The organism is Microbacterium sp. IEGM 1404 (genome assembly GCF_030056775.1).
Classification (GTDB): Bacteria; Actinomycetota; Actinomycetes; order Actinomycetales; family Microbacteriaceae; genus Microbacterium.
This window is the reverse complement of record NZ_JASHKP010000004.1, coordinates 45,732-160,044: the sequence shown is the minus strand read 5'-3', so window position 1 is coordinate 160,044 and position 114,313 is coordinate 45,732. Positions and strand designations below refer to the sequence as shown.

The following is a 114,313-nucleotide window of genomic DNA, read 5'->3' as shown; positions in this document are numbered from 1 at the left end:
CGTAGACCATCGCGATCGCGGCGAGGAACAGGATCGACGACACCAGCGACACGACGATGTAGACGACGCCGGTGCGGATGCGCGACTCGGTGCTCCCGAGCGTGATCAGCACGTACGACGCGACGAGCAGGATCTCGAAGCCGACGTAGAGGTTGAACAGGTCGCCGGCGATGAAGGCGTTGAAGATGCCCGCGCCCAGGATCAGGTACGCCGGGTAGAAGATCGAGACGGGGGTGTCCTCGTCGTTGTCGGCGGCCCCCTGGCCGATCGAGAAGAGCAGGACCGCCAGCAGCACGATCGCCGTGACCACCACGAGCAGCGCCGCGAGCACGTCGACGTACAGGACGATGCCGAGCGGGATCTGCCACCCGGCGATGGCCACCGCGATCGGGCCGTTCGTGTCGACGGCGACCAGCAGGATCGCGCCGAGGACGAGCACGGTCGCGAGAGAGAGGACCGACACGACGATCTGGGTCTTCTTGCGCCGCCCGAAGACGAGGTTGATCGCGGCACCGATGAGGGGGATGCCGACGAGCAGGGGGACCAGGGCGCTCACGGGCGATCACCGTCTTCCGGGTCGCGGGTGTCGTCGTCGGAGGGGGCAGAGCCCTCCGGGCGGCGCGTGTCGCCCTGCGGCCGGTCGCGGCCCACCGCCACACGGTCCACCGGGGCGTCGTCGATCAGCTGCGAGAGGTCGCCCTGGTGCAGCACCCGGATCGGCGAGACCGCGTCGCCGACGAAGTCGGTGGTGACGTCCTCGTCGTCCGAGCGGGACTCCTCGTCCATGGCATCCTCGGGCTCGGATGCCGTCCGCGCGCGGATCGCGATGTCCTCGGCGTCGTCGACGACCGTGTCGGCCTGACCCAGCTGCCAGGAACGGTAGATCAGAGCCAGGAGGAACGCCGAGATGCCGAAGGTGATGACGATCGCCGTGAGCGCGAGGGCCTGCGGGAGCGCGTCGGACATGTCGGCGGAATCCGTGGTGCCGCCGTCGTAGAAGGGCGCGATCTTGGGCTGGCCCATGACGATCAGCAGCAGGAGGTTCGCGGCGTTGCCCAGCAGCAGGAAGCCGATGAGCACGCGCGTGAGGCTGCGCTCGAGCATCGCGTACACACCGCACGCGAAGAGCACCGCCATGACGACGATCAGGACGAACGAGACGCTCACGGCACCGTCACCGCCTCGGTGTCGGCGGCGTCCTTGGACTGCCGGTCGACCTCGGCGCCGAGGCTGCGGAGCACGTCGAGCACGAGACCGATGACGACGAGGTAGACGCCGATGTCGAAGATCGTGCTGGTGACGAACTCCCAGTGCCCGATGAGGGGCAGCTCGCCCTCGAACGTGAAGCTCTGCAGCGGCGCGAAGCCGAAGAACAGCGGCACGATCGCGCACAGGACCGCCAGGGCCATACCGGCTCCGAGCAGGCGTCCGGCGTCGGTGGGAGCTGCGGCGCCGAGCTCCCAGCGGCCGCCGGCGATGTAGCGCATCACGAGACCCATGCCCGCGACGAGCCCGCCGGCGAAGCCGCCGCCGGGGAGGTTGTGACCGGCGAAGAGCAGATAGATCGAGATGAGCATGATTGCGTGGAAGAGCACGCGGATGATGATCTCCATCAGGATGGAGCGGTTCTCGGGCTGCACCTTCGCGCCCGACACCAGCCAGGCGCGGGGGGCGTCGGTTTCGCCCGCGCGCTGCGCCCGGACGCCGCTGTCGGTCTCGACCAACGGCCGGCGGCGCCCGAGGCCCACTCGGCTGCGCGCGGTGCCCGAGCGTCGGCGCGAGAGGTTGTCGCTGCGATCGGTGATGAAGACGAGGGATGCCACGCCCGTGGCCGCGAGGATGAGCACCGACAGCTCGCCCATCGTGTCCCAGCCGCGCAGGTCGACCAGCGCGACGTTGACGACGTTGCGCCCGTGGCCGATCTCGTACGCCAGCGCGGGCCATTCGAGGGAGATCGGGGCGTCCTGCCGCGCGCCGGTGGCGACGACGGCGACGAGCGCCATCGTGAGCCCGACGCCGACGCCGAGCGCCGCACGGGCGAGGGGCGCGACCGAGGCGTTGTGCTCCCCCATCCGGGCGGGCAGGCGCCGCAGGACCAGCGCGAACACCACGAGGGTGATGGTCTCGATCAGCACCTGCGTGAGGGCGAGGTCGGGGGCGCCGCTCGTGGCGAAGAGCACCACCATGCCGAGACCGGTGACCGACACCAACGCGACACCCGTGAACCGCTTCGGGGCGCGGACCGCGAGGATCCCGGCCGCGATCATGACGGGCGCGGCCAGGAGCTGCGCCGGCGACTGCCATGCGTCGAGCTGTGCGCGCCACTCGTCGGATGCCAGGAGCGCGGTGCCCTCGGCCACGACGAGCACGACGAAGATCGTGCCGACGTAGAACGGCAGCGATCCGCGCTGGAATCGCGCGGTCGTCCACTCGGACGAGCGGTCGATGCCGCGCAGGGCCAGGTTGTAGACGTCGTTCGCGGTGAAGGGCAGCAGTCGCTTGCGCTTGTGCAGCTGGGTGCGGCGGACGAGCCAGAAGATGCCCGCGCCGAGGGCGAGGGTGCCGAGCGAGACGAACAGCGCGGGCTCGAGACCATGCCAGAGAGCGAGGTGGTAGACGTGATCGGGCGCGGGGACGCCGGGCGTCGCCTCGGGCACGGTGTCGGCGTAGGGCGCGAGCCACCCGTCGACCAGCGGGGCGAGGAAGCCGAGCGCGAGCGACGTCGTCGCCAGCAGCACGGGCGAGGCGAGGAACCCGATCGGCGGGTCGGGCCATTCGGTGCGCTCGACCGCGCGCTTGGTCCAGAACGCCCCCCACAGGAACCGGATGCCGTACGCCGCCGTCAGCGCGGAGCCGGCGACGACGCCCACGAGTGCGACGATCCCCCAGCCGGCACCTTCCGTCGCTTCGTGCAGGAGTGCCGTCAGCGCGGTCTCCTTCGCGACGAAGCCGAGCGTCGGGATGACGCCCGCCATCGAGGCGATCGAGAGGAAGGCCGCGGTGGCCATGACGGGCGCCTGGCGCCCGAGACCGGAGAGCTCCCCGATGTCACGGGTGGAGAGCTGACGGTCGATGACGCCGACGATGAGGAAGAGGCACGACTTGAACAGCGCGTGACTGAGCAGCAGAGCGACACCGGCGAGCGCGGCATCCCGGGTTCCGTACCCGAGCATGATCGTCAGGAAGCCGAGCTGGCTCACCGTGCCGAAGGCCAGGATGCGCTTGAGGTCGCGTTCGCGCAGCGCTTGGAAACCGCCGAGCAGCATCGTGAAGACACCGAGCGCGATGAGCGTCGGACGCCAGAGCGGGGTGTCGGCGAACCCGGGCGCCAGGCGCGCGATCAAGTAGATGCCCGCCTTCACCATCGCGGCGGCGTGCAGGTAGGCGCTGACGGGCGTCGGCGCCGCCATGGCGCCGGGCAGCCAGAAGTGGAACGGGAAGATCGCGGATTTGCTGAGGGCGCCGACGAGCAGGAGGAGCACCGCGACGTCGACGACCGGGCCGACCGGGGGTGCGGCGAGGATCGTCGACAGGCTCGTCGTGCCGGACTGCACGACGATGAGGACGACGCCGATCAGCATCACGAGGCCGCCGAGCGTGGTGACCAGGAGTGCCTGGAGGGCCGCACGGCGGCTCGCGGCACGGCCGTGGTAATAGCCGATGAGCAGGTACGACAGCACGCTCGTGATCTCCCACAGCATGATCAGCACGACGATGTCGTCGGTGAGCACGAGTCCGTACATCGCCCCCGCGAAGGCGAGCAGCACCGCGGAGAACTGACCCACGCCCTGCGTCTTGCCGCGGAAGTACCAGCGGCAGTAGAGCATGACGAGCGCGCCGACCCCGGTGACCACGAGGGTCAGGAGCCAGCCCAGCACGTCCATCCGCATCGAGAGCGAGACGCCGAGACCGGGGATCCAGTCGTATTCCTCGAAGGGAATGCCGCCGGACAGCACGGTGGGTGCCAGCACAATCGCGTGAGCGAAGGCCAGGGCCGGGAGGACCGCCGCGACGTAGAAGGCGCGGGCGCCGATTCGCGCGACCAGGAAAGGCAGCAGGATCGGGACGAGGGCGAAGGCGCCGAGGAATGCCAGCACGGGAAGGCCTCCTCGGGGTCGACGGGCGGATGCCCGGGCTCTCGGGGTGTCGGATCTATTCTACCCGGAGCATTCGTCGTCCCGCGCGGCGGACCTCACGTGCTACGGGGCGGGGCCGTCGTCGTCCCCGCGCGGAACGCGCAGGTGAGGTCGAGACCCGCGGGCGTCGCGTCCTCGAGCATCGCCGCCACGGCCTCGCCCGCCGCGCGCCCTTTCGCCGTGGCCGGCTGCACGAGGGTCGTCAGGATATGGGGCGCGAGCCCGTCGACGACGATGCCGTCGAAGCCCGTCACGCTCACGTCGTGCGGCACCTGGAGTCCCGCCTCCTCGGCGGCACGGACGACACCGGCCGCCAACAGGTCGCTCTGCGCGATCACGGCGGTGGGTCGGCGCGCGGGGTCGGCGAAGATCGTGCGGCCGGCGATGGCGCCCTCATCGATCGAACTGGTGGCCGCGGCGAGCGCGGGGGCGTCGGGGAACACCTGGCGCGCACCGGCCAGGCGATCGGCGGTCACGTCGACCCGCGCTTCCGCGTCGTCGGGGATCCAGCCGCGGCGCCGGTCGATGTCGATCGGCAGGGTGACGATGACGACGTCGGTGTGTCCGAGGTCGGCGAGATGCTGCGCGGCCTGGCGCTGGGCTTCGGCGTTGTCCAGCAGGACGCGCGGGATCCCTTCGCCCGCATCCCCCTCGATGACGACGACCGGGATGCCGCGGGCCCGGACGATCTCGAGCGAATCGCGCATGCGAGGGCTGCAGCCGATCAGCACGGCGGCGTCGATCGGCGCGGTGTGCAGCGACGGTTCGCTGACCGTCTGGCCGTCGTCGCGCAGGAGGAGCAGGGCCGCGCCGAGCCGCGAGACGCCGTCGGCGAGACCGTCCATCATGTGCGTCGTCACGGGATCGAGGAACGCGGTGCCGAGGTGCTGATCGAAGACCACCCCGACGATGCCCGAACGCCCGCGGCGGAGCGACGCGGCTCGGGGGTCGGGACCGGTGTAACCGAGCTTCTCCGCGGCGGCGATCACGCGCGCCCGGGTCGCCTCGGACGTCGGCGTCTTCCCGCTGAAGACGACGGATGCCGTCGAGGCGGAGACGCCCGCCTCTCGGGCGACGTCGCTGATGGTCGCGCGGCGCGTGCTCACCGCCCGATCGTACCCCGCGTGGAATCGATCCCTCGAATCGATTCGATACCGACCGCGATCCTGGCTACTGTTGCCGCATGGACTCCACGCTCACCCGTTCGCGCCTCGTGCGCTGGTACATCGCCATCTGCGCGATCTTCCTGGCGAGCGGACTGAGCATCTCGACCTGGGCCTCGCGCGTGCCGGCCATCCGCGAGGCTCTCGGCATCGAGAACTCCGGCGTCGGCCTGCTGCTGCTGGGGATGGGCGTGGCATCCATCATCGGACTCACCGTCGCGCCCGCGATCATGGCGCGGGTCGGAGCCCGACGGGGCATGCTCATCGCGCTGCTCCTCGTCGCGGTGGGCGTCGTCATCATCGGGTTCGGGTCCGACACCCTGCAACTGTTCGGCGTCGCCCTCGTCGGCCTCGCCCTGTTCGGCTTCGGCAACGGCTCGGTCGACGTGATGATGAACGTGGAGGGCGCGGCGCTCGAGAAGGCCACCGGGCGCACCGTCATGCCGCTCCTCCATGCGTTCTTCAGCTTCGGCACCGTCATCGGTGCGGGCATCGGGTTCCTGGCCGTCCGCGGCGGCATCCCGGTGGTCGCGCACTGCGTGGCGATGGGCATCGTCATCGCGGTGGTCGCCTTCGCCGCGATCGCGAACGTCCCGTCTCGCGAGATCGCGATGGACGCGCCCTCCGCGGAGGAGCGCGCGCACTGGCGGGAACGCCTCGCCGCCTCGCTGTCGGCGTGGCGCGAGCCCCGCACCTACACGCTCGGCGTGATCATGCTCGGCATGGCGTTCGCCGAGGGCAGCGCGAACGACTGGCTGCCGTCCGCCGTCGTCTTCGGACACGGCGCTCCCGAGGAGGCCGGTCCCGCGGTGCTGGCGGTCTTCTCGATCGCGATGACCGCGGGGCGCCTGCTCGGCGGCCCGGTCGTCGACCGGTTCGGACGCGTCTGGGTGCTGCGGATCCTCGCCGTCACCGCCGCCGCCGGCCTACTGCTGTTCATCGTCGCGCCGTTCGGACCGCTCGTGTACATCGGTGCCGCGCTCTGGGGCCTTGGGGCCTCGCTCGGGTTCCCGATCGGCATGTCCGCCGCCGCCGACGACCCGGCCAAGGCCGCCTCGCGCGTCGCCGCGGCCGCCACCATCGGCTACGTCGCGTTCCTCTGCGGTCCGCCGATCCTCGGCTGGATCGGCGACCACATCGGGCTGCTCAACACGCTCTTCATCGTCGTCGGCCTGATCGTGGCATCCGGACTCTTCTCCGGGGCGGCCAAGCCCCTCGTCGTCACCGAACCCGAGGCCGAGAAGGCCGCCCGCCGCGATTAGGCTCGTCGGGTGCGTCTCGTCATCGCCCGTTGCTCGGTCGACTACACCGGTCGACTCAATGCCCACCTCCCCCTCGCCACGCGCCTGCTCGTGCACAAGGGCGATGGGTCGCTGCTCGTGCACTCCGACGGCGGGTCGTACAAGCCGCTGAACTGGATGAGCCCGCCCTGCACCCTCACGGTGGAAGCACCCGAGGAAGAGGCGGCGAGCGTCGGGGTCACCGAGCAGTGGCGCGTCACGCACAAGAAGACCGGCGATGCGCTCGTGGTGAAGATCTACGAGGTGCTGCACGACACGTCGCACGACCTCGGCATCGACCCGGGCCTCATCAAGGACGGCGTCGAGGCCGACCTCCAGCGTCTGCTCGCCGAGCAGGTCTCGGTCGTCGGCGAGGGCCTCACGCTCGTGCGGCGCGAGTATCCGACGGCGATCGGTCCCGTGGACCTGCTGCTGCGCGACGACAACGGCGGGTCCGTGGCGATCGAGGTCAAGCGCCGCGGCGACATCGACGGCGTCGAGCAGCTGACCCGCTACCTCGACCTGCTCAACCGCGACCCGCTGCTCGCCCCGGTGAGCGGCGTGTTCGCCGCGCAGGAGATCAAGCCGCAAGCCCGCGTGCTCGCCACCGACCGCGGCATCCGGTGCCTGACCCTCGACTACGACGAGATGAAGGGCATCGAGTCGGGGGCTCCGCGGTTGTTCTGAGGCGCGCGCTCGCGTCGCTCTCACGCCGACGCGCCGGTAGCGTGGAGCCCATGCCCGTGCGCTCCCCCTGGTCGTGCGTCCTCTGGGACGTCGACGGAACCCTCGTCGACGCGTCCGAGGGGATCCTCCGCCGCCTCACCATCACCCTCGAGCACTTCGGGCGCAGGCCTCCGGTCCGCGGCGAGCTGTCGCACTGGATCGGTCCGCCGATGTTCGAGTCGTTCCAGGCCAACGTCGGAATGACCCCCGACGAGGCGACCGATGCCGTCACCTTCTACCGCACCCTGAACAAGAGCGAGGGCTACACCGGGAGCGCGCAGCTCTACCCCGGCGTCGCCGACATCGTGCACGATCTCCACGCGGCCGGCATCCCCCAGTCGACCGCCAGCTCGAAGCCCGAGGTGCAGGTCGTGGCGCTCATGGACCACTTCGGCCTCGCCCCCGACCTCGAAGCCATGGTGGGCGCGAGCCCCGACGAGCGGACGCTCAGCGCGAAGTCCGACATCGTGCGCGAGGCACTGCGGCGCCTCGAGGTGCGCGGGTACGACACCTCCCGCCCCGTGCTGATCGGCGATCGGCATCACGACGTCGAAGGCGGGGCGGATGCCGGTGTGCCGGTGATCTTCGTCCGGTGGGGCTTCAGCTGGCCGCACGAGGCCGACGGTGCGCAGGCGGCCGTCGACACCGCCGACGAACTGCGCGCGCTCCTGCTCGTGCCGGACGACGACCTCGCCGCTTCCGACGGTGTCTGACATCCCCTGGGCGCTGCCCGTGGCGATCGCCCTGCTCGCGGCGCTGCTCGTCGCGGGCGTGGTCGTGATCGTGGTGCGCGCCCGGCGGAGGTCGCCGCGTGCGGCCGCGGCAGCGGTGGACGCGCGATCGGCCGCGGAGGCGGCGCTCCTGCGCCTCGACGACGCGGCCACCGAACTCGACGCGGCCTTCGAAGCGGCCGACGCCCTCGGCGATGACGGGCCGACCGACCTGCGCCGCTCGCGGGCCGCGGTGCTGCGCGGACGCGATCGGGGGTTCACCGAAGTGGCGGCGCTCGCGGTGTCCTCCCGGCTCCCGGCCCAGCGCCGCGCCGACGGGCTGCGTCTGCGCGACGACCTGGAACGGCGGGTCGCCGCGGCCGGCGACACCCGCGACCGCCTGACCGCGTGGACTCGCGCGCACGGCAGCGTCACCGAGCGCGTCGCCGCGGCCCGCGCCCGTCGCGCGGAGATCGCCCGCACGTCGGGAGATCCCGCACGGCTCGTCGCCGAGTCCCGCGCGCGGTTCGACGACACCGAGTGGGCGGATGCCGACCGCGCCGACCAAGAGGCACGGGCGGCGCTCGCGCGCGCGGACACGGCGCTGGATGCCGCGGATGCCGCGATCGACGATCCGGAAGCCGCCGACGCACGGGTGCTCGAGGCGTCCCTCGAGCTCCGCCGGGCCGCGCGGCTGCTGCGAGCGGTCGAGGATGCCCACCGTGCCGTGCTGCAGGCGTCCGAGAACGCCGAGGCCGAGGTCTCCGCCGCCCGGTCCGAGATCGTCGCCGCCCTCGAGCTCGCCGGCGCCCGTCCCATCGGTGTCGCCCCCGACGCCACCGATCGCCTGCACGCCGCGGAGGAGGAACTGCACGCGGCGGCCGCGGGACTCCCGCTCCGCCCGCGCGCGGCGATCGAGACGGTGGCGCGTGCGCGCGAAGTCCGCGACGACGCGATCGGCGATGCCCTGACCGCACGTCGACGTCTCGAGGCGACGCGTGCGGCACTGCCGGGCACGCTCGCGTGCGCCCGGGCCGCCGTCGCCGCGGCCGAGGCCTTCGCCGACGCGCCTCCGATCGAGGAGCGGCTGCGCCTCGACGCCGCCCGGCGCGAGCTGGCCGCCGCCCGTGCGGCGCACGAGGCGGTTCAGGCGCTCTCCTCCGCCCGGGCGGCCTGGCGCGCGGTCGACGGCCGCTGACGGCCTGTCGCCCGATATCGTGGGCGGCATGGGGGAGCCTGTCACCGTCCATCGCCTCACCGCCACCGTCCGTCGCGTTCCGGTCACGGCGGCGCTGGCGCTGGTCCTGCTCATCGCGGGTGCGGCATCCGCGGCTCTGTGGACACCGTTCGCGGCGTCGTCCCTGCATGAGACGGTGGCCTACGGGCTCCCGGCGCTCGAAGCCGGCCGCTGGTGGACTCCGGTCACGGGCACGTTCTTCCTCTCGGTGCCGTGGCTGTACGCACCGGTGATCGTCGGGCTCATCGGGATGGGGTTCCTGGAGTTCCGCCGCGGGTCGCGTGTCGCCGCGTTCTACTTCGTCGGCGGACAGCTCGGTGCCGTCCTCGGTGCGTCGCTGGTGCTGTGGCTCGCGGCGCTGCTCCCCTGGCCGTGGGCGCAGGAGCAGGCCGGGGCGCTCGACGTCGGTCCCTCTCCTGGGATTGTCGCGTGTCTGGCGGCAGCCGTGACGCTCTTCCCGTCGCCGTGGCGCCTGCGCGCATGGACGGTGCTGATCGCCGTCCTCTCGGTGACGTTCCTGTACTGGGGGTCGCTGAACGACCTCGAGCACCTCATCGCCGTGGGTCTCGTGCTGGTCATCGACCGGTCTCTGCGGCCGCAGCGGGTCTCGGTCCGCGAGCAGCGTCTCATCGCGTTCGTCGTGGTGTGCGGCCTCGGCGCGATCGACATCCTCACGTACCTCAGTCCGACCACGGGCCCGTTCGGCGATTCCGCCCCCGTGTCGGGGTCGTGGGTCGATGTGGCCGTGAACACCGTGGTGGTGCTCCTCGTCGCGAACGGCATCCGGAGGGGGCGCCGGTGGGCGTGGGTCCTGCTGGTGCTGTACGGCATCCTGAACGCCGTCCTCCTTGCACTGGTCGCGCTGATCGTCGTCGCGATCGGTACGGGCATCATCCAGCAGACGGTGGATTTCGACCTCACCGTGACCCTGGCCTCCTCGGCCACCTGGACCATCGCCCTGGTGTACCTCATCCTCGTGCGTGCCGCGTTCCGCGCGCGGCCGAAGGCGACCCTCGGCGACGCGCCGGCTCCGTCGCTCGACGACGTGAAGGCCGAGCTGCGCGCCACGGGCGGCGGCACCCTGTCGTGGATGACGACGTGGGACGGCATGGCCTACGCCCGATTCGGACGCGGGATCGTCGCCTTCCAGCGCCGGTCGGGGGTCGCCCTCGTGCTCGGCGATCCGCTCGGCCCGGAGGAGACGCGCGCGGCGACCGTCCGCGCGTTCGTCGAGCGCGCCGAGAACGCGGGTCTGGCGCCGTGCTTCTTCAGCGCCGGAGAGGCCACCCGGGCCGCCGTCCCCGACGGATGGCGGAGCATCGTCGTCGCCGACGACACCATCGTCGACCTGCCGGGCCTGAAGTTCACGGGCAAGGCGTGGGGAGCGGTGCGGACGTCGTTGAATCGCGCCGAACGCGAGGGCATGACGTTCCGCCTGTCACGTCTGGCCGATGAGACATGGGGTGTGCGGCAGCAGCTGCGGGCCATCTCCGAGAGCTGGGTCGGCGACAAGGGGCTGCCGGAGATGGGATTCACTCTCGGCACGCTCCACGAGGCCGCCGATCCGGAGGTTCGCGTCGCGCTGGCGGTCTCACCGGCGGGCGACGTCGACGGCTTCCTGTCGTGGCTGCCCGTCTACGGTGAGGGGCGGGTGCGCGGGTGGACGCTCGATCTGATGCGCCGCCGCGACGGCGGCTTCGGCCCGGTGATGGAGTACCTGATCGGATCGTCCGCCCAGCAGTTCTCGGCCGAGGGCGCGGAGGTGCTGTCGCTGTCGGGAGCGCCCCTCGCGCACGAATATCCCCCGGATGCCGGAGCGATCGCCGACCTGCAGGAGCGCATGGCCACGATGCTCGAGCCCGTCTACGGCTTCGCCTCGCTGCACCGGTTCAAGCAGAAGTTCCATCCCCGGTACGAGACGATGCATCTGCTCTACCGGGACGAGGCCGACCTCACCCGCATCGGTGCCGCCCTCACCCGCGCCTTCCTGCCGCACGCCACGCTGCGGCAGTTCGCGGCCGCGGGCGTCGACCTGGTGCGGACCGAGCGGTAGCCCCCGGATCAGAGGGGGCGGATGTTCTCCGCCTGCAGACCCTTCGGGCCCTGCGCGACGTCGAACTCGACGCGCTGGTTCTCCTCGAGCGAGCGGTATCCGCCCGACTGGATGGCGCTGTAGTGGGCGAAGACGTCCTGGCCGCCCTCATCGGGCGCGATGAAGCCGAAGCCCTTCTCCGAGTTGAACCACTTGACCGTGCCCTGCGTGCTCATCGACGTGCCGTTTCCCACTCCTGCCGGCGCCGAGCGCGCCGATCTGTGCCCACGGTAACGGCACGGACCGGGCGGGCGCATCGACCCGTGACACAAACGTTGCACGACGTCATGGCGGCGATCGCCCCGTAAGCCCATACGACGCCCGGGCTGAGCAGAAGCTCGAAGCCCGGGCGTCGACGGATCCCCCCGGATATGTCACGCGAGGCGTGACGGCGATAACTGTACCGCCGCGCAAGCCCTTCGCGCGACACGAAAGCTGGGAATTCTTCACGTATGACGATGATCTGTGATAGCCGGGCGTCATAGAATCCGCGTGTGGACGAGCGGCGCCAGCCTTCCGCCCTCGTCGACGAGGCGTACGCCGCCCTCGGCGAGGCGATCGTCGACGGGCGCCTGCGGCCCGGCGACCGGCTCCGCGACGTCGAACTCGCCGCCCACATGGGCATCTCCCGGACCCCGGTGCGGGAGGCGTTGCAGCGACTCGCGGCGATCCGTCTGGTCGAGATCGCGCCCCATCGGTTCACGCGCGTGACGTCGCCGAGCGACAAGGAGATCGCGGACATGCAGGACTACGCGGTCCACATGATCGCGATGACCATGCACCTCGCCCTCCCCCGCTGCTCGGACGACGAGATCGCGGAGGGCGCCCGCCTGCTCGGCGGTCTCATGGATGCCGCCCGCGCCGACTCCTCCCCCGCGTACGTCGACGCGGGATACGCGTTCCTCGCCCACTTCACCCGCGCCTCACAGAACATCGTGCTGATGGAGACGTTGAAGCAGACCGCCTTCCTCCTGCGGCGGAACCTGCGCGGCTGGATGTGCGCGCACGTGGAGGGATGCGAAGAACTCTTCCTCCGACTCGCCGACCGGATCAGGGAGCGCGACACGGCACAGGCGGCGCACCTGTGGCTGCGGCTGCACGGCCTCTATTGAGCCCGCGGCGGCGAGCGCAAGGCATCCGTTCATCCGGGGCACGCCCGCTACCGTGACGTCATGACCCGCATCGAGCTCCGCGCCCTCCGTGACGACGACCGGGATGCCGCCTACGCGGCGGTGCGCGCGAGCGCGTCGACGTGGCCGCGCGGACAGGTCGACGATCGCGCGGCGTTCGACGCGTGGGTGGATGCCGACCGGGTCACGGCCCGCGCGATCGTGGACGGCGACGAGGTGGTGGGGCTCGCCGCCACGCTCGACGTCGACGGGGACCGCGAGGCCCTGCTCGCGGTGTCACCCGACACGTCGCGGGAGTCGGCGACGGAGGCGCTGCGGCTCCTCACGCGCGCCGAGCCGGAGCGCCCGCTGTACGCGTGCGTCGCGGCCGACGACGACCCCTCTCACGACACGCTCGCCCGGTTGGGCTTCGTGGAGCACGGGCGCGACGGCGCCGACATCGTCTACGTGCTGCCGCCGACGCTGGAGTGATCGGCCGGGCTCAGCGCCGCGCGAGGACGGCGACGACCGGGCGGTGATCGCTCCCGGCGTCGTCGAAGTCGGTACGCACTTCGAAGCCGCGCACGGCCCATGCCGATCCGACGAGCACGTGGTCGATCGGGGCGGCGAGCGCCGCCGGCAGCGACGTGGGCCAGGTGCCCCGGGCCGCTGCGCCCGCCTGCTGGGCGGCATCCTGGCAGTCGCCGACCACTCCACCGTCGCGTCCGAGACCCGATAGGTGGTCGAGCGTCGAGTTGAGGTCGCCGGCGAGGATCACATCGGGCCCGGTGCACTGTGCGGCGACCCAGTCGATGCCGGTCGACCACTCGTCGACGATGAGCGGCAGCGGGGGAAGCGGGTGCGCGGCGATGATCGTGGGTCCGGTGCCGTCGACCGGTCGCCAGACCCCGCTCGGCGCGCCGGGGGTCGAGCCGGCCTCGGTGTCGAGGACGTACGGGCCCAGCGAGTCCGCGACCAGGAGCGACGTCGGAACCGGGCGATCGCCCGGAGCCGCCTGTACGGTCGCGGCGGTCATCTCGATACCGTCGCGACGCAGGATGCCGACGACCTCGGCCGCCGCGTCCGCGTCGGTCTCGGGCAGGCTGACGACGTCCGCCCCGCTCTCCCGGACGAGCCTCGCGATGGCCTCCGGGGGCGCGCCGCCGCCGTAGGTGTTCCATACCGCGACGGTGAGGTCGCCCTCGCCCGTGGACCCGCCGACACCGCGGGCGAGGAGGACTGCACCGTTGCCGACCGCGGCCGCGCCGAGGGCGATGGCGAGCCCGAGGGCGACGGCGGCCCGCCGGCGGACGAGCGCGACGATCCCCGCCACGACGGCGAGCAGCCCGAGTCCGAGAGCGAGAGGCGCCCGGAACGAGATGGCGAGCGCGACGAACTGCCACCGCTGCGCCCCGATCACCTGCGGCCAGACGGCCAGCACCGCGAAGACCACGCCGATCGCGAGCGTCACGAGGAGGGGAAGTCGGCGGCGCGCAGCGGTCGGCATCCCCACAGTGAAGCGGACCTCGGTGAATGTTCGCCGAACCGGCCCTCCGCATACCCTAGGGGGGTATGGTATCCAGCATGAACGGGTACGACGGCCACAAGGACGACCTGCAGAAACGGCTGCGCCGCGTCGAGGGGCAGGTGCGCGGCATCGCGCGGATGGTCGACGAAGACAAATACTGCATCGACATCCTCACGCAGGTGTCCGCCGCGACGAAGGCGCTCGAGACCGTCGCGCTGTCGCTCCTGTCGGATCACCTCAGCCACTGCGTCGCCGAGGCCAGCGCGGAGGGCGGCCAGGTCGCCGCCGAGAAGATCCGCGAAGCCAACGACGCCATCGCCCGGCTCGTCCGGTCCTGATCACCGAGGAGAACACCATGAACGAACGCATCGATCTCGGTCTCCGCGAGGCGGCGGCATCCACTCCTCTTCCCGAGGGCGCGGTCATCCAGGAGATCGGCGTGACCGGGATGACGTGCGCGCACTGCGTCCGGAGCGTCACCGAGGAGATCTCCGAGATCGCGGGGGTGCAGGGCGTGTCCGTCGACCTGCGCGTCGGCGACGTCTCGCGCGTCACGATCGCCAGCGACACCCCGCTCGACGCCGCCCTCGTGCGCGACGCCGTCGAGGAGGCCGGTTACGCCCTGGCGGCCGACCCGTCATGAGCACCACCGACGTCGAGCTCGACATCACCGGGATGACGTGCGCCTCGTGCGCCACCCGGATCGAGCGCAAGCTGAACAAGCTGCCCGGCGTCGAGGCATCCGTCAACTACGCCACCGAGAAGGCGCGCGTGCGCGGCGACGACCTCGACCCGGCGGACCTCATCGCGGTCGTCGAGGCTGCGGGCTACGCGGCCGCGGTGCCCGCGCCGCCCGTCCCGGAGGAGGTCGCGACCGATCCCGAGACCGACGCCCTCCGCCGCCGGCTGCTCATCAGCCTCGCACTGGCCGTGCCGGTCGCGGTGCTGTCCATGATCCCGGCGCTGCAGTTCTCGAACTGGCAGTGGCTCGCGCTCACCCTGACCGCCCCGGTCGCGGTGTGGGGCGCGTGGCCGTTCCACCGCGCGGCGGCGGTCAACGCCCGCCATGGCGCCGTCACCATGGACACGCTCATCAGCCTCGGCGTCATCGCCTCCTTCGGCTGGTCGCTCTACGCCCTGTTCTTCGGCGGCGCGGGCATGCCCGGGATGACGATGAGCTTCACCCTCTTCGGCGCGCCCACCGCCGCCGCGCACGAGATCTACCTCGAGGTCGCCGCCCTCGTGACGGTGTTCCTCCTCGCCGGCCGCTACGCCGAAGCACGGGCGCGCACGGCCTCGGCGAGCGCGCTGAAGGCCCTGCTGAACCTCGGCGCGACCTCCGCCACCAAGCTCGAGGACGGCCGCGAGCGCACCGTCCCGGTCGCGAGCCTCGTCGTCGGCGACGTCGTCGTGGTGCGTCCGGGCGAGAAGATCCCGTCTGACGGTCTCGTCATCGACGGAACCTCGGCCGTGGATGCCGGCATGCTCACCGGCGAATCCGTGCCGGTCGAGGTGGCCCCCGGTGCCCGCGTCGTCGGGGCCACGATCAACGTCGGTGGACGTCTGGTCGTCGAGATCACGCGCGTGGGCGCCGACACCGAGCTCGCCCGCATGGGACGCCTGGTCGAGGAGGCCCAGACCGGCAAGGCCGAGGTGCAGCGGCTCGCCGACCGAGTCTCGGCGGTCTTCGTGCCGGTCGTCATCCTTCTCGCGATCGCGGCGTTCGCCGGCTGGCTCGGCGCGGGCGCCCCGCTCGAACTCGCGTTCACCGCCGCCGTGGCGACGCTCATCATCGCCTGCCCGTGCGCCCTGGGCCTCGCGACGCCCACCGCGCTGCTGGTCGGCACCGGGCGCGGGTCGCAGCTCGGCATCCTGATCCGCGGTCCGCAGGTGCTCGAGCAGACGCGCCGCGTCGACACGATCGTGCTCGACAAGACGGGCACCGTCACCACCGGCCGCATGGCCGTGACCGACGTGCTGCCCGCCGAGGGCGTGGACCGCGCCGAGCTGCTCGCGGCCGCCGCAGCCGTCGAGGGCGGATCCGAGCACCCCGTCGGTCGCGCGATCGCCGCGGCCGCGGGCACGGCGGCACCCGTCGAGTCGTTCGCCGCGCACGCGGGGTACGGCGTCCAGGGTGTCTTGGACGGTTCCGCCGTGGTCGCCGGGCGGCTGTCGTGGCTGCGCGATCAGTGGGCGGTCGACGTAGACGCGTCCTCGCTCGACGCACTGGCCGAGCGGGCCACGATCGTCGCCGTCGCGCGCGACGGGCGGTACCTCGGCGCGATCGCCGTCGCCGACACGATCAAGCCGACGAGCGCCGAGGCGATCGCGCGGTTCCGCCGCCTGGGACTCCGGCCGGTGCTGCTCACCGGAGACAACGCTGCGACCGCCGCCCGCGTGGGCGCCGAGGTCGTGATCGACGACGTCCGCGCCGAGGTGACACCGGCCGAGAAGCTCGACGTCGTCCGCGCGCTGCAGGCCGAGGGCCGGGTCGTGGCGATGGTGGGAGACGGTGTCAACGACGCCGCGGCCCTCACCGCCGCCGACCTCGGCATCGCGATGGGCGGAGGGACGGATGCCGCGATCGCGGCGAGCGACGTCACGGTGGTGTCCGGCGATCTGCTCGTCGTCGCCGACGCCGTCCGCCTCGCACGCCGCACGCTCGGCACCATCAAGGGCAACCTGTTCTGGGCCTTCGCCTACAACCTCGCCGCGATCCCGGTGGCGATGGCGGGACTGCTGAACCCGGTGGTCGCGGCCGCGGCGATGGCGCTGTCGTCCGTGTTCGTCGTGACCAACAGCCTGCGGCTGCGGGGGTTCCGCGCCGAGCCGACGGCGGCGCACTGAGGTCGCGTCATTCCGTCGGCCTGCGGACGGGGTCGCCGATCAGTTCGAGCGCCGTGACGACGAGGTCCCAGAACTTCGCGTGGTCCAGCTGCATGGCAGCGTGCGTGTGGCTCTGCGAGTCACGGGGGTGACGGAAGTCGACGACGGTCATGCCTCGTGTCAGCGTCCCGGTGAGCTCGACCTCGATGGGGACCGGAACGGTCTGGACGACGGATGGATCGATGACTCGTGCGACGGCCACGGGGTCGTGGACGGGAGGGGCGGCGAAGCCCTGCGTGTGGGCGTACGTCGTTGTGAAGAAGTGCAGGAGTTCGGTGACGAAGGCCGCCGGGCGGGTGCCTACGGCGGCGATGCGGTCGATCACGTCATCGGTGGCCAATGCCTGGTGGGTGACGTCGAGACCGCACATCGTCACCTGCCAGGGCGCATCGAACACGATGTGCGCGGCTTCGGGGTCGACCACGATGTTGAACTCGCTCTTCGGCCCCCAGTTGCCTTCGCTGTGTCCGCCGCCCATGAGCACGACCTCGTGGACACGGTCGATGATGCGTGGTTCCAGACGCGCGGCCAGGGCGATGTTGGTGAGCGCGCCGGTCGGGACGAGAGTGATCGTGTCGGCGGGATGTGTCATGACCAGTTCGATGATGAGGTTCACCGCATGCTGGTCTTCCACTCTCATCGTGGGATCGGGCAGCGTCGGCCCGTCCATCCCGGTGTCGCCGTGCAGGACGTCGGCGATCTCGAGCTCGCGGACGAGAGGGCGAGGGGAACCGGCCGCGAATCGGACGCCCGTGATGCCGGCGACCTCGGCGACGGCCAGCGCGTTGCGGGTGACCTTCTCGAGCGTCTGGTTGCCCGCCACGGTCGTGACCGCGAGCAGCTCGATGTCGGGGTGTCCGTGAGCGAGCAGTAGAGCGATGGCGTCGTCGTGGCCGGGGTCGCAGTCGAGGATGATCTTTCTCGCCATGTGAGGCTCTTTCTTCCTAGGTCGCCGGCGCCGAGATGGAGACCACGACGTCCACCGGTCACGCCACCCGCAGGTCGGCCTCGATGTCGCGGGCCGCGGCGAGCAGCGCGGGGATCAGCCGGTCGGCGACCTCGGCCTCGGGGTAACGGCCGCTCGACATCGACAGGTTGATGGCCGCGACCACCGCGCCGTCCCGGCCGTGGACGGGAGCCGCGAGCGACTGCAGCCCCGGTTCGAGCTCGCCGTCGACGCGGGCCCAGCCCTGCGCGCGCACCCGCTCGAGTTCCTGCCGCACGGCGGCGGGGTCGGTCAGCGTCCGGGGGGTCCGGGGCGCCAGGGGCTCGGCATCCAGGATTCGATCTCGTTCGTCGGCGGATGCCGCGGCCAACAGGACGCGACCCATGCTCGTGATCGCGGCCGGGAACCGCGTGCCGACGGTGATGCCCACCGACATGATCCGGCGCACGGGTACGCGCGCGACGTAGACGATCTCGGCGCCGTCCAGCACCGCAGCCGACGCGCTCTCGCCGACCGCGCGCGACAGCGCCTCGAGGTGCGGCTGCGCGACCTCGGGGAGCGACAGGGCCGAGAGGTAGCTGTAGCCCAGCTCCAGCACGCGCGGCGTGAGGGCGAACGAGCGCCCGTCGTTGCGCACGTAACCGAGGCTCTGCAGCGTGCGGAGGAAGCGGCCCGCGGCGGCGCGCGTCACGCCCGCTCGACGCGCGACCTCGCTCAGCGTCAGCTCGGGGTTGTCGGCGTCGAACGCGCGGATGACCGCGAGCCCGCGCACGAAGGCCTGCACGACCTCCCCGGGGCCGTCGCTGTCGTCCTCAGGCGCGGGGGCGAAAGGTTCGGCGTCGGTCACCGGCTCACCCTATCGATCCGTCGGTGAGCGACCTCACCGCTCCAGCACGACGGCGAGGCCCTGGCCCACGCCGATGCAGATCGCGACGACCGCGACTCCCGAGCCGCGGCGCGCGAGCTCGTGCGCCGCGCGGCCGATGATGCGGCCGCCGGACGCGCCGAGCGGGTGCCCGATTGCGAGTGCACCGCCGTGGACGTTGAGCTTCTCGGGGTCGAGGTCGGGCCACCCGGCCAGGCACGCGAGCGACTGCGACGCGAAGGCTTCGTTGAGCTCGACGAAGTCGACGTCGGCCCACGTCTTCCCGGCGCGCGCGAGCGCCTTGTTCGCGGCCTCGATCGGGGCGATCGGGAACACGTCGGGGTCGACACCGTGGGCCGCGCGACCCGCGATACGCGCCAGCGGCTCGGCATCCAGGGCCCCCTCGCCGCCGATGAGCACGGCGGAGGCTCCGTCGTTGATCGGCGACGAGTTGCCGGCCGTGACGCTCCCCTGCCCGTCGGCGGCGAACAGCGCCTTCAGCCCCGCGAGCTTCTCGACGGAGGTGTCGTCGCGGATGCCCTCGTCGCGGGTGAGCGCGACGCCGGGCACGGCCGCGATCTCGCCGTCGAAGACGCCCGCGGCCCACGCGGATGCCGCACGCTGGTGCGACCGCACGGCGAAGGCATCCTGCACCTCGCGCGTGATGCCCCACTCGCGCGCGATCTTCTCGGCGGATTCGCCGTTCGAGATCGTCCAGTTCTTCGGCAGGGCGGGGTTGGTCATGCGCCACCCGATCGCGGTGTTCCACATGGTCGCGTTGCCGACCGCCGGGAACGGCTTCGCGGCCTTCTCCACGACGTACGGCGCACGGCTCATCGACTCGACGCCGCCAGCCAGCACGATGTCGGCGTCGCCGGACTCGATCGCGCGCGACCCCTGGATCACGGCCTCGAGCGAGGACGCGCAGAGCCGGTTCACGGTGGCGCCCGTGACCGACGTCGGGAAGCCGGCGAGCAGCGCGCCGAAACGGGCGACGTTGCGGTTGTCCTCCCCGGCCTGGTTGGCATCCCCGAAGACGACGTCGTCGATGCGGGCGGGGTCCAGCCCGGTGCGCTCGACCGCCGCCTTCATCACCAGCGCGGCCAGATCGTCGGGGCGAACGGATGCCAGGGCTCCCCCGGCGCGACCGAAGGGCGTGCGGACGGCGTCGTAGACGTAGCTGGCGGTCATGTCAGGCTCCTTGCTCGATCAGCGTGAGACCGAGCAGTTCCTCGATCTCGGCGTGCGTGTTGTCGCCGAACAGTTCCCGCACGCGGAAGCCGTCGGGGGTGACGTCGAAGACGCCGTGGTCGGTGTAGACGCGGGAGACGCAGCCGACGCCGGTGAGCGGGTAGGTGCACGCCTCCACCAGCTTGGGGGCGCCCTGCTTGGTGAGCAGGTCGGTCATGACGTAGACGTCCTTCGCGCCGATCGCGAGGTCCATCGCCCCGCCGACGGCCGGAATCGCCCCGGGCTCGCCGGTCGACCAGTTCGCCAGATCACCGGATGCCGAGACCTGGAACGCCCCCAGCACGCACACGTCGAGGTGCCCGCCGCGCATCATGGCGAAGGAGTCGGCGTGGTGGAAGTACGCGGCTCCGGCGAGCGCCGTGACCGGCTGCTTTCCGGCGTTGATGAGGTCGGGATCGACCGATCCCTCGACCGGCGCGGGGCCCATGCCCAACATTCCGTTCTCGGTATGCAGCACGATCTCGAGCCCCTCGGGCAGGTAGTCCGCCACGAGCGTCGGGGCTCCGATGCCGAGATTCACCACGGCTCCCTCGGGGATGTCGGATGCCACGCGCGCGGCGAGCGCGGTGCGGGAGACGCGGGTGGTCATGAGTCCGCTCCGTTCCGGGCGAGCGGGCGCCCCTCGATGTCGACGCCGCCGACGAAGACGCCGTCCTGCAGCCACCGGCGCTCACCCACGGCCACGACCCGGTCGACGTACAGCCCGGGCGTGACGACGGCCTCGGGGTCGAGGTCGCCGAGCGGCACGATCTCGTCGACCTGCACCACGGTGGTTCTCGCCGCGGCGGCCATGATCGGCCCGAAGTTGCGCGCGGTCTCGCGGTAGACGAGATTGCCCCACCGGTCGGCGCGGTACGCGCTGACGAGCGCGACGTCGGCGTGGATCGGGTACTCGAGGACGTAGTCGCGGTCATCGATGCGCCGCGTCTCCTTGCCCTCGGCGAGCTGGGTGCCGAACCCGGTCGGCGTGAAGAAGCCGCCGATTCCGGCGCCGGCCGCGCGGATCCGCTCGGCGAGGTTCCCCTGCGGCACGAGTTCGAGCTCGATCCTGCCGTCGCGGTACAGGCCGTCGAAGACCCACGAGTCGCTCTGCCGCGGGAAGGAGCAGATCATCTTGCGCACCTGGCCGGCCGCGAGCAGCGCCGCGAGTCCGGTGTCGCCGTTGCCGGCGTTGTTGTTGACGACGGTGAGGTCGCGGGCGCCGTGCGCGATGAGCGCGTCGATGAGTTCGACGGGCTGTCCGGCACGGCCGAATCCGCCGATCATCACGGTCGAGCCGTCGGCGATGCCCGCCACGGCCGCCGCGACGTCGGGAACGGTCTTGTCGATCATGGTTCCCCTGTTCGTTCAGCGAACGCCTGTTCGTTTAGCGAGCATATCGCGGATGCCGAAAGCGCACCAGAGGCACCCGAGTCGGGTTTGACGCGCGATCGTCGTCCATTCGGATGACTTTCTTCCCGCTCTCCACACGGCCGTGCGTCGGATTCGCGGCCGAACCCCGCGATATTCCGCGGGACTCGACTCGGCGGGGGTGAGAAGGCCGCGGAGAGGCGGGCGAGAGCCGGGGTTACCGTCGCACGCAGGGACATCCGCTCACGCGTCGACGGTCTCGATGCAGGCGGCATCCGCTCGGGTCGGATACCGAGGCGGGCGGGGGCTGTATTGGGGGCAGCCCCCGCCCCTCCCTCTTCCCGCCGTGATCACCTCACCGCGCCGGCGGCGGCGAAGCGGGATGAGATTCATCCGTTCGGATGAGCCGCCAGCACGGAACGCACCCGGACGCCCCACAGCGCAAGTTGGGTGCGGTCGGCGGCGCCGGTCTTCCGCATCGAGGACTGCACATGGCTCCGGACGGTGTTGATCGACACGACGAGTTCCGCCGCGAGCTGTTCGTTCGAGGTGATCCCGTCGCTGAGGAGGCTGACGACCCGCGCCTCCGACGGGCTGAGGGATGCCGCCTTGGCCCGATCCTGGTCGGTGATGCGGCGCCGGGCGATGTCGGTGAGGACCGAGCGCGTCACGCGCGACGACATCAGCGCCTCACCTCGGTGCGCGGCGCGGATGGCATCGACGAGCTGCGAGCTGTCGTGGGTCTTGAGCAGGTACCCCGACGCCCCACTGCTCAGAGCGCTCATCACCAGATGGTCCTCGCCGTGGCTGGTCAGCGCGATGACGCGGGTGCTGCCCCCCGACTCCTCGACGACCGTGCGCGTGGCATCGATGCCGTTCATCTCGGGCATCTCCAGGTCCATCAGCACGACGTCCGCGTGCTCGGCGAGCGCACCTTTCACGGCGTCACGACCGGTGGCTGCCTCACCCACGACGATGATCCCGTCCGCGTTCTCCAGTCGGAGTCGCACGCCGCGACGGAACGGACGGTTGTCGTCGGCAATGAGCACCCTGATCGATGCGCTTTCCGTCACGTCATGCCTCCATCGTCCGGGGAAGCGGAATCTCCACCTCCACGCGCCAGCCCCCCGTGCCGTCGGCCCCCGCCGCGAGCGTCCCGTCGACGAGAGTGAGCTTCTGGCGCAGGTTATCCAACCCCCAGCCCAGCCCGAGACCACGTTCGTCCGTCCGCGGCCGGCGCGGAGGACCGTTCTGCACGACCGCGACGAGACGGTCCGGCCGGATCCGCACCTGGATGCCGATCGGCGCACCGGCCGCGTGCTTGGCGGCGTTCGACAGAGCCTCCTGGATGGCGCGGTAGGCGGTCGTCGACACCACCGCCGGCAGGATCTCCGGGTCGCCTTCGATCTCGGCCGAGACCTCCTTGCCGCGCTCTCGCCAGAACTCCACGAGCCCCTCGATGTGGCGCAGATCGGGTGTGGGTGTGTGCGCCGTCGCCTCGACGGCACGCAGATCCCCGAGCGCACCGTAGAGGCTCGCCGCGGCATAGCGGCCCTCCGCGCGGACTTCGTCGATGAGTTGCAGCGCCTGCTGCGGATGCGCGGGCGCCAGGTCGGCCGAGGCGTCGCAGAGCGACACCAGCCCGGCGAGGTGCTGACCGGCGACGTCGTGGAGTTCCTGGGCGATGCGTCCCCGCTCCGCCGCCCTCGACGCCTCGATCGCCTCCGCTTGCTGCAGTTGGATGTCCGCGGCCCGTCGACGCTCGCACTCGGCCCGCCGCTCGAGCACGGCGTAAAGAGCGCCGAGCGCCACCCCGGCGAAGGACAGGGATGCCAACGACACCCCCTCCGTGAGCAGGAACGCGGCGACCGCCTCCGGGGGCGCCCCCACGCTCGCCGCCCACCCGCCGAGCGCCACGGCGGACACGGCGACGGTTCCGGCCGCCCACGTCGCCGCGACGGGGATCCGACGCGCGCTGCCCAGCGCTGCCATCGAGATCGCGACGACCAACTGCATCGGTGTCGCCCAGGTGGGCACACCGAGCGCGACCGCCACCACGAGATAACACGCCACCGCGCCCAGCATCCCGAGCTCGGGTCGCGTCCCCGATCGGGACACGCACACCGCTTGCGCGAGGCAGATGAACGCCGTCAACGCGATGACCGCCTGGGGCGGCAGAGTGTGGTCCCACTGGCCCGTGCCACTGAAGATCGCGAGCACGGGATCGCTGCAGACCTGCACCACCGTCGCCACGAAGACGACAGCGACAAAGACCGGGGACCGCAGCGTCCGCGCCACGGCGCTGATCGGAGGCGTGACGACCGCCTCGGGGGCGGTCTCGTCGAGCAGCGTCCCGGGCTCCGACAGACGGGTCGTCATGAGGGGTCCGGTCGAGCCGCGATGAGGGTGAGGTGAAGCCGGTACGTCATAGGCGGCATTCTCCCGGCCCCCGGGTGAGTCCGCGCCGGGGCGAGCCGCGAAGGCGCGGATCCGCGGAGCCCCGTGCTTCCCGGACCGCCGAGGGCACCGGTGTTGCACCGGAGCATAGGTGGTACACTCCCCCATGCCCACAACCCGCACGCGTACGCAGGTGACGCATACGCCCGAGATCGAAGAGGCGTTGCGCATCGCCCGTCGGCGTTGGCCCGGCGAGAGTCCGTCCGTGCTGCTGACGCACCTGGTTTTGGAAGGCGCGCGGACCATCGAGGCGCTGGAGCCGACGCTGACGGCGAGTCGGCGCAGACACCTCGACGCGCTGATCGCAGACTTCGCGGGCCTCTACCCCGAGGGCTATCTCGATGACCTTCGCACGGAGTGGCCCGAATGATCGTGCTGGATGCCGGCGTGATCATCGCCCTCCTCTCGCCCGGCGACGTCCACCACGAAAACGCGAAGAACTTCTTCGCCGTGGAACGCGGGCCGTTCTCGATGCACGCGCTCACGGCCGCCGAGACCCTCGTCGGCGCAGCGAAGCGTGGCCAGGACGCCGCGTTGTGGTCGCACCTGCAGAACCTCGGAGTCCAGGTGACGACGATCGGCCCCACCGAGCCCCTCCTTCTGGCGCGCCTGCGGGCGGAACACGGACTCAAGATGCCGGACACCTGCGTCCTGGCCACCGCGACACACATCGGCGCGCCCCTGGCGACGTTGGACGACCGCCTGGGCGGGGTCGCCGCCACACTCGGTCTGCGGCATCCTCTGCCCGACGCACCCTGACCCTCGCCAGCCCTCCCGCTCCCACAGACAACGAAGAAGGCCCCGGATGAATCCGGGGCCTTCTTCGTTCTGTGCGCGAGGGGGGACTTGAACCCCCACGCCCTTGCGGGCACTGGCACCTGAAGCCAGCGCGTCTACCTATTCCGCCACTCGCGCGAGTCGCTGCGTCCACGGATGCCGCAGACTCAACTTCCCGAGAATATCACGGCCACGGACCCCCGATGAAACGTGTCCGGGACCGGCATCCATGACCTGTCCAGGCGTGCTGACTACGATGTGGCTACTGGTCTGCCTGCCTGAAGGAGTCTCGTGGGGCTACTCGACAGTTTCGAGAAGGGTCTCGAACGCGCCGTCAACGGTGCGTTCGCGAAGACCTTCCGCAGTGGCATCCAGCCCGTGGAGATCGCCTCCGCGCTGCGGAGCGAGCTCGACAAGAACGCCGTCGTCGTGAGCCGTGAGCGCATCCTCGCGCCGAACGCCTTCACGGTGCGCCTGTCGCCCGCGGACGACGAGAAGATGAGCGCCCTCGGCTCGACCCTCGTGACCGAACTCGACACCCTCGTCAAGCAGCACGCCCGCACGCAGGGGTATTCGTTCGCCGGACCGGTGACGATCTCGATCGAGCGCGACACGTCACTGTCGACCGGCACGCTTCGGGTGGATTCGCGCACGAGCGAGGGTCAGGTGTCGTGGCGCGGAGTCGTCGACATCAACGGCACCCGCCACCCGCTCGTGAAGGCCCGCACGGTCATCGGCCGCGGCAGCGACGCCGACATCACGATCCCCGACGCCGGCACGAGCCGCAAGCACGTCGAGATCCTGTGGGACGGCGAGCGCGCGATGGTCCGCGACCTCGGCTCGACCAATGGAACGACCCTCAACGGTCGGAAGGTCTCCGAGGCCGCGCTTCCGCCGGACTCGACCATCTCGATCGGCCGCACCGCTATCGTCTTCCGTGTGGTCGCGCAGGCACAGACCGCACGGCGAGCGGCGCCGTCCGATGCGACGCAGCTCTTCGACGTCCGGGACCGGGGGCCCCTGTCATGAGTCCACTGACTCTTCTTCTTCTGCAGGGCGGCTTCCTCGTGCTGCTCTGGTTCTTCGTGTTCGGCGTCGTCTATTCGCTGCGGGCCGATCTGTTCGGCGTGAAGGTCCGGAAGCTCCCCGAGCCCTCGGCATCCGCCCCGGCGCCCGCTGCACCCGCCCCCACGTCGTCGCCGAACGCCGAGACGACGCAGGTGAAGCGTCCCGCCGCACCGGTGCCCGCCCCCGCCGGCGGCCTCGCGACGACCGCGTCCGTCTCGCGCATCGTCATCACGAGCGGCCCCAAGGCCGGGCTCGAACTCCCCCTCGGAACCGAGCCCCTCACCATCGGCCGCTCGAGCGAGTCGGGCCTGGTCATCCGCGACGACTACACCTCCAGCCACCACGCACGACTCGTGCTGTGGGGCGACCAGTGGATGCTGCAGGACCTCGACTCCACGAACGGGACCACGCATGACGGGGTACGGGTGGCATCCCCGGTCCAGGTGAAGGTGGGCGCTCCGATCAAGGTCGGCGCGACGACCTTCGAGTTGCGGAAGTAACCCGCCTCCATGGTCTTCCAGGGCTCGAGCGCGGCCATCTCCCACACGGGCAAGGTGCGCTCCAACAATCAGGACTCCGGCTACGCCGGGTCCAACCTCTTCGTGGTCGCCGACGGCATGGGCGGTCACGCCGGAGGTGATGTCGCCTCGAGCCTGGCGATCGCGGCACTGACCGAGCTGGACCAGCCGTTCCCCAGCACGACCGCGGCCGAGCACGCCCTCCGCGACGCCCTCGCCGACACCGCGACGACCCTCATCGACACGGTTGCGCGTCGCCCGGAGCTGGCCGGCATGGGCACGACCGTCAGCGCGGTCATCATGGTCGACGACTACGCCGTCATCGGCCACATCGGCGACTCGCGCGTCTACCTGTACCGCGACGACACGCTCACCCAGATCACCACGGACCACACCTTCGTGCAGCGCCTCGTCGATTCGGGTCGCATCACCCCCGAAGAGGCGCGGTATCACCCGCGCCGGTCGGTGCTCATGCGCGTGCTCGGCGACATGGATCCCGACCCCGAGGTCGACACGTTCATCATGCCGACGCAGGACGGCGACCGCTGGCTCCTCTGCTCCGACGGTCTCTCCGGCGTCGTCGACGACGCGCACACGACCAAGGCGCTCGCGCTCGGGATGCCGCCCGCCCGCACCGCGGACGCACTGCTGAAGCAGGCGCTCGACGGCGGCGCCCCCGACAACGTCACCGTCGTCATCGTCGATGTGGGCGGTCAGCACCCCGTGTTCATCGGGACGCCCACGATCGTCGGCTCGGCCTCGAACCCCAGCGGCGTCATGGTCCCGCCCGTGCGGCCCGCGCGGTCGACGTGGCTGCACTCGGCGCGCCAGGCGGCGAACGAACCGACGCACTTCGAGCCCGCGGCCGAGTTCCTGGAAGAACTCATCGAGGAGGATCGTCGCCGCGCCCGTCGCCGGCGCCTGGGCTGGCTCGCCGCCCTCATCCTCGTGCTCGCCGGGATCGGTGCGGGCCTGTTCGCCGGCTACCAGTGGACGCAGACGCGCTACTACGTCGGCGCCGACGACAACTCGGTCGTGATCTACCGCGGCATCCAGCAGTCCATCGGGCCGCTGTCGCTGTCCACCGTCTACGAGGACACGAACATCGTGCTCGCCGACCTGTCCGAGTTCGATCGGCAGACGGTGGAGGCGACCATCTCGGCGCGCTCCCTCTCGGACGCCGAGCTCATCGTGGATCGTCTGCGTCCGGAACCGGAGGCCACGGGATGACCGACCAGAAGCTGACGCGATCGCCAGAGGTGTCCACCGACACCGCCGTCATGCGCGCGCTGAAGAAGATCCGGACGCCCGCCAAGCAGCGCAACCGCGAGCTCGGCCTGTTGCTGTTCGCGATCGCCGTGTACGGCTCGGCGATCGTACTGGTGCAGCTCGGGGTGAACGGCGCGATCGAGTCGGGCTACCTGATGCTCGCCGGCATCCCCGCCCTGCTCGCGCTCGTCCTCCACGTCGTGCTGCGCCTGCGCGCCCGGGACGCCGACCCGTTCGTGCTCCCCATCGCGACCGTCCTCACGGGCCTCGGGATCGCGATGATCTACCGGATCGACCTCGCGGTCGGTCTGAAGGGGTGGGATGCCACGGCCATCCGCCAGATCGCCTGGGCGGCGATCGCGCTGGTCGCGGCCCTGCTCGTGGTCGTCTTCGTGCGCAACTACCGCGTCCTGTTCCGGTACACGTACCTCTCGGGCCTCATCGGCATCCTGCTGCTCCTGCTCCCCTTCGTCCCGGGCCTGGGCACCGAGCAGAACGCGGACGTGTGGGTCTCGCTGGGGTTCGTGTCCTTCCAGCCGGGCGAGCTCGCGAAGATCGCGTTGGCGATCTTCTTCGCCGGCTACCTCGTCCGCACCCGCGAGAGCCTCACCTCCACGGGGACGCGCTTCCTGTTCATGACGTGGCCGCGCGCCCGCGAGCTGGGTCCGCTGCTGATCATCTGGCTCGTCTCGCTCGGCATCATCGTGCTCCAGCGCGACCTCGGCACGGGCCTGCTGATCTTCGGGATGTTCGTCGCGATGCTCTACGTCGCCACCGGCAAGACCAGCTGGGTCCTGATCGGTGTCGTCCTGGCCGCGACCGGGGCGTTCCTGGCATCCCGCGTCCTGCCGTATGTCAACGGCCGCTTCACGAACTGGCTCGATGCCTTCAACCCCGAGGTCATCGATGCCGACGGCGGCAGCTACCAGCTGACCCAGGGCATCTTCGGCCTCGCCCACGGCGGTCTGTTCGGCACCGGACTCGGTCAGGGCCGCCCGTACATCACGCCGCTGTCGCAGAGCGACTACATCGTGCCGAGCCTCGGCGAAGAGCTGGGTCTCGTCGGCCTGTTCGCGATCCTCGCGCTCTACATGGTCTTCGCCAGCCGCGGCATCCGGGTCGGTCTCGCCGGACAGGACGACTTCGGGAAGCTCCTCGCCACGGGCTTCTCGTTCACGATCGCGCTGCAGGTGTTCATCATGGTCGGCGGTGTGACCCGGGTCATCCCGCTCACCGGCCTCACGACGCCATTCCTCGCGGCGGGTGGTTCGTCCCTCGTCGCGAACTGGATCATCGTCGCGTTCCTCCTCCGCATCTCGGATGCCGTCCGCAGCCGTCCCCGGGTGGTGATCGGCTGATGAGCACCGTCCCGTCCGTCCGCACCCGCACCCTGGAGGAGGCACCGTGACCAAAGAACTCCGACGCCTCAGCATCGTCATGCTGGCGATGTTCCTCGCGCTGTTCGTGTCGACCAGCGTCATCCAGGTCGGCCAGGCGGCCAACCTCGCGAACACCGCCGGCAACCGGCGTGCGCTGTACGACTCCTACGAGATCCAGCGCGGCTCGATCATCGTCAGCGGAACGGCGATCGCCTCGTCCGTCCCCTCCGAGGACGTCTACAGCTGGCAACGTCAGTACGTGGATGCCGACATGTGGGCGCCCGTCACCGGCTACATGAACCCCGTCCTCGACGCGCGGACCCGGATCGAGTCCGCCGAGAACGCCGTGCTCAGCGGTTCCGACGAGAACGACTTCTTCAGCCGGATCGAACGCACCGTGACGGGCGAGGTGCAGCGCGGATCCAACGTCGAACTCTCCCTGGATGCCGACGTCCAGCGCGCCGCCTGGGACGCCCTCGGCGACCAGCAGGGCGCCGTCGTCGCGATCGAGCCGTCCACGGGCCGGATCCTGGCCATGGTGTCCAAGCCGAGTTACGACACCAACCTGCTCGCCGTGCACGATGCGGACGCGGTGAACGCCGCGTACGACCAGCTCACCGCCGATCCGTCGAAGCCGCTCGACAATCGGGCGATCGAGGGCGACCTCAACCCACCCGGCTCGACCTTCAAGCTCGTCGTGGCCTCGGCGGCGCTCGCATCCGGCCGCTACACCCCCGACTCGACGTTCCCGAACGTCTCCTCGTACACGCTGCCCCAGTCCTCGAGCGTCGTGAGCAACGCCGGTGGCGGAGCGTGCGGCGACGGCGACACGGTCACGATCGCGACGGCTCTGCGCCTGAGCTGCAACATCCCGATGGCGGAGCTCGCCGTCGAGCTCGGCGACGACGCGATCCGCGCCGAGGCCGAGAAGTACGGCTTCAACTCCTCGTTCGCGATGGTCCCGGACTCGACCTTCGCCTCCACGCCCTCGACCTACCCCTCGAACCTCGACGCGCCCCAGACGGCGCTCAGCGGCTTCGGCCAGGGGCAGGTGCGCGCCACTCCGCTGCAGATGGCGATGGTGTCGGCCGGCATCGCGAACGACGGCGTCGTCATGAACCCGCGCATGATCGACCGCGTGATCCGAACGGACCTTTCGAGCACCGAGGGCTCGAGCAGCGAGTACGGCCGCGCGCTGGACTCCAACCTCGCGGCCCAGATGGTCACGATGATGAAGGCGAACGTCCAGGACGGCGCGGCGTCGAATGCAAGAATAGACGGGGTCGAGGTGGCGGGTAAGACCGGCACCGCAGAGAACGACACTCGTCCCTACACTCTCTGGTTCACCGGATTCGCCCCGGCGGACGACCCGAAGGTCGCTGTCGCTGTCGTGGTGGAGAACGGCGGGGGCCAGGGTCAGAGCGGGAGCGGCAACGAGATCGCCGCCCCGATAGCGAAGAAGGTCATGGAGGCGGTGCTGGGCAAATGAGACCGACGCAAGGAGTGACCTTCGGAGGACGCTACGAGCTGGATTCGCGGATCGCGATCGGCGGGATGGGCGAGGTCTGGGAAGCGACGGACCACGTCATCGGACGTACCGTCGCGATCAAGATCCTCAAAGACGAGTACATGGGCGACCCCGGCTTCCTCGAGCGCTTCCGCGCCGAGGCGCGCCACGCCGCACTCGTCAACCACGAGGGCATCGCGAGCGTGTTCGACTACGGCGAGGAGGACGGCAGCGCCTTCCTCGTGATGGAGCTCGTGCCCGGCGAGGCGCTCTCCACGATCCTCGAACGCGAGGGGTCGCTGTCCACCGACAAGACCCTCGACATCGTGGCGCAGACGGCGGCGGCCCTGCAGGCCGCGCACGCCGCCGGCCTCGTCCACCGCGACATCAAGCCCGGCAACCTGCTGATCACGCCCGACGGTCGGGTGAAGATCACCGACTTCGGCATCGCCCGCATCGCCGACCAGGTGCCGCTCACCGCGACCGGTCAGGTCATGGGAACGGTGCAGTACCTGTCGCCCGAGCAGGCGTCCGGCCACCCGGCATCCCCCGCGACCGACATCTACTCGCTCGGAATCGTCGCGTACGAATCGCTGGCCGGGAAGCGTCCGTTCACGGGCGAGTCGCAGGTCGCGATCGCCATGGCGCAGATCAACGAGCAGCCCGCGCCGCTGCCCCCCACCGTCGCCGTCCCGGTGCAGAACCTCGTGATGGCGATGATCGCGAAGAAGCCCGACGACCGCCCGGCCTCGGCCGCTGCCGTGTCGCGCGCGGCGACGGCGCTGCGTCGCGGAGACCTGGCCGCGGCCGCCGGTGCCGTTCCCGCCATCGCCGCGGGTGTCGCGGTCGCCGACGAGGCCACGCAGCTGCTCACCGCGGGGCAGACCTCCGCCGCGACGCGCCTGCTGCCCGCACCCGCCGCGACGTCGCTCCTCTCCGAGGAGCACACGGAAGAGGACGCCCGCCCGCAGAAGAAGAAGCGCAGCCCGTGGACGTGGCCGTTGGTCGCTCTCATCGCGCTGCTGCTGCTCGTTCTGGGCGGCACGCTGTTCGCGGTGCTCAGCAACCAGAACTCGGCCGATCCCGACCCGTCCCCGTCGACGTCCGGCTCGGCGACGCCCTCGCGCACTGCCTCGACCCCGTCGTCGACCCCGACGCAGTCCTCGCAGCTCATCGACGTCAACGCGCTCGGCCTGCCGGGCAAGACGTGCGACGAGGCCAGCGCGATCCTCGGCGACGCCGACCTCGGCGCCAACTGCGAGACCGGCAATGCCGCGACCTCGCCCGAGCAGGTCGGCACGGTCGACACCGTGACCCCCACCGGTCGCGTCCCCGCGGGAACGGTCATCACTCTGCGCGTGTTCGGCGAGCAGACGCAGCTTCCCACGCCGGCCACGCCGACCATCGAGCCGAGCCAGGCCACGGCCGGCGGCACCGTCGAGGTCACCTGGCAGGCGTACACCTGCCCGTCCGGCACCGGAAACGTCGCGTCGTACAACTTCACCGCGACCCAGGGCACGTTCCAGAACGGTCAGTCGACGTCGTCGTTCGCGCCCGACGCACGCAGCGCGCAGCTCCAGGTCAGCAACTCGCCCGGGCAGACGCTGAAGGTGACGTACACGGTGAGCTGCTCCGGCACCGACCGGACCGTCTCGTCCGGCGAGGCGACCGCGGCGATCACGGGCGCCAGCACGCCCACGCCGAACCCCAGCGCCAGCCGCTGACCCGCGAAACCGATCCCCCACCACGCCAGGAGTTCCCCCGTGACCACTGAGACGCGCGTCCTCTCCGGACGCTACCGCGTCGACGACCTCATCGGTCGTGGCGGTATGGCCAGCGTCTACCGCGGCTACGACCAGACGCTCGGGCGCACGGTGGCGATCAAGATCCTCAAGGCCGACCTCGCCGGCGACGCCGCGTTCCGCACGCGGTTCCGTCTCGAGGCCCAGGCGGCGTCGCGCATGGCGCACCCGACCATCGTGCGGGTGTTCGATGCGGGCGAGGACGTCGAGGTGGGAGCCGACGGGCACGAACGTCCCGTTCCGTACATCGTCATGGAGCTGGTCCACGGGCGCCTTCTGAAAGACGTCGTCGCGGCGGGCCCGGTGCCCATCGACGACGCGTTGCGCTACGTCGACGGCATCCTGGAGGCCCTCGAGTACTCGCACCGTGCCGGTGTCGTGCACCGCGACATCAAGCCCGGCAACGTGATGATCACCGACTCCGGTCGCATCAAGGTCATGGACTTCGGAATCGCCCGCGCGGTGTCCGACTCCTCCTCCACGGTCGCCGAGACCACGGCGATCGTGGGCACGGCGGCGTACTTCTCCCCGGAGCAGGCGAAGGGCGAGTCGGTCGACGCGCGCGCCGACCTGTACTCCACCGGTGTCGTGCTCTACGAGCTCCTCACCGGCCGTCCCCCGTTCCGGGGCGACACCCCGGTCGCCGTGGCGTACCAGCACGTGAGCGAGGCGCCCCTCCCTCCCAGCGAGATCAACGACACGGTCCCGCGCGCGCTCGATGCGGTCGTCCTCCGCGCCCTCGCGAAAGACCCGTTCCAGCGCCCGCAGGACGCCGCCGGTTTCCGCGAAGACCTGGATGCCACGGTCGAGGGCAAGGAACCCACGAAGCGTCAGATGTCGGCGCTGTCGAACGAGCTGTACGGCCCGAACCCGCGTCAGGCGGCGGAGACCGCGCGGTCGCTCCGCCAGCTCAGCACCGACACCACGATGCGCCGCACGCAGCCCGGCCCGCCGGTCGCGTGGATCTGGGCCGGAGTCGCCATCCTCGCCGTCCTCCTCATCTCGGTTCTGCTCTGGGTCATCCAGATCCAGCCGTCGACGGACGTGCCCTCGGCCGGACGCACGGTCCCGAACGTCGTCGACATGACCTACGACGACGCGGTCCAGGCGCTCGAGAAGGAAGACCTCTCCGCCAAGCGCATCGACGTCGCCGATGCCACCATCGCGGCCGGCAACGTGGTGCGCACGACCCCCGGCGCCGACACGTCGGTCGCCGCGGGTCAGGAGGTGTCCGTCTACGTCTCCTCGGGTGCCGACACCGCGAAGGTCCCGACGCTCGAGGGGATCACCGAGACCGAGGCCCGCGCTGCGCTCGAGTCCGCCGGCCTGTCCCTCGGCCTGGTGCAGCGCAAACCCGATCCGGCCCTCGCCGCGGGCGTCGTGATGACGGCGAGCGTGGCATCCGGAACCGAGGTCGCCAAGGGCACCACCGTCAACCTCGTCGTCGCCAGCGGAACCGTCGTCATCGTCAACTACGAGGGCTATCCCGTCGACGTCGCCAAGCGCGAGCTGGAGTCGGACGACAAGCAGCTGACCGTGAGCACGCAAGAGGATGCCGGCTGCCCGGCCACGACCCCGTCGCTGGTCAAGACGCAGTCTCTCGCGCCCGGCGAGGTGCCGGTGCACAGCGATATCACTCTGACCTACTGCACCGGTCCCTGACCCCGTCGGGGGTGCAGGCTCCGCCCGCGCTCGGCCGCACCGCGGAGCCCGGCGTCCTCGAGCCAGCGGCCGAGCAGAGCGTGGCCGCCCTCGGTGAGGATGCTCTCGGGGTGGAACTGCACGCCGGTCAGCGGCGCGTTGCGGTGGGCGAGACCCATGATGACGCCGCTCTCGCTGCGGGCGGTCACGACGAGATCATCCGGCACGGTGGCGGGGTCCACGGCGAGCGAATGGTAGCGCGTGGCCCGGAACCCGTCGGGCAGGTCCGCGAACACGCCGAGGCCGTCATGGTGCACGGAACTGGTGATCCCGTGGAGCAGTTCGGGCGCTCTGGTCACTTCCGCTCCGAAGGCCACCGCGAGGGCCTGATGTCCCAGACACACCCCGAGGAGGGGGATGCCGTCGGCGTGGGCCGCGCGCACGACGTCGATCGACGCGCCGGCGTCGACGGGATGCCCCGGCCCGGGGGAGACGAGCACGGCGTCCGCGGCCGCGACCGCGGCGACGACGCCGGGAGCGGTGGCCGGGTGCATCGTCACGCGAGCACCGAGATCCGCGACGTAGCTGGCGAGTGTGTGCACGAAGCTGTCGCGGTTGTCCACGACGACGACGTGGAAGCTCACTCGACCGTGACCTCCTGTGGATAGAGGATGTCGCTCACCCACGGGAAGGCATAGAAGAACAGCCCGTAGAGGACGGCGGCGACCAGCACGAGGACGATGAGCAGGCGGACCCACCAGGGTCCGGGCAGCACTCGCCAGAGGGCTCCGTACATCAGGCGGCTCCGGTGGTCAGCGACGCGGGCGGTCCGTCGGCGCGGGGGGTGAAGGACTCGAAGACGCCGTACGCGATGGCGCGTTCCGCGGAGCCGTACCGCGGGCTGCACGTGGTCATCGTGATCAGCTTGTCGGTGGCCTGGACCTCGGGCTGCTGCGGGGTCGGGAGCAGCACCTCGACGCCGTCGGGGCGGACGTACTCGAGGTTGCGGAAGCGATAGGTGTACCAGCCGTCGGGCGTCTCGACGACGACCGCGTCACCGATGCGCAGCGACGGCAGGTCGGCGAAGGGGGCGCCATGGCTGCCGCGGTGGCCGGCGATGGCGAAGTTGCCCTGCTGACCGGGCATCGCGGTGTCGGGGTAGTGGCCGATCCCGATGGGGTCCAGGGTCACCGAGGCGCTCACGCCCCCGGCGAGCTTGAACTGGTAATCGGGTCCGAGACGGGGCACCCGGAGCACGCCGAAGACCTCGCCGTTCCCGGGCTGCGCCAGGGCGGGAGCCTCCACGGGACCGGAGCCGTCGGGCGAGGCCGAAGGGCTCGGGGCCACCGGAGCGGCCGCCCATTCCTCGGTCAAGGCGCCGGCTGCGCTCTTGAACTGGGCGCCGATGATCGCATCGCCGATCCACAGTTGCCAGCCGACGAAGAGGAGCACGACCACGCCGGCCGTCAGCAGCAGATCCCCGATCACGCCCAGCACGGTGACCCGGCGCCGTCGTTGCGGACGACGTCGGGACGCGCGGCGCGTGAGGGGCTGCTCGACCGTGGACACCAGGCGAGTCTAGTTCCGTGGGTGGAGAGTGACCTGGCCGTTAGACTGGCCCGCATGGCACGTACTGGCAACGGCGAAGACCCGATCGCTGAGCGCAACGAGAACGGTTCCACGCCCAACCCGGTGTGGTTCCTCCCGATCATGATCGGTCTCATGCTCGTCGGCTTGGTATGGGTGCTCGTCTTCTACTTGAGCAACTCGCAGTTCCCCGTGCCGGGCATCGGCGCGTGGAACCTCGTGATCGGTTTCGGGATCGCCTTCGTCGGCTTCCTGATGACGACGCGCTGGCGCTGACTCCCGCGCGACTTACACGCGTGTAATTCATCCCCACCTGTGGATGAGCCTGTGGATAACTCTCAGTAGTAGACCACGACGGGGATCACGAGCAGCCCGAACAGCACGATCGTGAGGGCGATCAGCAGCCCGATCTGAACGGGGCGCTGGCGGAGCAGCCGCGTGCGCGCGTAGATCCATCCGACGAGGGCACCGACGACGAGCCCTCCGAGGTGCGCCTGCCACGAGACACCGACGTTGGCCAGTGCCGCACCGAAGTCGCCGGTGGTCAGCGACGAGATGAAGGCCACCACGAACGGCCACGCGAAGTTGATGCCGATGAGCACCGCGATGACGCGGATGTCGGCGCCGATGTGCCGACCGATGACCAGGAGCGCACCGAAGAGGGCGAAGATCGCCCCGGAGGCACCGACGACGATCGTGGTGGGGGCGAGAAGCGCCACGGCGACCGAGCCGCCGAGTGCACCGAGCAGGTACAGCACGACGAACCGCCAGCGGCCGAGCAACGGTTCGAGGTTGCGGCCGATGAACCACAGCGCCAGCATGTTGAGGCCGATGTGGAGGGGCCCGGAGTGAACGAGAGCGGCGGTGAACAGGCGCCAGGGCTCGATCGGTCCGAACTGCGGGACGAGGAACGGGGGGTAGAACGCCAACGCGTTGCTGATGATGCCGCCGACTCCGGGGACGAGGCCGATCACGTAGGCCAGCCCGGTGATCGCGATGATCGTCAGCGTCGCCACGGGCCTGCCGCTCGCGACCGCGGCCATCGGTGCCGAACGCGACCAGCGGCGCTGCGCCTTCTTCTGCGCCGGAGTCTCGGTGGCCCGCTGCTGGGCCATGCACTCCGGGCAGATGACGCCGACGGCGGCGGGGGTCCGACACTCGGGGCATACCGTGCGCAGACACCGCTGACAGAGCACGAAGCTCTGCCGGTCGGGATGCCGGTAGCAGAAGTTGTCGCTGTTGCGACGGAACTCCTCGGTCGTAGACACCCGCCGCCGCCGAAGGTCAGACGGCGACGACGTCGACCGACTCGAGCACGACCGGCTCGACGGGGCGGTCGCCGGCGGCCGTGGCCACCTTGCTGATCGCGTCGACGACCTTCTTCGACGCGTCGTCGGCGACCTCGCCGAAGATGGTGTGCTTGCCCTGGAGCCACGGGGTCGGGTCGGTGGTGATGAAGAACTGCGAGCCGTTCGTGCCCTCGGGCTGACCGGTGATGGCGTTGCGGCGGAGACCCGCGTTGGCCATGGCCAGCTTGTAGGGCGCGGCGAAGTCGAGCTCGGGGTGGATCTCGTCGTTGAACGTGTAGCCGGGGCCGCCGACGCCCTGACCGAGCGGGTCGCCGCCCTGGATCATGAAGCCGGGGATGATGCGGTGGAACACGACGTTCGAGTACAGGGGACCCTCGCCCTTGGCGCCCGTGGCCGGGTTGGTCCATTCCTGGGTGCCGTCGGCGAGACCGACGAAGTTCCGGACGGTCCGGGGAGCGTGGTCTCCGAACAGGTTGACGACGATGTCGCCGTGGTTGGTGTGAAGGGTCGCAACGGCGGTGTGGGAAGCCATGGGTACATTCTCTCAGAGTTATCTGCAAGGGTTCGCGGACCGGGACCCCCGTTCTGGCAAGATGAATCGCGTACATCCCATCGACAGGGAGGATGAAGCCGTGGGCCTCAGCCGCAAGAGCAAGAAGGAACTGCGCAAGCTCCAGAAGCACGCCGCGAAGGTGTGGGAGTCCCAGCAGGTTCTGCTGGGCGAGAGCGGAAAGGTGGCCCGCGAAGCCGGTCGCCAGCTCGGTCGCTTCAGCCGTGAAGACCTCGTTCCCACCGTGCAGGACGGGTACGACAAGTACGCCGCGCCGTACGTCGACAAGAGCGTGAAGTACACCAACCGCTTCCTCAGCGACAAGGTCATCCCGACGGCCGGCGCCGTCGTGGGTGGAGCGATGTCGGTGTGGGATGCCGCGGGCGACACCCGTGACCGTCTGGCGAAGGGCCGCGGTTTCGAGCTCGACGCCCACAAGTACGCCAAGCGCGCCGAGAAGTACGGCAAGAAGGCCAGCAAGCAGCTGGCCGCCAAGCTCCCGAAGCAGCACGACGGCATCGGTGCCGGTGGCGTGATCGCCATCATCCTCGGCGTCGTGGCCGCTGCCGGCGTCGCGTACGCCGCCTGGCAGACCCTCCGCGCCGACGACGAGCTGTGGGTGGCCGACGACCCCCTGCGCGCTCCCGACGCGTGAGCGATCCCACCATCAGAGTCCGAGAGGCCGCGCACCAGCGCGGCCTCTCTGTCGATGTGCGGGAGCGACCGGCGGCCCGTTCCCTCGACGAGGCGGCGGAACTCCTCGGCATCCATCCGGACGACATCGTGAAGACCCTCGTGGTCAAGCGGTCGGACGACACGTTCCTGTTCGCCCTCGTTCCCGGTGACCGGGTCATCTCCTGGCCGAAGCTGCGGGCGGTCGTCGGCGTGAACAAGCTGCGGCTGCCCGAACCCGAACTCGCCCTCGCGGCCACCGGCTACGAGCGGGGCACCATCGTCCCGATCGGCAGTACGACGGACTGGCCGGTCTATGCCGACGAGAGCATCGTCGGCCGCCGCATCGCCATGGGCGCCGGGGCGCACGGCTACAGCCTCTTCGTCGAGGCGGACGATCTCATCCGCGCCTACGGCGCGACGGTCGCCGACATCACCGCACCGCGCGACTGACCGGCGGTCACAGGCGCGCCATCCGGAACGCGATGTCGACCAGCTGCACCCGCCGGACCTTGCGCGCGGCCGGGAGCGAGAACCACTGCGCCCGATCGGTCGAGCCATCGACCTCGAAGCTGAGCCGGCCGCCGACGATGTGCGCCCGGTAGACGATCCGAAGGGCGTGGAGCGGCCCGTCGGCACCTTCCGACAGGCGCCTCTCGGCGGGGATCACGCGGGAATGGATGCCGAGCAGCTCGTCGACCACGACCCGGAACCCGGTCTCTTCCCGCACCTCGCGACGCACGGCGCGTTCGGGATCCTCACCGTCCTCGAGGCCGCCGCCGGGGAGCGTCCACGCGGCGCGACGTCCGTCGACCCAGTGCGCGAGCAGGACGCGGTCGTCGGCATCCGTGATGACGGCGTACGCGGCGACCCGCATGTCCATGACCAGACTCTAGCGAAGCCTCCCACATCGCCCGGCCTCTCGCAGCGCTCCCGACGCCGACGGAAGGACCCGCCCACCCGAAGGTGGACGGGTCCGGCGAGCCGTGTTCCTCAGCCGATCGCTGCCAGAACGCCCCAGAAGGCGGCGACCAGGGCGAACCCGCAGAGACCGAGGACGGTGGTCAGCACGGTCCACGTCTTCAGTCCGTCGCTGACGCTCAGCCCGAGGTAGCGCGTGACGACCCAGAAGCCCGAGTCGTTGACGTGCGACAGACCCAGGGCGCCGAAGGCGATCGCCAGCGTGATCGCGACGATCTGCAGCGGCGCGTAGCCGCCGTCGGCGACCGTGCTGGCCAGCAGCCCGGCCGTGGTGAGGATCGCGACGGTGGCCGATCCCTGAGCCGCTCGCAGCGCCAGGGACACCACGAACGCGAGCACGAGGATCGGAAGTCCGGTGGCGAGGAGCGTCGACGACAGTGCCGAACCGATCCCGCTCTCGGTGAGGACCCGGGCGAAGGCGCCGCCCGCCCCGCTGACGAGGATGATCGCCGCCGTGGGGGGCAGAGCCGACTCGAGGACGTCGCTGATCTTGTCGCGTCCCCACTTGCGACGCACGCCCAGGAAGTAGATCGCCAGGAGCACCGTGATCAGCAGCGCGAACAGCGGGGCGCCGATGAACTGCGCGACGTTGCGGACGGGGTCGCCGGCGGGGAGGAGGGTCGCGGCGGTCGTACCGATCCCGATCAGAACGAGCGGCGTGACGATGAGGGTCAGGATCATTCCGGCGGAGGGCGGCGCGACGGTGGACGTGATCGTTCCGGTGACGGTGCTCTGCACGCCCCCGCGGCCGGACTGCTCGAACATCTCGCGCGTCGACGGGAGCATGTCGATGTCGCGCCGGGTGAGCCGGCCGGCCAGCAGGTGACTGACGAAAGCCAGCGGGATCGCCATGACGATGCCGATGATGGTGAGCCAGCCGATGTCGGCGCCCAGGAGTGCCGCGCCGCCCACGACGCCGGGGTGGGGCGGCACCGACACGTGCACGGCGAGCATGATGCCCGCGACCGGCAGGCCGAAGCGGACCGGCTTGAGACCGGCCGCCTGGGCGAAGCCGTACACGATCGGCACCAGGATGATGAATCCGACGTCGAAGAACACCGGGATGGCCAGGACGAGGGCGGCACCGGTGAGGGCAGCACCGACACGGCGGGGCCCGAGGATCTCGGTGAACCGGCCGGCGAGGCTCGCCGCTCCGCCCGAGAGCTCGATGATGCGGCCGAGCATCGCGCCGAGCGTGATCAGGATGGCGATGGAACCCAGGGTGCTCCCGAGTCCGGCGACGATCGCGGGCACGATGCCCAGCCGCTCCGGATCGGTGTCGGTCGCCGGGATCGTCGCGAGCGGCAGACCCGCCGCCAGCCCGACCAGGATGCTGACGATCAGGAGCGCGAGGAAGGCGTTGAGTTTGAGCTTGATGATGAGGAAGAGCAGGAGGAGGATGCCTCCGACTCCGATGGCCAGCAGGACGGGTGTGGTCATTTCGCGGGTCTTCCTTGACGATGCGGGCGGGGTGCGCAGGGTGCGCGGGAGGGGGCGACCGTCGGGCCGCCCCGAGGGGGTTCAGGATCGACGCGTGGGGGCGGCGATACGGATGACGGCGGAGTCGTCGGCGGCGCCGAGTCCCTGGGTCTGGGCGACGAGGTAGCTCTGCTCCGCGGCCGCCGCGAGGGGCGCCGGGAGTCCGACGCGACGGGCGGCGGCGCCGACGATACCCATGTCCTTGACGAAGATGTCGAGTCGGCTCAGCACCTCCGCGCCGTCCTCATCCCAGGCCTGCAGCATCCGCGGACCGCGATTGCCGAGCATGAACGACGCGGCGGCGCCGGCCTGCAAGGCATCCAGGGTCCGGTCGAGGTCGAGCCCGAGCCGGTCGGCGAGGGCGAGCGCCTCGGCGGCCGCGGCGATGTGGACACCGCAGAGCAGCTGATTGACGGTCTTGAGCGCCTGGCCGTCGCCCGCACGTTCCCCGACGATCGTCAACGTCGAGGCCAGCGCCTCGAGGACGGGTCGAGCGACGGCGAGCGCGGACGGGTCGGCCCCGACGACGATCAGCAGATCGCCCTGGCGCGCACGGACGGGGCCTCCGCTCAGCGGGGCGTCGACCAGGCCGATGCCCTTCTCGGCGAGGGCGGCGGCGACCTCGGCGACACCGTCCGTTCCGACCGTGCTGGTGAGCACCACGACGGCACCCGCGGGCAGCGATCCGGCAATACCGGCGGAACCGAAGAGGACGTCGTTCAGCTGGGCGGCGTCTCGGACAGCCACGAGCACCACCTGCGCGACGCTCACGGCATCCGTGGCGGAATCGGCGGGGACGACGCCGGACTCCTGCGCGAGGGCGAGGCGGGCGGGAGCGATGTCGAAGCCGCGGACGGGGAGGGTCTCGGCCAGACGTGCAGCCATGGGCAGGCCCATGGCTCCGAGTCCGAGGACGGCGACGGTGGGGGTCGAGGTCATGGGGTCGATCCTTTTCGAGAGGGGCGGGCGCGGTCAGGCGGTCGCGGACAGGCGTGCGACCGCCGCGGTGAGCGAGGTGTCGTCGCCGACGTTCCCCGCGAAGACGATGTAGGGGATGCCGGCGGCCAGACCGTCCGCGGCTTCCCAGACCGAGACGATGCCCGGGAAGAGGGATCCGCGGACCCGCGCGCGGCGGATGTCGAGGCCGCGCGTCGCCACGTCGCTGGAGGTGATGCCTCCCTTGGCGATCACGAACCGAGGGGTGCGGCGTTCGGCCACCGCGTGGACGATGTCGACGACGGCCTGCGAGACGCGTCGCGAGATGTCGAGACTCTCGGCCGGATCGTCGGTGCGCACGAGCGTTCGACTCGTGTGGATGACGACGTCACCGCCCAGGAGTGCGGTCGAGACGGCGTCGATCACGCGCGTCACCTCGTCGGCGGCGGTGTGCGCCTCGAGCAGCCGCGGCACCTCCAGCTCCACCACGGCGAGATCGCGATGGTCGACCAGATGGGCGAGCTGGCGACTGGTCAGACCGACGTGCGATCCGACGACGATCAGTCCACCGCGCACCGACCGGTCTGCGGTGAGACCGTCGACGTCCACGGGCTCCCGACGGCGTTGTCCGATGCGCGCGCGGACGAACGGCGGGCCGACGCGGTAGACGAACGAGCGTCCCTCCGCTTCGACGATCTCGAGACCGAGCGCCAGCTGGATGAGATCCTCCTCGACCACCGCGTCGACGACGATCGGCACGCCGTCGGCGGCGGACCGCAGCGCGTCGGCGACCGCCGCGGCACTCCGGCGCAGTGTGGCGAGGGTGATCTGGACGACATCGGATGCCGCGATCTCGCCGCCCGATTTCTCCTCGACCCAGTCGGCGAGGCGCGAAGACGTGAACCCGAACGTCGAGTCGCGGGCGAATTCGGTCTCGCCGATGGGGGTGAACGCTCCATCCGCCAGGACGCCGTGCGTCCCGTCGATCGTGATGCGCCCGGCATCCGGGAACGCCGGGACCACCACGGTGTTGCCGATGTGCGTGCCGCCGGCGAGGCGGACCTCCTCGATGATCGTGTCCGGCTCGAGGGGGAAGTGGCCGCGCAGCGTCGAGTCGCTGCGGCTGACGAAATCGACGCGGATCCCCGACCGCTCCGCGGCGCGAAGGGCGGCGCGCACGACCTCACGGTTGATGCGTTCGGCGGACTCGGGCGCGAGGCTGCGGGAGTTCGTCAGCACGTACACGGCGGGAGCGCCCGAGGCGAACGCCCAGGCGAAGTCTTCGACGTCCCACGCGCCGAGCACGGGGAGGTCCGCCACGGACTGCGTGCCCGTCGGGTCGTCGTCCAGCACGACGAAGACACGGTCCGCATCGGCGACCCGGGCGGCCAGGGCGTCGACGTCGGGCTCGGCGACGGCGGGCAGCGCCGCCGGATCGATGGATGCCACGTTCTCTCCTCGTCATTGAGAGTGCTCGCGTCTCCGAGAGCAGCTATCAGATGTATGACAGCATGCAGCATGCGGGAGGAAGCGTCAAGCGGGCCGTCGCGTCTCCGCGCGCAGGGCGGAACCGACTCAGCTCAGGACGTAGGCGCGCAGATCGTCGAGCGTCTGCTGCAGGTGGTGGTCCATCGCCTCCCGCGCGGCCGCGCTCGAGCCCGTCCGCAGGGCGGCGACGATGGCCCGGTGCTCCGCGATCGCGTGCTCCTGGATCTGCGGCACCTGGGACGTCTGCTTCCGCCGCTCGGCCATCACTTCGGTGAGGGGCGCGAGAAGGACGGCGAGGAAGAGATTGGCCGACGCCTCCATGATCACCGCATGGAAACGCAGGTCCGCCGCCACGAACGCGTCCACGTCCGCCCGCGCCGAGGCCGCGACCATCGAGTCCACGCACTCCTCGCATTCGCCGAGGGCGACCTCGGAGATGAGCGGAGCCGCCAGCGCGGCCGCCTCGCATTCGATCAGCCTGCGTGTCGAGATGAGCTGCTCCGAGACCGTGGCGTCGTCGCCGCGGGCTGCGCGGTACCGGAGCGCGTCGGGCACCGATCGCCAGGCCTCGACCGGGGCGACGCGCGAGCCGACGCCGGACAGAACACGAACGATCCCGCGCGCCGACAGGGTGCGCAGCGCCTCCCGGACCGTGACACGACTCACGTCGAACTCGTCGCCGATCTCGGCTTCGGTGGGGAGGGGATCTCCGGGCAGGAAATCACCGGCGATGATGCGTTCGAGCAGCTCATCGGCGACGGTGTTGACGAGGGATTTGCGTCTGCTCATGACGTCGTCTCGCTCTCACGCCACGGAGGGAGGGGTCCTACCGGCGTCATTCCTCCAGCGTAGAGCGTGCGCCCGCGTGGACGACACGCACCGCGGAGGAGGGATTCGATGTGGAGCCTAGGAGATTCGAACTCCTGACATCCTGCTTGCAAAGCAGGCGCTCTACCAGCTGAGCTAAGGCCCCGGGAAGGGAACGGGTGGGGCTACCAGGACTTGAACCTGGGACCTCTTCATTATCAGTGAAGCGCTCTAACCGCCTGAGCTATAGCCCCGTCTCGCTGACGCAACGTCGTCAACCTCGAAGACTTTACCTGAATCCCGAGGTTTTTCCGAATCGGCGTCAGTTGGAGGTGAAGCCCACGAGCAGGCCGCCCGTGACCTTGACGGCGAGGTTGTAGATGCCGGCCAGGACCGCACCCATGACCGTCACGACGACCAGGTTGAGAATCGCGACGATCGCGGCGAACGCCATGACCTGGGGCAGGCCCACGTACTGCGACAGGGTGGCGCTCCCGTCGGTGAAGCTGGCGAAGAACTCGTCGGCCCGGGTGATGAGGCCGGTGGCGCTGACGACGAGGTACACCAGGAAGTACGACACGACCGTGACGATCGCGATCGCGACCGCGGCCAGGAAGGAGAGCTTCAGGGCCGACCAGAAGTCGATGTACACCAGGCGCAGACGCACCTGCTTGGCGGACGTCTTCTGAGTCGACTTCTTGGCGAGTTTGTCGGCTACCGTGCTCATGCGTCAGTACTTTCCTCGGGGGTCTCGGAAGAGGAGGCGGTCTCGACCGCATCGGGCGCGGTCGTCTCCGTCGTCTCGGTCAGGTTCCGCTCGCTGTTCCGGGCGATCGCGATGATGCGATCATCGCCTCCGGCACGGGCGAACACGACACCCATCGTGTCGCGACCCTTGGCAGGCACCTCGGCCACGGAGGAGCGTACCACCTTGCCACTGGCAAGAACCACAAGGACCTCGTCGCCCTCGGACACCATCAGACCGCCCGCGAGAACCCCGCGATCCTCGGTCAGACGGGCCACCTTGATGCCCAGTCCGCCGCGGTTCTGCATGCGGTACTCGGTGACGGCGGTGCGCTTGGCGTAGCCGCCCTCGGTGACGATGAAGACGAACTCGTCGTCCTTGGCGACGGATGCCGAGAGCAGGCTGTCGCCCGCGCGGAAGTCCATGCCCTTCACGCCCGACGTCGAGCGGCCCATCGGACGCAGCGCGCTGTCGGTGGCGGAGAACCGCAACGACATGCCCAGGCGGCTGATGAGGAGGATGTCGTCGCCCTCGTCGACCAGCAGTGCGCTGACGAGTTCGTCGGCCGCACCCGGCTCGGCATCCTCACCGTCGTCCGAGGCCTGGCCGCGGAGCTTGATGGCGATCACGCCGCCCTGCCGGTTGGTGTCGTACTCGTCGAGACGGGTCTTCTTGACCAGACCGTTGCGCGTTGCGAGCACGAGGTAGGTCGCGACGTTGTAGTCGCGGATGTCGAGGATCTGCGCGATCTCCTCGTCGGGCTGGAGCGCGAGGAGATTCGCGACGTGCTGGCCCTTGGCATCCCGGCCGGCCTCGGGCACCTCGTACGCCTTCGAGCGGTACACGCGGCCCTTGTTGGTGAAGAACAGCAGCCAGTGGTGGGTCGTGGTGACGAAGAAGTGCTCGACCACGTCGTCGGCGCGCAGCTGCGCGCCCTTCACGCCCTTGCCGCCGCGGTGCTGCTGGCGGTAGTTGTCGCTGCGCGTGCGCTTGATGTAGCCGTCGCGGGTGACCGTGACGACCATCTCCTCCTCGGCGATGAGGTCTTCGATCGACACGTCGCCGTCGAAGCCGTGGAGGATCTCCGTGCGGCGGTCGTCACCGAAACGGTCGACGATCGCGGTGAGCTCGTCACGGATGATCGTGCGCTGGCGACCGGGGGTGGCGAGGATGTCGTTGTAATCGGCGATGCGCGCCTCGAGCTCGGTGGCCTCGTCGACGATCTTCTGTCGTTCGAGGGCGGCGAGGCGACGCAGCTGCATGTCGAGGATCGCCTGCGCCTGGATATCGTCGATGTCGAGGAGCTTCTGCAGTCCCTCGTTGGCATCCTGAGCCGTCGGCGAACGGCGGATGAGCGCGATGACCTCGTCGAGCGCGTCGAGCGCCTTCAGGTAGCCGCGCAGGATGTGCATGCGCTCCTCGGCCTTGCGCAGGCGGTAGCGCGTGCGCCGGACGATGACCTCGATCTGGTGGTCGATCCACAGGCTGATGAAGCCGTCGAGCGACAGGGTGCGCGGCACGCCGTCGACGATGGCGAGCATGTTGGCGCCGAAGTTCTCCTGCAGCTGGGTGTGCTTGTACAGGTTGTTCAGCACGACCTTGGCGACCGCGTCGCGCTTGAGCACGACGACGAGGCGCTGCCCGGTACGACCCGACGTCTCGTCGCGGATGTCGGCGATACCGGTGATCTTGCCCTCGCGGGCGAGGTCGCCGATCTTGACCGCGACGTTGTCGGGGTTGACCTGGTACGGCAGCTCGGTGATGACCAGGCACGTGCGTCCCTGGATCTCTTCGATGTTGACGACGGCGCGCATCGTGATCGAACCGCGTCCCGTGCGGTACGCGTCCTTGATGCCGCGCGTGCCGAGGATCTGCGCGTGCGTGGGGAAGTCGGGCCCGGGGATGCGCTCCATGAGCGCCTCGAGCAGCTCTTCGCGGCTGGCATCCGGATTCTCCAGAGCCCACAGGGCGCCGGCGGAGACCTCGCGGAGGTTGTGCGGCGGGATGTTCGTCGCCATACCGACGGCGATACCGACCGAGCCGTTGACGAGCAGGTTCGGGAAGCGCGCCGGCAGGACCGTCGGCTCCTGGGTCTGTCCGTCGTAGTTGTCCTCGAAGTCGACGGTGTCTTCTTCGATGTCGCGCACCATCTCGAGCGCGAGGGGAGCCATCTTCGTCTCGGTGTACCGGGGCGCGGCCGCACCCTGGTTGCCGGGCGATCCGAAGTTGCCCTGCCCGAGGGCCAGCGGATAGCGCAGCGACCACGGCTGAACGAGACGCACCAGGGCGTCGTAGATCGGGGCGTCACCGTGCGGGTGGTAGTGCCCCATGACCTCGCCGACGACGCGGGCGCACTTCGAGAACGACTTGTCGGGACGGAAGCCGCCGTCGTACATGCCGTAGATGACGCGGCGGTGCACGGGCTTCAGGCCGTCGCGCACGTCGGGCAGCGCACGCCCGACGATGACGCTCATCGCGTAGTCGAGGTAGCTCCGCTGCATCTCGAGCTGGAGGTCGACCTGGTCGATCTTCCCGTGGTTGTGAGCGGGCTCTTCGGGCGCGCCGGCGGGCTCGGGAGTGATGTCGTCAGCCATGGATTCTCAGTTTCGTATCGAGTCGACCGGGATCAGATGTCGAGGAAGCGGACGTCTTTGGCGTTGCGCTGGATGAAGCTGCGTCGCGATTCGACGTCCTCGCCCATGAGCACCGAGAAGATCTCGTCCGCCGCGGCGGCGTCGTCGATCGTGACCTGCTTGAGGGTGCGGGTCTCGGGGTCCATCGTGGTCTCCCACAGCTCGTGGTCGTTCATCTCGCCGAGACCCTTGTAGCGCTGGATGCCGTTGTCCTTCGGGATACGGCGACCGGCGGCCTGGCCCTCGACGAGCAGCGCGTCGCGCTCACGGTCGCTGTACGCGTACTCGTGCGGGTGGTTCGACCACTTGAGGCGGTAGAGCGGCGGCTGCGCGAGGTAGACGAAGCCGGCCTCGATGAGACCGCGCATGTAGCGGAAGAGCAGCGTGAGCAGCAGCGTCGTGATGTGCTGCCCGTCGACGTCGGCATCCGCCATGAGGACGATCTTGTGGTACCGGGCCTTGGCCATGTCGAAGTCTTCGCCGATGCCCGTGCCGAAGGCCTGGATCATCGCCTGGACTTCCTTGTTGCCCAGCGCTCGATCGAGGCGCGCTCGCTCGACGTTCAGGATCTTGCCGCGGAGCGCCAGGATCGCCTGCGTGTGCGGGTCGCGCCCCTGCACGGCCGAGCCGCCGGCGGAGTCACCCTCGACGAGGAAGATCTCGCTGATCGACGGGTCTTTCGACGTGCAGTCCTTGAGCTTGTCGGGCATGGCCGCGGACTCGAAGACGCTCTTGCGCCGAGCGGTCTCTCGGGCCTTGCGGGCGGCGAGACGCGCGGTCGCCGCGTCGATGGCCTTGCGGATGATGTTCTTGGCCTGCGCGGGATTGCGGTCGAACCAGTCGCCGAGCTTGTCGCCGACGACCTTCTGCACGAAGGCGCGCGCCTCGGTGTTGCCGAGCTTGGTCTTGGTCTGGCCTTCGAACTGCGGCTCCGACAGCTTCACCGAGATGACGGCCGTGAGCCCCTCGCGGATGTCCTCACCCGTGAGGTTGTCGTCCTTCTCCTTGAGGAGGTTGTTCGCGCGCGCGTAGCGGTTGACGAGCGTCGTCAGCGCCGCGCGGAACCCCTCCTCGTGCGTGCCGCCCTCGTGGGTGTTGATCGTGTTGGCGTAGGTGAAGACGTTCTCGGTGTAGGCCGTCGTCCACTGCATCGCCAGTTCGAGGGCGATCTTGCGGTCGGTGTCCTCGGACTCGACCTCGATGACCTCGTCGTTGACGACATCGGCCTTGCGCACCCGGTTGAGGTGCTCGACGTAGTCGACGAGGCCGCGCTCGTAGAGGAACGAATCGTGCCGGGCTGCGGTCACCTCTTCGCCGGGCTCGCCCTCGGTGACCACGGCATCCGGACGCTCATCGCGCAGGCTGATGCGGAGTCCCTTGTTCAGGAACGCCATCTGCTGGAAGCGCGTCCGGAGGGTGTCGTAGTCGAAGTCGACGGTGTCGAAGATCGTGGCATCCGGCCAGAACGTGATCGTCGTGCCGGTCTCCTCGCTCTCCTCGCCCTGGGCGAGCGGCGCCAGCGGCACACCACCGTCGCGGAAGGACTGCCGCCAGACGTGTCCCTGGCGCTTGACCTCGACCTCGAGGCGGGTCGAGAGCGCGTTCACGACCGACGAGCCGACGCCGTGCAGACCGCCGGAGACGGCATACCCGCCACCGCCGAACTTTCCACCGGCGTGCAGAACGGTCAGGACGACCTCGACCGTCGACTTGCCCTCGGTGCGGTGCATGTCGACCGGGATGCCACGGCCGTTGTCGATCACACGGACGGCGCCGTCGGAGAGGATCGTGACGTCGATCAGGTCGCAGTAGCCGGCGAGGGCCTCGTCGACGGAGTTGTCGACGATCTCCTGCACGAGGTGATGGAGGCCGCGCTCGCCCGTCGAGCCGATGTACATGCCGGGACGCTTGCGGACGGCCTCGAGACCCTCGAGCACCTGGATGGCGTCTGCCCCGTACTCGTTGGGAACCTTCGCACTGGTCGTCGCTTCGGGTTCCGCGGAAACGTTGTCGGGGTTTTCGGACGTCATGACTTCGCGAGCTCCAGATCGATTCGTCGGAACCTCCATCCTACCGCGCGAGGCCGCTCGAAGCGGTGTGTACGCCCCTAGGAGGGGATAAATCGGATCAAGCCAACCCCGACCATGGCCTAGCCGTAGGTATCGCGCGGGCCGCGGCCTGGAACGGCTCTCGTCCCCCATTTCCAGGAGGGGACGTCCGGCCCGATGAAGCGGATCGACTCGACCCCCGCCTCGGGGAAGCGCCGGATGATCTCCGACAGGATGTGCGCGCGCATCAACTGGAGCTGCTTCGCCCACGCCGTCGAGTCAGCCTGGACGGTCAGCATCCCGGCATCCAGGGCCACCGGGCGGGTGTGGGCAGCGGTGTCGGCACCGGCCACGTCGTGCCAGGTACGGACGAGGTCTTCGCGCGCCAGCTGCGGCTCCCAGCCGGCCGACTTCGTCAGGGTCGAGAGCACATCGCCGAGGCCGCGGGGATCGCGGCCCGGGGTGAACGGGGCGTTCTCGCCGTCATCGGCACGCCGGCGACGCTTCTTCTTGCGATACGGCGACGGCTCGAGACCGCGCAGCCGCAGGTACGTGGCGATGGTCTCGGGGAGGTCGGGCTCGTCACTCATCGGCGCCCTCGATCCGGCCGGACTCGACGCGGACGACGTGCGCACGCAGACCGTCGGGCACGTCCTCTTCGACGGCGGAGGTCACTATGACCTGCTCGTATCCCGCGACCAGGTCGGCGAGGCGGGTGCGGCGACCGGCGTCGAGCTCGGCGAACACGTCGTCGAGGATGAGCACCGGGTCGCCGAGACGCGACTCCGCGCGGAGCAGTTGAGCGGATGCCAGGCGCAGAGCCAGCGCCACCGACCAAGACTCGCCGTGCGAGGCGTATCCCTTCACTGGCAGACCCCGCACTTCGAGGACGAGGTCGTCGCGATGCGGGCCGACGAGCGTCAGTCCCCGCTCGAGCTCGGTCGCGCGCCGGGCCGCGAGCGCGGCGCGGAACTGGTCGGCGAGCGATCCCGTCATCCCCGCCTCGGTGGCCTCGTCGCCTTCCTCGGGATCGCCCCCGCCCACCGACAGCGCCCAGCGCAGACGCGGGTCGTGATCGGCACCCGCGATCGCGGCGTACGCCTCGGCCACGGGAGCGGAGAGATCGGATGCCAACGCCAGACGCGCCTCGATCACCTCGGTACCGAGGGCGACGAGCTTGTCGTCCCACACGTCGAGCGTTCCGAGGGCATCGCCGCGGATGCCGCGCGCACGTGCCGACTTCAGCAGCGCGGTGCGCTGGCGGAGCACACGGTCGTAGTCGGCCAGGACGCCGGCGAGACGCGGGGACCGCTGGACGATGAGCTGATCGGCGAACCGCCGACGCGCCGACGGGTCGCCCCGCACGATCTGCAGATCCTCGGGGGCGAACAGCACCACCTGCGCGTAGCGGGGCAGTTCGGCTGTGCGGACGTTCACGCCGTTGACCCGCGCCTTGTTCGATCCTTGGCGGTTCAGCTGCAGCTCGAGCAGCACGCTGCGTTCCCCGTGGGCCAGACGCGCGCGGACGATCGCGGCATTCGCCCCGTCACGCACCATCGGCGCGTCACTGGAGACGCGATGCGAGCCCAGTGTCGCGAGATACGCGACGGCCTCGACGAGATTGGTCTTCCCCTGACCGTTGCGGCCGACGAAGAGGTTCGCGCCGGCCGAGAGCGCCACGTCGGCGGCCGCATAATTGCGGAAATCCGTCAGTCCGAGCTGCTCCACGATCACCGAGTCAGACTACCCGGCGGCCCCGACATGCGCCGGGCCGGAGCCCCCTCAGCGCAGGAGGAGGTTGGGCTGCAGCAGGTACTTGAACGAGCCCTCGCCGCCCTTGTCGACCGAGGTCTGCGGGGTGATGAGCACCGGGCTGAGCTTGTTGGCGTTGTCGCTCGAGGTGAACGTGATGCGCGCGAACTCGCTGCGGACGGCGCCGAGGGACTCCAGGAGGTACTGCGGGTTCAGGCCGAGGGTGACCTCATCGCCGACAAGCGTCGCGTCGACGGATTCCGTCGCGCGGGCCTGCTCGGTGCCCGAGGCGTCCATCGACACTCCGTCCGGACCGAAGGTGAATCGCAGCGGGGCCGACCGGTCGAGCACGAGCGCGACACGGCGCACGGCTTCGGCGAGCTCGGCGGTGTTGACGACGCTGTGGTGCTCGGTCTGCGCGGGGAAGAGACGGCGCACGGGCGGGAAGTTGCCCTTGATGAGCAGCGACGTGACGGTCTTGTTGCCCGAGGAGAAGGCGATGATCTCGCGGTCGCCCGAGCCCGAGAAGGCGATCGAGATGTCGCCGCCGTGCGCGAAGGTCTTGCCGACCTCCTGCAGCGTGCGTGCCGGCACGAGGGCCGCCGTCGGCTCGTCGGATGCCGCGGCCCCGCCGTCCCACGGGATCTCGCGCAGCGCGACGCGGTAGCGGTCGGTGGCGACGAGGCTCAGCTGCGTGCCGGTGACCTCGAGCTGCACGCCCGTGAGGACGGGAGTGACGTCGTCTCGCGACGCGGCGAAGGCGACCTGCGCGATCGCGGTGGCGAAGTCGTCGGCGGGGACCAGACCGGACTCGCCGGTGACCTCGGGGATCGCCGGGTACTCCTGCACGGGCATGGATGCCAGCGTGAAGCGGGCCGAGCCGCACGTGAGCAGGATGCCGCCGTCGTCGTCGACGGCGATCTGGATGGGCGCGTTGGGGAGCCGGCTCGCGATGTCGGAGAGCAGACGGCCGTGGACGAGGATCGTTCCCGGCTCGTCGACGGTCGCTTCGATCGTGGTGCGCGCGGACGCTTCGTAGTCGAACGCGGCGAGCGTGAGACCTTGCTCTCCCGCTTCGATCAGCACACCGGCCAGGATCGGCTGCGGGTTGCGCTGCGGCAGGAGCTTGACCACGAACGAAACGGCTTCGCTGAAGACATCGCGATTGACGTGAAACTTCACGGGCGCTCCCTTGACGGCGGTATGGCTTACCCATGCTAGTGCCCGACCGAGGCGGCACACGTCGGCACACGTTCGCACCGCAAGGTCATCGAACCTCTGTTAACTCATCAATGGATTCTTCATCTTGTTAACAGCTGTGGAGAGTGTGGATAACTCGCGCGAGGCGTGTTAACACAAGGGAACTACACGCCTGTGATCTGTGGACGCGTTGCGGAGAGCCTGGGCAGTTAACACGTTCGGTCGCGCGCGGGTTCTCCGCTTCCTCCACAGGCGGACGTGTGTCGTTCACATGTCTTCCGCAGAGAATTCGAGTTATCCACAGGTTTTCCACACTGTGTAGAACCGAGTAAAAGATCTGCCGCGAACGTCGCTGACGGCCCCGCTCGCGCGCGAAAACGACCGAGGGGTTCGCCCGCGGATGCGGACGAACCCCTCAGTTCAGATGAGCGCTCAGCGCATGCGCCCCAGCTGCGTCGTGATCTCGGACACCTGGTTGTAGATCGAGCGCCGCTCCTTCATGAGGTCGCTGATCTTCTTGTACGCGTACATCACCGTCGTGTGATCGCGGTTGCCGAACAGCTGGCCGATCTTCGGCAGGGACAGACTCGTCCGCTCACGGCAGAGGTACATGGCGATCTGTCGCGCCGTGGCCACGGCCTGCGAGCGACTCGACCCGTAGAGATCGTCGACCGACAGCTTGAAGTACTGCGCGGTCGCGGTGATGATGTCGGTCGGCGAGACCACGTTGGCGTCGTCCTGGTCGATGATGTCGCGGAGCACGGTCTGCGCCAGCGACATGTCGAGCGTCGAGCGATTCAGGCTTGCGAAGGCGGAGACGCGGATGAGCGCCCCCTCGAGCTCGCGGATGTTCGAGGAGACGACGGTCGCGATGTACTCGAGGACGTCGTCGGGGATGAGGAGTCGTTCGCTCTGCGCTTTTTTGCGGAGGATCGCGATACGCGTCTCGAGGTCGGGCGCCTGCACGTCGGTGATGAGACCCCACTCGAAGCGGCTGCGCATGCGGTCTTCGAACCCGGTGAGCTGCTTCGGAGGGAGGTCGCTGGTGATGACGACCTGCTTGTCGTGATCGTGCAGCGTGTTGAAGGTGTGGAAGAACGCTTCCTGCGTCTCAGCGCGACCCTGCAGGAACTGGATGTCGTCGATGAGCAGGATGTCGACGTCGCGGTAGCGGGCCTGGAAGGCCGAGCCGCGGTTGTTCGCGATCGAGTTGATGAAGTCGTTCGTGAACTCCTCGCTCGAGACGTAGCGCACGCGGATGCCGGCGTACATGCTCGCGGCGTAATCGCCGATCGCGTGGAGGAGGTGGGTCTTGCCGAGTCCGGAGTCGCCGTAGATGAAGAGCGGGTTGTACGCCTTCGCGGGGGCTTCGGCCACGGCGACCGCGGCGGCGTGCGCGAAGCGGTTGGACTGCCCGATGACGAAGTTGTCGAAGGTGTACTTCGGGTTCAACCGCGTGTCGTTCCGGGAGGCCGGGACGATCGGGTCGGGCGCCTGCTCGGGCAGGGGCGAATGGGTGTTCGGTGTCGAGTTCGCGACCGGTCGCTCGTCGACGGCGGGTGCGGAACGGTGCGACTCGATGAGGTCGGGGTTCACGACCACGCGGAAGTTGCTCACTTCGGGGTCGACGCCCTGCACCTGCGTGAGGGCCTCGAGGATGGGCGCGCGCATGCGCTTGTTCATCTGCGCCGCGGTGAGGTCGTTCGGAACGTCGAGGTAGAGCGTGCCCCCCATGACGCCCTGCGGAACGGCGAGGTTCAGGAAGCCGTGGAGCTGCGGGGTGACGCGGTCATCGGTGAGGAGATGGTCGAGCACGGCGGACCAGACGGGAACATCCGGTACTTGGTGCAATGACATATCCCCTCCGGGATCTCGGCGCGCGACTGTCGACGTGCAGCGCGCCGAACCTGTGGATAACTTCCGGGGACACGCTAGTTCGCGGTCCGCACGGAGCCAAATCAACTGTAGAACGCGCTCGCGTGTCTTTGCCACGGGTGTGGACGACGCTTGGGGATAATGAGCGGTCGACCTCCCGGTTTGAGTTAACGTCGCGCACGACGTAGCCTTAGTCGGTTGACTTATGCCTACACGGCAGTCCCGACCACGTCCCCCGGCAGAAGAGCATCGGGTGACATCACCTCCGGAGTGACCCATGAGCAAGCGCACCTTCCAGCCCAACAACCGCCGTCGCGCCAAGAAGCACGGCTTCCGCGCCCGTATGCGTACGCGCGCCGGCCGCGGCATCCTCGCGGCGCGTCGCGCCAAGGGCCGCACCGAGCTCTCGGCCTGACCCACCTAGTGCTCGCGAAGCCGAACCGACTCACCCGCGGATCGGATTACAAAGCCACCGTCCGTCGGGGTTCTCGGTGTGCCGGAACGCACACCGTCACCTACGTCGGCAGCGTGCCGGACGAAGGTCCCGCACGGTTCGGCTTCATCGTGAGCCGCCAGGTCGGCTCCGCCGTCACACGCAACACCGTCCGCCGCCGTCTCAAGGCGGTGTGCGCCGAGGCGCTCCCGCTCGTCCGCGGGGGCGCCTCGGTCGTCATTCGCGCGCTCCCGTCGGCCGCCACGGTCGACTACGCCGATCTCCGCGCCGACGTCGTCCGGTGCCTTCAGCGCAAGGCCGCCGCATGAGCACGTCGACGCTGCCCACCTCGTCCACCGGCGTCGGGCACCTGGAGTGGGACACCATCGCGGCATCCGTTCCCCTTCTCCCCCGCAACGCCGGCCTCGCCCTTCTGCACGCCTACCGCGCGACGATCTCGCACGTCTACGGCGACGTGTGCAAGTACTACCCGTCCTGCTCCGCCTATTCGGTGGGCGCCGTGCAGCAGCACGGACTCGTCAAAGGTGCCGCGTTGACCGCGGCCCGCCTCGCCCGCTGCCACCCCTGGGCTCAGGGAGGCATCGACGACGTCCGTCCGCACCGCGCCTTCCGTCACGAACTCACTCCGCACGGCTTCGTCGTGCCCTCCCGAAAGGACTGATCCGTGCCGGATCTCATTGGAATCGTCCTCTGGCCCTTGAAATGGGCCGTCGAGCTCGTGCTGGTCGGCTGGCATGCGCTCTTCACCGCGGTCGGCATGCCTCCGGCCGCGGGCCTCACGTGGGTGCTGTCGATCATCGGCCTCGTTCTAATCGTGCGGGCGGCGCTCATCCCGCTCTTCGTCAAGCAGATCAAGAGCCAGCGCAAGATGATGGAGATCGCGCCCGAGCTGCGCAAGGTGCAGGAGAAGTACCGGGGCAAGAAGGACCAGCTCTCCCGCGAGGCGATGAGTCGCGAAACCATGGCGCTCTACAAGAAGCACGGCACCACGCCGGTTTCGAGCTGCCTGCCGCTGCTCGTGCAGATGCCCATCTTCTTCGCCCTGTTCAGCGTGCTGAACGACGTCGCCAAGCACGCCACGAGCGGTCTCGGCGGCGTGGGTCTCCTGACCCCTGAGCTGACCCGCGAGTTCTACGACGCGCGCCTGTTCGACGTGGCATCCATGCACGTCAACCTCGTCACCGCGTGGGGCCAGTCCGACGGTCAGGTCACCGTCGCGATCCTGCTGACGCTCGTCGTGCTGATGATCGCGTCGCAGTTCTTCACGCAGCTGCAGATCATCTCGAAGAACCTGTCGCCCGAGGCCAAGACCGGTCAGGCGTACCAGATGCAGAAGATCATGCTCTACATCCTGCCGCTGGCCTTCATCTTCTCGGGTGTCTTCTTCCCGCTCGGCGTCGTCATCTACTGGTTCGTCAGCAACCTGTGGACGATGGTGCAGCAGTTCGTCGTCATCCGCGAGATGCCGACTCCCGGATCGGATGCCGCGAAGGCGCGGGAAGAGCGGCTCGCCCGCAAGGGCAAGGCGATCGACTCGAGCGGCAAGGTCGTTCCGATCGAGAAGTACGAGGCCGAACAGCAGCGCCTGTTCGAAGAGGCCGAGCGCGCACGCGCCGCACAGCCCAAGCGCCAGCAGCCCGTCGGCAAGCAGCGCGCCAAGAAGCAGCAGCAGTCCCCGAAGGCCTCCGGAACCGCTCCGCGGACGACCGCGAAGCCCGGAACCGACTCCCCCTCCTGAGCACCTGGAGACCATGAGATGACGACGTCCGAGCAGATCGCCACCGAGCACACCGCCGCCACCGAGGAGCAGCTGGAGCAGGAGGGCGACGTCGCCGCCGACTTCCTGGAAGGGCTCCTCGACATCGCCGATATCGACGGCGACCTGGCGCTCGATGTGCGCGCCGGCCGTGCATACGTGTCCGTCGAGGCCGAGGATGCCTCCGCGCTGTCGACGATCTCGCACCCCGACACCGTCCAGGCTCTGCAGGAACTCACCCGCCTGGCCGTGCAGAACTCGACGGGACGCTTCTCGCGTCTGATCCTCGACATCGGCGGCTCCCGCGATGCGCGCCAGCGTCAGCTCGAGAACCTCGTCGACCGTGCCATCCAGCGTCTCGAGGAGGGCGCCTCGCAGGCGTCGCTGCCGGCGATGTCGAGCTACGAGCGCAAGCTCGTGCACGACATCGCGGCTGACCGCGGGTACTCGTCCGAGTCCTTCGGTGAGGGTGCGGACCGGCACACCGTGCTGCGTCGCGGCTGATCCGTTCGACGTGGGCAACCAACTCGAAGCGGAACCGGATGCCGCGGCGGCGCTGTTCGGTGAGCGCATCGATCTGGCACGGCGGTTCACGAGCGCCCTGGCGGCGCATGGCGAAGAGCGTGGTCTGATCGGACCGCTCGAGGTGCCGCGGCTCTGGACCCGGCACATCCTCAACAGTGCGGTGGCCGCACCGTTCTTCGAGGGGCGAGTCGCGGACGTGGGGTCAGGTGCCGGCCTTCCCGGTGTCGTGCTCGCGATCGCACGACCGGACGTGGAGTTCACTCTCATCGAGCCCATGGAGCGACGGACCATCTGGCTCAGTGAGCAGGTCGCCGACCTCGGCCTCGAGAACGTCACCGTGGAGCGTCTCCGCGCAGAGGAATGGGCCAAGGGCCGGGTGTTCGATGTCGTCACCGCACGTGCCGTCAGTGCGCTCAGGACGCTCATTCCGTGGACCGCGCCGCTGGCGCGGGTGGGAGGGCGACTCGCCTACCTCAAGGGCGCGAACGTGGCGGCCGAGGTCGACGCGGCGGAGAAGCAGATCCGGCGCTTCGGTGTGTCCGACATCGAGGTGCATGTCGTGGGTGAGGGCGTGGTCGACGAACCGACGCGCGTCCTGACGGCGACGGTCACGCGGTAGCTACTCCCATTCAATGGGATTTGGTCGACCACGCCTTAACACGCCTCACCGTTGCCGCTTTCGGGTAGGCGCCTCGACCGGGTGACATCTCGAACACGTCGATGAGGAGCATCTGGGGATACGCCGGAGCCTGATCGAAGGCGGCGACGAGGTGTCCCTCGCATCCGATGGTGGTCACTCCCCCGCCCCACTTGACGCTCCAGGTGAGGAAGCGCGACGCGTCGTGCGGAACGGTCGTCGCGATCATGTCGGTGCGGAGCCGTTGGTCGTGGTGGGCCTTGATGCCGCACCGCACGCGCGTGCTCGCGCCGATGGCATCCGCGTCGATCTCCGCGACGCAGATCTCGCCCGAGTCTCGCGGGTCGTCGTGTTCGGTGCCGACCAGCCAGATGGCTGTCATGCAGTCGGGATCGGTGCTGGCCCGCAGCGTGACATCGACACGGCCGGCCGTCGGGGCGTAGCGGAGACTCGTCGGCGTGTGCGTACGAACGAGGAGTCCGTCCGAACGGTGGCGGTGTGTTCCCACGTTCGAGCCAAGAGCGCCCGAGAACGTGGCGGTCTGCAGATTCGAGACCCGCATCGGACCGTCTTCGGGACGCCACTCGAGCTGGTCTTCCTCGATGCGCAGATCGAGGCCTTCGGGCGCGAAGGCGAGCCGTGCGGCCGATCGGTCCGCCGTCGTCCAGTGCGGCAGGTAGTGCGGAACCCACACCGCCGCGAGCTCGGCGCTCGAGAAGTCGTCGTCGATGGCGGGCGCGGAGGTCGGGGGTGGCGAGAGCGGGTCACCCGGCGTTCGAAGCATGACAGCCAGTCTGCCGTGAAGGTCTGACATGGATGCCGTCGGAGTGGGCCGCGTCCCTGTTGAGCCCGGAGTTGTCACCGTTTCACGTGAAACCATTCGCGAGGTGGGTCCCGCGGCTTCGCCAGCAGGTGGGGTCGGGTCGGGCATCTCTTCGTGGCGGCGTCGAGAAGCTGGGCGAGTCGCGACTCGCAGAGTCTGCGGCGCTCCGCTTCTCGGCAGTGTGAGACGTGCTGCGCCACTGTTCCGGTGTCTGCGCGCTCGCTTGTGTGCGTGTCGGCGGGGTCGAGGCTGCGATGCGCCGCGCTGCGACTGTCGCCGACGCCTTAGTCCCCGGGATCTGGCACCCCCTCCCCGGTCTCCCGTGGTGGTGTGGCGTCGCGACCATCGATGTTCGTCCCGCGAGAGTCGCCGGTGAGCAGGACTGGGGCCGCGCGGAACGTGTGGTTTCCTGTCATCGGTGCCGCGTCGCACGTCGATGGGTCGGCACACACTCCCCCACCGTCATCCCATGTTCCAACACGGTGATGGGTCGACGTCGAAGTTCGGGTGTCTGAGGCGCGTCGGGCGCCAGTCACTCGGTTCTGGGCGTGGGTGATGGCGTCGACACCGCGGGGTCGCGGGCACGTCGTGACCACCCCGCTCTGCGCAGTTCCGCAATCGCGTCGGGGTCGGGGCCTCTCCCACACCGTGATGGGAGGGAGCGGAGCGTGCAGGACGTTCCTATCCTTGCGAGGCGACGTCCGGATGAGCCGTCTTCGCGCGGAAGAGGCGGGCGGTCGGTGGGGATGCTCATCCGGTAGTGCACGCAGGTCGAAGAGCGGCTGGCTGGCACGCGAGATGACATGTGGTCCGTGAACTCGGTCGAAAGAAGGTGAGCGTAGCCATCCGGGCTGAACCGCGTGATGCCGTGGACCACCCAAGAAAGCGCATTAGCTTGTGTGTTTGTGCCATCTCCGCGCGTGCCCGCTGATGGGGATGGGGTGCGTGGTCTTCCCCCCACCCTGGTTCGGGCGGGCGGCGGCTCGCCCTGACTGTGGAGAGGAGCATCCGGTTGCGGGGCCTGTGCGCCGGTGTTCCGGGGTGCTTCGCGTGACAAGTAGTGCCGCACACACCTGCGGTGATGGTGCGCATCCCCGAGGTGTTTCACGTGAAACATCGAGCCGCCAGCACGGTGCTCCCGTCAGATCCTGGTCGCGCTGTCGTCGAGCGGGTCCCGCGATGATCGCTACTCGACGCCGTCCATCTGCCACCGTCGGCATCCGCTCCCCCGCCCGCGCGGCCCCGCCGTGCCGCCATCGCTGTCGTTCTGGGCTGCCCACGCTTGCTGCTCGCGTGAGGAAGTAGCCTGGCGCGCACCACGCGTGAGTCACGCTCCGAAGGGCGTCTGTATGCGGATGTTTCACGTGGAACATCGCGTTCCACCCCGCGAGGCGCGATTGGCGCGCAGATGGTGCTCACCTCGGGCGACCGTGCCTCACCCGGCCCGTGCGACACGCGACCGGCGATCACGTGAGACGGTTCCGTGCGCCGGTATCCGTGTGCGGTGCCACACTTGAGGGCAGCCGTGGTGGCGAGTGGGCGGGGGTGCCGAATTCTGATCGTCTCGTCGGCGGCCTGCCCGTGGACGAGCTCGACGGACCGCCACGTCCGTCCGCCGCGCGCACGCCGTTGCTAGCGCGAGGATCGTGGCTGTCCGAGGGGCCTGATCGCGTGACCGAGCCGAGCTTTCTGTATGCGTACCGACGAGGCCGCACATTAGGTAGGTCGGCGTCGTCTGTGTAGGTGGCTCAGGCCGCTCCGGGATGATGTGTCCGGAGGCACGCCGCCGGATGAGCGGCCGGGGACGCGTCATTCGTCATCCTCTCAGGCCGGAATCCGAGATGTGGGCCACCGAGAGGGTGCGGACCGAGCACCGAATCGGCGGGCCGTGGGTTGTCGCCCGCTTCCTCTGCGCCCGGTGGGATACGGGTAGGCGGTCGATGGAAGTGCGTGCGGTTGCGCGGTGACGTGCATCCCCGCGGCCTCGGCCCCAGTAGGGCGATGTGTCGCCCGCCGAACCGTCCCTTCGAATGCGCGCTGCGAAGCTTCGTGTCTAACGGCGCGCTCGATCTACTCGCCTCGCGCGTGGGTATGTTTCACGTGAAACTTTCCGTTGTGACGGCAATGAGCTGGATGCCCGCGGCGTGCCGCCTCCCGGCAGAGCGCACTACCGCTCGACACTTCAGGTCCCGCGGCGACGAATGAGTGTCGACTGGGATTGCGGTCCTTGGTGGGACTGATGTCTCCGAACCGTGGCCGGCACGGCGAAACGAGCGCCACTAGCGACACAGGGGTATGCCGGGATGGCGGCCGCCGGTTGTCAGCGCGCGCGGCCAAGCGGCTGTTTCGCGTCTCGGGGTGCGGTGCTGTGCGCGGCCGCCGTGTGGGTGACGGCGGCTACGGCGCCGGACGTGGTCTGATCGACCAGCCTCGTCCATGGAGTGCACCGCACAGCTGCGTGGGTGTCGGGACTCCCCAGTCGTCGCTGTCCCACGCATCTCCGGGGGCTGGCATCGGCGCTTGGCCTGCGCAGATGCGGTTCACAGACCCAGGCGGTGCGGCGGGGGGGGGGGGGGCGGCACACGGATGGACGTGGTGCCGTGGCAGACGGCGCGACGCGAGGTGCGGCGGCACACAGGGCCCGAGCAGTCGCGGTGTGACGGCCTGGACACTCATTGACTGTTGGCGCCAACCCGAGATGTTCCACGTGAAACATCGAGCCCGCATTGCGCGGCCAGGCCAGATGCGCCTCCGGAGCGCAGACGCGAGCTCGATTGTCACCGGATCCCAGCGTGACGGAGATCGTCGGTGATGAGGCGCATTGGGAGATCGCTTCACACGGTGTGGCGAGCAAGACGTCGGACGCGGGCTTCGAAAAGCGCCCACGGTTGCGGCGTCGTGGGCGACACTCCGGCGGTGCGGGCTGTCGCGGAGGGCCGATGGGGTCCGGGGGCGGTGGAGAGCGCGGGTCCGTGCGCGCGAAGTCGATCCTGAAGGGCGTACCGACATGCCCCTGGCGTGCGAGCCGTGACGACCGGCTGTGGTGGGGCGAACGGGGGCTGCCCTTGATGACCAGAGCCGGCTGAGAGTAAACACCACTCATTCGAACGCCACGACCACGTAGGTGCAGCACAGGGTGTAGAAGCCACATAGCCACGCAGGAGCACCGACGCTCATGCGCTCGGCAATCGCAACGTTTCACGTGAAACATCCACATTTGGCGCGATGACGAAGCGTCCGCGCCCGTCCGTGCGCACGGCAGCTCTCCACGACCGAACGAGCGAGTAGACGGGCTCTCCCCGCACGCCCGATCGACGACATCAGAACGCCGTGCTCGTAGACAGCAGATGCTGCGACGGGACCGAGTGTGTCCGGGAAGCTGTGCGTTCGTCTCCTCGTGGACGACAATCCGCGATCCTCTGCGGGCACCCGCGCTGGAGATGACCCGGATTCACCCCGCGATTCCCGACACGCGCCTGCGCACGGTCGGTGTGCCCACGTAGACTGAGGATGTTGTCCCCGGAGATGAAGGAGCGCGTTTCACGTGAAACAATCCGGCGAGTCGTCCGGCTCGACCTCCTTCGAGGACTCCCCTATTGCACGTGAGCTCGCGGATCTCTCGGCTCGGCGCCGAGCGCTGGAGGCAGTCGAGGTGAAGTTGTCGGGGCGAACCCGCGTATTCACGGTGTCGAACCAGAAGGGTGGCGTCGGTAAGACGACCACAGCAGTCAACATCTCGGCTGCCCTCGCCTCGCTGGGCGCCAAGGTTCTCGTCATCGACCTCGACCCTCAAGGCAACGCGTCGACCGCACTCGGTGTGCCCCACAACGCGGACACGGCGAGCATCTACGACGTGCTGATCGACGAGTTCCCGCTGGCCGACATCATCCAGACCAGCCCGGAGTCGCCGAACCTCCTCTGCGCTCCGAGCACGATCCACCTCGCCGGGGCCGAGATCGAATTGGTCTCCCAGGTGGCGCGTGAGCATCGGCTTCGCGGGGCGCTGCGTGATTACCTTGCAGATGCCGGTAACCACCTCGACTTCGTGATCATCGACTGCCCGCCGTCTCTCGGGCTCCTGACCATCAACGCGTTCACGGCGGCGGATGAGGTCCTCATCCCCATCCAGTGCGAGTACTACGCGCTCGAGGGTCTGAGCCAGCTACTCGGCAGCGTCCAGATGATCCAGAAGCATCTGAACCCCGCCCTTCACGTGTCGACGATCCTGTTGACCATGTACGACGGTCGAACGCGCCTCGCACAGCAGGTCGCGGATGAGGTGCGTCAGCACTTCTCGGATGAGGTGCTCGACACGGTGATCCCCCGCTCTGTGCGCGTGTCGGAGGCGCCGAGCTTCGGACAAACGGTCATCGCCTACGATGGCCACTCGGCGGGCGCGATCGCCTACCGCGAAGCCGCGGTCGAAATCGTCGCACGCGATACCACCACGAAGGAAGACTGATGGCCAAGAGAACCGGACTGGGCCGCGGAATCGGCGCCCTCATCCCCACCGCCGAGTCGTCGGAGGCCCGCCCGGTCGACGTCTTCTTCCCCGGCGGCACGAAGACCGAGGAGTCGAAGGCGACGACCTCGGCGACGGAGCCCGTGGATGACACGGCGTCGGAGCTCGTCGCCGTCCCGGGAGCTCGGCTGGTGCACATCGACCCGCAGTCGATCGTGCCCAACCCCCGTCAGCCGCGGACGCACTTCGACCCGGAAGACCTCGCTGAGCTCGTCCACTCCGTTCGCGAGTTCGGCGTCCTGCAGCCCGTGGTCGTCCGCGACAAGGGCGACGGCACGTATGAACTCATCATGGGCGAGCGCCGTACCCGCGCGTCGCGCGAGGCCGGACTGTCCTCGATCCCCGCTGTCGTTCGCGAGACCGACGACGAGTTCCTCCTCCGCGACGCGCTGCTCGAGAACCTGCACCGATCGCAGCTGAACCCGCTGGAAGAGGCATCCGCCTACCAGCAGCTCCTCGAGGACTTCGGCATCACGCAGGAGGAGCTCGCCACCCGCATCGGTCGCTCGCGTCCGCAGATCAGCAACACGATCCGTTTGCTGAAGCTCCCCGTCCCCGTGCAGCAGCGGGTCGCGGCCGGCGTCTTGAGCGCAGGCCACGCGCGCGCGATCCTCTCGCTCGACGATCCGCGCGAGATGCAGAAGCTCGCCGACAAGATCGTGAACGAAGACCTCTCCGTCCGGGCGGCCGAGGCCGCGGCCAAGATGCCGGGAGTCGCCCCCGTTCGTCAAAAGCCCAAGGCCGGGAGCCGTCGTTCCGGTCTCGACGACATCGCCGAGCGTCTGGGTGACCGGTTCGACACCAAGGTGAAGGTGTCGCTCACTGCCAGAAAAGGCCAGATCAGCATCGATTTCGCCACGATCCAGGACCTCAACCGGATTCTTGCCGTGCTCGGAGAAGACGGCTACACTGGCTGAACATCGGCTCATTCCCTTCTCGGCATATGCCGGGAGCCGGCCCCGAGCGGCTCCTCTGTCCGAGGCCCGACGTAGGCTGGAGAGGTGACCGCGAACGACCAGGGCCCTCGCCGCCGCGCCAGTCTCGAACTGCTGCGCGCGGAGGCCTCGGACGAACTCGCCGTCCTCATTCACGAGCGTCTTCGCGGCGGTGAGGACCCCTGGGACTTCATGGAGGATCTCCCCAGCGTCGATGAGCTCGTCGTGCTGACCCTCCGGGCCGAGAACATCGCTGAAAACGGCGGCGTCCGGCCGAACCGGTCCCGCAACTACCGTGTGCTGCGACAGATCGCGCTGGACTATCCGGCGCTCACGCGCGCGGTGTGGCGCATCCTCGGCGATGAGGAACCCCACCGTCGCTGGGACGCGTCCGTGCGCCTTGACGCCTCTTAGGCCACCAGCGACCCGGCGTACGGCCGTCGGGCTCCCGAAGCTCTGAAACGCCACGGAGAGCTCCCGGAGTCTGCTCTGGTGCCATGGCCACCCCGGAAGCGCGCTCGGTGGCCAGGAGGCCGCAGGGCGGCCCGGATCGAGCGAGTCTTCTCGCGGCATCCCGTCACCCACGAGAAAGCCCCCGACACCACGAGGGTGCCGGGGGCTTATCGCTGCGAGCGGGCTCAGCCGAGGTAGGCCGCGAGGTCCTTCTCGAGAGCGAACTTCGGCTTGGCGCCGATGATGGTCGTCTTGACCTCGCCGCCTTCGAAGACCTTCATCGCGGGGATCGAGGTGATCTGGTACTTCATCGCGAGGTCGGGGTTCTCATCGACGTTGAGCTTCACGATGGTGATCTTGTCGGCGTTCTCGGACTGGATCTCGTCGAGAACGGGGCTGACCATACGACACGGTCCGCACCACTCGGCCCAGAAGTCCACGAGAACGGGGCCCTCGGCCTGCAGGACGTCCTGCTCGAAGGTCGCGCTGGTCGTCGCCTTGGCGGTCATGTGCATTTCTCCTTAGATGGAAGCGTTACCGGTGGAAACCCCGGTGAGCGTGGGTTTATTCCTCAGACGACAGCGGCGTCGGGGAGCCCTTCGAGGGGGCTCTCGGCGACGGCGGGCTCGCCCGCCTCACCGCGCGCGGCGAGGAAGTGCTCCACGTCGAGCGCGGCCACGGTGCCGCTGCCGGCAGCCGTGATGGCCTGACGGTAGGTGGGGTCGATGACGTCACCCGCGGCGAAGACGCCGTCGACCGACGTGCGCGACGAGCGACCGTCGACCCAGATCGTGCCCTCGGGGGTGAGCTGCAGCTTGTCGTGCACGAGGTGCGTGCGCGGGTCGTTGCCGATCGCGACGAAGAGGCCCTCGATCTCGAGGTCGCGCTCCGAACCGTCGACGGTGGAGCGCAGGCGCACACCGTTCACGGCCTCGTCACCGAGGATCTCGGCGACCTCGCTGTTCCAGACGAACTCGATCTTGGGGTTCGCGAAGGCGCGCTCCTGCATGATCTTCGAGGCGCGGAGCGAGTCCTTGCGGTGGATGATGTACACCTTCGAAGCGAACTTGGTGAGGAAGTTCGCCTCTTCCATCGCGGAGTCGCCGCCGCCGACGACGGCGATGGTCCGCTCCCGGAAGAAAAAGCCGTCGCAGGTCGCGCACCACGAGACACCGTGGCCGGACAGACGCTCTTCGCCCTCGAGTCCGAGCTTGCGGTAGGCGGAGCCGGTCGCGTAGATGATCGAAGCTGCCTCGTGCACCTTGCCGCTGCCGAGCGTGACCTTCTTGACGGGGCCGTCGAGCTCGAGCGAGACGACGTCGTCGTACAGCACCTCGGCGCCGAAACGCTCGGCCTGCGCCTGCATCTTGGCCATGAGGTCGGGTCCGAGGATTCCGTCAGGGAACCCGGGGAAGTTCTCGACGTCGGTGGTGGTCATGAGGTCACCGCCGGCTTCGACGGAGCTCGCGACGACGAGGGGTTCGAGGTTGGCTCGGGCGGCGTAGATGGCGGCCGTGTAGCCGGCAGGACCCGATCCGATGATGATGACGTGACGCACGGTAGCGCGTTCCCTTCGTTGATTCCGCCGGATGAAACCCATGCTAGCCCCGCAATATTCCTCGGGCCGGGGGCTGGCGCGGGGTCGTGACCCTCAGTCCTGGCCGACCTGTTCGGCGTCGCTGGGGGTGCTGACGTGGGCCTCCGCCCCGCGCGCCCGCCGGCGGCGACTGACGGTGCGCAGGACACCGATGCCGAGGAACACCACCACCAGGACGATGAAGACGATGAGGCCGATGCTCTCCCATTCGGCGCGGACCTCGACCTGCACGTCCTGCCGAGCACCGATGAGCTCGCCGGTCGGGCTGTAGAGCTGCATCGAGACGTTGACCTCGCCGTTCGCGATCCGGGCCTCGACGGGGACCTCGGTGCGCGTGTTCGCCGACGCCTGGGCGTCGATCGGGGTGTCGGCCTGCACCCGCAGGCGCACGTCGTCGGGCTGCGCCCGCAGCACCACCGAGATGGGCCACGGCAGATCATTGCGCACCCACGGTCGCAGCGGCGCGCTGGAACTCACCAGGCGGAAGTCGGACGACAGGATGCCGACCGAGTCCAGGGTCGTCTGGGTCGCGGAGCGGTGGGCGGCGACGGCCGTGCGGGCGGCATCCCCGGTCCAGGCGACGTTCAGCACCTGCAGGATCTCGGCCCGCTCCCGTCCGGTGAGCAGTTCCGGCTGGTCGAGGATCGTCGCGAAACGATCGATCGTGTCCTCGTCCGTGAGCAGGTCGGCGACATCCGCTGCGCGGACGGCGTCGGGAGTCGCCTCGGCGAGGGACACGTCCGTCAGGGGAGCACTCGCGATCGCGGCGAACGTCGAGGGGGTGTACCCGGGGGCGGATGCCAGGGCGCCCAGCGTCGCGCGCAGGCTCACGCGCGAGCGATCGGTGCCCCGGTCCAGAACGGCCAGCACGGGGCGGTCGTCCGCACCCGTTCGGGCGAAGGCGAGATGACCGGAGACGGCGGCCAGCGCCGCACCGCGCCGAGCCGTGTCGTTCTCGGCGGCGGCCCCGGTCAGGGCACGGGAGACCTCCGCGTCGTAGGCGGGCGTCGCCACCCCGCCCACGGCGGCGGTGGCCGTGGCGGCGCCCCCCGCGAGGTTGCTCGAGGCGACGAGGATGCGTGTCGGCGCGGCATCCGAGCCGAGGCTCCCGAGGGCGCTCACCACGGAGCCGTCGACCGAGCCGGTGGCGGGCCAGAAGACGTTCTGGTCGGCGGATCCGATGTCGAGGAGGGCCGTCAGGTCGGGGAAGGAGGGTTGTCCGGGAGCCGTCGAGGCCGAGGGGCTCGGAGTCGTGACCCCCGAGACGGGCTGGGTGAAGTCGGACGCCGTCATGTACGACTGCAGCGACGTCGGCGCGAGCGGTGTGGTGACACCCGCGCGGATCTGCGCCGACAGGTCGGCGTCGCCGAACTGCAGCGCGAAGCGGTCGTTGGGGAGGGCGAGCAGGCGTTTCAGCCATGCGACTGCGGTGGGAGGCGCCGATGACCCGAGCACCCGGATCGCGGCGGGGATCGCGGGGTCGACGGCGAGGGTCGCGACCGAACCGTCGACGGCATCCAACTGCGCCGAGAGCGCGCCGTCGACCGCGGTCAGGTCGGCCAGTTCGTCAGCCGTGAGCAGGCCACCGGTGCGGGGGGCTGCGGTGATCGGCACGACGACGGCCAGCGGTGTGCTCGCGCCGTCCGCGGGGACGACGACGACCGTCGGGGCCTGCAGCGACGCTCCCCCACCCGTCTGGGCCAGGACGGGGTAGACGCCGGCGCCGCGGCCGAGCAGGGCCGGGTCGGTGCCCTGCACCGTGAACGACACCGAGGTCTGTGCCGCCGGGGCCGTGGCATCCAGGTTCCCGGTCGCGATCTGCTGCAGCGTGACTCCGGACGCGTCGCCGCTCAGCCACCGCGTGAGGGCGGCGTCATCGGCCAGCGGTGTCGCACCGATCGACAGCGAGACGGAGGCCGCCGAGACGGTCGCGCCCCCGGAGTTCGTGAGCGTGGTCAGGACCGCGAGAGTCTCCCCCGCACGCAGGATGCCGTTCCCGGCCGGCGCGGCGGTCAGGGTGGGCGCAACGGCGCCGGCGGACGGCGAGGGCGTCGGTGTGGTCGCCGCGGTTGCGGCGAGCGGCGCCGCGAGTCCGAGTGCGAGGGCGGCCGCGGCGAGGGTCGCCAGCAACCGGCGCGTGAGAGAGCGCCGCGGCACGGGTGAGCCCGAGGGCAGGGAGGTCACGTTCATACGAGCGTCGGTGGAGCGAGGGGGCCTCGCACCGCGACGAGTCTAGGTCCGCCTGCCTCGGAACCCCCCGATAGCCTCGCGCAGACGGTTGAATGGGGCGGTGCTCCCCGAACCAGACCCGACCCTGTGCCGTGCCCTCGCCGACGATCTGCGGACCGCGGGGTTCGCGGGCGCGGCGCTGCGCGAGGCGTGGGGCGTCCGAGCCGACGACGCCGTCGCGCGAGGCCTGCGCGGACCGGCAGAGCGGGCCCTCGGCGGCCGACGCGACGCGCTCGCGGTCCTCGGGCGTCTGTGGGTCCTCGGTGCACCGGTCGCTCGGGAGGACGCGGCGGCTGCTCTCCCGGGGCTCGGACTCGACGGTGCCGAGGCCCTCGGTCTGGTCGCGCTCGACGGTGATCGCGTCGTCCCCGCGGCCCTCATCCGCCCCCAGCCGTTCGCGGACGCCGACGGCGACGTCGAGTGGTGGATCGCGAGCGACCTCGATGAAGCGGCGCTCGGCGGACCTCTCCCCGAAGACCACGTCCTCGGCGTGGGTGGGGCATCGCAGACCCTGGCCACGCTGCAGCTCACGTGGCGCGGAGGCTCGGCCCTCGACCTCGGCACCGGCTGCGGCATCCAGGCCCTCCGCCTGCGGCGGCTGGTCCCGCGGGTCGTGGCGACGGACATCTCCGAGCGCGCGCTGCGGTTCACGCGCCTGAACGCGCTGCTCAACGACGTCGACGGGATCGAGACCCGGCTCGGTTCGCTCTTCGAGCCGGTCGACGGGGAGACGTTCGATCGGGTGGCATCCAATCCCCCGTTCGTGATCACGCCGCGTGTCGCGGGCGTGCCGGCGTACGAGTACCGCGACGGCGGGCTCGAGGGTGATGCGCTCGTCGCATCGGTGATCTCCTCCGTCGGTGCGCACCTCGCGCCCGGCGGGGTCGCGCAGTCGCTCGGCAACTGGGAGTACCGCGAGAGCGAGTCCGGCCTCGATCGCGTCCACGGGTGGGTGGACACGTCGCTCGACGCCTGGGTGATCGAGCGCGAGGTGCTCGACCCGCTCGCCTACGCCGAGCTGTGGGTGCGGGACGGGGGCACCATTCCGGGCACGCCCGAGTACGCGCGGCTCATCGGCGCGTGGCTGGACGATTTCGCGAGCCGCGGCGTCACCGGAATCGGCTTCGGCTACGTGCTGCTCCGGCGCCCGCTGGCCGGCGCACCGACCCTGTCCCGGTACGAGCGGGTCGCGGGCGGCGGCGAGTCCGCGTTCGGCCCGCACCTCGCAGCGTGCCTGGAGAACCACGACCGTGCCGCCCTCCTGGACGATGAGGGACTGGCATCCGCTGTCCTGCAAGTCGCTCCCGACGTGACCGAGGCCCGGCACCACCGGCCCGGCGAGGAGTCGCCGTCGGTGATCGAGCTGCGCCAGGGCGGCGGCTTCGCCCGCACGCTCGACGTCGACTCGGCGCTCGCGGCCCTGGTCGGGGCGTGCGACGGCGACCTGTCGGTCGGTTCGCTCATCGACGCGATCGCCCAGCTCCTGGACGTGGATGCCGCGGAGCTCCGCGCGGACGTCCTGCCGCGGGTGCGGGAGTTGCTGGTGACCGGATTCCTGGCGTTCGCGGACGCGTGAGGCCCCTCGCCGGTTTCGGTGTCCGAGACACGCCGATGCGTCGGCGCGACGTCCGCGTGTCCTGGACACCCAACCCCGGAGGCGGCGCCGAGGTGGCCGACGGGACCCCGGCGCGTCGGTGCCCCCGGTTAGGCTCGAAGGCATGCTGAACATGGCCGACGGTGTCGCGCGCCTCGGTGAGCTCGCCGAGCATCCGGTGGTCGCCACCCTCGCGCGGGTGTTCGCCGACGCGGGGCGCGATCTGGCGATCGTGGGCGGTCCCGTGCGCGATGCGCTGCTCGGCCGCACGACGCACGACCTCGACTTCACGACCGACGCGCGCCCCGACGAGATCCTGGCGCTCGTCAAGCCGGTGTCGTCGGTGCAGTGGGACGTCGGCCGCGCCTTCGGGACGATCGGCGCCAAGGTGCAGGGCGAGCAGGTCGAGATCACGACGTACCGGGCCGACAGCTACGACGGTGTGACCCGCAAGCCGACGGTCGAGTTCGGCGACACCCTCGAGGCCGACCTCACGCGGCGCGACTTCACCGTCAACGCGATGGCGCTGCGCGTTCCTTCGCGCACGCTCGTCGACCCGACCGGCGGCGTCGAAGACCTGCTCGCACAGCGTCTCCGCACCCCGATCGACCCCGCGGTGAGCTTCGGCGACGACCCGCTCCGCATGCTCCGGGCAGCCCGGTTCGCCTCGCAGCTCGAGTTCGCGGTCGACGCCGAGACGCTGGATGCCGTCGCCGAGCTGCGCGGAACGCTCGAGATCGTGAGCCCCGAACGCGTGCAGGCCGAACTCGTGCGGCTGCTCCAGACCGATGACCCGGTGCGTGGCATCCGGGTGCTCGTGGAGACGCGGTTGATCGAGGAGTTCCTCCCCGAGGTCCCGGCGCTGCGCCTCGAGGTGGATGAGCACCATCACCACAAAGACGTGTACGAGCACTCGCTCACGGTGCTGCGTCAGGCGATCGCGCTCGAGAAGCAGCGTCACCCGGGCGCTGCGCCCGACGTGCCGCTGCGCCTGGCCGCGCTGCTGCACGACATCGGCAAGCCCGCGACGCGGCGTCTCGAATCCGGGGGCGGCGTGACGTTCCACCACCACGACATCAAGGGCGCGCGCATGGCGCGCAAGCGCCTGCAGGCTCTGCGCTTCGACGCGGCGACCACGACGGTCGTCGCTCGCCTGGTGGAGTTGCACCTGCGGTTCTTCGGCTACGCCGAGGGGGCGTGGACGGATGCCGCGGTCCGCCGTTACGTCCGCGACGCCGGCGACGAACTGGAACGCCTGCACATCCTCACGCGGGCGGACGTGACGACGCGCAACAAGCGGAAGGCCCAGCGTCTGGCATCCGCCTACGACGACATCGAGGCGCGCATCGTGGCGCTGCGCGAGCAGGAGGAGATCGATTCGATCCGTCCCGAGCTCGACGGCAACCGCATCCAGGAAGTCCTGGGCCTGAAGCCCGGCCGCGAGGTCGGTGAGGCGTATCGCTTCCTTCTCGACCTGCGCCTCGACGAGGGCGTGCTCGGCGAGGACGAGGCCGAGAAGCGCCTGCGCGAATGGTGGGCCGCGCGGAGCTGAGGAGGCCGCCCGGCGTTCCTCCATGGAAATGCTGGGGAAACGCCCAGTGTCTAGGGTCATCCTCATGACCCCCCTCTCTCCCGCATTCCGTGCGCTGAGCGTCACCACGGTGACGATCGGAATCCTCGCGACCGCCGTGGTCCTGCCGGGCGCCGCAGTGGCCGACACCATCGACCCGGCCGCCGACATCTTCCCCGCGGTGGGAACGTCGGACTTCGATGTCGAGCACTACGACGTGCAGATGGACTACCGAGCCAACGACGACATCTCGGTGGTCACCACGATCACCGCCTCGGCCGCGGCGACGCTCGACACGATCCGTCTCGACTTCGAGGGGCTGACCGTCGACACCGTCACCGTCGACGGGGTCGCGGCGACCTTCGCACGCGAGGACGACAAGGGCGCGACGCTGCACAAGCTCGTCGTCACACCGGCGGCTCCGGTGTCCGGCGACTTCACGGTGGCGGTGGAATACCACGGCGCTCCGGGCACGCACGAGGATCCGGACGGGTCGTTCGAGGGGTGGATGCCGACGAGCGGCGGCGTGGTCGCGCTGGGGCAGCCGGTGGGCACGATGACGTGGCTGCCGAGCAACAACATCCCCAGCGACAAGGCGACCTACGATATCGAGGTCACCGCTCCGACCCAGACGGATGCTCGCGACCTGTCGGTGGCGAGCAGCGGCGATCTCGTCGGACAGGAGCCCGTCGGCGCCGATCGCACGCGATGGTCGTGGCACGTCGGAACGCCGTTGTCGACGTCGATGCTCGTGCTCGCGGTCGGGCACTACGACATCCAGAACTCCACCATCACGCTGGCGAGCGGCCGGGTACTGCCCGAGTGGTCGTTCGTCACGGCGGACGCGTCCGACGAGGATAAGGCTCTCGTGGCGAGCATGCGCGGGCGGATCGCCTCGATGCTCGACTGGCTCGAGACGAAGCTCGGACCGTATCCCGGGGAGAGCACGGGCCTCATCTACGACTACGCCGGCGTGGGGTACGCCCTCGAGACGCAGGACCGGCCGTTCTTCGACGGCGGGATCGACGAGGCCACGCTGCTCCACGAGCTCACTCACATGTGGCTCGGCAATTCGGTGAGTCCCCGCACCTGGTCGGAGATCTGGCTCAGCGAGGGCGGCGCGTCCTTCTTCGAGTCCTATTACGCGTGGGAGGTGCGAGAGCAGGGCGATCCGCGCGACCTCGCCGCTGAGGCGATCGGTCCCGGCGGCGACCCTGACATCTGGGAGGTCCCGACCGTCGGGTGGACCGACCCCGCCCAACTCTTCGGCAACCAGAGCTACGTCCGCGGCTCCTACGTCTACAGCGCCCTCATGAACGCCGTCGGCCCCGACGGCTTCGATCGCATCATGCGGGCGTGGACGAAGGAGCACGCGACGTCGTCCGTCGTCACCGAGGACTTCCTGGCGCTCGCCAACGAGGTGTCCGGCCGAGACCTCAGTCGCACGCTCGTGCAGTGGATCTCGAGCGACACCCCGCCGGCGGTCCCCGAGGACATCGTCTCGTTCGAGCCGCTCACTGCCGAGACGACGGTCGGCACGGCCCCCGTCCTCCCCACGGAGGTCACACCGAACTACGCGTCGGGACCGGGCACGCCCGCGTCGGTCACGTGGGACATCGCGGATGCCGACTGGTCGACGCCGGGGACGGTGACCCTGACCGGATCGGGCACCGACTTCTTCGGCGCACCGTTCACCACGGCATCCCTCGTCGTGACCGTGTCCGCGCCGGCGAGCCCGAGTCCGACACAATCCGCGACCCCGAGTCCGTCGTCGGCCGCGCTCCCGCACACCCTCAGCGCGACCGGCGCGGAGCCGGCCACCGTGCCCCTGATCGCCGCGCTGTCGCTGTTGGTCGGCGGTGCCGTCGTCCTGGTCGCCGCGCGTCGTCGCCGGAAGGCGGACTGAGGTCGGCGGCATCGACCCCGGGTTTGGGGCGCGTTTTTCCGTTTGGGGCGGGACAAACCGCGCCCCGAACGGAGAATCACGCCCCGAACCCGCCGTGCGAGCGCCGAGGGCGGCATCCCGGCCCGACCCCTGGCATCCCGCTGTGAACCCGCCCACCCCGCGCACGGCGACCTACACTGGGCACGACACCGTCACCGCCGATGGGAGTCCCGTGTCTTCGCCGTGGTCGCGACCCGCCGTCTCCCCCGAGAACTCGGGGCTGCTGATCGCGCGCGCCCACGACGAACTGCTCGCCGGCAACGAGGATCGGCGGCTCAGCGACGTGCGTCCGCTGGTGCAGGAGTCGTGGCGGCGGTCGCTGGCATCCCTCGTGGGTCCGGAGGGTCTGCCGACGCTCGATCTCGCGTCCGAGGAGCTCGAGGCGTATCGCCGCGCGCACCCGCTCGCCGGGGTGATGGACATGATCCGCGCCCTGCTGCTGCCGGGGTCGGCGGAGGACTCCGGCGTCGTGGTGGCCGTGGGCGATGCCGCCGGACGCCTGCTGTGGGTCGAGGGTGATCGACACATCCGCACGCGCACCGGCGACATGGGTTTCATCGCCGGGGCGAACTGGTCGGAGGACGTCGTGGGCACGTCCGCGCCCGGGACGGCGCTGAGGCTCGACCGGTCGGTGCAGATCCGCGGGGCGGAGCATTTCAATCGTCTCGTGCAGCCGTGGTCGTGCACCGCGGCGCCCGTGCACGACCCCGAGACGCGGCGGCTGCTCGGCATGATCGACGTCACGGGAGGCCCCGAGGCCGTGACCCCGCAAGCGCAATTGCTGGTGGATGCCACGGCCCGGGCGATCGAGAGCGAGATCCTCGTCGGGCGGCTCCGGGCGCAGCAGGACCCCCCGCCGCGTCGACCGCGGCGCTCCCCCGGGACGCGCGCGCTGCTGCGGATCCTCGGCCGGGATCGGGCGCTGCTCGAGGTGTCCGGCGAGTCCGGCGAGACGGTGGTCGAGCTCGGCGCGCGGCACGCCGAGATCCTGCTGCTGCTCGCCGTGCACCGAGAGGGGATGTCGGCCGAGGCGCTCAGCGAAGCGGTCTACGGGCACCCCGCCACCGAGACGCTGCGCCCCGAGATGGTGCGGTTGCGGAAGGTGCTCGAGCCCCTCGCGCCCGCGCTGGTGCCGGCATCCCGCCCCTACCGGCTGCCCGAAGGCCTCGAGACCGACGCCCAGCAGATGGTGTCGCTGCTCGATCGCGGGGCGCACCGCGTCGCGCTCGCCGCCTACCGCGGGCCGGTGCTGCCCGATTCGGTGGCGCCGGGGGTGGCCGAGGTGCGGGAGTCGGTGCGTCAGGCGCTGCGCGAGGCGTTGATCGAGGAGGCGGGGATCGACGTGCTGCTCGCGTACGCCGACACCGTCGACGGTCGGGAGGATGCCGAGGTGCTGCGGCTGTGCCTCGGGATGCTGCCCGCGCGGTCGCCGAAGCGCGCCGGGCTCGTGTCGCGGATCGAGCGTCTCGAACAGGACTGATGTCGGACCCCGTGGTTACGCTGAATCCATGGACGAACAGACGCTCGACATCTTCTCGGCAGCTCGCGCCCGTCGCGATGTGGGGCGCATCCGCGAGGCCGTCGCCGAGGTCAAGGCCGGCGACATCGCCCGCGTCCTGGTGCGATCGCCCCGCTACGGTCTGTACGCGATCGAGGGGGCCGTCCGCATCGGCGTGGGCGGGCAGCCGCTCGTCGGCGATGTGATCCTCACGACCAGCGCCGAGATCCAGCGCATCGATCTCGGCATCCCCGCGCCCGAGCCGGCCCTGTCGGCCGACGTCGTCGACCCCTCGACCCTCCCCCACGGCACTCCCGTCCGCGTCACGTTCGTCACGCCGACGGCCGCGACCTTCGCCGTCACGGGTCCGATCACCGCGGGCAACGACCGCTTCCTCCTCGTCGGCAGCTGGATCGTGGCCGACGACCGCGCGATCGCCCCGCGCGTGGTGAGCATCGAGCGCCTCGACGACGTCGACCTGCACGAGGTCAACGTCCCGCCGCTGCGGTCGGTGCTGGTCGACGCCGACGCGTAGAGGCCGATGGACGCCGCGGCCCCGGGGTCGCGGCATCCCTCGTCCGTGAAGGGCGTCAGGGCCGGATCAGCACCTTCAGTGCCTCGCGGCTGTCCATGAGGCGGTACGCCTCCGCGATCTCGGACAGCGGCAGTTCGCGTTCGAAGACGCGGCCGGGGTCGATGCTGCCGTCGAGCACCTGGGGCAGCGCCGCCTCGATGTACGCCCGGATGGTCGCGGGTCCGCCGGTCAGGGTGGCGTTCTTGCCGAACAGCGAGGTGAAGCCGACGGGTGCGTCCTCGTACTGGGGGACGCCGACGCGCGAGATGACTCCGCCGGGGCGGACGATCCGGTACGCCTGCTCGTAGGCGGGCATGTGTCCGACGGCTTCCAGCACCACGTGCGCGCCCTCGCCGCCGGTGAGGTCGAGCACGCGTGTCACGCCCTCGTCGCCCCGCTCGGCGACCACGTGCGTCGCGCCGAAGTCGCGACCCAGGTTCGTTCGCGCCTCGTGGCGCCCCATGAGGATGATCTTCTCGGCACCCAGCTGACGCGAGGCGAGGACCGCGGACAGACCGACGGCGCCGTCCCCGATGACGACGACGGTCTTCCCCGGCGCGACGCCGCCCCTGTGGGCGGCGTGGTGTCCGGTCAGGTACACGTCCGACAGCGTCAGCAGCGAAGGCATGAGCGCCTCGTCGGTGCCGGCCGGGACGACGACCGCGGTGCCGTCGGCCTGCGGGACCCGCAGGCGCTCGGCCTGGGTCGCCGACCGGGCGCCGTCGAAGAAGCCGCCGTGCACGCACGACGTGGTGATGCCGTCGCGGCAGAACACGCACGTGTTGTCCGACCAGGCGAAGGGCACGATCACGGTGTCGCCGACCGCGAGGGTGCGGACGTCCTCACCGATCTTCTCGACGACGCCGATGGCCTCGTGACCCATCCGGCGCCCCTCGGGGGTGTGCTCGAGGGAGTGGTACGGGTGCAGGTCGGACCCGCACACGCAGGCGTACGTCACCCGGATGACGGCATCCGTGGGTTCCTCGATGGTGGGGTCGGCGACCTCTTCGACGCGGACGTCGCCCGCGCCGTACATCAGTGTGGCTCTCATCGGTTGCTCTCCTCGGTGATGGGGGCGTTGTACTCGTCGTCGGTGACGTGGGAACCCCACGTCGCGCTCTCCGCGCCCTCGGGGGTCTCCCACAGGGCCAGGTGCGTCATGAAGCTGTCGGGTGCGGCACCGTGCCAGTGCTCTTCGCCGGGCGGGCACGAGACCGTCTCGCCCGCGCGCACCTCGACGATGTCGCCGCCGCGCGCCTGCACCCGCGCCGTGCCCTCGACCACCCGCAGGGTCTGGCCGAGCGGATGCGAATGCCACGCCGTTCGCGCGCCGGGGGCGAACCGCACGAGGCCGGCGTGGAGACGCTGACCGTCGTGCTGCGGTGAGACGACCGGGTCGAGCCAGACGTCGCCGGTGAACCATTCGGGCGGGTTCTTGACGGTCGGTGGGATGGGGAGGATACGCATGGTGTGCTCCGTTCGTCAGGGCGGTACGCCCAGCACACTCCGCAGACGGCCCCCGCGGGAGGCCCTGACGGAAGGTGTACCGCCAGGGCATCCCTTCCTCCGCGCGACGGTCCTACCGTGGACGCCATGGACAACAAGGCCGAGGTGCGGGAGTTCCTCACGACCCGCCGCGCGCGCGTCGCCCCCGAGCAGGTGGGACTGCCGGCGGGCACCAATCGGCGCGTTCCGGGTCTGCGGCGCGCGGAGGTCGCGATGCTCGCCGACGTGAGCGTCGAGTACTACGCCAAGCTCGAGCGCGGACAGATCGCCGGTGCCTCCGCCGCGGTGCTCGAGTCGCTCTCCCGCGCCCTGCTGCTCGACGAGACCGAGCGGATGCACCTCCTCGATCTCGCACGGGCGGCCGATGGCATCCCGACCTCCGGGCGACCTCGGCGACGGTCGAGCGCCACTGTGTCCGCGCGTCCGGGTCTGCAGAGGACCCTGGATGCCATCACCGGCGGGCCGGCGTTCGTCCGCGACCGCCACCAGAACCTCGTCGCCACGAACGCCCTCGGAGCGGCGTTCTACTCCCCCGTCATCGGTGCCGGCGGGCGGGCGCCGAATCTGGCGCGATTCCAGTTCCTCGACCCGGCGGCGCGCGACTTCTATCCCGATTGGGAGCTGTTCGCGCAGATGTGCGTCGGGATCATGCGGGTCGAAGCCGGGCGCGACCCCCACGACCGCACGATGCAGGACCTCGTCGGCGAGCTCACGACCCGCAGCGAGACCTTCGCCCGCCTCTGGTCGGCGCATGACGTACGCACCCATGGGACCGGGACCAAGCGGTTCCATCACCCGGTGGTCGGCGAGCTCACTCTCGCGTACGAGGAACTCGCCGTCACCGCCGAAGACGGGATGGCGCTGCTGGTCTACACCGCCGAACCCGGGTCGCCGTCGGCCGAGCGCCTGCAGATGCTCGCCAGCTGGTCGCTCAGCGAGGCGGCTCGCCCGTGAGCGTCGATGATCTTCTCGAAGCCCTCGACCGCGGTGACACGATCGCCGGCGGATCACCCCTCCACGAGGTCATGCACGCCACGAGTCAGGAGGCCCTGCGGATCGCCGCCGAGCTGAACTCCGCGTACCGCGAGCCCGACGACGTTCGTGCGCTCCTCGCGCGGCTGACGGGGCGTGAGATCGACGAGTCCGTCACGCTCTTCCCGCCCTTCACCAGCGATTTCGGTCGCAACATCCGGCTGGGCGAGCGGGTGTTCATCAATTCGGGATGCCGCTTCCAAGACCAGGGCGGCATCACGATCGGCGACGACTGCCTGATCGGCCACAACGTGGTGATCGCGACCCTGCAGCACGGCATCGACCCCGCTCGCCGCGCGGATCTGCTGCCCGCGCCGGTGGTCCTCGGACGCAACGTGTGGCTCGGGGCGAACGTCACGGTCCTGCCCGGAGTCACGATCGGCGACGACGCGGTCGTCGGCGCCGGGTCGGTGGTCACGCGAGACGTCCCGGCGGCCACGATCGCGGTGGGGTCGCCCGCGCGGGTGGTGCGCGGCATCTAGGATCCGGCGTACGCAGCGCGGGCGGGGCTGGCGCGGTGCGGCGCCGGCGCGTGCGTGGGGCGGGGTGCGCGCGTGTGGTGCGTGCGTGCGCGGGGCGTGCGCGGTCGCGCGGCGCCGAGAGCACACGATCCGTGCGAGGTCACACGCTGTGGGCGGCCGCGACGTGTGCGTTCGCACGGATCGTGTGCTTTCGCGGTCGCGGTCCCGGCCGACCCCCGTGCAACCGGATGCAACCTCCCCCGGCGTACGTTCGGCGCATCGCCGCCCGAAGCCGTCGCGGCGTCTCATGACCGTCGAAGGAGACACGCATGACCATCGTCGAAGAAGGCGTTTCCAGCGTCTACGCCGCCCCCGGTTCGCGCGGGGCCGTCGCCCAGTATCGCGAGCGCTACGGGCACTACATCGGCGGGGAGTGGGTCGAGCCGCACAGCGGCGAGTACTTCGAAGACATCACCCCCGTCACCGGCAAGCCGTTCTGCGAGGTCGCCCGCGGCGACGCGGCCGACATCGACCGAGCAGTGGATGCCGCCTGGAAGGCGTTCGCATCCTGGAAGAAGACCACGCCCGCCGAGCGCAGCGTCATCCTGAACAAGATCGCCGACCGCATCGAGCAGAACCTCGAGATGATCGCCGTCGCCGAGACGTGGGAGAACGGCAAGCCGGTGCGCGAGACGCTCGCCGCCGACATTCCCCTGACCGTCGACCACTTCCGCTACTTCGCGGGTGTGCTGCGGGCCCAGGAGGGGTCGCTCAGCCAGCTCGACGAGAACACCGTCGCGTACCACTTCAACGAGCCGCTCGGTGTGGTGGCGCAGATCATCCCGTGGAATTTCCCGATCCTCATGGCCGCGTGGAAGCTCGCCCCGGCGCTCGCCGCGGGCAACTGCGTCGTGATCAAGCCGGCCGAGCAGACCCCGGCATCCCTGCTGTTCCTGTTCGACATCATCGGCGACCTGCTGCCGGCCGGTGTCGTGAACATCGTCAACGGTTTCGGCATCGAGGCGGGCGCGCCGCTGGCGCAGCACAAGCGGGTCCGCAAGGTCGCCTTCACGGGTGAGACCACCACGGGCCGCCTGATCATGCAGTACGCGTCGCAGAACCTCATCCCGGTGACGCTGGAGCTCGGGGGCAAGAGCCCGAACGTCTTCTTCGAGGACGTGGCTCGCGCGACCGACGACGCCTACTACGACAAGGCGCTCGAGGGCTTCACGCTCTTCGCTCTGAACCAGGGTGAAGTGTGCACGTGCCCGTCGCGGGCGCTGATCCAGCGGTCGATCTACGACCAGTTCCTCGGCGACGGCCTCGCGCGCGTCGGCAAGGTGAAGCAGGGCAACCCGCTCGACCCCGAGACGATGATCGGCGCGCAGGCCTCGAACGACCAGCTCGAGAAGATCCTGTCGTACATCGAGATCGGCAAGGCCGGCGGCGCGAAGCTGCTCACCGGTGGCGAGCGGGTCGACCTCGGCGGCGAGCTGTCGGGCGGCTACTACGTCGCACCGACCGTCTTCGAGGGCACGAACGACATGCGGATCTTCCAGGAGGAGATCTTCGGCCCGGTGCTCTCGGTCACGTCGTTCGACACCTTCGACGACGCGATCTCGATCGCGAACGACACCCTCTACGGCCTCGGCGCCGGTGTGTGGAGCCGCAGCGGCGACACCGCCTACCGCGCCGGCCGGGCCATCGAGGCCGGACGCGTCTGGACCAACACCTACCACCAGTACCCGGCGCACGCCGCGTTCGGCGGGTACAAGCAGTCGGGCATCGGCCGCGAGAACCACCTCAAGATGCTCGACCACTACCAGCAGACGAAGAACCTGCTGGTGTCGTACGCCGAAGGGGCGATGGGCTTCTTCTAAGCCGGCGCTCTGCGGACGGAGCGTCGGGGCGGCGGGTCGCCGACGCTCAGTGGCCCCCGGGATGCCCCCCGGGGGTCACACCCTTTTGCTCGGTGGCGCTGTGGGGTCGCCGGGACCTCGTCCCACTTGTTGCGGTTCCCCGGGCAGGTGCGTCCCACTTGTTGCGGTTTCGGGGCCGCCATATCGACAACTCTTGGGACATGAATCGAAAGGAGTGGGACATGACGACACAGCTCTCCCGCGTGGACGTGACGGATGCCGCGGCCGCGCTGCTGCGCGACCTGACGGCGAAGCACGGCCCGCTGATGTTCCACCAGTCGGGCGGTTGCTGCGACGGCAGCTCCCCCATGTGTTACCCGGTGGGGATGTTCCTCACCGGCCCCAGCGACGTGCACCTCGGCAGCATCGACGTCGGTCTCGACGACCCGATCGACGTCTACATGTCGGAGTCGCAGTTCGAGTACTGGAAGTTCACGCACCTCACGATCGACGTCGTGCCGGGCCGCGGTGCCGGGTTCTCGGTCGAGGGGCCGACGGGGATGCGGTTCCTGATCCGGTCGCGGATGCTGACCGAGGAGGAGGCTGTGGCGTTCGGGGTTGGGGTGTAGGTAGAGCTAGGTCACGACCCGCGGCCTCACGATTTTCAGTTGTATGCGCCGGGCCTTCGAGTGCTCACGAGTGCTCGTATGCCGCGAGATTCCGCAGAAGTCGCCCTCGTTGGTGATGGCTGATTCTCGAAGGTTTCAACCGAGTTCCCGGCCCGAGACCGGCGCTGGAACTCTACTCAATGTCGTCCTCAGCCGAGTTATGGCTTGAGTAGCGTGGCCGGGTCGAAGGGCGGCTGCTGCCGCGCGATTCCGCGACTTGTCACGGTGGTACGAACAGTCTTCCAGCGCAGTGAGATATCTTTGAGCGCTTGGTGCGGCGCTCTCTTCCACTGTGGGAGCACCTCGAACACGGCGTCGAGAACCTTCAGCGCTGCGTCCGAGAGCGGGAGATGCTCGGTGCTACCCACCCCGGCGTTATGCGCAGTCTGGTTCCTAACGAACCTCATCCGCTGCAGGATTTCGTCAGCGTCCAGTCGAACCTCTTCGAGATGCTGCTGAAAGCGAGTGTTGTCTCGCAAAGTGTCCCGTATTTGCTTGATCTGGTGGACGGAGTAAGCCCCCAGCTCGCCTTGAATGCCAACCCATGCCTGAATCGCAGCCCCCGCTTGTGAAGGAGTAAGGCCAGAGGCTGATTGCAAATGATCGGTATGCACACCGTCCGCGATGATGAGCGCAAGGAGCTTTCTCATATCAAACTCTTGTGGCTTGTCCCCCTTTTTTAGCGGCCCCACGCCGCGTTTGATGGCTTGACGCACTTCGGCAGGGAAGCTCGCAGGGTCTTTATGCGCAGTGACCTGCACCCAGACCAGTGTCAGCATGTGGCGAACTTCGACCAGGGAAACCGCGTAGGGGGCGTACTCCGCCACCAGATTCTGCGGGCTCTTGATGCCGCCGCGACCCAGGTATTCCAATGCAATCCACGCAAAGAAGACTTGCATCGATCCTGCGCGTTCGCCCGCGGCCCGGGAAGCAAAGCGGAGTGATCTGTCGACGCTGGGGGCGCCAACGAGGCGCATCTGCCTTGTTGTAGGTTGCGTTCGACCTTTCGGAAATATCTCGCGCGCGACTCTGTCGCCCTCTTGCCAGACCATCACCTTCCTCTTGACCCCAAAGTGGCTGGTGCGATGCTCTGCATTGATCTTGTCGACAACTTCTTCGGCCCTGTCCAGTGCGACATGGCGTGCCTGCTCCACATCCCAGGCATCCACGCTCGTGATCAGAACCTGGGCGAGGACGTCGTGCTTTTCAGTCGCTGAGTTGGAGAACTTGAGGCCCCAGTGATGAAGAGTGAAGCGGACCAAGTCCATATCCGCTGTAGGCCACCTGGCACCGACGGGTGGCGTCGACCAGTTGATGGACTGACTGGGATCAATGCGTCGGAACAGGTTTTGGTCTAGTCCGATGGTGCGCACAGTTCCATCGATAACGACAGCAACCTGGAACGGTCTCGTGGGGTTGGACATGAACTCCAGGAAAGCCGCCGCTGCATTCGTGGCATTCGACTGGCTCCGAATAAGTTCGCAAACAGAACTAGCGAAAAGCTCAGGCGTTCTGCCTTGATTGGCGACTGCAGCGACTAGTTCTCGAACGAGGTTGATTGCTTGCGTCTTGCTGCCCGGGGTAAACTTCTCCGAGCTCTCCAGCAAGTCGGCGAGCATTGAAGAAATCTCTGAAATGTAGGCGAAATTGGCGTTGTAGCTATTCGCGGCAGCGGCAGCAGCTTGCGAGATGGAGGAGTGGTGTGTGGCTAGATGTGCGGACAGCACTCCGTTGTTGTGCTCTCGACTGATGGCATCCTGAGCGACGGACAAGTAGTTGGCAACCTGAGGGTCGTTACTCCGGATGACTTTTGCATAGCTGCGATTCATCGCCCGCTCCGCCCGCTTAAGCGCCGGGACCACAGCTTTTATCGCCATGTTCGGTTCGCTTCGGTAGGCTTCGACAGCTTCGATGACTTCGCTCAGTGCCGCCGGTGGGACCAACCGTGAGCTTGCGGCCAGCTGAAAGTAGGTGCGAGAGTCGGCGCAAGCTTGCAGGGCATCGCAAACGAAGATCGCGCGCTCCATGCCGGCTCCAGCGGGAGCACCAACGGTAGAAATCGCACGAGAGAGGGACATCAACCCACTGTAGCGAGACGCTGCGGTGGCAAGTCAAAGAGAAAACCCCTGGCGTACCAGGGGTTTTCAACCAGCGGCTGATCCTTCGAAATAGGGGCAGCTGATTGCTTAAAGCTACGCAACCCTAGCTCGCGGCGGTCGCGGGCGCAACATCAGACGCCCAAAATCATGTGTACAGGGGTGAGCGCGGGAGAGATCCGCGCGCAGTTCGCTACGACCTCATCGCTCGCGCGGTTGAGAACGAGGAGCGGCACGCTCGTTGAATGCGACCCGCCACGACCGCGCCATCTGAACCGACCGTCGCCGGGCACCGCGATCGGCGGTGTTCTGGCGAGCTATCAAGACCAGGATTCAGGCCGAGTGGTGGTGCTCGGGGGTGTCGAGTACGACGTCGTCCTTGCGTCGGAGGTCGACGACGACCGTCCTATCGAGACGGGCCTGCCTTCGCGTGGGACGGTTTGCTCGTGCAGCAGGTGTGCCTGTGTCAACGAGGCGGACGCTGGTTCCGCCGCGCATTCCATTTGCGGCTGCTGTCTCGCCGACTGCCCTGACGTTTGTCCGGAGCAAGGGGCCGAAGTTAGCGGCTCCGAAGCGGACGGGCAGGGTGTTGTCGCAACCCAGACTGTCGGCCGTCGGAACGCCAGCCGCCAGCCCGCGAACGAGTCGCGGCGTACCGGCCGACATAACGGCAGAATGTGAAGATGAGCGCCTTTCCACTGTACGGCCGTGACGCGGACCGTGACGCTGTCGTCGCTGCGGTGGAGGGGTTCACGCTCGTTGTGGGCGATTCGGGTATCGGCAAGTCGAGCTTCCTTTCAAGTCTGACTACATGGCCGGGCGATCCGCTTCTGTCGAGTCCGATCGTTCTCAAGTCGCTTGAGGGATCGTTGCAGACGGCGCTCGCGGACGCTATCGGGGATTGCATGTCGCAATATCTGAACGACGCGCCCGACGCGCATTCCGCATGGGCCGTCGTGAAATCGATCGGAGCGCGAGCGAAGACGATCACCGGCCGCGAGATCGGACGGGCAGTCCTCTCTCGCGCCCTCACCTTTGCAGAATCAAAGCTCGGCGAGGACGTGATCGACATCGGGAAGAAGGTCCTTGGCGATGTGGCCAAGGGAGGCGTGCTGGGTTTTGACGACCAACTGGCGACGATTCGAGTTCCTGATCGTGCGCAAGAGTTGTGTGAAGTAGCGGCGGAGTTCAGCCGGGCTGTCGGGCGACCAATCGTGCTCCGTTTTGACAACGCGGACCGTCTGGTTCCCTCGGACCACGGGTTGCTTGCTGAACTCATTGACGCCGTTGTCGGGCAGGTGCGGATAGTGGTCTGCGTTACGCCGCACCATTCTTCGGGGGATCAGATCATTCGAGCGGTATCTATGAGAGGCAGCGAGCCTCACGAACTGCTCCCGCTCGCACGCCCTGCCATCGAAACGTGGCTCGTGTCAGCGCACGTGCCTCGCACTCGGTGGGACACAATTATCAGGCTCTCTAGCGGCTATCCCTTCTTCGTTGCTGATGCCGTTCGGCTTTCAGGTGTCAATGCATCGCTCGACGCGATCGCCGCACCGAACGGATTTGAGGCGCTCATGCGCGCTTCGTGGACAAGTATCCCGGAGAGCATCCAGGCAACGGCGGCGCGATTGGCGCCCTTTGTTGACCCACCGAGCGACGATTTCCTTCTTCTGTACTTGGGTTTCGACGATCTGCAATGGGGGATTCTGACCGACACTTTGTTGGAGGCGGGCTTGTTCGTCCGCCGGTCAGATGGCACGGTATGGTTTCACGATCGGCGCCGAGTATTCATCTGGGAAAAGGTACTCGCCCACAACGCGCGAAAGCATGTTGCTCAGGCTGCTTACGCTGCTGTGGCGTCGTGGGTGGACGGTGTCACCAGTTTCGAACTCTGGGTGCCTTCTGCGACTGCGATCCTCGCGCGGGTGGCCGAGCCTAAGCCCCTAGACAGTTCGATTGGCGCCTTGCTAACACTGTCCGATGGTGCGATAGCGCTGCTGTGGGGTCTGATCGAGGTGATAGAGCCGGGCTCGATAGGTGCTCCGTATGCCGAGATTGGCGAGGTAGTTCGTCATGCAGAGGCGCGATCAGGCCGCCCCCTCGATGGGCTGGCCACAATGAATGAACTCGAAGCGAAGAACCTGATCGAGACTCGAGAGGCAGATGACGTCCGCCTCGTTCGCAGTAAAGTGCGTGACAACACCGAGTACGCGGCTCTACTCGGCGAGATCCAGCTGCGCTTCTTCGTTGCTCCGCGGCCGCGTCTAGCCTCCGCAGCATTCGACGCATTCGTTCGCCCCGTGGTGGGCGCGTTCGATGCTGCGGTTATCGCGTTGGGCAGATCAAGGCTTGTAGACCATGAAGATCAAGCGAATATGCTTCGTGACCCGAACCACATCGGGCGGGCCGATAATCAAACGGCCCTTGGGGCGACTCTGACGATCGACGAGCAACAGGTCAGCTTTACAGCGAAGTTCGCCACGCGTGAGGCTCGAGACGAGGCGCGGCGCGCCTTGCTTAGCATCGCAGGGCTCACATCCCGGGTCCAAGTCGACCGGGTGGTTCCCCTGCCGCAGCCTCGACTTCGCTATGCGCGATATCGACTCGCGGCCGAAACGCTAGGACTGGAGCTGGCAAAGACGGAAGCGCCGAAGCACGAAGAGATAGTTGCGTTTCTCGACTTGCGGGCGAGATACGCGGAAGCGCTCGGGACGGTCAGCACGAGCCAGGAACGGGAAGTGCTAGATCTCGGACTCCGACGCTATCTCGTTGACATGAAGAGGATGCCTGACTCTTGGACGTACTTCGAGGTGCGGACCCGAGACGTGCGGGCCACACAAGACGTGACAGAACTCGCTCTCAATCTTCGTGACCCGCTTCTAGAACTCAAGCTCCGAGCCGAGGGTTTTCTGACCGGTGGGGAACGAATCGTGAAGACGACTACCCGGTTTGGCTCGAAGCCGTCGATCCCACATCCCTTAGCGGCTGTCTTGGACGATATCGACCAGGCTGGCAAGAAGTACAACGCCGGGCTTCGCTCAGTGCTCTTCGCGCCCGATCTCGAAGTACTCGAACGAGAGATTCACCGAGAGCGGGAACGGCTTAGAGAGGCGATGCGTGCTTTGGAATCGGTTGGTGTCGAAGAGAAGAAGCCCCACCATCGATCTTTGCTAGTCGGATTCTGGGAGGATGCCGATCCGTGGCGTGGCGGCGACTTTGGCAGCTGGGGTACGTGCGTGCTGGAGCCGGACGACGACGCGGGCGCCGTTGTTGTTCGGAGGCTTTCGCGGTCACCGCTTGACGTCTCCACGTGGCCTGAGGTGACCGTGCCGGACGTGTTCGCCGACTACGCGGGCTTGGAAGTCGTCCGATGGCAAGACGGTGATGCGAGCTACGTCATCGCGCCGCTATTGGGTTACAGTGACCACGACGCACGAATGATGGATTTCGATACACCGCTCGGCCAGATGATCCGCAACACCTATGACGTCGTTGGCGAGAGCGCTGAGTTTGCTTCACCGACGGAGTCATCACTCCATGGTCAGAACGACTAATCAACCGAGCGAAGGCCGGATGCGAAAGCCTATGACCGGCCCCAGACGGGCCCAAGCTCCATGCCCGGGGGCGTCTCGTCTCGCCGTGCTCGCTGATCGGGCGGGAGCGTCGCTCGCGCAACGACCGGCCTGAGTAGCCCTGAAGGCAACGCGAAAATTGCTCTCACCAGGGCAAAGCAGAACCCCCGCCATGTAGAAGCTAGGCGAGGGTTTCTGGGCTGACTGTAATGATCAGCCGTGTGGCTCCGACGGGCGTCGATCCCGTGTCCTCACGATTTTCAGTGGCACGGCGGCGGGAGCGATACAGGTCCGCATCGCTCCCGCTCCCCGGTTGTCGCTACCCGTCGACGTCCGCGTGCCCGGTCAGCCGCCGCGACCTCGCGCCTCGCACCAAGATCGTCAGAACGAACCCCAGCGTCAGCGCCGGTGTCGCGAGCGATGCTTCAGGGGCCAGCGCCCCGACGAGAAGACCCGCGGCGAGGGCCGCGCCGATCGGGACGGCGCCAGTGAATCGACGACGGGCGTCGTAGCCGAGCCCGAGTCCGATTCCGACGATGGCCGACAGCACGTAGATGAACACGGGTGTGCGGATGAGCTCGAGGAGGAAGGTCATGAGCGTCGGTCAGCAGTACGTGTGCGAGATTGCACCGGGCAGGGGCGCGACGACGATGTGCAGGCATCCGCGCGGCCACTGGCGGTTCGCTGTCGCTGCCTGAATCTGGAGGTAGGCAGCCCAGGCACCACAGGCGACGGCGAGTCCCTTCGACTTCACCAGCGCGGTACAGAAGCTGGACGCCGCGGCGTAGTCCTTGATGCTGGCCGTCTCAGAGCGGCTGAGTGTCAGACCCCACGCCGCGTTGCGCCACCCCCACGTGGGGTCTGCGACGACCGGGTAAACCGTCGTCGCTGATGGCACGACGATCTGCGCGAGGCGGTCACCTCGCACCTCGTAGTAGGTCCGAACCGGGGCGCCAGCGGCGTCGGTTGCCCACGCGGGTGCGACAGGCACGTAGATGCCGTCGCGCCCCTCTTGAAGGAAGCCCGCGTTCCCCGCGTCGTCGATGACCGCTCGATATCCGTCGAGACCGAACGTCGCTTTGTGGGTTGAGTCCCTGTCGGGGATGACGGTCTGCACACGGGTGTCACCGTTCGCGAGTGACTGAACCGCCAGCGTCGCGTCATCCGCGCTGGGGTAAACAACTGTGCCGTCTTGCCCGATCTCGCCGTCATCCAGGCCAAGGCCAGAGGGTAGGTCGATTTTGGCGACTACGGTGCGTCCGGCGACTTCGGTGGACACCTCGACGGGGCTGGTGGGATCGATCGGGATCGATGTGTCAGTCTCCGCTGTCGATGCAGCGAACGAGCCGTCGGCCTCCACGGCTTCGACAGGGCGAGAGCCCGCCGGTGCGGCGTCGGAGACGAGCGATACGACGGTCGCCACATCCGTCGTGTCTACGACCGTGTCAGCGCTCGCAGCCGATGCGGAGAAAGCGACGACGCAGCTCGTGACCGCGAAGACCGCCAACGTGCGCAGGTGTCGCGTAGGGCGTGTTCCGCGGGCATTCTTCATGGGATGACCTCTCGTCACGCGATCGCCCTGCGAGCCAGGACACAGCCACAGGTCAATCGCTACTCGTGCTGAGCACGGCGTGTGTGGTGCTCGCAGGTCGAGCGTAGAGAGGTGGACATGTTTGCATGCCCAGATGGGCGCGAGTTCACCCGACGAAGTCGTCCTGTCCGCCGAACGCCCGACTCACTGCGCTCACCCCGTGAATGAACCGAGCCGAAGCGGCGGCATCACAGCCACCCCCGGTCCACCGCCACCCGCACCGCATCCGCCCGATTCCGCCCGCCGGTCTTACCGATGGCGCTGGACAGGTGATTCTTCACCGTCCCCTCGGACAGGTGCACCATGCGCGCGATGTCGGCGACGGACCCGCCGGCGCGGGCGGCGGCGAGCACGTCCGTCTCTCGCTCGGTCAGCGGGGAGTCGCCCTGCGCCAGCGACTCGGCGGCCAGAACCGGATCCACCACGCGGAACCCGGCGGACACCCGCCGCACGGCATCCGCCAGCTCCGCCGCGGGGGTGTCCTTCACGACGAATCCGGAAGCCCCGGCCTGCATGGCGCGCGCGAGGTATCCGGGCCGGCCGAACGTCGTGACGATGAGGGCGCGGCATCCGGGAACCTGGGTGCGCAGAAGAGACGCGGCGGCGATGCCGTCGATGCCGGGCATCTCGATGTCGAGCAGCGCCACGGTCGCCTCGGACGCGCGGGCGGCCTCGACCACCTCGTCGCCGCGGCCGACCTGGGCAGCGACCTCGATGTCGGGCTCCAGCCCGAGCAGGGCGGCCAGGGCGCCGCGCACGAGCGCCTGATCATCGGCGATGAGAAGTCGGATCACCACGTCACCCCGCCCCGAATCCGCCGAGCCCGCTGCGGCCCACGGTCATACCGATCACCAGGTCACCCTCACTCGGAATCCGCCGAGGTCGCTGCGCCCCACCGACATGCGGCCGCCGGCGGTCTCGACGCGCTCGCGCAGTCCCGACAGCCCCGAGCCGGACGCCGCGCCCGACGGCCCGCGCCCGTCGTCGGCGACCTCCACCGAGCGAGAGTCCAGCGACACCCGGCACACGGATGCCTCGGCGTGCCGCACCACGTTCGTCACGGCCTCGCGCACCACCCACCCCGCGAGCTCGCGCCGGTCGGACGGCACCTGATCCGTCGACCCGGGCAGCTCGGGCGCGACGCCGGCGCTCTCCAGCGCCGCACGGGCCGCGGCGAGCTCGCCGCTGATGCTGACACCTCTATACCCGTGCACCGTCGCGCGGACGTCGGCCAGCGCACCGCGCGACAGCTGCTCGATCTGCGACACCTCGTCGCGTGCGGCCGGGGAGCCGGCATCCATCAGTCTTCCGGCGAGCTCGGCCTTCACCGTGATCACGGTCAGCGAGTGGCCGAGGATGTCGTGCACGTCGCGCGCGACGCGGCTGCGCTCGCGCTCGGCGGCGAGCTCGGCGACCTGTTCCTGCGCGGCGCGGAGTCGCTCGAGGGTCGTGATGTTCTGCACGAAGCTCAGCATCATGATCGAGATGGACAGGATGATCGCCGAGTTCAGCACGTTCGTGAACGTGTCGGCGCCGCTCCACTCCCCCACCATGAACGACAGCGCGCTCAACAGCAGCACGAGGATCCACGTGGGGCGCCGGGCGACGCTCGACACGGCGACGGCGACGCCGACGAACGTCCACATCCACCGCACGTCCTCGCCGATCGAGGGCGTCAGGCTCAGGCTCAGCGCGAACATCACCGCGGCCGGGATCAGTCGGCGCCACCCGGAGGTCGTCCGACGCGCGAACGGCACGGACGCGAGGAACACCGCCGCGAACACCACCACGATCAGCGTTCCCACGGCATGAGCGACGGGATCGGGCACTTCCCAGATCGACACCAGCGTCGGGAACGTCCAGATGAGCGAGATGCCCCCGCCGATGAACCAGCCCCGCGTGAACGAGCGCCGGCCCGGAACGCGGAAGCGTCCCGGGCTGGTCTTCTCGCTCATGTCGTTCACGATAGAGCGGCTCACGAACGCCGCGTGTCCCGCCGGAAGAAGTACACCGTGCCGGCGACGAACACCGCGAGCCACACCACCGCGTTGATCAGGGCGCCGAGGTCGAAGGCATCCCCCGTCAGCGGCGCACGCGCCAGCTCGGCGATGCCGTACACGGGCGTCAGCTTGCCGACCGTCTGCAGGAAGTCGGGCATCGACGACAGCGGGTAGAACAGCCCGCCGAGGAACGACAGCAGCACCACCGCGAGGCTCGTGATCTGCGCGACGTTCTCGCCCGGCACCATGTACCCGACCATGAGCCCGAGCGTCGTGAACACCGCCCCGGCGAGCAGCCACGCGGCCAGGCCCGTGACGATCCACTGCACCGCGGACAGCTGAACCCCGACCAGGGATGCCACGACATACGTCGCGATCACCGCGATGAGTCCGAACAGCATGCCCGCCAGGAGCTTCACGATCACGTTGACGAGCGGGTTCAGCGGTGTGAGGCGCAGCTGCCGCGTCCACCCCTGCGCGCGCTCGACTGCGACCGCAGCGCCCGTCTGGGTCGCCGACATCATCGCTCCGTACATCGCCATCGACACCATGATGTACGCGGCCACCGACACTCCCCCGTCGGCCACCGGCACCTGCGTCAGGGGCTCGTCGAGCATCTGGTAGCCGATGATGAAGAACATCAGCACCGGGAACGCCACGGTGAAGAACAGCGCCCTCGGGTTGCGGAGTTTGCGGACCAGCTCGATCCGCAGATACGTGAGCGTGAAGCCGCCCAGCACGGGGGCGGGGCGGTCGAGGCTGATGGCGGTCATCGGGTTGCTCCGTTCGAGGCGTCGGCGGATGCCGGGGAGTCGATGGTGAGCGCGACGAACACGCTCTCCAGGTTTCGCGCGGTGATCTCGAGATCCCGCGCGGGGGTTTCCGCCAGGAGGTGGCGCGCGAGGGCGTCGGAATCGCGGGTGTGCAGCGTCACGCGCTCGCCGGCGGCCTCGACCGAATCGACGCCCGGCAGGGACGCGAGCGCCGTGATGTCGGCATCCGGGATCGTCGCCTGCACGATCCGACCCGAAACGAGGTTCTTGATCTCGGCCGTGGTGCCGTCGGCGACGATCTGACCGCTGCGCATCAGCACGATGCGATCGGCGTACTCGTCGGCCTCGTCGAGGTAGTGCGTCGCGAACATGACGGTGCGGCCGCGGGCGGCATCCGTCCGGATCGCGTTCCAGAACGAACGGCGGGCCTCGACGTCCATGCCGGTGGTCGGCTCGTCGAGGATCAGCAGCGCCGGGTCGCTCACGAGCGCCATCGCGAAACGCAGCCGCTGCTGCTCGCCGCCCGAGCAGAGTCCCACGCGGCGGTTCGCCAGATCCCGGATGCCAGCCCGCTCCAGAGCTTCGTCCACGGGACGCTTCTCGGCGAACAGGCTTGCCGTGAGCTCGACCGTCTCGCGGACCGTGAGGTCTTTCAGCAGACCCCCCGTCTGCAGGACGGCGGAGACCAGGCCGCGCGACACCGCCCCGCGCGGGGTGTGCCCGAAGACGCTGATGGAGCCCGAGTCGGGGGTGGTCAGGCCGAGGATCATGTCGATCGTCGTGGTCTTGCCGGCGCCGTTCGGGCCGAGGAACGCCACGATCTCGCCGGGCTGCACCCGCAGATCGACGCCGCGGACGGCGTGGACGGAGCCGAAGCTCTTGACGACGCCCCGCGCGTCGATCGCGGCGGGGGCGGTGCTGGAGGAGGTCATGTCCTCATGCTGGCCCGGCGCCGTGCCCCGTGCCTGGGGCGGGGGTCACCTCGTGGGGGTGACGTTCGTCATGGGTGGCGCGGTTACGGCGCTTCGGTCGCGGGCCGCTGCGCGCACTGCGAAGTCGAAAGGATATCGACGACGACTCCCTCGTCGCGTGTGAGCACCGAAACGTCGACAGTGCTGTTGGAGTATCCGGGGGCAATGAAACTCGCGGCCGGATAGTTGAGTTCGAGACCTCGGTCATCGGTGCGGAAGTCGGAACCGAGCGCCGCGGGGAGCCCATCGACGAAACTCTGACCGTCGAAGCCCTCGGGAGGGAACACCGTCCACTGGCCGGTGTAGAAGACGCCTTCCCCTTCGCATACGAAAGGCTTGTCCGAGGGATTCTTCTCGACGCGGACGTCAGGCGAGAGCTCGTCGACGACGCGTTGCATCGCCGCTTGTGCCTGGCCGCGGACCGCTTCGTAGGTCGGTAACGAGGTCGGTGCGCAGCCGGCGAGCGCGAGCGCGGCTGCCGCGAGGAGTGCGAGCGCGGGGCGGGTGGCATCCGCCCGCTTTTCCGAGGTCGGACGATTGTTCGGGCAGTGATCGAGGCGGCGCATCAGGAACTCCGTGCCGGCGTGGGGGTATCCCCGTAGTAGTCCAACGGGTCGCCCGGCACGCATACTCCGCCGAGGCTGATGGTGTACCCCGGCGCAGTGCCGAAGGAAATGGCGTTGACGGGACCACCCCGACCGAACACGGTGGGCGTGGGGTCGGAGACGATTCGAGTCTCGATGCCGATCGAGGTCCAGTAGTCGGCAACGCGTTGCGCGTCGGCGGCGGGGTCTTCGCCCGGGGCCGTTGCGTAACCCCCGTGTCCGAAGGTGACTCCTCCTTCACCGTCGGCGTTGCATTGCTGAGGTATGGCGGACCCATCGCCATCCAGAACCCAATCGGCGGCGCCGGACGCGGAAATGGTTCCGTTGAGGACGCTCATCGTCTGGTCGCGTGCCTGTTCGGGTGTCATCTCAGCTTCTCCTGTCGAGCAGCTTGTCATCACGAGTCCCGCTGCGATCAGGACGCCAGCGCGCCAAGAGTTCCTCGTCATGTCGGAAGGTCAGTTACTAGGTGAGGGGCTGTAGAACTCGAACGCGTTGCCAGGCACGCACGTGCCGCCCACGCAGATCGTGTAGCCAGGAGACGTGCTGAACGAGATCGCGTCGACCCGTCCGCCCCCACCGAAAACGCGAGGTACGGGGTCGCTGACCACTCGAGCGTCGATGCCCACAGACGCCCAGTACTCTGCGACGCGTTGAGCGTCCGCGGCGGGATTGGCCCGTTCGGTTACCGCGTATCCGCCGTGGTTGAAGGCGACTCCTTCCTTGCCATCGATCTCACACTGCTGAGGCAGGGGCACGTCGTCGCGGTCGAGAACCCAATCCGACGCACCCGAGGCTGCGATCGTCGCTTGAAGGATCTCGAGCGTCTGTTCGCGTGCTTCTTCCGGACTCATTGCGGCTTCCTTCGTCGAGCAGCCCGATAGGGCGAGCACGGTCGCAAGGAAGAGAGGCAGCGCACTTCTTCGCCAGATCATCGGCGAGGTCAGGCCGGCTTCGACGCGCGGATCGTGTAGCTCAGCGGCATGACGGACGGCTGCTCGGTGAGGGCGTATTCGCCGTCGGCGCGCAGGGTCATCCGGCCGGGGAGGGCCTCCCACGGCACACTGTCGTGCTCGATGAGCGCGTCGAGCCGCAGGCCACGGTCGAGCAGCGCCGTGACGATCTCGCCGAGGCTGCGGTTCCACTCATACGTCCGGGTGGACTGCAGCGGCGCGGACACCTCGACGTACGTGCTGTCGTCATCCCACTCCAGCGGGGCGGGCTGCTCGAAGTACGGGAACGCGAGCGTCAGCCCCGGGAGAGTCTCGTTCATCGACCACAGCACCGGGTGCCCCTCGCGGATGTGCAGCGTGCCACCGGGAGCCAGCAGATCCGCGACCACACCGGCCCATTCCGTGATCGACGGCAGCCAGCACAGCGCCCCGATCCCCGTGTAGACGAGGTCGAAAGCGCCCCCCGGGAGGATGTCGAGGGCATGCGCGACGTCCGATCGGACGAAATCGACGGCATCCCCCGTCTCGGCCACGAGCCGGCGGGCTTCCGCGACGGCGTTCTCCGAGAAGTCGAGGCCCGTCACCCGGGCGCCGAGGCGGGCGAGCGACAGCGTGTCCGTGCCGATGTGGCACTGCAGGTGCACGGCCCGCTTCCCCGTGAGGTCGCCGAGCAGCGGCTGGTCGAACCGCACGACATCGCTCAGCGCGTCGCGGTCCTCCACGTAGCGCAGCACGCCGTAGCCGGATCCGTCGCGGGCGGCGTGCAGGGTGGCGCGCTCGTTCCAGTTGGCGCGGTTCGCATCGAGGTACTCGGTGGTCATTGCATCCCTTCCGACGGCACAGCCTTGCGACGATACACACGTGGATGCCAGGGTGCCAGGCTGCGCCCTCGGATCGAAAGGTCGCCGTGACCGCGCGTGACGCGGGCCTGTGCCGGTGTCGGAGGGCCGGGTTAGCCTGGCGGCATGTCGGGCAGTGTGTACGTGATCCATGAGAACCCCCAGTGGCTTCCCCCGTTCCAGGCGGCCTTCGAGGCGGAAGGGGTGCCGCTGGAGGAATGGCTGCTGACCGACGGAGCGATCGACCTGACCGTCGAGCCTCCGGAGGGCGTGTTCTGGTCACGGCTCAGCGCCTCCGCGCACACGCGCGACCACGCCGCGAGCAAGGAGTACGGCCGTGCGGTGCTGCGCTGGCTCGCCTCGTGGGGTCGAACGGTCGTGAACGGCGCCGACGTTCTCGAGCTCGAGGTCAGCAAGGTGGCGCAGCACGCCGCGCTCCGGCACGCGGGCGTCGAGGTTCCGCGCACGACGGCCGTGTTCGGCACCGCGCAGCTCGCGGCGAAGGCCGAGGAGTTCGAGGCGCCGTTCATCAGCAAGCACAATCAGGGCGGCAAGGGCCTGGGCGTGCGCCGGTGGGAGTCGCACGCCGAGTTCGCGGCGTGGGTCGACAGCGCCGACTTCGAACCGTCGCCCGACGGCATCACACTGCTGCAGGAGCTGCTGGTCGCTCGCGCGCCGTTCATCACGCGCGCCGAATTCGTGGGCGGCCAGTTCGTCTACGCCGTGCGGGTCGACACGAGCACGGGCAGTTTCGAGCTGTGCCCGGCCGAAGCGTGCGCGATCCCCGGTGCCGACGGCATGGAGCCCGAGCCGCTGTTCCGCCTCCGCGACGACGTCGACCCGGCCATCATCGACCGGTACCTCGCCTTCCTCGCCGCCGAGGGCATCGGCGTCGCCGGCATCGAGTTCATCGAGACGCGTGACGGACGCACTGTCACCTACGACGTGAACACGAACACGAACTACAACCCCGACGTCGAGGCATCCGCTCCCCGTTCCGGGCCGCGCGAGATCGCGCGGTGGCTCGGGGCACTGCTTCCGCACGAGGCGGTGGGCGCGCGTGGCTGAGCCCGCTGAACCCCACCGCGCCTGGGACGGCTTCGGCTTCGCGACCCGCCAGGTGCACGCCGGCGAGGTCGAAGACCTCACCCACGGCTCGCGCGTGACGCCCGTGCATCTCTCCGCGGCCTACCGCTTCGTGTCGTTCCAGGAGGCGACCGATCGCTTCGCGGGCGCCGACCTGGGGCACCTGTACTCGCGCAACCTCAACCCCACGAACCAGGTCGCCGAGGCGCGGCTCGCGTCGCTCGAGGGCGGAACGGGCGCGCTCGTCGTCGGGTCGGGGCAGGCCGCCATCACCGCGACGTTGCTCGGACTCGCGGGCGCGGGCGAGCACATCGTGTCGACGGCCAGCATTTACAGCGGCACGCGTGTGCTCTTCGACCGCACCTTCGCGCGCCTGGGAGTGACGGTCGAGTACGTCTGGGATCCCGACGACGACGCCGAATGGGATGCCCTGATCCGGCCCGAAACGAAGGCCATCTTCACCGAAACGCTGCCAAACCCCAAGAACGACGTCGTCGACATCGCTCGCGTCGCACGGATCGCCGAGCGCCACGGTCTGCCGCTCGTCGTGGACAACACGATCGCGACACCGTTCCTCCTGCGACCGATCGAGCACGGCGCGCACATCGTCGTGCACTCCGCGACGAAGTTCCTCTCCGGCCACGGAGCCAACCTCGCGGGAGCGGTCGTCGACGGTGGGACGTTCGACTGGGCCGCCGCCTCCCGTCCGTATCCCGGGATCACCGACACCGCGATCGCCGGACACCCCTCGTACGTCGACGCCTTCGGCCCCCGCGCGTTCGAGCTGTACCTGCGCTTCGGGATCGCCAACGACACCGGCCCCGCGCTGTCGCCGCTGAACGGCTTCCTTCTGCAACAGGGCATGGAGACGCTGTCGGTGCGGATGCGTCAGCACGTGGCATCCGCTCGCGAGATCGCCGAGTGGCTCGATGGCCACGAGCTCGTCGAGAGCGTCGACTTCGCGGGACTCCCCTCCCACCCGCAGCACGCGCTCGCCGTGCGCGACTACGGCGGGCTCACCGGCTCGGTGTTCTCGTTCACCGTGCGCGGCGGACGCGACGGAGCGGAGCACTTCTTCGACGCGCTGCGCCTGTTCAGCCGCATGACCAACATCGGCGACACGCGCTCGATGGCGCTGCACCCCGCGACCACGACCCACCTCGGCTTCACGCAAGAGGTCCGCGACCGCCTCGGCATCCACGACGGGCTCATCCGCCTGTCGATCGGACTCGAGGATGCCGCCGACCTCATCGCCGACCTCGACCAGGCGCTCCGCGCGGCGGTGTAGGTCAGGCGCGGGAGCTTCGCGCCCTGACGTGTTCGCCGGTTGAGTGTCCAAGACACGCCGATGCCGCGGCCGTGCGTCCGCGTGTTCTGGACACTGAACCTGCCGTGCGGCATCGAGGGCGCGTGAACCCGGGCCTCCCCCGGTGGTCCCGTCCCGTTGAGTGTCCAAGACACGCGGATGCCGTGGCATCCGGTCCGCGTGTTCTGGACACCGAACCCGCGAGCACAGCCTCGGAAGGACCCGCGTCAGGCGTCGCGCAGCGCCTCGAGCCGACGCACGCGCGGGATCACGTCGGCGGCGAACCGCTGCAGCTCGGACAGGTGCGGCGAGAACTGCAGCAGCAGCGTCGAGACGCCGACGTTCGCGAACTCCACGATGCGCTCGGCCACCTGATCGGGCGTTCCGACGAGGTTCGGGCGCAGGCCGCGGTTGGAGACCGAGTACTCCTTGATGTCGACCTGGGTGTCGAGCTTCGACTTGCTCACGAAGTCCTGGTACGAGCCGTACGCCGCTCCCCCGCGCACGTCGGTGATGCGGTCGATCTCAGCCTGAGCCTCTTCTTCGGTGTCACGGACGATGCCGTACGCCGCCATCCCGAACGCCTCGAACGGGGTCGCGCCGGCCTCGGCGCGGCGACGTCGCATGTCGGCGACCTTCGCCTCGAGCTCGTCGAGCGTGCCGCCGTGCGTCAGGTACGCGTCGGCGAAACGCGTGATCGAGGTACGCCCGGCCTCGCTCTCACCGCCGGCGTACAGACGCGGAATCACGCGGGGCTTCGGCTCGAGGAACGTGCCCTCGGTGCGGTAGTACTCCCCCTCGTAGGCGAACGGTGTCTGCGTCCACAGGCCGCGGAGCACCTCGACCCACTCGATCGTGCGCGCGTAGCGGTCGTCATGGGCGCTGAACAGCCCGTCGTACTGCTTCGCCTCCTCGGCCCACCACGCCGACACGACGTTCAGCGTGAAGCGTCCCCCGCTGATCTCGTCGATCGTCGCCGCCTGCTTCGCGGTGTGGAACGGGTTGTGGAACCCCGGGCGCACCGCCGCGAGCAGCTCCAGCTTCGACGTCACCGCCGCGAGTGCCGCGGTCACCGCCCATGCGTCGAGCGACGGCGCCTCGACGCCCTTGATGTCGTTGAGGTTCAGCTCCGGGATGAGCGTGAGGTCGAACCCGCCCTCCTCCGCCGCCCGCGCGATCTCCGCGACGTGCGCGAACGTCACGGGCGTCTGCTCGTCGTCGACGTTACGGAGCCACCCGCCGAAGATCGGGGTCCAGTAGCCGAAACGCACGCGCTGGGGGGAGGTCATGGCATCCATCCTCACCCGGTCGAACGGCGTGTGTCGTCATGCGAGGACACGGTCCGTCACATGTCGTTGACCCTCGACGAGGGCAGTGCGACGGTAGCCGGGTTCCGATCCGCGAGGAGAACCCCATGACCGACATCGCCCCCACGCACGAGCCCCTGAAGTTCGCCTACTGGGTTCCCAACGTCAGCGGCGGGCTCGTCATCAGCTCCATCGAGCAGCGCACCGACTGGGGTCTCGACTACAACGTCGAGCTCGCGCGGACGGCGGAGCGCGTCGGGTTCGAGTACGCGCTGAGCCAGGTGCGGTACGCCTCGAGCTACGGCGCCGCGCAGCAGCACGAATCCACGTCGATCAGCCTCGCGCTGCTGCTGGCCACCGAGAAGCTCAAGGTCATCTCGGCCATCCACCCCGGGATCTGGCATCCGGCGGTCCTGGCGAAGTTCATCAACACCGCCGACCAGTTCTCGCACGGTCGCGCCGCCGTGAACGTCGTCAGCGGCTGGTTCAAGGACGAGTACACCGACCTCGGACTCGAGTGGCTCGAACACGACGAACGCTATGAGCGCGCGGCGGAGTTCATCCAAATCCTGCGCGGTCTGTGGACGCAGGAGAAGTTCTCGTTCCACGGGAAGTACTACGACATCACCGACTTCACGCTGCGCCCGTTCCCTTACGAGGTGCCGGGACGCGCGCACCCCGACATCTTCCAGGGCGGAAACTCCACGGCGGCGCGGTTCAACGGCGGCGCCTACGCCGATTGGTACTTCTCCAACGGCAAGGACTTCGACGGCTTCACCGAGCAGTACGACGACGTGACCCGTATCGCGGCTGAACACGGCCGCCGCACGCGCTTCGGCCTCAACGGCTTCGTCATCCAGCGCGACAGCCGAGCCGAGGCGGAGGAACAGCTGCGCGAGATCATCGCGCACGCCGACGGCGGCGCCGTCGAGGGCTTCCGCAAGAGCGTCCAGGAGGCGGGCAACGCCACCGCCGACAAGAAGGGCATGTGGGCCGACTCGACGTTCGACGACCTCGTGCAGTACAACGACGGCTTCCGTACGCAGCTCTTCGGGGATGCCGAGCAGATCGCCACGCGGATCATCGAGTACAAGAAGCGCGGCGTCGACCTGTTCCTCCTCGGGTTCCTCCACTTCCAGGAGGAACTCGAGCGATTCGGCGAGATCGTGATCCCGATCGTGCGGGAACTCGAAGCCGACCTCGCCCGCACCGGCGACCCGATCGGCGTCGCGCGGGGCTGACGCTCCCCGTTAAGTGTCCAAGACACGCGGATGCCGACGACCTCGGTCCGCGTGTCTTGGACACCGAACGCCCGTGGTACCGCCGCCGCCCGCTGAGCGGCGCCCGTGACCCCCAGTGTCCAAGACACGCCGTATCGACCTCGCGTCATACGGCGTGTCTTGGACACTCGACCGGGCGTGCGACACCACCGACAGCGTCTATGCCCCGTCGAGCATGTGTTGCGCGGCGGCGGTCTGCGCACGGAGCGCCTCCGCCAGTGCCGCTACGGCGGGGATCCGCAGGGAATCCGGGCGAACGATCATCCAGTACGGGAGGCGTTCCGCGACGAAAGTGGGCAGCAGACGGACCAGATCCGGATGCCGATCGGCGGCGAAACACGGAAGCATGCCGATTCCGGCACCTACGCGTGTCGCTTCGACGTGGACGAAGACGTTGGTCGACGTCACCCCGTCGCGCATGCGCGGCACCAGCCGCCGCGGAAGGTCCAGCGCCTCCACCTGCAGCATCGAGTCGACGAAATACACCAAGCGGTGCTGCTCGAGCTCGGCGAGGTCGCGGGGCGTGCCCTCGCGCTCGAGGTACTCCCGCGAGGCGTACATTCCGAGCGTGTAGGTGCCGAGGCGCGTCGCGGTGCCGCGGGAGGTCTGCGGCTCCCCCACGACGACCTCGAGGTCCAGACCGGGCCGGTGGAGCGCCGCACGACGTTGCGTCGCCACGATTTCGACGGACAGCTCCGGATGCCGCTGCCGTAACGCCGCGATCGCGGGAGCCGCGACGTAGGCGCTGAAGCCGTCCGTCGCCGACATGCGGACGACGCCCGAGACGGGGTCCGGCTCCTCCTCCCCGCCGGACAGCCGCGACATCGCGGCCTCGATGCGCCCCGCGGTCTCGACGGCGTGCTTGCCGAGGGTCGTCAGTTCCCAGCCGCGGCCCGACGCGGCGACGACCCGTCCGCCGAGCGCATCCTCCAGGGCGGCGATGCGCCGCGCGACGGTGGTGTGATCGACGCCGCGCACCTGCGCGGCCGCGGTGTAACGGCCGGTGCGCGCCACCGCGAGCAGCATCAGGAGATCGTCGGCGCGGACGTTCGTGGCATCCATGTGTGCAATTCTGCACACCCGACCCGCACGTCTGGGCATTGCCGCAAAATCGACCGCACCGCAGACTCATCACCGGATGTCACCGTCGACACCGAAGGAGCAGCATGGAATCCCCCGCCGCCGCGCAACGCAGCGCCTCCCCTGAAATCTCGACCAGCAAGATCCGCCGCGTCGTCGCCGCCTCGATGGCCGGCACCGTCGTCGAGTGGTACGAGTTCTTCCTCTACGCCACGGCCGCGAGCCTGGTGTTCGGCACGTTCTTCTTCCCGTCGTCGGGCTCGCCGCTCGACGGGATCATCGCCGCCTTCGTCACGTACGCCGTCGGCTTCGTCGCCCGCCCCCTGGGCGGCATCGTCTTCGGGCAGATCGGCGACCGTTTCGGCCGCAAGCCGACGCTGCAGGCGACGATCATCATCGTCGGCGCCGCGACGTTCCTGATGGGATGCCTCCCCGGCTTCGCCTCCGTCGGGTACTGGGCGCCCGCGATGCTCGTGGCCCTGCGCTTCATCCAGGGCTTCGCGGTCGGCGGTGAGTGGGGCGGCGCCGTCCTGCTCGTCGCGGAGCAGAGCCCGAACCGCTCGCGCGCGTTCTGGGCGAGCTGGCCGCAGGCGGCGGTCCCGGTCGGCAACCTGCTGGCCACGACCGTGCTGCTGGTGATGTCGTTCATCCTCGCCCCCGCCGCGTTCCTCGACTGGGGCTGGCGCGTCGCCTTCTGGCTCTCGGCCGTGATCGTGCTGGTGGGGTTCTACATCCGCACCCACGTCGAGGAGGCGCCGATCTTCCTCGAGGCCAAGAAGCAGGTCGAGCAGGAGAAGGCGACCTCGTTCGGTGTCGTCGAGGTGCTGCGCCGGTACCCGAAGGGCGTCGTGCAGGCCATGGGCATCCGCTTCGCGGAGAACATCGTCTACTACATCGTCGTGAGCTTCTCGATCGTGTACCTGAAGTTCGTGCACTCGTACGACACGAGCCAGCTCCTCCTCGCGCTGCTGATCGCGCACGTCATCCATTTCGCCGTGATCCCCCCACTCGGCCGCCTCGCTGACCGCATCGGCCGCAAGCCCGTGTACCTCGCCGGCGCGATCCTCAGCGCGACCTGGGCGTTCTTCGCCTTCCCGATGTTCGACACGCTCAACCCCGTCGTCATCGTCGCCGCCGTGGCGCTCGGCCTGGTGTTCCACGCCGGCATGTACGCGCCCCAGCCGGCGGTCATGGCCGAGCTGTTCCCGACGCGCATGCGTTACTCGGGCGTCTCCCTCGGTGCCCAGGTCACCGCGATCCTCGCCGGGTCGCTCGCCCCGATCCTCGCGACGCAGTGGCTGCGCGACTTCGGGTCGTGGCTGCCGGTGGCGATCTACATCGTGGTGGCCTGCGTGGTCACGTCGGTCGCCGTACTGTCGCTGAAGGAGACGCGCGGAATCTCGCTCCGCGACATCGACGCCGCCGACGCCGCGCGGGGGAAGTAGGAATCATGACCATCGACCTCAGCGGACGCCGCGCCCTCGTCACCGGCGGTGCCAGCGGCATCGGTGCCGCGATCGCGCGGGCGTTCGCCGAGGCCGGAGCCACCGTGACGGTCGCCGATCTCAACGCCGAGGGCGCTCAGGCTCTCGCCGACGAGATCGGCGGCCGCGCCTGGGCGGTCGACCTCTCGGACACGGGGGCACTGGCCGACCTCAGCCTCGACGTAGACATCCTCGTCAACAACGCCGGCATCCAGCACGTGAGTCCGATCGAGGAGTTCGCCCCCGAGCGGTTCTCGTTCATGCTCCGGCTGATGCTCGAGGCGCCGTTCCTCCTCATCCGCGCGGCTCTTCCCGGGATGTACGAGCGGGGGTTCGGACGGGTGCTCAACGTCTCGAGCGTGCACGGTATACGCGCATCGGCATATAAGTCGGCGTACGTCACCGCGAAGCATGGACTCGAGGGCCTCTCCAAGACCACGGCGCTCGAGGGCGGTCCGCGCGGGGTCACGAGCGTCTGCATCGACCCCGGGTACGTGCGGTCGCCGCTCGTCGAGAAGCAGATCGCGGACCAGGCGCGGGCGCACGGCATCCCGGAGTCCGAGGTGCTCGAGACGGTGCTGCTGAAGGATGCCGCGATCAAGCGGCTCGTGGAGCCGTCTGAGGTGGCGTCGCTCGCGCTATGGCTCGCGGGCCCGGATGCCGCGATGGTCACCGGCACGAGCTACGTGATGGACGGCGGCTGGTCGGCGCACTGACCGGCGGCCCGCGGCCCCTACCGCAGCAGCCCTGCCCCGACCCCACACCGCCGCCGGGAGCGCTCCCGCCCGGAACATCTCCGCCGCCGAATCACGCAAACCGGAAGATATCCGAGGTTTCGTTATCGTAAAAAGACGGTCCAATAGTTGGTGTGTGGCCTGCTGACGACCAAGATGTCCGAAGGACTGCGGCATCTGTCGCGATCGACACTTCACAGCAGAGGTAACTCAATGGCACTGCACACCAGTGGTCGAGGCCGTCTCGGTCTCGCACTCGGCGCCCTCGGCGCTTCGGCCCTCGTCCTGGCGGGCTGCTCCGCCGGCGGCGGCGACAACGGCTCCGACAGCGGCTCCACCGACCCGCTCGTGGTCGGCACCACCGACAAGATCAGCTCGATCGACCCGGCCGGCTCGTACGACAACGGCTCGTTCGCCGTGATGAACCAGGTCTACCCCTTCCTCCTCAACAGCCAGTACGGCACGTCGGACGTCACCCCCGACATCGCCGAGTCGGCCGAGTTCACCTCGCCGACCGAGTACACGGTCAAGCTGAAGTCGGGCCTGAAGTTCGCCAACGGCCACGACCTCACGTCGTCCGACGTGAAGTTCTCGTTCGACCGCCAGGTCACCATCGCCGACCCCAACGGCCCGTCGTCGCTGCTCGGCAACCTCGACAGCGTCGCGACGCCCGACGACACCACCGTCGTCTTCACGCTCAAGAACGGCAACGACCAGGTCTGGCCGCAGATCCTGTCGAGCCCCGCAGCTCCCATCGTCGACGAAGAGGTCTTCTCGGCCGACGCCGTGACGCCCGATGACACCATCGTCGAGGGCAAGGCCTTCGCGGGTCAGTACACGATCGAGTCGTACAAGCTCAACGAGCTCATCTCCTACGCGCCGTACGCCGACTACGAGGGCTCGCTGCCCAAGCCCGAGAACGGCGGGATCTCGGCGAAGTACTACGCCGACGCCTCGAACCTCAAGCTCGACGTGCAGTCGGGTGCGATCGACGTCGCGTTCCGCAGCCTCAGCGCGACCGACATCGCCGACCTGTCGTCCAACGACGCGGTGAAGGTCGTCGACGGCCCCGGCGGCGAGATCCGCTACATCGTCTTCAACTTCGACACGATGCCGTTCGGCGCCACGACGCCCGAGGCCGACGCGGCCAAGTCGCTCGCGGTGCGCCAGGCCGCGGCCGACCTGATCGATCGTCAGGCCATCGCGACCGACGTGTACAAGGACACCTACTCGCCGCTCTACTCGTACGTTCCGCAGGGTCTCGCCGGCGCCAACGAGGCGTTGAAGGGTCTCTACGGCGACGGCAGCGGCAACCCGGACGCGGCGAAGGCCAAGGCGACCCTCGAGGCCGCCGGAGTCCAGACGCCCGTCACGCTGAACCTGCAGTACAACGGCGACCACTACGGCCCCTCGTCGGGTGACGAGTACGCCGCCGTCAAGGCGCAGCTCGAGAAGGACGGCCTGTTCACCGTCAACCTCGCGCAGACGGAGTGGGTGCAGTACACCAAGGACCGCGTCGCCGACGTGTACCCCGCCTACCAGCTCGGCTGGTTCCCGGACTACTCGGATGCCGACAACTACCTGACCCCGTTCTTCTCGGCGGACAACTTTGTGGGCAACCACTACGACAACGCCGAGGTCCAGCAGCTGCTCACCGACCAGGCGACGCAGACCGACAAGACGACGCGCGAGCAGGAGATCGGCGACATCCAGGACAAGGTGGCGGCCGACCTGTCGACGCTGCCGCTGCTCCAGGGCAAGCAGGTCGCGATCGTCGGCGCGAGCGTGGAGGGCGCCGTCCTCGACGGATCCTTCAAGTTCCGCTACGCCCCGCTGCACAAGTAATCGACGGGCGGGTGCCCGGTCCCTCTCGGGGCCGGGCACCCGCCGCGTTCCTCCCCGTTAGGTACTCATGGCCACCGCCGTCGACGCCCCCGTCATCGCCGCGCCCGTCGCCCCCAAGGGTGGCGGTCTCTGGCGCTACATCCTCGTCCGCCTCCTGCTGATCATCCCGACGGTCTTCATCCTCGTGACCGTCGTCTTCCTGCTGATGCGGGTCACCGGCGACCCGATCACCGCCGCCCTCGGCGGACGCCTCCCCCCGGAGCAGTTGGCCGAGCGCATCGCCGCGGCCGGATACGACCGCCCCCTCTTCATCCAGTACCTCGAGTACATCGGCGGCATCCTGCGCGGCGACTTCGGCACCACGCTGACCGACAACCGTCCGGTCCTCGGCATCCTGCTGCAGTACGGCTCGGCCACCCTCGAGCTGGCGATCTACGCGCTGATCGTGGCCCTGCTGATCGGCATCCCGTTCGGCCTGCTCGCCGCCTACCGCCGCGACCGCTGGCCCGACGCGGTGCTGCGCATCGGCGCGATCCTCGGCTACGCCACCCCGATCTTCTTCGTCGGCCTCCTGCTCAAGCTCGTGTTCTCGGTCTGGTTGAGCGTGCTGCCGGTCGCCGGCCGCGCGAGCACCCGCACCGAGTTGAAGCTCCAGGGCCTCGACAACCCCAGCGGCATCTATCTCCTGGATGCCATCCGCCTCGGCGACGGTGCCGCGGTGGGCGACGTGCTCACCCACGCGATCCTGCCGGGTCTGGCGCTCGGCATCCTGACCGCGGGCATCTTCCTGCGGCTCGTCCGCACCAACGTCATCGGCACGCTCGGCGCGCAGTACGTCACCTCGGCGCGGTCGCGCGGCGTGGGGGAGTACCGCCTCGTCACGAAGCACGCGTACCGTCCCGCGCTGATCCCGATCATCACGGTCATCGGCCTGCAGATAGCGCTGCTGCTCTCGGGCGCGGTGCTCACCGAGACCACGTTCGAATGGAAGGGTCTCGGCTTCATGCTCAGCGAGTACCTGAAGGCGCGCGACTTCGTCGCCGTCCAGGGCATCGTCGTCATGATCGCCGTGCTCGTGGCCTTCACGAACTTCCTCGTCGACGTCATCGCGGCGATCATCGACCCGCGAGTGAGGTACTGACATGACGGATGCCACGACCCCCGCGGTCCTGACCGCACGCAAGGTCCCGCTGCGCGACCGCTTGCCGGTCATCTCGCACCTGCGCCGCAGCGTCGGCCTCCAGCGCACCATGCTCGTGATCGGCCTGATCATCACCACCGTGTTCGTGCTGACGGCGGCGCTCGCGCCGATCCTCGCGCCCTACGGCTTCTCGCAGCAGGAGGCGGGCGGGACGAAGTTCGGCACGCAGCAGGCGCCGAGCGCGACCAACCTGCTCGGCACCACGGTCGGCGGGTACGACGTGCTGTCCCGCGTGATCTGGGGTGCGCAGACGGCGCTGCTGGTGATTCTGTGCGCGATCGCGTTCTCGATCTTCCTCGGCATCTTCCTGGGCCTGGTCAGCGGCTACTTCGGCGGCTGGATCGACCGCGTCCTGGTCGTGCTGTGCGACGCGATCTACGCGTTCCCGTCGCTGCTCCTCGCGATCGTCATGTCGATCGCGATCACGAAGGGGCAGTCGACCCTGTGGGGCGGCATCCTCGCCACCGCGATCTCGATCACCGTGGTGTTCGTGCCGCAGTACTTCCGTGTCATCCGCGCCGAGGTCGTGCGCGTGAAGGCGGAACCGTTCGTCGAGTCGGCGCGCGTGATCGGTGTGCCGACGGCGCGCATCCTGCTGCGTCACGTGCTGCGCAACTCCACGCGTTCGCTGCCGGTCGTCGTGACGCTGAACGCCTCGGAGGCGCTCCTGACCCTCGCGGGTCTCGGCTTCCTCGGCTTCGGCATCGAGGCCACGGCCGCCGCCGAGTGGGGCTACGACTTGAACCGTTCGGTCAGCGACGTCACCAGCGGCATCTGGTGGACGGCCGTCCCGCCGGGCGTCGCGATCGTCCTCGCGGTGCTCGGCATCACGCTCGTCGGCGAGAGCCTCAACGACCTCAGCGACCCGCGGCTCCGCACGCGCCGCCGCGCCGGACGTGCTCCCGCGCCCGTCACCGTGGTCGACCCTGCCCCGGCTCCGACCTCGGCGACCGCCGCTCCCGCCGGGCCGCCGGCATCCACTTCCTCCGAGGGGAGCCCCTCATGACCGGCACCACCGCGCCCGTCGCCCGCATCGACGACCTGCGGGTCACCTTCGCCACCGACGGCGAGCCCGTCGCGGCCATCAACGGCATCTCGCTCGAGGCGCACGCCGGCGAGGTGCTCGCGGTCGTCGGCGAGTCCGGGTCGGGCAAGACCGTCACGGCCAACACGCTGCTGGGGCTCCTGCCCGAGACGGCGACGCTGTCGGGGGCCGTGATCGTCCGCGGCCGCGACGGCGACGAGACCGACATCGTCCACGCGACCCACGCGCAGCTGCGCGCGATGCGCGGACACGACGCGGCCATGGTGTTCCAGGAGCCGTCGACGGCGCTGAACCCCGTCTACACGGTGGGCTGGCAGATCGCGGAGGGCCTGCGCGCCCACGGCAAGCTCTCGAAGAGCGAGGCGAAGACGCAGGCCGTCGACATCCTGCGCCGGGTCGGCATCCCCGACCCCGAGAAGCGGGTCGACGACTACCCGCACCAGTTCTCGGGCGGCCAGAAGCAGCGCGTCGTGATCGCCATGGCGCTCGTGCTCAACGCGGGCCTCATCATCGCCGACGAGCCGACCACGGCCCTCGACGTCACCGTGCAGGCCGAGATCCTCGATCTGCTCCGCACCTGCCGCGACGAGTTCGGCGCGACCATCGTGCTCATCACCCACAACATGGGCGTGGTCGCCGACCTCGCGGACCGCGTCGTCGTGATGTTCCGCGGCGACATCGTCGAGCAGGCACCCGTGCGCGAGCTGTTCGCCGCTCCGCAGCAGCAGTACACGCGCGAGCTGCTCGCCGCCGTCCCGCACGTGGGTCGCGGCAAGAGCGCGCAGCAGTCGCTCTCCACCCCCGCGCCGACCGCGCCGCCCGCGGGCAGCCTCGTCGTCGCCGAGAAGGTCGAGATCGGGTACCCGGGACGCTTCGGCACGACGGGCGTCATCGCCGTGAAGGGCGTCGACTTCTGGATCGGCCCCGGTGAAGTGCTCGGTCTCGTGGGGGAGTCGGGCTCGGGCAAGACCACGATCGGCCGCGCGATGGTGGGCCTCACCTCCGTCGTCGGAGGGTCGCTGAAGGTGCTCGGCACCGAGATGCGCGGCGCGAAGCCCCGCACGCTCGCCAAGACGCGCCCCGACATCGGCTTCGTCTTCCAGGACCCGGCGACGAGCTTCAACCCCCTCCTCACAATCGCGGAGTGCATCGCCGAGCCGCTGCTCGTGCACCGGCGCGCGTCCGGAGCCCGCGCCGCGCGTGCGCGCGTGGACGAGCTCCTGGATGCCGTGCAACTCCCGACCGCGTTCGGCGACCGGTATCCGCACGAGCTGTCGGGCGGCCAGCGTCAGCGCGCGTCGCTGGCCCGGGCGCTCGCGCTCGACCCGAAGCTGCTCATCGCGGACGAGCCGACCTCGGCGCTCGACGTGTCGGTGCAGGCGCGCGTACTGCAGCTGTTCGCGCAGCTACAGCAGGAGTTCGGATTCGCGTGCCTCTTCATCAGCCACGACCTCGCGGTCGTGGACGAGGTGGCCGACCGTGTCGTGGTGCTCCGCCAGGGCGTGATCCGCGAGCAGGGCACGACGGTGCAGGTGCTCACCGAGCCCCGCGACGACTACACGAAGCGGCTGCTGGCCTCCCTCCCGGTGCCCGACCCGGTCGCGCAGGAGCAGCGTCGCGACCTCTGGCGGTCGACGCGCGGCTGACGCGCCGCGCGCGCCCCGCGCGCCGCGCGCCGCGCGCCGCCGCGTGAGTCGCCAACATTTGTCGCCTGCCGGGCCGCCGAGGCGACAAATTCTGGCGACTCACGCGGGGGGTATGGCGGGCTAGCGCAGGAACGTGTCGGAGATCACGGTGAACAGCCACCAGCCGATCGCCAGCACCGCGATCACGCCGCCGACCCACGAGAAGCCGCGGCGCAGCCGGCGTCCCTCGCGCGCGACGCCGGCGGGCGGGGGAGTGAGCAGCGGAATCCCGGATGCCACGGGCGCAGCAGCCGCGGGCAACCGTTCGTCGCGCCACCGCGCCCACTGGCCGAGCTTCTCGTCGATGGCATCCACTGTGCCGAAAATCCACTGCCACACCGCCGGGTCGAGGGTCGACAGCTCGCGACGCGCGTAGAGGAAGAGGCGGTCGTCGACGATCTCGACGTCGAGGGCGGCGGCGTTGTCGATGAACCGCGCCATGACGTCGGGGGTGAAGAGGTACAGCGCGTCGCGCTCGTACCCGGTCGGGCAGTACAGCGCGAAGTGCTGGTCGAAGTCGCCCTCGAGACTCAGGCGCTGGTCGCGCGAGAACGTCGTCGGGAGGTTCGACACCCCGAACAGGCCGTTGTTGCCCACGGCATCCAGGACGATGTGGGGGAGCGGGGTGTCCAGCCGCAGCATCACGTACGCCCATCGGTGCGTCTGCTCGTTCTTGCCCGACCCGGTCTTGTACGTGTAGTTGCCGACCTCGACCCAGCGCGGGCGCGGACCGTGGATGACGTCGGTGGCTTCGCGGGAGTGGCCCTCGCTGAAGATCATGCCGGGCAGGTCGGGCTTGGGCACGGTGGGGAACCACGTCAGCCCGTTGGCTTCCGCGAAGTGCGCGAGCCGGTAGCGGCGGGTCGCACGGCCGCGGAAGAGCACGACCAGCGCGTACGCGATCAGCACGATCACCGCGACGAAGAACAGCAGGAAGGCGATGCCGATCGGATTCGGGCGCCCCTCGTCCGCGAACAGTCCGAAGCTGACGACCGTGGCCATGAGCGACGCCGCGACGAGCAGGATGCCACCCACGACGACGAACCCGACCGTGGTGACCACCACGCTCGTGAGCTTCCCCTCGCGGCGCAGCTGCGCGGTGAACGCCCGCACCTCCGCGCGGGAGACCGGTTGCGTCAGGGCAGAGGTGTCCAGCGTCGAGCCGCTCATGGCCCCACGCTACCGAGAGCGGCGGGGAAGCTCGATTCCCGCTGCGGGGTGGCATCCGTTAGACTACGAAGGTTGTCTGGCGACGCCCATGCGCGTGTAAGCCCGAGACGACGTGCACCACACCCTCCTGCTGCCGGGAAATGCCCGTCAGCCGTTCTAGTCCGAAGGAGGTGGGTTAGTGACGCACCAGTACGAACTCATGGTCATCTTCGACCCCGAGATCGACGAGCGCCAGGTCGCTCCGAAGCTCGACGGGTTCCTCAAGGTCATCACCAACGATGGGGGAACCATCGAGAAGGTGGATGTCTGGGGACGCCGCCGTCTGGCCTACGAGATCAAGAAGAAGAACGAGGGCATCTACGCCGTCGTCGACTTCACCGCCACGAGCGAGGCCACGCAGGAGCTCGACCGCCAGCTGAAGCTGAGCGAGCAGATCATGCGTACCAAGGTCCTCCGTGCGGAAGAGGCCATCGCGCAGGTCGCCGCCGAGGCGAAGCGCTCCGAGGAGAAGGCTGCCCGCAAGGCCGCCGCTCCCCGCAAGGTCGAGTCCGCCGAGAAGGCTGCGAAGTAACGACGATGGCCGGCGAAACCGTCATCACCGTCGTGGGGAACCTCACGGCCGACCCTGAACTGCGGTACACGCAGAACGGGCTGCCCGTGGCGAACTTCACCATCGCGTCGACCCCCCGCACGTTCGACCGTCAGGCGAACGAGTGGAAGGACGGCGAGGCGCTCTTCCTGCGCGCCTCGGTGTGGCGCGAATTCGCCGAGCACGTCGCCGGATCGCTGACGAAGGGGTCCCGTGTCATCGCGACCGGCCGCCTGAAGCAGCGCTCGTACCAGGACCGCGAGGGCAACAACCGCACCTCGATCGAGCTGGAGGTCGACGAGATCGGCCCCTCGCTCCGCTACGCGACCGCGCAGGTCACCCGTGCCGCCTCTTCGGGCGGCGGCGGTGGCGGCGGTCAGCGGGCGCAGGTGCAGCAGGGCTCCGACGAGCCGTGGTCGACCCCCGGGTCGAACCAGGGCGGCGGCGCCGATGCGTGGAGCACTCCCGGTTCCTACGGAGACGACACCCCGTTCTGATCTCGCTACGCCTCACGGCGTGACGACCCCCGAAATTCCGGATGCCGAGCCCGGACGCCGCAAGCGCCCCCGGCATCCGAATCCACACGAAAGAAGGAAGCATGGCTGGAAAGGCCACTGGCGACCGCCGCAAGCCGCGGAAGGGCGCGAAGAACGCAGCCCCCGCGAAGGCGATCCGCGTCGGCGTCATCGACTACAAGGACGTCCCCACCCTCCGCAAGTTCATCTCGGAGCGCGGCAAGATCCGCGCCCGTCGTATCACCGGTGTGTCCGTGCAGGAGCAGCGTCTGATCGCCCGCGCCATCAAGAACGCGCGCGAGATGGCTCTCCTGCCCTACGCCGGCGCCGGCCGCTAAGGAGCACCCGATGGCAAAGCTGATTCTCACGAATGAGGTCACCGGGCTCGGTAGCGCCGGTGATGTTGTCGAGGTCAAGAACGGGTACGCCCGTAACTACCTCATCCCGCAGGGCTTCGCCGTGTCCTGGAGCCGCGGTGGCGAGAAGCAGGTCGCGTCGATCCGCGCCGCTCGCGAGTCCCGCGCGATCCACGACCACGAAGAGGCCGTGGCCCTGAAGAACACGCTCGAGTCGAACACCGTCAAGCTGGCCGTCAAGGCCGGTGCCGAGGGTCGCCTGTTCGGTTCCGTCAAGACGGGCGACGTCGCCGACGCGGTCAAGGCCGCCGGTCTCGGTGAGCTCGACAAGCGCAAGATCCAGATCACCTCTGCGATCAAGTCGGTGGGCGAGCACGAGGCGACCGTTCGCCTCCGCGACGACCTCACCGCCGTGATCACCCTCCAGGTGGTCGCCGCGAAGTAATTCGCGTCTGAGAACGGCCCCGGTCCCGCTTCGGCGGACCGGGGCCGTTCTGCGTTGGGGCTAGGCCGCGGCGTTGGCTGCGGTGCTTCGGCGGGCGCTGGGGTTGCTGCGGTTTGGGGTTTGGGGTTTGGGGTTTGGGGCGCGATTCGTCGTTTGGGGCGTGGATTCCTCCGCCCCAATGCGCGGAATCCGCCCCAAACGGGCTGTGCTTCGGCGTCAGGGGGCACGGCTCGGCGACCCGAACGAGGAAGGTGACGCGGCCTCGCGACACGCGGCCGTCACACCGCGTCCCTAGGCTGGGCGGCATGACCGTCGATCGCGCACCCGAGCGCCCGCGGGTCGTGCTGTACTCGGCATCCCTCGTCGTCCCGATCACCGCCCCGCCGATCGTCGAGGGGGCGATCGCCGTCGCGGGCGGGCGCATCCGGCACGTCGGCGACCGCGAGTGGGTGCGGCACGAGCTGCGCCAGCGCGGCGTCGACTTCGACGAGGTGCACTGGCCCGGCATCCTGACGCCCGGCCTCGTCAACGCGCACTCGCACCTCCAGTACACCGGCATGGCCGAGGTCGGGCGCGGCTCCTACACCGGGTTCGAGGACTGGGCCGCGGCCTTCCAACCGGTCTACGAGTCGGGCCTGGATTGGGCGATGGATGCCAGGGCGGGCGCCGCGCAGATGATCGCCGCCGGCACGACCGCGGTGGCCGACATCGTGACCGACGTCGAGGCGGCATCCGCGTTGCATGACGCCCGTCTGCACGGCATCACCTACTGGGAGGTGATGAGCTGGACCAACGCCGCGTGGGCCGAGCGGGGGAGGGCCGAGGTCGAGGCGCGGCTGGACTCGCTGCCGTCGCCGCCCGGAACCGGCCTGTCGCCGCACGCGCCGTATTCGCTCGACGTCGAGCCGCTGCTGGAGATCCCCGACATCGTGCGCGAGCGGGGGAGCCGGCTGCACATCCATCTCGGCGAGGCCGCGTTCGAGCGCGAGCACGGCGAGGCGCTGCCGTGGCGGGAGCGGCGTCCGGCGAGCTTCCAGGCCCTGCGCGACGAGGGCTTCGGCACGGGAGCGACGGAGTTCGTCGACGAGCTCGGCGTGCTCGGGCCCGACTGCCACATCGCCCACGGCGTCTACATGACGGCGCGCGACCGGTCGGTGCTGCGGCAGCGGGGGACCACAGTGGCCCTTTGTCCGCGGTCGAACGCCGTGATCGGACTCGATGAGCCGCCCGTCGCGGCGTACCTCGTGGAGGGCAACGCGATCGCGGTCGGCACCGACTCGCTGTCGTCGTCTCCGTCGCTGGATCTGCTGGGCGACGTGGCCGCGCTGCATCGCCTCGCGCGGCACCAGGGCTACGCCCACCGCGACCTGTCGGCGCTGCTGCTGCGCGCCGCGACGCTCGGGGGAGCCCACGCCATGGGACTCGACACCGGGCCGCAGCGCACCGGCTACCTCGCCGTGGGTGCCGTGGCCGACCTCGCGTTCTTCGACATCGACGTGGCCACCGCCGACGACATGATCGAGCGGCTCGTGGTCGACGGCGCCGGGCGCGCGGCCGCGACGTTCATCGACGGCGAAGTGCGCTTCGCATCCCCCGCTTTCACCCGAGAGACCGGAGTGTCCCGTGACTGACGACCGCCCCACCACCGCCCGGCTGCTCGACCTCGAGCAGCACCCTGAGGGCGGATGGTTCCGCCGCATGTGGACCGGCACGTATGCGGTCGACACTCCCGCGGGTGCGCGCCCCGCGGCGACGCTGATCCACTACCTGCTGACCCCGGGCGAGCACAGCGCGTGGCACGTCGTGACGAGCGACGAGGTGTGGCTGTGGCACGGACCGGGGCGGCTCGAGCTGTTGTTCGGTGGCGACGGGGCTGCGCCTTCGGATGCCGTTCCGGTCGTCCTCGGCGCGGACCTCGCGGCGGGGGAGAGGCTGCAGGCGACCGTCCCCGCGGGCGTGTGGCAGTCGGCGCGTCTCGTCGACGACGCCGAAGCCGTCGTGAGCTGCCTCGTCTCGCCGGGGTTCAGCTTCGAGGACTGGCGCCTCGCCGACTGAGGCGCCGCGCGGCGCGTTCGGCCCGCGGTGCGTTCGGGCCGCGGCCTCGGAGGCCATGCTGACCCGCGGGAGCGGAGGAGATTCGGCGGAGGGAGGATGCCGGAGGGGCTTTCGATCCTCCGGTGGCCGATTGTCCTCCCATCGTGTGGGGTGTGGCCGTGGTGGCGGCGTCGTGTGGTGGCGGCATCCTGCGGCGGCGGCTCGGCTGACCCGCGGGAGCGGAGGATATTCGGCGGGGGGAGGATGCCGGAGGGGCTTTTGATCCTCCGCTGGCCGAATCTCCTCCGCTCGTATGGGGCGCGGCCGCGGCGTCGAGCGGTCGACCGACCCCGGACACGCCGATCACCGGATGCCATGCCCCCAATGAGTCACGGCATCCGGTGCCCCGTCGGGAGAGGCCGAAGCCCCTGCCCAAGGGGTGTCAGGCAGTGAGGCGACGGCGGATGACCAGCGCCCCTCCGAGGGCGAGCAGGAGGAGAGCTGCGGTGAGCAGGCCCCACACCATGCCGCCGCTGACTCCGGTGACGGCGAGCGAACCCTGAGCCGCGGCCGTCGACGACACCGCCGACGCCGACGACACGGAGGCGACCGAGCCGGTCACGCCGGGCGTGCCCGGGGTGCCGGGCGTTCCGGGGGTGCCCGGGGTGCCGGGGGTGCCGGGGGTGCCCGGGGTGCCGGGGGTGCCGGGGGTTCCCGGGGTTCCGGGGGTGCCGGGGGTTCCCGGGGTTCCGGGGGTGCCGGGCGTTCCGGGCGTTCCGGGCGTACCCGGGGTTCCGGTCTCCGAACCCGTCGTGGTGCTGTCGCCGATGACCGACACCGCGTTGCCGCCGATGGTGACGGGCAGGTTGATCGGGATGATCAGCTGGTTGCCGCCGAGGATGCTGTCGGTGCCGTCGGTGGTGACGTCGCCGATCAGGCCGCCGGAGCCGCCGCCGGTGGTGGTGGCGTCCTCGGAGGTGCTGTCGCCGATGCCGGAGACCGCGTTGCCGCCGATCGTGACGGGCAGGTTGATCGGGAGGATCGCCTGGTTGCCGCCGAGGATGCTGTCGGTGCCGTCGGTGGTGACGTCGCCGACGCCGCCCGTGGAGCCGCCGCCGGTGGTGGTGGCGTTCTCGGTGTGGCTGTCTCCGATGCCGGACACGGCGTTGCCGCCGATGGTGACGGGCAGGCTGATCGGGGCGATCAGCTGGTTGCCGCCAGCGAGGCTGTCGGTGCCGTCGGTCTCGACGTCGCCGACGCCGCCGCCCGAGCCGCCGCCCGAGCCGCCGCCCGAGCCGCCGCCGGTGGTGGTGGCATCCTCGGTGTGGCTGTCTCCGATGACCGAGACGGCGT

At 69.3% G+C, this 114,313-nt stretch carries 106 protein-coding genes, 3 tRNA genes and 1 pseudogene (1 of these 110 running past the window's edge); 56 read left to right on the top strand and 54 right to left on the bottom strand.

The genetic code is table 11. The annotated features are described in order from the left end of the window. The 4 genes from QM517_RS15190 to QM517_RS15175 all read right to left on the bottom strand — a co-directional run. A protein-coding gene (locus tag QM517_RS15190) for a Na+/H+ antiporter subunit D (protein ID WP_160897617.1) crosses the window boundary here: on the bottom strand, positions 1-556 show its beginning. 1,001 nt of this gene lie to the left of the window's left edge; only the first 556 of its 1,557 coding nucleotides appear in the window; the start codon lies at positions 554-556; its stop codon lies off the left edge, out of view. After that, on the bottom strand, positions 553-1,167 hold the full coding sequence (locus tag QM517_RS15185; protein ID WP_077051011.1) for a Na(+)/H(+) antiporter subunit C: 615 nt from the start codon (positions 1,165-1,167) through the stop codon (positions 553-555). The genes QM517_RS15190 and QM517_RS15185 overlap by 4 nt, the downstream gene beginning before the upstream one ends. Next, on the bottom strand, positions 1,164-4,097 hold the full coding sequence (locus QM517_RS15180; RefSeq protein ID WP_283288582.1) for a Na+/H+ antiporter subunit A: 2,934 nt from the start codon (positions 4,095-4,097) through the stop codon (positions 1,164-1,166). Before QM517_RS15180 ends, QM517_RS15185 begins: the two co-directional genes overlap by 4 nt. 95 nt (positions 4,098-4,192) lie before the next feature. Continuing rightward, positions 4,193-5,242, bottom strand: a complete 1,050-nt coding sequence (locus QM517_RS15175; protein ID WP_283288580.1) for a LacI family DNA-binding transcriptional regulator — start codon at positions 5,240-5,242, stop codon at positions 4,193-4,195. Between the two features lie 77 nt (positions 5,243-5,319). On the opposite strand from QM517_RS15175, the gene QM517_RS15170 reads away from it, so the two are divergent. Genes QM517_RS15170 through QM517_RS15150 form a run of 5 tightly spaced genes read left to right on the top strand, consistent with a single transcriptional unit; the run spans position 5,320 to position 11,305 of the window. Beyond that, a complete protein-coding gene (locus QM517_RS15170; RefSeq protein WP_077051014.1) occupies positions 5,320-6,561 on the top strand; it encodes an MFS transporter in 1,242 nt (413 codons plus the stop codon). Between the two features lie 9 nt (positions 6,562-6,570). Next, on the top strand, positions 6,571-7,266 hold the full coding sequence (nucS, locus tag QM517_RS15165; RefSeq protein ID WP_283288577.1) for an endonuclease NucS: 696 nt from the start codon (positions 6,571-6,573) through the stop codon (positions 7,264-7,266). 50 nt (positions 7,267-7,316) lie between these two features. Further along, a complete protein-coding gene (locus QM517_RS15160; protein ID WP_283288575.1) occupies positions 7,317-8,018 on the top strand; it encodes an HAD hydrolase-like protein in 702 nt (233 codons plus the stop codon). Further along, a complete protein-coding gene (locus QM517_RS15155) occupies positions 8,011-9,213 on the top strand; it encodes a hypothetical protein (RefSeq protein ID WP_283288573.1) in 1,203 nt (400 codons plus the stop codon). Before QM517_RS15160 ends, QM517_RS15155 begins: the two co-directional genes overlap by 8 nt. A gap of 28 nt (positions 9,214-9,241) precedes the next feature. Then, positions 9,242-11,305 carry a bifunctional lysylphosphatidylglycerol flippase/synthetase MprF gene (locus tag QM517_RS15150; RefSeq protein ID WP_283288571.1) on the top strand — a complete coding sequence of 688 codons (2,064 nt, stop codon included), beginning with the start codon at positions 9,242-9,244 and terminating at the stop codon, positions 11,303-11,305. 8 nt (positions 11,306-11,313) lie between these two features. Here QM517_RS15150 and QM517_RS15145 read toward each other — a convergent pair whose 3' ends face one another. Beyond that, positions 11,314-11,520, bottom strand: coding sequence for a cold-shock protein (locus tag QM517_RS15145; RefSeq protein WP_076492588.1), 207 nt, complete (start codon positions 11,518-11,520; stop codon positions 11,314-11,316). A 318-nt stretch (positions 11,521-11,838) separates the two neighbouring features. Here QM517_RS15145 and QM517_RS18720 point away from each other — a divergent pair, with 318 nt between their 5' ends. Both QM517_RS18720 and QM517_RS15135 read left to right on the top strand, forming a co-directional pair. Then, the gene (locus tag QM517_RS18720; protein WP_283288568.1) at positions 11,839-12,456 is read left to right on the top strand and encodes a GntR family transcriptional regulator; all 618 of its coding nucleotides are present in this window, start codon (positions 11,839-11,841) and stop codon (positions 12,454-12,456) included. Positions 12,457-12,516: 60 nt separating this feature from the next. Further along, a complete protein-coding gene (locus QM517_RS15135; protein ID WP_283288566.1) occupies positions 12,517-12,945 on the top strand; it encodes a GNAT family N-acetyltransferase in 429 nt (142 codons plus the stop codon). Positions 12,946-12,955: 10 nt separating this feature from the next. Here the strand turns inward: QM517_RS15135 and QM517_RS15130 are convergent, their stop codons facing one another. Next, positions 12,956-13,960: an endonuclease/exonuclease/phosphatase family protein gene (locus QM517_RS15130; protein WP_283288564.1), complete on the bottom strand. Its 1,005-nt coding sequence runs from the start codon at positions 13,958-13,960 to the stop codon at positions 12,956-12,958. Between the two features lie 77 nt (positions 13,961-14,037). On the opposite strand from QM517_RS15130, the gene QM517_RS15125 reads away from it, so the two are divergent. The 3 genes from QM517_RS15125 to QM517_RS15115 are packed head-to-tail and all read left to right on the top strand — an operon-like array spanning position 14,038 to position 16,828. Continuing rightward, positions 14,038-14,319, top strand: coding sequence for a metal-sensitive transcriptional regulator (locus tag QM517_RS15125; RefSeq protein WP_026095929.1), 282 nt, complete (start codon positions 14,038-14,040; stop codon positions 14,317-14,319). Between the two features lie 17 nt (positions 14,320-14,336). Next, positions 14,337-14,624 carry a heavy-metal-associated domain-containing protein gene (locus QM517_RS15120; RefSeq protein WP_077051023.1) on the top strand — a complete coding sequence of 96 codons (288 nt, stop codon included), beginning with the start codon at positions 14,337-14,339 and terminating at the stop codon, positions 14,622-14,624. Further along, positions 14,621-16,828 (top strand): heavy metal translocating P-type ATPase, encoded by a 2,208-nt coding sequence (locus QM517_RS15115; protein ID WP_283288558.1) that lies wholly within the window; start codon positions 14,621-14,623, stop codon positions 16,826-16,828. Before QM517_RS15120 ends, QM517_RS15115 begins: the two co-directional genes overlap by 4 nt. 7 nt (positions 16,829-16,835) lie before the next feature. On the opposite strand, the gene uriH is transcribed toward QM517_RS15115, so the two are convergent. The 7 genes from uriH to QM517_RS15080 form a co-directional block, all read right to left on the bottom strand. Further along, complete coding sequence (gene uriH / locus QM517_RS15110; RefSeq protein WP_283288557.1) at positions 16,836-17,795, bottom strand: uridine-preferring nucleoside hydrolase UriH; 960 nt, start codon at positions 17,793-17,795, stop codon at positions 16,836-16,838. Between the two features lie 58 nt (positions 17,796-17,853). Next, positions 17,854-18,660 (bottom strand): IclR family transcriptional regulator domain-containing protein, encoded by an 807-nt coding sequence (locus QM517_RS15105; RefSeq protein ID WP_283288556.1) that lies wholly within the window; start codon positions 18,658-18,660, stop codon positions 17,854-17,856. Between the two features lie 33 nt (positions 18,661-18,693). Continuing rightward, complete coding sequence (locus QM517_RS15100; protein WP_283288555.1) at positions 18,694-19,869, bottom strand: thiolase family protein; 1,176 nt, start codon at positions 19,867-19,869, stop codon at positions 18,694-18,696. A gap of 1 nt (position 19,870) precedes the next feature. Beyond that, positions 19,871-20,518, bottom strand: a complete 648-nt coding sequence (locus QM517_RS15095) for a 3-oxoacid CoA-transferase subunit B (RefSeq protein WP_283288554.1) — start codon at positions 20,516-20,518, stop codon at positions 19,871-19,873. Next, a complete protein-coding gene (locus QM517_RS15090; RefSeq protein ID WP_283288553.1) occupies positions 20,515-21,261 on the bottom strand; it encodes a 3-oxoacid CoA-transferase subunit A in 747 nt (248 codons plus the stop codon). Before QM517_RS15090 ends, QM517_RS15095 begins: the two co-directional genes overlap by 4 nt. 407 nt (positions 21,262-21,668) lie before the next feature. Next, positions 21,669-22,352 (bottom strand): response regulator, encoded by a 684-nt coding sequence (locus QM517_RS18715; RefSeq protein WP_283288551.1) that lies wholly within the window; start codon positions 22,350-22,352, stop codon positions 21,669-21,671. A 1-nt stretch (position 22,353) separates the two neighbouring features. Next, positions 22,354-23,658, bottom strand: a complete 1,305-nt coding sequence (locus QM517_RS15080; protein ID WP_283288549.1) for a sensor histidine kinase — start codon at positions 23,656-23,658, stop codon at positions 22,354-22,356. Positions 23,659-23,842: 184 nt separating this feature from the next. On the opposite strand from QM517_RS15080, the gene QM517_RS15075 reads away from it, so the two are divergent. Both QM517_RS15075 and QM517_RS15070 read left to right on the top strand, forming a co-directional pair. Beyond that, entirely contained in the window at positions 23,843-24,106 is a 264-nt protein-coding gene (locus QM517_RS15075) for a hypothetical protein (protein ID WP_283288547.1), read from the top strand. Next, positions 24,103-24,495, top strand: coding sequence for a type II toxin-antitoxin system VapC family toxin (locus QM517_RS15070; protein ID WP_283289063.1), 393 nt, complete (start codon positions 24,103-24,105; stop codon positions 24,493-24,495). Before QM517_RS15075 ends, QM517_RS15070 begins: the two co-directional genes overlap by 4 nt. A 72-nt stretch (positions 24,496-24,567) precedes the next feature. Here the strand turns inward: QM517_RS15070 and QM517_RS15065 are convergent. Then, positions 24,568-24,651 (bottom strand) — tRNA-Leu (locus tag QM517_RS15065). A 153-nt stretch (positions 24,652-24,804) separates the two neighbouring features. On the opposite strand from QM517_RS15065, the gene QM517_RS15060 reads away from it, so the two are divergent. Genes QM517_RS15060 through pknB form a run of 7 tightly spaced genes read left to right on the top strand, consistent with a single transcriptional unit; the run spans position 24,805 to position 33,718 of the window. Continuing rightward, positions 24,805-25,542 carry an FhaA domain-containing protein gene (locus QM517_RS15060; RefSeq protein ID WP_283288545.1) on the top strand — a complete coding sequence of 246 codons (738 nt, stop codon included), beginning with the start codon at positions 24,805-24,807 and terminating at the stop codon, positions 25,540-25,542. Further along, complete coding sequence (locus QM517_RS15055; RefSeq protein ID WP_283288543.1) at positions 25,539-26,081, top strand: FHA domain-containing protein FhaB/FipA; 543 nt, start codon at positions 25,539-25,541, stop codon at positions 26,079-26,081. Before QM517_RS15060 ends, QM517_RS15055 begins: the two co-directional genes overlap by 4 nt. Positions 26,082-26,090: 9 nt before the next feature. Further along, complete coding sequence (locus QM517_RS15050) at positions 26,091-27,329, top strand: PP2C family protein-serine/threonine phosphatase (protein ID WP_077051035.1); 1,239 nt, start codon at positions 26,091-26,093, stop codon at positions 27,327-27,329. Then, positions 27,326-28,726 (top strand): FtsW/RodA/SpoVE family cell cycle protein, encoded by a 1,401-nt coding sequence (locus QM517_RS15045; protein WP_283288540.1) that lies wholly within the window; start codon positions 27,326-27,328, stop codon positions 28,724-28,726. The genes QM517_RS15050 and QM517_RS15045 overlap by 4 nt, the downstream gene beginning before the upstream one ends. Before the next feature lie 46 nt (positions 28,727-28,772). Beyond that, positions 28,773-30,236 carry a peptidoglycan D,D-transpeptidase FtsI family protein gene (locus QM517_RS15040; RefSeq protein ID WP_278103226.1) on the top strand — a complete coding sequence of 488 codons (1,464 nt, stop codon included), beginning with the start codon at positions 28,773-28,775 and terminating at the stop codon, positions 30,234-30,236. Next, the gene (locus tag QM517_RS15035; RefSeq protein WP_283288537.1) at positions 30,233-31,978 is read left to right on the top strand and encodes a serine/threonine-protein kinase; all 1,746 of its coding nucleotides are present in this window, start codon (positions 30,233-30,235) and stop codon (positions 31,976-31,978) included. Before QM517_RS15040 ends, QM517_RS15035 begins: the two co-directional genes overlap by 4 nt. A 39-nt stretch (positions 31,979-32,017) precedes the next feature. Beyond that, the gene (gene pknB, locus QM517_RS15030) at positions 32,018-33,718 is read left to right on the top strand and encodes a Stk1 family PASTA domain-containing Ser/Thr kinase (protein ID WP_283288535.1); all 1,701 of its coding nucleotides are present in this window, start codon (positions 32,018-32,020) and stop codon (positions 33,716-33,718) included. Here the strand turns inward: pknB and QM517_RS15025 are convergent. Genes QM517_RS15025 through QM517_RS15015 form a run of 3 tightly spaced genes read right to left on the bottom strand, consistent with a single transcriptional unit; the run spans position 33,700 to position 35,266 of the window. Then, the gene (locus tag QM517_RS15025; RefSeq protein ID WP_283288533.1) at positions 33,700-34,341 is read right to left on the bottom strand and encodes an anthranilate synthase component II; all 642 of its coding nucleotides are present in this window, start codon (positions 34,339-34,341) and stop codon (positions 33,700-33,702) included. The two genes, pknB and QM517_RS15025, sit on opposite strands and share 19 nt — an antisense overlap. Continuing rightward, positions 34,338-34,493, bottom strand: a complete 156-nt coding sequence (locus QM517_RS15020; protein ID WP_278103223.1) for a hypothetical protein — start codon at positions 34,491-34,493, stop codon at positions 34,338-34,340. Before QM517_RS15020 ends, QM517_RS15025 begins: the two co-directional genes overlap by 4 nt. Beyond that, the gene (locus QM517_RS15015; protein ID WP_283288529.1) at positions 34,493-35,266 is read right to left on the bottom strand and encodes a class E sortase; all 774 of its coding nucleotides are present in this window, start codon (positions 35,264-35,266) and stop codon (positions 34,493-34,495) included. The genes QM517_RS15020 and QM517_RS15015 overlap by 1 nt, the downstream gene beginning before the upstream one ends. Positions 35,267-35,320: 54 nt before the next feature. On the opposite strand from QM517_RS15015, the gene QM517_RS15010 reads away from it, so the two are divergent. Then, the gene (locus QM517_RS15010) at positions 35,321-35,560 is read left to right on the top strand and encodes a cell division protein CrgA (RefSeq protein WP_076492674.1); all 240 of its coding nucleotides are present in this window, start codon (positions 35,321-35,323) and stop codon (positions 35,558-35,560) included. A 62-nt stretch (positions 35,561-35,622) separates the two neighbouring features. On the opposite strand, the gene QM517_RS15005 is transcribed toward QM517_RS15010, so the two are convergent. Both QM517_RS15005 and QM517_RS15000 read right to left on the bottom strand, forming a co-directional pair. Further along, entirely contained in the window at positions 35,623-36,552 is a 930-nt protein-coding gene (locus tag QM517_RS15005; RefSeq protein ID WP_077051042.1) for a rhomboid family intramembrane serine protease, read from the bottom strand. 16 nt (positions 36,553-36,568) lie between these two features. After that, positions 36,569-37,126, bottom strand: coding sequence for a peptidylprolyl isomerase (locus QM517_RS15000; RefSeq protein ID WP_077051043.1), 558 nt, complete (start codon positions 37,124-37,126; stop codon positions 36,569-36,571). Positions 37,127-37,226: 100 nt separating this feature from the next. On the opposite strand from QM517_RS15000, the gene QM517_RS14995 reads away from it, so the two are divergent. Together QM517_RS14995 and QM517_RS14990 are read left to right on the top strand one after the other, a co-directional pair. Next, on the top strand, positions 37,227-37,799 hold the full coding sequence (locus QM517_RS14995) for a DNA helicase (RefSeq protein ID WP_077051044.1): 573 nt from the start codon (positions 37,227-37,229) through the stop codon (positions 37,797-37,799). Further along, positions 37,796-38,269, top strand: a complete 474-nt coding sequence (locus tag QM517_RS14990) for an aminoacyl-tRNA deacylase (RefSeq protein WP_278103220.1) — start codon at positions 37,796-37,798, stop codon at positions 38,267-38,269. Before QM517_RS14995 ends, QM517_RS14990 begins: the two co-directional genes overlap by 4 nt. 7 nt (positions 38,270-38,276) lie before the next feature. Here the strand turns inward: QM517_RS14990 and QM517_RS14985 are convergent, their stop codons facing one another. The 14 genes from QM517_RS14985 to dnaA form a co-directional block, all read right to left on the bottom strand. Further along, on the bottom strand, positions 38,277-38,699 hold the full coding sequence (locus tag QM517_RS14985) for an NUDIX hydrolase (RefSeq protein ID WP_283288524.1): 423 nt from the start codon (positions 38,697-38,699) through the stop codon (positions 38,277-38,279). Between the two features lie 110 nt (positions 38,700-38,809). Continuing rightward, entirely contained in the window at positions 38,810-40,237 is a 1,428-nt protein-coding gene (locus QM517_RS14980; RefSeq protein WP_283288522.1) for a GntP family transporter, read from the bottom strand. An 81-nt stretch (positions 40,238-40,318) separates the two neighbouring features. Further along, positions 40,319-41,215: an NAD(P)-dependent oxidoreductase gene (locus QM517_RS14975; protein WP_283288520.1), complete on the bottom strand. Its 897-nt coding sequence runs from the start codon at positions 41,213-41,215 to the stop codon at positions 40,319-40,321. A gap of 33 nt (positions 41,216-41,248) precedes the next feature. Further along, entirely contained in the window at positions 41,249-42,661 is a 1,413-nt protein-coding gene (locus QM517_RS14970) for a four-carbon acid sugar kinase family protein (protein WP_077051049.1), read from the bottom strand. A 126-nt stretch (positions 42,662-42,787) separates the two neighbouring features. After that, complete coding sequence (locus tag QM517_RS14965; protein ID WP_283288518.1) at positions 42,788-43,489, bottom strand: FadR/GntR family transcriptional regulator; 702 nt, start codon at positions 43,487-43,489, stop codon at positions 42,788-42,790. A 111-nt stretch (positions 43,490-43,600) separates the two neighbouring features. Next, a tRNA-Ala gene (locus QM517_RS14960) sits at positions 43,601-43,673 on the bottom strand. Positions 43,674-43,687: 14 nt separating this feature from the next. Next, a tRNA-Ile gene (locus QM517_RS14955) sits at positions 43,688-43,761 on the bottom strand. 68 nt (positions 43,762-43,829) lie between these two features. Continuing rightward, positions 43,830-44,234 carry a DUF3566 domain-containing protein gene (locus QM517_RS14950; RefSeq protein WP_077051051.1) on the bottom strand — a complete coding sequence of 135 codons (405 nt, stop codon included), beginning with the start codon at positions 44,232-44,234 and terminating at the stop codon, positions 43,830-43,832. Then, on the bottom strand, positions 44,231-46,846 hold the full coding sequence (gene gyrA / locus QM517_RS14945) for a DNA gyrase subunit A (RefSeq protein ID WP_283288515.1): 2,616 nt from the start codon (positions 46,844-46,846) through the stop codon (positions 44,231-44,233). Before gyrA ends, QM517_RS14950 begins: the two co-directional genes overlap by 4 nt. Positions 46,847-46,878: 32 nt before the next feature. Further along, positions 46,879-48,915, bottom strand: coding sequence for a DNA topoisomerase (ATP-hydrolyzing) subunit B (gyrB, locus tag QM517_RS14940; protein ID WP_077051053.1), 2,037 nt, complete (start codon positions 48,913-48,915; stop codon positions 46,879-46,881). 119 nt (positions 48,916-49,034) lie between these two features. Then, on the bottom strand, positions 49,035-49,523 hold the full coding sequence (locus QM517_RS14935; protein WP_077051054.1) for a DUF721 domain-containing protein: 489 nt from the start codon (positions 49,521-49,523) through the stop codon (positions 49,035-49,037). Beyond that, on the bottom strand, positions 49,516-50,667 hold the full coding sequence (recF, locus tag QM517_RS14930) for a DNA replication/repair protein RecF (RefSeq protein ID WP_283288513.1): 1,152 nt from the start codon (positions 50,665-50,667) through the stop codon (positions 49,516-49,518). Before recF ends, QM517_RS14935 begins: the two co-directional genes overlap by 8 nt. Positions 50,668-50,715: 48 nt before the next feature. Continuing rightward, a complete protein-coding gene (dnaN, locus tag QM517_RS14925; RefSeq protein ID WP_077051056.1) occupies positions 50,716-51,867 on the bottom strand; it encodes a DNA polymerase III subunit beta in 1,152 nt (383 codons plus the stop codon). 450 nt (positions 51,868-52,317) lie between these two features. Beyond that, complete coding sequence (gene dnaA, locus QM517_RS14920; RefSeq protein ID WP_303655676.1) at positions 52,318-53,742, bottom strand: chromosomal replication initiator protein DnaA; 1,425 nt, start codon at positions 53,740-53,742, stop codon at positions 52,318-52,320. 295 nt (positions 53,743-54,037) lie between these two features. Here dnaA and rpmH point away from each other — a divergent pair, with 295 nt between their 5' ends. The 6 genes from rpmH to rsmG are packed head-to-tail and all read left to right on the top strand — an operon-like array spanning position 54,038 to position 57,114. Further along, positions 54,038-54,175 (top strand): 50S ribosomal protein L34, encoded by a 138-nt coding sequence (rpmH, locus tag QM517_RS14915; RefSeq protein WP_013584598.1) that lies wholly within the window; start codon positions 54,038-54,040, stop codon positions 54,173-54,175. Positions 54,176-54,183: 8 nt separating this feature from the next. Then, entirely contained in the window at positions 54,184-54,522 is a 339-nt protein-coding gene (rnpA, locus tag QM517_RS14910; protein ID WP_077051058.1) for a ribonuclease P protein component, read from the top strand. Next, positions 54,519-54,875, top strand: coding sequence for a membrane protein insertion efficiency factor YidD (gene yidD / locus QM517_RS14905; protein ID WP_077051059.1), 357 nt, complete (start codon positions 54,519-54,521; stop codon positions 54,873-54,875). Before rnpA ends, yidD begins: the two co-directional genes overlap by 4 nt. 3 nt (positions 54,876-54,878) lie before the next feature. After that, entirely contained in the window at positions 54,879-55,952 is a 1,074-nt protein-coding gene (gene yidC, locus QM517_RS14900; protein WP_077051060.1) for a membrane protein insertase YidC, read from the top strand. 18 nt (positions 55,953-55,970) lie between these two features. Next, on the top strand, positions 55,971-56,474 hold the full coding sequence (locus QM517_RS14895; protein WP_077051061.1) for a Jag family protein: 504 nt from the start codon (positions 55,971-55,973) through the stop codon (positions 56,472-56,474). Positions 56,475-56,484: 10 nt separating this feature from the next. Further along, entirely contained in the window at positions 56,485-57,114 is a 630-nt protein-coding gene (gene rsmG / locus QM517_RS14890; protein WP_139340652.1) for a 16S rRNA (guanine(527)-N(7))-methyltransferase RsmG, read from the top strand. A 10-nt stretch (positions 57,115-57,124) separates the two neighbouring features. Here rsmG and QM517_RS14885 read toward each other — a convergent pair whose 3' ends face one another. Continuing rightward, positions 57,125-57,916 carry a glycosyl hydrolase gene (locus QM517_RS14885; RefSeq protein WP_283288490.1) on the bottom strand — a complete coding sequence of 264 codons (792 nt, stop codon included), beginning with the start codon at positions 57,914-57,916 and terminating at the stop codon, positions 57,125-57,127. Positions 57,917-61,499: 3,583 nt separating this feature from the next. Here QM517_RS14885 and QM517_RS14880 point away from each other — a divergent pair. From QM517_RS14880 to QM517_RS14870, 3 genes are all read left to right on the top strand, one after another. Continuing rightward, positions 61,500-62,417 carry a ParA family protein gene (locus tag QM517_RS14880; protein WP_077051063.1) on the top strand — a complete coding sequence of 306 codons (918 nt, stop codon included), beginning with the start codon at positions 61,500-61,502 and terminating at the stop codon, positions 62,415-62,417. Next, entirely contained in the window at positions 62,417-63,394 is a 978-nt protein-coding gene (locus tag QM517_RS14875; RefSeq protein WP_278103207.1) for a ParB/RepB/Spo0J family partition protein, read from the top strand. The genes QM517_RS14880 and QM517_RS14875 overlap by 1 nt, the downstream gene beginning before the upstream one ends. 84 nt (positions 63,395-63,478) lie before the next feature. Continuing rightward, on the top strand, positions 63,479-63,826 hold the full coding sequence (locus tag QM517_RS14870) for a tryptophan synthase subunit alpha (RefSeq protein WP_077051065.1): 348 nt from the start codon (positions 63,479-63,481) through the stop codon (positions 63,824-63,826). A 224-nt stretch (positions 63,827-64,050) separates the two neighbouring features. Here QM517_RS14870 and trxA read toward each other — a convergent pair whose 3' ends face one another. The 3 genes from trxA to QM517_RS14855 all read right to left on the bottom strand — a co-directional run bounded on the left by trxA (position 64,051) and on the right by QM517_RS14855 (position 67,646). After that, entirely contained in the window at positions 64,051-64,374 is a 324-nt protein-coding gene (trxA, locus tag QM517_RS14865) for a thioredoxin (protein WP_077051390.1), read from the bottom strand. A gap of 62 nt (positions 64,375-64,436) precedes the next feature. After that, positions 64,437-65,423, bottom strand: coding sequence for a thioredoxin-disulfide reductase (gene trxB / locus QM517_RS14860; RefSeq protein ID WP_077051066.1), 987 nt, complete (start codon positions 65,421-65,423; stop codon positions 64,437-64,439). Between the two features lie 93 nt (positions 65,424-65,516). Beyond that, positions 65,517-67,646: a DUF6049 family protein gene (locus QM517_RS14855; RefSeq protein WP_283288483.1), complete on the bottom strand. Its 2,130-nt coding sequence runs from the start codon at positions 67,644-67,646 to the stop codon at positions 65,517-65,519. 106 nt (positions 67,647-67,752) lie between these two features. Between QM517_RS14855 and QM517_RS14850 the strand changes: the two genes are divergently transcribed. From QM517_RS14850 to QM517_RS14830, 5 genes are all read left to right on the top strand, one after another. Continuing rightward, entirely contained in the window at positions 67,753-69,267 is a 1,515-nt protein-coding gene (locus QM517_RS14850; RefSeq protein WP_283288482.1) for a DUF7059 domain-containing protein, read from the top strand. 142 nt (positions 69,268-69,409) lie between these two features. Continuing rightward, a complete protein-coding gene (locus QM517_RS14845) occupies positions 69,410-70,837 on the top strand; it encodes a CCA tRNA nucleotidyltransferase (RefSeq protein ID WP_077051069.1) in 1,428 nt (475 codons plus the stop codon). A 64-nt stretch (positions 70,838-70,901) separates the two neighbouring features. Then, positions 70,902-72,761, top strand: a complete 1,860-nt coding sequence (locus QM517_RS14840; protein ID WP_283288479.1) for a M1 family aminopeptidase — start codon at positions 70,902-70,904, stop codon at positions 72,759-72,761. Positions 72,762-72,972: 211 nt separating this feature from the next. After that, a complete protein-coding gene (locus tag QM517_RS14835; RefSeq protein ID WP_077051071.1) occupies positions 72,973-74,280 on the top strand; it encodes a GAF domain-containing protein in 1,308 nt (435 codons plus the stop codon). A 28-nt stretch (positions 74,281-74,308) separates the two neighbouring features. Further along, entirely contained in the window at positions 74,309-74,833 is a 525-nt protein-coding gene (locus QM517_RS14830; protein ID WP_283288474.1) for a hypothetical protein, read from the top strand. A 55-nt stretch (positions 74,834-74,888) separates the two neighbouring features. Here the strand turns inward: QM517_RS14830 and QM517_RS14825 are convergent, their stop codons facing one another. Both QM517_RS14825 and QM517_RS14820 read right to left on the bottom strand, forming a co-directional pair. Continuing rightward, positions 74,889-75,923, bottom strand: a complete 1,035-nt coding sequence (locus QM517_RS14825; RefSeq protein ID WP_283288472.1) for a zinc-binding dehydrogenase — start codon at positions 75,921-75,923, stop codon at positions 74,889-74,891. Next, positions 75,920-76,339 (bottom strand): (R)-mandelonitrile lyase, encoded by a 420-nt coding sequence (locus tag QM517_RS14820; protein WP_283288470.1) that lies wholly within the window; start codon positions 76,337-76,339, stop codon positions 75,920-75,922. Before QM517_RS14820 ends, QM517_RS14825 begins: the two co-directional genes overlap by 4 nt. Before the next feature lie 126 nt (positions 76,340-76,465). Between QM517_RS14820 and QM517_RS14815 the strand changes: the two genes are divergently transcribed. The 4 genes from QM517_RS14815 (at position 76,466) to QM517_RS14800 (ending at position 80,359) form a co-directional block, all read left to right on the top strand. Further along, on the top strand, positions 76,466-77,332 hold the full coding sequence (locus tag QM517_RS14815; protein WP_283288468.1) for a helix-turn-helix domain-containing protein: 867 nt from the start codon (positions 76,466-76,468) through the stop codon (positions 77,330-77,332). Continuing rightward, the gene (locus QM517_RS14810; protein WP_283288466.1) at positions 77,329-77,892 is read left to right on the top strand and encodes a sugar O-acetyltransferase; all 564 of its coding nucleotides are present in this window, start codon (positions 77,329-77,331) and stop codon (positions 77,890-77,892) included. Before QM517_RS14815 ends, QM517_RS14810 begins: the two co-directional genes overlap by 4 nt. Positions 77,893-78,200: 308 nt before the next feature. Then, complete coding sequence (gene exaC / locus QM517_RS14805; RefSeq protein WP_283288464.1) at positions 78,201-79,751, top strand: acetaldehyde dehydrogenase ExaC; 1,551 nt, start codon at positions 78,201-78,203, stop codon at positions 79,749-79,751. Between the two features lie 221 nt (positions 79,752-79,972). Continuing rightward, complete coding sequence (locus QM517_RS14800; protein WP_283288462.1) at positions 79,973-80,359, top strand: DUF779 domain-containing protein; 387 nt, start codon at positions 79,973-79,975, stop codon at positions 80,357-80,359. 197 nt (positions 80,360-80,556) lie between these two features. Here QM517_RS14800 and QM517_RS14795 read toward each other — a convergent pair whose 3' ends face one another. Continuing rightward, the gene (locus QM517_RS14795) at positions 80,557-82,476 is read right to left on the bottom strand and encodes a hypothetical protein (protein WP_283288460.1); all 1,920 of its coding nucleotides are present in this window, start codon (positions 82,474-82,476) and stop codon (positions 80,557-80,559) included. 701 nt (positions 82,477-83,177) lie between these two features. Here QM517_RS14795 and QM517_RS14790 point away from each other — a divergent pair. Then, on the top strand, positions 83,178-86,048 hold the full coding sequence (locus QM517_RS14790) for a hypothetical protein (RefSeq protein WP_283288458.1): 2,871 nt from the start codon (positions 83,178-83,180) through the stop codon (positions 86,046-86,048). Between the two features lie 337 nt (positions 86,049-86,385). On the opposite strand, the gene QM517_RS14785 is transcribed toward QM517_RS14790, so the two are convergent. The 10 genes from QM517_RS14785 to QM517_RS14740 all read right to left on the bottom strand — a co-directional run bounded on the left by QM517_RS14785 (position 86,386) and on the right by QM517_RS14740 (position 93,780). After that, on the bottom strand, positions 86,386-86,661 hold the full coding sequence (locus tag QM517_RS14785; protein WP_283288456.1) for a hypothetical protein: 276 nt from the start codon (positions 86,659-86,661) through the stop codon (positions 86,386-86,388). A 9-nt stretch (positions 86,662-86,670) separates the two neighbouring features. Continuing rightward, positions 86,671-87,618, bottom strand: a complete 948-nt coding sequence (locus QM517_RS14780; protein WP_283288454.1) for a hypothetical protein — start codon at positions 87,616-87,618, stop codon at positions 86,671-86,673. 227 nt (positions 87,619-87,845) lie between these two features. Next, positions 87,846-88,451, bottom strand: a complete 606-nt coding sequence (locus QM517_RS14775) for a response regulator transcription factor (RefSeq protein WP_308208916.1) — start codon at positions 88,449-88,451, stop codon at positions 87,846-87,848. Positions 88,452-88,505: 54 nt separating this feature from the next. After that, a complete protein-coding gene (locus QM517_RS14770; protein ID WP_283288449.1) occupies positions 88,506-89,612 on the bottom strand; it encodes a sensor histidine kinase in 1,107 nt (368 codons plus the stop codon). 20 nt (positions 89,613-89,632) lie between these two features. Continuing rightward, positions 89,633-90,430, bottom strand: a complete 798-nt coding sequence (locus tag QM517_RS14765) for an ABC transporter permease (RefSeq protein WP_283288447.1) — start codon at positions 90,428-90,430, stop codon at positions 89,633-89,635. Next, complete coding sequence (locus tag QM517_RS14760; protein ID WP_283288444.1) at positions 90,427-91,362, bottom strand: ABC transporter ATP-binding protein; 936 nt, start codon at positions 91,360-91,362, stop codon at positions 90,427-90,429. Before QM517_RS14760 ends, QM517_RS14765 begins: the two co-directional genes overlap by 4 nt. Positions 91,363-91,445: 83 nt before the next feature. Continuing rightward, positions 91,446-91,967: a hypothetical protein gene (locus QM517_RS14755; protein WP_283288441.1), complete on the bottom strand. Its 522-nt coding sequence runs from the start codon at positions 91,965-91,967 to the stop codon at positions 91,446-91,448. Next, positions 91,967-92,374: a hypothetical protein gene (locus tag QM517_RS14750; RefSeq protein ID WP_283288439.1), complete on the bottom strand. Its 408-nt coding sequence runs from the start codon at positions 92,372-92,374 to the stop codon at positions 91,967-91,969. The genes QM517_RS14755 and QM517_RS14750 overlap by 1 nt, the downstream gene beginning before the upstream one ends. Positions 92,375-92,464: 90 nt before the next feature. Beyond that, positions 92,465-92,860, bottom strand: coding sequence for a hypothetical protein (locus tag QM517_RS14745; RefSeq protein WP_283288437.1), 396 nt, complete (start codon positions 92,858-92,860; stop codon positions 92,465-92,467). 89 nt (positions 92,861-92,949) lie between these two features. Further along, a complete protein-coding gene (locus tag QM517_RS14740; protein ID WP_283288435.1) occupies positions 92,950-93,780 on the bottom strand; it encodes a class I SAM-dependent methyltransferase in 831 nt (276 codons plus the stop codon). Between the two features lie 144 nt (positions 93,781-93,924). Here QM517_RS14740 and QM517_RS14735 point away from each other — a divergent pair, with 144 nt between their 5' ends. Together QM517_RS14735 and QM517_RS14730 are read left to right on the top strand one after the other, a co-directional pair. Then, positions 93,925-94,866, top strand: a complete 942-nt coding sequence (locus tag QM517_RS14735) for an ATP-grasp domain-containing protein (protein WP_283288433.1) — start codon at positions 93,925-93,927, stop codon at positions 94,864-94,866. Next, positions 94,859-96,172: an O-acetylhomoserine aminocarboxypropyltransferase/cysteine synthase family protein gene (locus tag QM517_RS14730; protein WP_283288431.1), complete on the top strand. Its 1,314-nt coding sequence runs from the start codon at positions 94,859-94,861 to the stop codon at positions 96,170-96,172. The genes QM517_RS14735 and QM517_RS14730 overlap by 8 nt, the downstream gene beginning before the upstream one ends. Before the next feature lie 245 nt (positions 96,173-96,417). On the opposite strand, the gene QM517_RS14725 is transcribed toward QM517_RS14730, so the two are convergent. Next, positions 96,418-97,479, bottom strand: coding sequence for an LLM class flavin-dependent oxidoreductase (locus tag QM517_RS14725; protein WP_283288429.1), 1,062 nt, complete (start codon positions 97,477-97,479; stop codon positions 96,418-96,420). Between the two features lie 125 nt (positions 97,480-97,604). Here QM517_RS14725 and sfnG point away from each other — a divergent pair, with 125 nt between their 5' ends. Then, positions 97,605-98,738 (top strand): dimethylsulfone monooxygenase SfnG, encoded by a 1,134-nt coding sequence (sfnG, locus tag QM517_RS14720; RefSeq protein ID WP_283288427.1) that lies wholly within the window; start codon positions 97,605-97,607, stop codon positions 98,736-98,738. Between the two features lie 198 nt (positions 98,739-98,936). Here the strand turns inward: sfnG and QM517_RS14715 are convergent, their stop codons facing one another. Beyond that, positions 98,937-99,839, bottom strand: coding sequence for a LysR family transcriptional regulator (locus QM517_RS14715; RefSeq protein WP_283288425.1), 903 nt, complete (start codon positions 99,837-99,839; stop codon positions 98,937-98,939). 104 nt (positions 99,840-99,943) lie between these two features. On the opposite strand from QM517_RS14715, the gene QM517_RS14710 reads away from it, so the two are divergent. From QM517_RS14710 to QM517_RS14685, 6 genes are all read left to right on the top strand, one after another. Beyond that, positions 99,944-101,302, top strand: a complete 1,359-nt coding sequence (locus QM517_RS14710; protein WP_077051092.1) for an MFS transporter — start codon at positions 99,944-99,946, stop codon at positions 101,300-101,302. A gap of 5 nt (positions 101,303-101,307) precedes the next feature. Continuing rightward, positions 101,308-102,057 carry a 3-hydroxybutyrate dehydrogenase gene (locus QM517_RS14705; RefSeq protein ID WP_283288422.1) on the top strand — a complete coding sequence of 250 codons (750 nt, stop codon included), beginning with the start codon at positions 101,308-101,310 and terminating at the stop codon, positions 102,055-102,057. A 231-nt stretch (positions 102,058-102,288) separates the two neighbouring features. Next, positions 102,289-103,920 (top strand): ABC transporter substrate-binding protein, encoded by a 1,632-nt coding sequence (locus QM517_RS14700; protein WP_283288420.1) that lies wholly within the window; start codon positions 102,289-102,291, stop codon positions 103,918-103,920. Positions 103,921-103,987: 67 nt separating this feature from the next. Beyond that, complete coding sequence (locus QM517_RS14695) at positions 103,988-105,061, top strand: ABC transporter permease (RefSeq protein ID WP_077051095.1); 1,074 nt, start codon at positions 103,988-103,990, stop codon at positions 105,059-105,061. A gap of 1 nt (position 105,062) precedes the next feature. Further along, the gene (locus QM517_RS14690) at positions 105,063-106,127 is read left to right on the top strand and encodes an ABC transporter permease (RefSeq protein WP_283288417.1); all 1,065 of its coding nucleotides are present in this window, start codon (positions 105,063-105,065) and stop codon (positions 106,125-106,127) included. Beyond that, complete coding sequence (locus QM517_RS14685) at positions 106,124-107,812, top strand: dipeptide ABC transporter ATP-binding protein (protein WP_283288415.1); 1,689 nt, start codon at positions 106,124-106,126, stop codon at positions 107,810-107,812. Before QM517_RS14690 ends, QM517_RS14685 begins: the two co-directional genes overlap by 4 nt. 120 nt (positions 107,813-107,932) lie before the next feature. Here QM517_RS14685 and QM517_RS14680 read toward each other — a convergent pair whose 3' ends face one another. After that, complete coding sequence (locus QM517_RS14680; RefSeq protein WP_283288413.1) at positions 107,933-109,021, bottom strand: hypothetical protein; 1,089 nt, start codon at positions 109,019-109,021, stop codon at positions 107,933-107,935. A 178-nt stretch (positions 109,022-109,199) separates the two neighbouring features. On the opposite strand from QM517_RS14680, the gene rpsF reads away from it, so the two are divergent. The 6 genes from rpsF (at position 109,200) to QM517_RS14650 (ending at position 112,981) form a co-directional block, all read left to right on the top strand. Beyond that, positions 109,200-109,592 (top strand): 30S ribosomal protein S6, encoded by a 393-nt coding sequence (rpsF, locus tag QM517_RS14675; protein ID WP_022879872.1) that lies wholly within the window; start codon positions 109,200-109,202, stop codon positions 109,590-109,592. Between the two features lie 5 nt (positions 109,593-109,597). Beyond that, positions 109,598-110,107 carry a single-stranded DNA-binding protein gene (locus QM517_RS14670; RefSeq protein WP_077051099.1) on the top strand — a complete coding sequence of 170 codons (510 nt, stop codon included), beginning with the start codon at positions 109,598-109,600 and terminating at the stop codon, positions 110,105-110,107. 101 nt (positions 110,108-110,208) lie between these two features. Next, positions 110,209-110,463 carry a 30S ribosomal protein S18 gene (gene rpsR / locus QM517_RS14665; RefSeq protein ID WP_055832386.1) on the top strand — a complete coding sequence of 85 codons (255 nt, stop codon included), beginning with the start codon at positions 110,209-110,211 and terminating at the stop codon, positions 110,461-110,463. A 10-nt stretch (positions 110,464-110,473) separates the two neighbouring features. Further along, on the top strand, positions 110,474-110,926 hold the full coding sequence (gene rplI / locus QM517_RS14660) for a 50S ribosomal protein L9 (protein ID WP_077051100.1): 453 nt from the start codon (positions 110,474-110,476) through the stop codon (positions 110,924-110,926). Between the two features lie 305 nt (positions 110,927-111,231). Further along, positions 111,232-112,557, top strand: coding sequence for an amidohydrolase family protein (locus QM517_RS14655; protein ID WP_283288407.1), 1,326 nt, complete (start codon positions 111,232-111,234; stop codon positions 112,555-112,557). Next, positions 112,550-112,981 (top strand): cupin domain-containing protein, encoded by a 432-nt coding sequence (locus tag QM517_RS14650; protein WP_283288405.1) that lies wholly within the window; start codon positions 112,550-112,552, stop codon positions 112,979-112,981. The genes QM517_RS14655 and QM517_RS14650 overlap by 8 nt, the downstream gene beginning before the upstream one ends. A gap of 421 nt (positions 112,982-113,402) precedes the next feature. Here the strand turns inward: QM517_RS14650 and QM517_RS14645 are convergent. After that, positions 113,403-114,313: pseudogene (locus QM517_RS14645) on the bottom strand (chaplin family protein); the annotation flags it as partial.

What these genes read in the sequence shown, in the direction of transcription:
- QM517_RS15170 (WP_077051014.1), top strand. Translation starts at nt 5,320, where the DNA reads ATGGACTCCACGCTCACCCGTTCGCGCCTCGTGCGCTGGTACATCGCC.
- QM517_RS15160 (WP_283288575.1), top strand. Translation starts at nt 7,317, where the DNA reads ATGCCCGTGCGCTCCCCCTGGTCGTGCGTCCTCTGGGACGTCGACGGA.
- QM517_RS15150 (WP_283288571.1), top strand. Translation starts at nt 9,242, where the DNA reads ATGGGGGAGCCTGTCACCGTCCATCGCCTCACCGCCACCGTCCGTCGC.
- QM517_RS15145 (WP_076492588.1), bottom strand. Translation starts at nt 11,520, where the DNA reads ATGAGCACGCAGGGCACGGTCAAGTGGTTCAACTCGGAGAAGGGCTTC.
- QM517_RS15135 (WP_283288566.1), top strand. Translation starts at nt 12,517, where the DNA reads ATGACCCGCATCGAGCTCCGCGCCCTCCGTGACGACGACCGGGATGCC.
- QM517_RS15130 (WP_283288564.1), bottom strand. Translation starts at nt 13,960, where the DNA reads ATGCCGACCGCTGCGCGCCGCCGACTTCCCCTCCTCGTGACGCTCGCG.
- QM517_RS15125 (WP_026095929.1), top strand. Translation starts at nt 14,038, where the DNA reads ATGAACGGGTACGACGGCCACAAGGACGACCTGCAGAAACGGCTGCGC.
- QM517_RS15120 (WP_077051023.1), top strand. Translation starts at nt 14,337, where the DNA reads ATGAACGAACGCATCGATCTCGGTCTCCGCGAGGCGGCGGCATCCACT.
- QM517_RS15115 (WP_283288558.1), top strand. Translation starts at nt 14,621, where the DNA reads ATGAGCACCACCGACGTCGAGCTCGACATCACCGGGATGACGTGCGCC.
- uriH (WP_283288557.1), bottom strand. Translation starts at nt 17,795, where the DNA reads ATGGCGAGAAAGATCATCCTCGACTGCGACCCCGGCCACGACGACGCC.
- QM517_RS15100 (WP_283288555.1), bottom strand. Translation starts at nt 19,869, where the DNA reads ATGACCGCCAGCTACGTCTACGACGCCGTCCGCACGCCCTTCGGTCGC.
- QM517_RS15095 (WP_283288554.1), bottom strand. Translation starts at nt 20,518, where the DNA reads ATGACCACCCGCGTCTCCCGCACCGCGCTCGCCGCGCGCGTGGCATCC.
- QM517_RS15090 (WP_283288553.1), bottom strand. Translation starts at nt 21,261, where the DNA reads ATGATCGACAAGACCGTTCCCGACGTCGCGGCGGCCGTGGCGGGCATC.
- QM517_RS15080 (WP_283288549.1), bottom strand. Translation starts at nt 23,658, where the DNA reads ATGACGACCCGTCTGTCGGAGCCCGGGACGCTGCTCGACGAGACCGCC.
- QM517_RS15075 (WP_283288547.1), top strand. Translation starts at nt 23,843, where the DNA reads ATGCCCACAACCCGCACGCGTACGCAGGTGACGCATACGCCCGAGATC.
- QM517_RS15070 (WP_283289063.1), top strand. Translation starts at nt 24,103, where the DNA reads ATGATCGTGCTGGATGCCGGCGTGATCATCGCCCTCCTCTCGCCCGGC.
- QM517_RS15055 (WP_283288543.1), top strand. Translation starts at nt 25,539, where the DNA reads ATGAGTCCACTGACTCTTCTTCTTCTGCAGGGCGGCTTCCTCGTGCTG.
- QM517_RS15050 (WP_077051035.1), top strand. Translation starts at nt 26,091, where the DNA reads ATGGTCTTCCAGGGCTCGAGCGCGGCCATCTCCCACACGGGCAAGGTG.
- QM517_RS15045 (WP_283288540.1), top strand. Translation starts at nt 27,326, where the DNA reads ATGACCGACCAGAAGCTGACGCGATCGCCAGAGGTGTCCACCGACACC.
- QM517_RS15035 (WP_283288537.1), top strand. Translation starts at nt 30,233, where the DNA reads ATGAGACCGACGCAAGGAGTGACCTTCGGAGGACGCTACGAGCTGGAT.
- QM517_RS15020 (WP_278103223.1), bottom strand. Translation starts at nt 34,493, where the DNA reads ATGTACGGAGCCCTCTGGCGAGTGCTGCCCGGACCCTGGTGGGTCCGC.
- QM517_RS15010 (WP_076492674.1), top strand. Translation starts at nt 35,321, where the DNA reads ATGGCACGTACTGGCAACGGCGAAGACCCGATCGCTGAGCGCAACGAG.
- QM517_RS15000 (WP_077051043.1), bottom strand. Translation starts at nt 37,126, where the DNA reads ATGGCTTCCCACACCGCCGTTGCGACCCTTCACACCAACCACGGCGAC.
- QM517_RS14985 (WP_283288524.1), bottom strand. Translation starts at nt 38,699, where the DNA reads ATGGACATGCGGGTCGCCGCGTACGCCGTCATCACGGATGCCGACGAC.
- QM517_RS14980 (WP_283288522.1), bottom strand. Translation starts at nt 40,237, where the DNA reads ATGACCACACCCGTCCTGCTGGCCATCGGAGTCGGAGGCATCCTCCTC.
- QM517_RS14975 (WP_283288520.1), bottom strand. Translation starts at nt 41,215, where the DNA reads ATGACCTCGACCCCCACCGTCGCCGTCCTCGGACTCGGAGCCATGGGC.
- QM517_RS14965 (WP_283288518.1), bottom strand. Translation starts at nt 43,489, where the DNA reads ATGAGCAGACGCAAATCCCTCGTCAACACCGTCGCCGATGAGCTGCTC.
- QM517_RS14950 (WP_077051051.1), bottom strand. Translation starts at nt 44,234, where the DNA reads ATGAGCACGGTAGCCGACAAACTCGCCAAGAAGTCGACTCAGAAGACG.
- gyrA (WP_283288515.1), bottom strand. Translation starts at nt 46,846, where the DNA reads ATGGCTGACGACATCACTCCCGAGCCCGCCGGCGCGCCCGAAGAGCCC.
- gyrB (WP_077051053.1), bottom strand. Translation starts at nt 48,915, where the DNA reads ATGACGTCCGAAAACCCCGACAACGTTTCCGCGGAACCCGAAGCGACG.
- QM517_RS14935 (WP_077051054.1), bottom strand. Translation starts at nt 49,523, where the DNA reads ATGAGTGACGAGCCCGACCTCCCCGAGACCATCGCCACGTACCTGCGG.
- dnaA (WP_303655676.1), bottom strand. Translation starts at nt 53,742, where the DNA reads ATGTCATTGCACCAAGTACCGGATGTTCCCGTCTGGTCCGCCGTGCTC.
- rpmH (WP_013584598.1), top strand. Translation starts at nt 54,038, where the DNA reads ATGAGCAAGCGCACCTTCCAGCCCAACAACCGCCGTCGCGCCAAGAAG.
- yidD (WP_077051059.1), top strand. Translation starts at nt 54,519, where the DNA reads ATGAGCACGTCGACGCTGCCCACCTCGTCCACCGGCGTCGGGCACCTG.
- QM517_RS14895 (WP_077051061.1), top strand. Translation starts at nt 55,971, where the DNA reads ATGACGACGTCCGAGCAGATCGCCACCGAGCACACCGCCGCCACCGAG.
- QM517_RS14885 (WP_283288490.1), bottom strand. Translation starts at nt 57,916, where the DNA reads ATGCTTCGAACGCCGGGTGACCCGCTCTCGCCACCCCCGACCTCCGCG.
- QM517_RS14875 (WP_278103207.1), top strand. Translation starts at nt 62,417, where the DNA reads ATGGCCAAGAGAACCGGACTGGGCCGCGGAATCGGCGCCCTCATCCCC.
- trxA (WP_077051390.1), bottom strand. Translation starts at nt 64,374, where the DNA reads ATGACCGCCAAGGCGACGACCAGCGCGACCTTCGAGCAGGACGTCCTG.
- QM517_RS14845 (WP_077051069.1), top strand. Translation starts at nt 69,410, where the DNA reads ATGCTGAACATGGCCGACGGTGTCGCGCGCCTCGGTGAGCTCGCCGAG.
- QM517_RS14840 (WP_283288479.1), top strand. Translation starts at nt 70,902, where the DNA reads ATGACCCCCCTCTCTCCCGCATTCCGTGCGCTGAGCGTCACCACGGTG.
- QM517_RS14830 (WP_283288474.1), top strand. Translation starts at nt 74,309, where the DNA reads ATGGACGAACAGACGCTCGACATCTTCTCGGCAGCTCGCGCCCGTCGC.
- QM517_RS14825 (WP_283288472.1), bottom strand. Translation starts at nt 75,923, where the DNA reads ATGAGAGCCACACTGATGTACGGCGCGGGCGACGTCCGCGTCGAAGAG.
- QM517_RS14820 (WP_283288470.1), bottom strand. Translation starts at nt 76,339, where the DNA reads ATGCGTATCCTCCCCATCCCACCGACCGTCAAGAACCCGCCCGAATGG.
- QM517_RS14815 (WP_283288468.1), top strand. Translation starts at nt 76,466, where the DNA reads ATGGACAACAAGGCCGAGGTGCGGGAGTTCCTCACGACCCGCCGCGCG.
- exaC (WP_283288464.1), top strand. Translation starts at nt 78,201, where the DNA reads ATGACCATCGTCGAAGAAGGCGTTTCCAGCGTCTACGCCGCCCCCGGT.
- QM517_RS14800 (WP_283288462.1), top strand. Translation starts at nt 79,973, where the DNA reads ATGACGACACAGCTCTCCCGCGTGGACGTGACGGATGCCGCGGCCGCG.
- QM517_RS14795 (WP_283288460.1), bottom strand. Translation starts at nt 82,476, where the DNA reads ATGTCCCTCTCTCGTGCGATTTCTACCGTTGGTGCTCCCGCTGGAGCC.
- QM517_RS14790 (WP_283288458.1), top strand. Translation starts at nt 83,178, where the DNA reads ATGAGCGCCTTTCCACTGTACGGCCGTGACGCGGACCGTGACGCTGTC.
- QM517_RS14785 (WP_283288456.1), bottom strand. Translation starts at nt 86,661, where the DNA reads ATGACCTTCCTCCTCGAGCTCATCCGCACACCCGTGTTCATCTACGTG.
- QM517_RS14780 (WP_283288454.1), bottom strand. Translation starts at nt 87,618, where the DNA reads ATGAAGAATGCCCGCGGAACACGCCCTACGCGACACCTGCGCACGTTG.
- QM517_RS14770 (WP_283288449.1), bottom strand. Translation starts at nt 89,612, where the DNA reads ATGAGCGAGAAGACCAGCCCGGGACGCTTCCGCGTTCCGGGCCGGCGC.
- QM517_RS14765 (WP_283288447.1), bottom strand. Translation starts at nt 90,430, where the DNA reads ATGACCGCCATCAGCCTCGACCGCCCCGCCCCCGTGCTGGGCGGCTTC.
- QM517_RS14760 (WP_283288444.1), bottom strand. Translation starts at nt 91,362, where the DNA reads ATGACCTCCTCCAGCACCGCCCCCGCCGCGATCGACGCGCGGGGCGTC.
- QM517_RS14755 (WP_283288441.1), bottom strand. Translation starts at nt 91,967, where the DNA reads ATGCGCCGCCTCGATCACTGCCCGAACAATCGTCCGACCTCGGAAAAG.
- QM517_RS14750 (WP_283288439.1), bottom strand. Translation starts at nt 92,374, where the DNA reads ATGACACCCGAACAGGCACGCGACCAGACGATGAGCGTCCTCAACGGA.
- QM517_RS14745 (WP_283288437.1), bottom strand. Translation starts at nt 92,860, where the DNA reads ATGAGTCCGGAAGAAGCACGCGAACAGACGCTCGAGATCCTTCAAGCG.
- QM517_RS14740 (WP_283288435.1), bottom strand. Translation starts at nt 93,780, where the DNA reads ATGACCACCGAGTACCTCGATGCGAACCGCGCCAACTGGAACGAGCGC.
- QM517_RS14735 (WP_283288433.1), top strand. Translation starts at nt 93,925, where the DNA reads ATGTCGGGCAGTGTGTACGTGATCCATGAGAACCCCCAGTGGCTTCCC.
- QM517_RS14725 (WP_283288429.1), bottom strand. Translation starts at nt 97,479, where the DNA reads ATGACCTCCCCCCAGCGCGTGCGTTTCGGCTACTGGACCCCGATCTTC.
- sfnG (WP_283288427.1), top strand. Translation starts at nt 97,605, where the DNA reads ATGACCGACATCGCCCCCACGCACGAGCCCCTGAAGTTCGCCTACTGG.
- QM517_RS14715 (WP_283288425.1), bottom strand. Translation starts at nt 99,839, where the DNA reads ATGGATGCCACGAACGTCCGCGCCGACGATCTCCTGATGCTGCTCGCG.
- QM517_RS14710 (WP_077051092.1), top strand. Translation starts at nt 99,944, where the DNA reads ATGGAATCCCCCGCCGCCGCGCAACGCAGCGCCTCCCCTGAAATCTCG.
- QM517_RS14705 (WP_283288422.1), top strand. Translation starts at nt 101,308, where the DNA reads ATGACCATCGACCTCAGCGGACGCCGCGCCCTCGTCACCGGCGGTGCC.
- QM517_RS14700 (WP_283288420.1), top strand. Translation starts at nt 102,289, where the DNA reads ATGGCACTGCACACCAGTGGTCGAGGCCGTCTCGGTCTCGCACTCGGC.
- QM517_RS14695 (WP_077051095.1), top strand. Translation starts at nt 103,988, where the DNA reads ATGGCCACCGCCGTCGACGCCCCCGTCATCGCCGCGCCCGTCGCCCCC.
- QM517_RS14690 (WP_283288417.1), top strand. Translation starts at nt 105,063, where the DNA reads ATGACGGATGCCACGACCCCCGCGGTCCTGACCGCACGCAAGGTCCCG.
- QM517_RS14685 (WP_283288415.1), top strand. Translation starts at nt 106,124, where the DNA reads ATGACCGGCACCACCGCGCCCGTCGCCCGCATCGACGACCTGCGGGTC.
- QM517_RS14680 (WP_283288413.1), bottom strand. Translation starts at nt 109,021, where the DNA reads ATGAGCGGCTCGACGCTGGACACCTCTGCCCTGACGCAACCGGTCTCC.
- QM517_RS14670 (WP_077051099.1), top strand. Translation starts at nt 109,598, where the DNA reads ATGGCCGGCGAAACCGTCATCACCGTCGTGGGGAACCTCACGGCCGAC.
- rpsR (WP_055832386.1), top strand. Translation starts at nt 110,209, where the DNA reads ATGGCTGGAAAGGCCACTGGCGACCGCCGCAAGCCGCGGAAGGGCGCG.
- rplI (WP_077051100.1), top strand. Translation starts at nt 110,474, where the DNA reads ATGGCAAAGCTGATTCTCACGAATGAGGTCACCGGGCTCGGTAGCGCC.
- QM517_RS14655 (WP_283288407.1), top strand. Translation starts at nt 111,232, where the DNA reads ATGACCGTCGATCGCGCACCCGAGCGCCCGCGGGTCGTGCTGTACTCG.